We start from the raw sequence: 111,011 nt of genomic DNA on the forward strand, positions 1-111,011 counted from the left end.
CTTCACCAGCACCAGATCCGCCAGCCGGACGCCCTTCTCGGCGTACTGCGGCGGGCCGGGGAAGCCGATGTCCGCGCTGCCGTTGCCCCGGCAGGGCAGCGGCGAGTACGGCGGCCGCCGTGATCCATGCCCTCGTCCGGTGTCCGCGCCGCGTCGTCCCGTCCATCCGGCACCCGCTGAAAGGAGGGTCGGGCTTGCCAGCCCCCGCCCCCTCTGGGGGAGGATGGCAGGCATCCGTACGAAGGGAAAAACACGGTGAGCATCGACCCGTCCTCGATTCCGAACTTCGGGGGCCAGCCCGAGCCGCAGCCCCAAGGACCGGCGGGCCCCGTCGTCCCGGATCAGGACCTCGTGAAGCAGCTGCTCGACCAGATGGAGCTGAAGTACGTCGTCGACGAGGAGGGAGACCTCGCGGCGCCGTGGGAGCAGTTCCGTACGTACTTCATGTTCCGCGGCGAGAAGGAGCAGGCGATCTTCTCGGTGCGGACGTTCTACGACCGGCCGCACCAGATCGACGAGAAGCCGCAGCTCCTGGAGTCCATCGACGACTGGAACCGGCGCACCCTGTGGCCCAAGGTCTACACCCACACCCACGACGACGGCACCGTCCGTCTGATCGGTGAGGCGCAGATGCTGATCGGCGCCGGGGTGAACATCGAGTTCTTCGTCTCCTCCACGGTCAGCTGGATCCGCGCGGCCATCGAGTTCGACAAGTGGCTCGTGGAGCAGCTCGGCCTGGAGCAGGAGGTCAACGACGCGGAGAAGCCCGAGGAGGGCGGCGACAGCGAGTAAGGCCGAAAGGCCCCTTACAGCGGCGTGCGCGCGACCGTCGGCAGGTACGCGCCGTACGTGCAGGAGAGCCCGGCCAGGACCGTGATCACCACGATCGCGTGCCCCGGCCGGGCTCTCGCCGTGCGGGCCGGCGCCGCCGCGAGCGGCAGCAGCAGCGGGAAGGCGGGCAGCAGGAAACACGGCTTGGACTCGAAGAACCCGGATCCGCCGGGCTCGATCAGCAGCAGTACGCCGCTGTGTCCAGCAGGGGCAGCGGGGCGCGGTCGGCGAGCAGCAGCGACCCGAGCCCGAAGTCGAAGCGGGAGCCCCACAGCCGCTGCACCGCGAAGTAGCCGCGCAGCGGGCCGCCCTGGCGCACACCCACCCACAGGACGTACGCGGCCCAGCCGAGCGGGGCGAGCACCGCGCCCGTCCACAGCCTGTGGGAAACCCGGCCGCGCGCACGCCATACGGTGGCGGCGGCCGCCGCCAGCACCGCCGCGGCCGCCGTGAAGCCGTTGGGGCGGGACACGCCCGCGAGGGCGGCCAGGGTGCCCGCCCCAAGCCAGTGGCCGCTCAGCACCGCGTACAGCGCCCACGCGGCGAAGGCGGTGAGCAGGGGTTCCGTGTACGCCGACCACCGAGTGCGGCAGCACCCCCCACAGCAGGACGAGCGCGACGGCGACGGCCCGGCCGCGCACCGGCGCGCCGACCGCATAGACGCCGCAGGCGGCGACCCCGGCCGCCGTCCACGACACCAGCAGGCCCGCCGCGCCGCCGCCCAGCGGGGTCAGCGGTCCGAAGCGCACGGTGCGGCCGTAGCCGTGGGCGGCGATGCCGAGATACCAGGTGGGCGGCCCCGGCGAGCCGCGCGACGGCGAACAGACCGAGCGCGGCGACGACCCCGGGGAACGGACGCCCCAAGGCGGGGCGCCGCCTCGGCGGACTCCCGGCGCGGGGGCGTGACCGATGTGACGGACGTGGCTGACGTGACTGCGGACGACGGCGGCGAGCGTGCTGGCGTGGATCACATCCGCACGATGCGCTGAGCCGCGCCGGGCCGCGAGCCGAGGCATCCAGGCAGGTGTCCCGGCCGTCGCGCAGGGCCGGCTCAGCGGCGGCGCCGCAACGCCCTCCCCACCACGATCGCCGAGGCCACGAACAGGGCCGCCGCCGGGGCGGCCCAGCGCAGGGTGCTGTTCGGGGCGACCGTCTGGGGTGCGGGGACCGGGGCGTAGCGGCCCCGGGGCGGCGCGTGGTCGACCTCTTCCGCGCTGCGGCCGATCATCGTGCGGCGCGCGTGCGCGGCCTCGGCGGGCGGTTCCGCGAACTCGGTGAGCCCGTCGTCGGCGAGGGGGTCGAGGGAGGAAGGGGGCACCTCCGTCTCGAACACGGACACGTCCTCGTCCTCGGCGCCGCCGTCCGCCTCGGAGTCCTCCGCCGCAGCATCGGCCGCCTCGGCGTCTCGGGCCCCGGCGTCCTTGGCCTCGGGCTTCCCGGCCTGGGCGGCTCCGTCCCCGGACTTCCTGGCCTCGGCGTGCCCGGCCTCCGGTTCGCTCCCGGCCTCCGGCTCCCTCTCGGCCTCCGCCGCCCCCAGCTTCTCCGCGAACCGGTTCAGCAGTCGGGTCACCGCCGACTCCACCGTGTCCGTCGGCAGTTCCGTGATGCGCCCGTCCACCGTGGCCGTGCCCTCGATCCGGAGGGAGGCGCCGCCGTCCGCGTCGGTCACCCGCAGGGTGAGCGTGAGCCGGACGGAGCCGGTGCCGCGGGCCTCCGTGGCGCCGCCCTCGATGGTGTGCGTGCCGTCGTCCCGGGCGGTGAGCCGCAGCTCGCCCCGGTAGGTGATGGTGTGGCCGCCGATCCGCAGCCTCAGCCGCCCGGCGATCGGCTGCTCGGCCCCGGGGTCCCGCTGGAGCCCGGGAACCGCACGGGCCACCTGCGCGGGGTCGGCGAGGGCGGCCCTCAGCCGGTCGGCCGGGACCGGAACGAACACCTGTTGCTCCATGTTCGCGCAGCCTACCCAGCGAGCCCGGAAAAGCACCTCGGGAAACCACGTTTCCCTACCGGGCCCGCACCGGGTCGACACCGGTCAGCCCCAGGCCCGCCCCGGGGCAGTGCCGGGTCCACATCGGACGCCCCAGACCAGCCCCCGATCCGCCCCAGGCCAGCGCCGGGTCCACACCGAGTCGGCGTCGGGTCGGCGCCGGGCCAGCACTGGGTCCGCACCAAGTCAGCGCCGGGGGTCCGCCCCATGTCAGCCCTGGGCCCGCCCCGGGCCCGGCCCCGGGTCCGCACTAGTGCCGGGGGTTCGCCCCAGGTCAGCGCCGGTTCGCCACCAGGTCAGCCCCGGACCAGCCTCGGGCCCGGCTCCGGGTTCGCGCTAGGTCAGTGCCGGGGGTTCGCCCAGGTCAGCGCCGGTTCGCCACCAGGACAGCCCCGGACCAGCCTCGGGCCCGCCCTGGGCCCGCCCTGGGCCCGCCCTGGGCCCGCTCCGGGCCAGCCTCGGGCCCGGCCCCGGGTTCGCACTAGGTCAGCGCCGGGGGTCCGCCCCAGGTCAGCCCCGGGTCCGCCCCGGGCCAGCCCCGGGTCCGCCCCGGGTCCGCCCCGGGTCCGCCCCAGGTCAGCCCCGGGTCCGCCCCAGGTCAGCCCCGGGTCCGCCCCGGGCCCGCCCCGGGCCAGCCCCGCCTCAGTACCCGTTCCGCCCCGAGCCCGGCCCGGATCAGTACCGCGGATACACCAGTGTGGAGGCCCGCACATCCTCCACCCGAAGGGCCTGTGCCTCCTGCTCGCCCGCCTTCAGCAGCTCCTGCGTGAGCGTGTCGAGGGGCCGGTCCAGCCGGAGCGGCGGTGCCGTCTCGGCGGCCGCCAGGACGAAGCCCCAGTCGCCGGGCGGGCCGGACACGTCCGCCGTACGGTCCGGCCCGGTGGCGACGCCGGCACCGCGGCCGCTCACCCGGTAGGGGCGGGTGTGCAGGCCGGCCGCGCGCAGGGTCGCCTCGACCGTCCAGAAGACCCGCGGGCGGGCGGTGAGCGGCCCGGCGTGCACGACGAGGCGGCCCCGGGGCGCGAGGGCACGCCGGGCGAGACCGTAGAACTCCTGGGAGTACAGCTTGGTGCTGGCGGTGATGCCGGGATCGGGCAGATCCGCGATGACGACGTCGTACGAGCCGGGAGGTGTCGTCCGCAGCAGGCTGAACGCGTCGCCGATCCGGACCCGTACGCGCGGGTCGGCGAGCGCGTGGCCGTTGAGCCGGGACAGCGCCGGGTCGGTGCGGGCCAGCCGGACGACCTCGGCGTCGAGTTCCACGAGGTCCACGCGTCGTACGTCCGGACGGGTGAGGACCTCGCGGGCGGCGAGGCCGTCACCGCCGCCGAGGACGAGCACGCGCGCGTGAGGGCCGCCGGACAGCGCGGGGTGGACCAGGGCCTCGTGGTAGCGCTGCTCGTCACGGCCGCCGACGCGGAGCCGGCCGTCGAGGTAGAGGTCGAGGGGGCGGCCGTCGGTGCCGCCGGTGAGGACGATCTCCTGGGCGTCGCTGCGCAGGGCGACGCGTACGTCGGCGCCGTAGACCGCGTGGCGCGCGGCCCGCTCGAAGTCGTCGACGAGGACGGCCGCGGCGGCCAGCACGCCGAGCGCGGCGAGGGTCGCGCTGAGCAGCAGCCAGCGGGCGCGGCGGCTGAGGTCGCGGCGGAACAGGCCGAGGACGAGGGCGCCCCCGGCGATGACATTGACCGCGCCGGTCAGCAGGGAGCTGGTCAGCTGGCCGAGCCGGGGCAGCAGGAGAAACGGGAACGCCAGGCCGCCGACGAGCGCGCCGACGTAGTCCGCGGCGAACAGGTCGGCCACCGCGCCGCCCGCGTCCTGGCGGCGGATGCGCTGGATCAGCTCCATCAGCAGCGGGACCTCGGCGCCGATGAGCAGGCCGATGGCGAGGGAGAAGGCGACGAGCAGCAGCCGGGGGCCGTGCGCCCACATGCCGCCCCAGTCGCTGGTCCAGGCGAACACCGCGTACAGGGCGAGTGCGCTGCAGCCGCCGATCAGGGCGAGGGCGATCTCGATCGCGGCGAAGCCGGCCGCCGCGTGCCGGCGCAGCCCTTTGACGGCGAGGGAGCCGACGCCCATCGCGAAGACCATGACGGACAGCACGACGGACGCCTGGGTGACGGAGTCGCCCATCAAGTACGAGGCGAGGGCGACCAGTTCGAGTTCGTAGACGAGACCGCAGGCGGCGCAGACGAAGACGCACGCGAGGACCAGGAACCGCCCCGTGTCGGGCCGCACGGGCAGCCGGGCCGGGCCCCGCCAGGAGGGCGGGACACCGGGTGGGGCTGGGGCGTGCGGTTCGATCACGACTGCGACGTTACGTCACGGCCGCATCGCGTTTTGTCACCCACACGTGTGGAGCTTCGTCCTCAAACGCCCGACACGACACCGGACGGGGTGAGTTCGTCAGCCGGTAGGCGCACGCCCACCTTCGTCCGCGTCGACACGAGCTGTCCGTCCTGCGGGTACGCGTGCCAGGTACGCCAGTGCACCTGCCCGTCCTGGCGCTGTGCCAGCAGGGCGGTGAAGGCGTGCGGGCTGCCGGGGAAGACGCCCGCGAGGCCGTGGGGATGGTCGGAGACCAGGGCGAGCAGTTCCTGGGCGCGGCCGGCGAAGGAGTTCGGGTTGAGGGCCTCGACGCGCGCGGCGAACTCGTACTCCCAGTCGCCCACCCGTTTGGCCACGCCGAGCGGGAGGGGCGTGCTGCTGCCGGGGATGCAGGCCACGGTCTCCGAACAACTGCTCTGCCGCTCTTCCAGAAGCACCTGGTGGGACGCGCCGAGCAGGCGCAACTGCACTTTGGCGTCCTCCAGTTCGAGGTCGAGCGTGGCAAGGGCGGGCAGCGGCTCGCGTCCCAGGGCCCAGGCGAGGTCGGCCGCGCGTGTGTCGGTGTAGGCGGTGTTCAGGGTCGTGAGCATGGATCGGCTCCGCAAGCACACAAGGAGAGGGCAGGTCCTGCGCACCCCGGTCGACACCGGGAGTTCCGTCCCGGTCAGCCCGGTGTGGGGGAGGGCGTCCGCGCGGGACGTCCGAGGAGTCCGAGAGGAGTCCGAAGGGCTGCGCTGGTGGGGCTGCGTTGGTGTTTTAGAGGGAATCATGAACTGTGGCGCCGCCACAGCGTTTTTACCCAACTTCGTGGGGTTTCCATCCCTCAGAGGGCTCCACAGCTCAACTGTTCAACTACGGCGTACGCCGTGCGGCCCAGGCGTACGCCGTACGGCTCGGGCGTACGCCGGGCGTGCGCGGCGCCCGCCGCGAGCGGTGCGCGGTGGGCGCCGGTGACAGGGCTTCATGGCCGGCTGAGCTGCCCCGCGTCAGCTGCCTCCGCCGCATCCCCCGCCCCCGCCGCAGGACGACGACGACCCGCCGCCGCAGGACGAGGACGATCCGCCGCCGCAGGAGTGCCCCCCGGAGTGCCGGCTGCCACCGTCGTCCGACGAGGACGACCCGGCCCACCAGCTGTCGTCGCTGCCGCCGTCGAAGTCACCGCCTCCGCCGGCGAAGTCGCTCCCGCCGCCGTCGTCCCCGTGCCGCCGCCGCGTCGTGACCGCGTTCCGGCGGCGGATCTGGTTGCGCCGGTAGCGCCGTCTGTTCCGGCTCTCGCTGATGGCGGACAGCACGCCCACCACGAGTACGACCCCGATCACACCCAGGATGATGCCGATCGCCATGGCAACACCCTCCTTCCGATTCCCCCGAAACAGCCCCCCGTTGGGCTCTCGTTCGGTGCGTGGGGAGGGGATGCCCGACGCCCGTACCACCCAAAGCACACTTGAGGAAGTCCAGAGCTTGCGCGCAGGATGACCGGCATGACCTCCACCACCCGCCCCTTCCTCAACCGCCGTCTCGCCGAGTTCGGCACCACGATCTTCGCGGAGATGTCGGCGCTGGCCCTGCGCACCGGCGCGATCAACCTGGGGCAGGGCTTTCCCGACACGGACGGCCCCGAGGAGATCCGGGAGGCGGCGGTGCGCGCGCTGCGCGACGGCCGCGGCAACCAGTACCCGCCGGGCCCCGGCATCCCGGAACTGCGCACGGCGGTGGCGGACCACCAGCGCCGCCGCTACGCCCTCCCCTACGACCCCGACACCGAGGTCCTGATCACAGCGGGTGCGACGGAGGCGATCGCGGCGGCCCTGCTCGCCCTGCTGGAACCCGACGACGAGGTGGTGGCCCTGGAGCCGTACTACGACTCCTACGCGGCGTGCATCGCGATGGCGGGCGCCCGCAGGGTCCCGGTCACCCTGCGGCCCGCGGACGGCCGCTTCCGCCTCGACCTGGACGAGCTACGGGCCGCGGTCACCGACCGCACCCGCCTCCTGCTCATCAACACCCCGCACAACCCGACCGGCACCGTCCTCACCCGCGAGGAACTGACCGCGATCGCCGAGCTGGCCGTCGAGCGCGACCTCCTGGTCGTCACGGACGAGGTCTACGAGCACCTCGTCTTCGACGACGCCGAGCACATCCCCCTCGCCACCCTGCCGGGCATGCGCGAACGCACGGTGACGATCGGCTCCGCCGGCAAGAGCTTCTCCTTCACCGGCTGGAAGGTCGGCTGGGTGACGGCCCCGGCGCCGCTGGTCACGGCCGTGCGCTCGGCCAAGCAGTTCCTGACCTACGTCGCCTCCGGCCCCTTCCAGTACGCGGTCGCGGAGGCCCTGTCGCTCCCCGACAGCTACTTCGCCGCCTTCCGCGAGGACATGCTGGCCAAACGCGACCTGCTGGTGACCGGCCTGCGGGAGGCCGGCTTCGAGGTCTATGTCCCGTCCGGCACCTACTTCATCACGACCGACATCCGTCCCCTCGGCGAAACGGACGGCTTCGCCTTCTGCCGCGCCCTGCCGGAGCGCGCGGGCGTGGTGGCCATCCCCAACGCGGTCTTCTACGACCACCGCGAGGCCGGCGCCCCCTACGTCCGCTTCGCCTTCTGCAAGCGCACCGAGGTACTCCAGGAGGCGGCGAAGCGACTCGGCGCGGCCTTCTAGCATTCCGGGACCGCGACCTGCGCGAACTCCGCGGCTTCGGTCAGGAGTGCTGCTGAAGGAACCGGACGATTGCGTCGTTCACGCCGTCCGGTTCCTGCTCCGCCGGGTAGTGGCCGGACTGTTCGGCGAGGAGTCGGGTCACGTCGCTCGCGAGGGCGGCCATCCCGTCCGCGACGGCCGTCCCCATCGCGTACCGGCCTCCGATCGCCAGGACGGGCGTGGAGATCGGCCGGTCGGCGAGTGCTCGGACGGCGTCGACGTCCTGGGACCGGGTGCGGTAGTACGCGAGCCCGCTCTCCAGGACGCCCGGAGCGCTGTACGCGTCGAGGTAGGCGTGAAGGGCAGCCGGGTCGAGGCCGCTCGGTCCGGCGCTCTGTTCCAGGAACGTGCCGTAGTACGCCGCCTCCCGCCCGGGCACGAGCTTCTCCGCGAGGCCGGCCGCCCGATTGAAGGGGCCGTGCCACGACGGGTAGTGGTCGCGGCCGCCCGGGGGGATCTCGATGTCGACGCCGGGGAGGATCTCCTCCTCGACCACGAGCGCGGTGACCGACTCCGGCGCGGCGGCGGCCATGAGGTATCCGACCGTCGCACCCCAGTCGTGACCGACGACCGCGTACCGGGTGACACCCTCCCGCGCCAGCCGCCCCCGAACCCGGTCGGCAAGTGCCGCCTTGCGGAAGTCGGTCACGTCGGAGTCGGGAACGGCGCCGAGTCCGGGAAGCGTGACGGGGACCGCGGTGATGCCCGCCGCGTCGAGGGCGGGGACGAGGAAGCGCCAGTGTTCGGTCGTGACGGGCCAGCCGTGCAGCAGCACCGCGGTCGGGGTTCGGTTGTCGCTCATCGGCCCATCATGCCGGGTCCCCTCCATGCGCCCGCACCAGCATCCCGGGGGCGCGGCCGACTGATAGCGTGGATCATGCATTCAGAAAGCAAAATCCGTGAAAACAGAGTTGGGGGGAAACTGATGCGACTGGTACCACTGAACAGGGAGACCCATGCGTCACTGCGCCTGATCCGCGCGCAGGCCATGGAGTTCACGGAGACGCTCCACATCGCCACGCTCGCCACGGCCGAGTTCACCGATGCCGCGCTGGCGTATCCGATCGTCTTCGCCCACAACAACGGACGTCCCGCACCCTGCGCCCTCCTGGGCCTTGAGCAGGGCCGCAACCAGTACCTCATGCCGGACGGGCGCTGGCGGCCCCACGCGTACGTCCCGGCCGCCATCCGCATGCACCCGTTCCTGCCGACGGACAAGGGGGACGGCACCTTCGACATCCACATCGACGAGGACTTCGCCGGCTGGAGCACGACGGAGGGCGAGCCCCTGTTCCAGGCCGACGGGAGTGACACGCCAGCGCTGACCGAGACGATCGACTTCCTGGAGCGGTGCGTGACCGCGATGGCGCGGACCGGCGAGTTCGTCAGCACGCTGATGGACCTCGGCCTGCTGCGGCAGGACCGGATGCAGGTGACGCACCCCGACGGCACCGTCCGCAGCCTCGACGAGTTCTGGGCGGTGGACGAGGAGAAGCTGCGCGGGCTCGGCCTCGCCGACCTGACACGCCTCCACGACAGCGGCTACCTGGGTCTGATCCACGCCCATCTCCTCTCGCTGCACCACATGAAGAGGCTCGTGGCCGAGCTGGTCGACGGCTGACGCCCGGCGGCGGGAGCCGGCAGGGGCCGGGCCGCGAGGGAACGTTCAGTCCGCGGGTCGGCCGCTCCGGCGGGCGGCCCGCGCCCTGGCCCTGTTGCCGCAGCCGACCGAGCACCACGCCTGGTCCCGCCTGCGGGCCAGGAAGAACATGCCGCAGCTCGGTGCGTGGCAGCACCGCAGTCTCGCCCGCTCCGGCCCGGCGGCCAGTACCAGGGCCTGCCGCGCCACCGCCGCGGCGACCGGGCCGCCGGCCTCCCGCTCCGTGAGCCGGCCGGCGGCGTCGACGTGAAAGGTCACCGGCGCGCGTGCGGCGAGGGCGTTGAGACGAGTGCGCACCGGCTCGGGCAGCGGGGCCTGCCGTGCCGCCGCGTCCAGTGCGCCCCGCACCGGATCGCGCAGATCCGTCAGCTGCCCCAGGGGCAGCTCCGCGAGCTCCCGGTCGGCGGCTCTGGCCCGCCAGGACGCCAGCAGCTCCGGATCGGCCAGCAGGTCGATGTCGCCGCCCGTGGTTCCCGTGCCGCGCACGACGGTGTTGGCCAGGTCCAGTACCGGCAGCTCTCCGATCCACGGCATCGCGCGCAGGCTCTTGAGGGTCATGGCCCCAACCTACCGGGATAACGGCTTCCGGTGGTCAAATCCGTGATAGCTTCCCGTTCGCGGGTTTCACGCGTTTCCTGTGGTGAATCCGTGACCGATGTCCGTCCTGAGAGGAACGCCCCTGTGAGTGCGACCATCGAATACGTCCGTTTCGAGACCACCGACGTCGAGAAGCTGACCGCGCAGCGCGACCACCTGATCTCCCTCCTGCGTGAGCGCTACGCGACGGACTTCCTCGGCGCCCATCTCGCCCGGTCCGAGGACGGCTCCCTGCTCGACCTTCTCCTCTGGGCCTCGCCCGAGGCCGCCCAGCGCGCGGCGCGGGAGATGCCCGGCGATCCCGCCGCCGCCGGGTTCTTCAGCCTGATCGGCGAGGTCCACGAGATGCGGCACGCCGAGGTGCTGCACAGCGTCCAGCCGCAGCCGTAGGAGCAGCAGTGCCCACGGCCGACGAACTGATCGACGTACGCACCACGGACCAACTGGCCTCCGTCATGGCGCAAGCGGGAGGCGGGTCGGCGTCCGCGATCCGCGACTGCGGAGCCGCCCTGGAGGGCCTGGCCTTCAGTCGACGCGTCACGGCCGTCAAGGAAGCCGTCCTCGCCGACCTGCCGGACGACCATCCCGCGTTCGCCGCCGTCATCCGTGCGGCGCTGAGGCAGTCCGCCTTCACCGGGTGGATGACCTTTCCCGTCAACGCGGCGGTCGCTGAGCACGCCCTCAAGCGCGGTGTCTTCGAACCGGCGCTCGACCTGCTCGCGGAGCTCACTCCCCGGCTGACCGCGGAGATGGCCGTGCGCCCCTTCCTCGACGGGGATCTTCCACGGGCCCTGCGGCCGGTCCTGGCGTGGACCGGCCACCCCGATCCACATGTGCGCCGGCTGGCGAGCGAGGGCACGCGGCCCCGTCTGCCGTGGGCGCCGCGGCTGGCCGCACTCGTCGCCGACCCCAGCCCTGCCCTCCCCGTGCTGGACGCGCTGTACCGGGACCCGTCCGAGTACGTCCGCAGATCGGTGGCCAACCATCTCAACGACATCAGCCGTGACCACCCGGGCACGGCCGTCGCCGTCGCCGCCCGCTGGCTCGCCGAGCCCGACCCCACGACACCGAGGCTGGTCCGCCATGGTCTGCGTACGCTCGTCAAGGCCGGTCATCCCGATGCCCTGAAGCTTCTCGGTCATGACCCCGAGGCGTCCGTCCGGGTCGCGGGTCCCGACGTCCGAACCCCCGAGGTGCTCATCGGCGAGACTCTTGCGTTCGGCTACGAGGTGACCAACACGGGGCCGCGCACCGTCCGTGTCGTCGTCGACTACGTCGTCCACCACCGCAAGGCGAACGGCGGCCTCACCCCCAAGGTCTTCAAACTGACCACCCGGGATCTCGCCCCGGGAGAGCGCTGGTCGGGCGTGCGCCGCCATTCCTTCCGGGTACTCAGCACACGCCGCTACCACCCCGGCGTCCACCGGGTGCATCTCCAGGTCAACGGACGGCCCCACGGCTCCACGGACTTCACCCTGGGCGTCCCGCGGGCATTGGACTCATGAGTGATTCCTGCAAACGGCACGAGGGATCCACGGCTGCTCTGGAATGCGGCCGCGTTGATCACGGCGCGGCACCCCACCGGAACCCTCGCTGACAAGGCCGCAACTCCGCAAGGCCGAAACCGCACCTCTCACACCGCGGCGGCGAGCCTCACCAGGACGTCAGCGTTCGCGGTCACGTTCGTCCCACTCTCCAACAACTCATGCGCTGGCCTCGGTGTGCACCGGGACAGGCGGACGAACACCGGTGACCACCTCCGCGCGGGCGACAAGGTGGGGTGCGAGGTCGGGGTACCAGCCACGGGCTTATGGCTTGCAGCATCTCCCGCCAGAGCCGCGAGTTCTTCGATTCGGCCGGCAGGGGTGTCGAGGGCCGCTGCGAACTCCTGGCGGATGCGGGCGGCAATGTCGGGGACAAGCAGGCTGTTGGTTCGCCGCCGTGCAGGGGAGCGGAGTCGAACGTGATCAGTCCGGCGTCCTTCGCCTGCACCAGCGGTCCGTCGCCGTTCAGGGCCTACGTGATCGGGGCATCCATGACCAGGCTGACGGGCATCAGCGAGGAGTGAGCCCCGCCCGCCAGGGGGGAGGACAGACGGACGGCGCGGTTTGATGGGGTGGCCGGGGTCAGACGGAGAAGGACCATCCACCGCCGGGAGCGGTGAGCGTGCTGCCGTCAGGGCTCAGCACGACGGACATGGAGTGGAGAGAGAAGCGATTGCCCTCCTCCCACTTCCGCCGGACGCGCTCAAGGTCGTCCCACAGTCGGCGGGGGCCGCTCTGGTGAACCGTGCCGGTCTCGTCGCCCACGGCCCGTGCCCATGATCCGTCAGAGGCGAGAAGCCAGACGATCCGGCGCCCATCGGCGTCCGTTGCGGCCCGTGTCTCCGTGCCGGGCGTATCCAGCTCGTAGAGCCATCGGAGCGGCCATTCCCGCCACAGGTCCGGGATCGGCCCGTCTGCGGTCCGGACGTCGTTCCCTTCGGCATCCCGGGCGGCCCCGAACACGGCGTTGAGCTTTGGCGGGTAGTCCGCCTCTTGACGCGTCTCCATGAACGTCGCCGGATCGGGCTGGACGCTGCCCCGCGCCATTCCGTCTTCGCCCATGTCCGCCGTGATCAGAAGCGCGGTGCAGGCAATCGTGGTCACGAGCTTCCCGCCCGGTCGAAGCGCGTGAAGCCATGTTGCGGGGACGGGGCGCACTGAGACCGTCGCCATGATGCGGTCATACTCCGCGTCGGGAAGCGGCCCAGTGGCATCGATCGCTTCCATACGCGGGGCACGGCCGAACGCGGCGAGACGAGCGCGGGCGGCTTCCACAAGGTAGGAGTCCACATCCACGCTCGTCACGTGTGCGTCCCCGATACGGCGCCCCATGAGGGCAGCGGAGTAGCCGGAGCCCGTACCCACGTCCAGGACCTTGTGACCAGGCTTCGCGTCCAGTAGGTGAAGCATGGAGACGATGAGCCCGGGGAGGGTGGATGATGACGTTGGACTTCCGGTCGCCTTCTCGTCCGACTGGGCGTGATCGGCGTGCAACGGTCCCACACGGGTGACAAGTGTCTTGTCCGTGTAAGCGGCTCCCAGGAGCTCACGGGAGCCCGTCGGCGGAACCACAAGGCTCCACTCCTCGGCGGGACTCTCCGGGATGCGCTCCCACCACCTGGGAACCAACAGATGGCGGGGGGTCGCGCACACCGCGGCATGCCACTCCGGTGCATCTGCGGTCACCTGGTCGGCGAGTGCTCGCGCGGCTTCCCTCCACCGGCTGGCTTCGGTCATCCTGCTACTCCCTGTAGTGCGTCGGCCATGGCTTCCACGAGCGGGACGTTGGCCTTTACGGCGATCCAGTGCCATTGACCATTGGGGTTGATCTCCAGGAACTTCCACCGCCCGTCTGGTGTGACCGCGAAGTCCAGCGCACCGAAGAAGAGCCCCAGCTCGTCCATGAGCCGCCGGACGCCCTTCTCTACCTCTTGGGATGTCCACGTGGCTGTAGGTCAACGAGCGGTAATCGGTGCGCCAGTCGAGTTTGGCGGCTTCGCTCCCGGAGTGAATGGCGACGGGGAACATGCGGCTCCCGATGACTGTGAGCCGCACTTCAAACGCCTTCTCGACGTTCTCTTGGAACAGGTGCGCGGTACCGGCGACACCGTCGTCCACGTCGTCGGCGGATACAAGCGAGACGGGAAGGAACTGCCGTTGGCCATTCGGCCCCAGGACGCCACCACCCAGCCCTTTGTAGATCATCGCGTCGTTCCCCATGAACACCCGGGCGTGTTCCGGGTCAGAAGTGATGATCGTGCCTGGAGTGTCCAACCCCACGCGGGCCGCCAAAGCAAGTTGCCGGGGCTTGTAATTCGCGGCGGAGTCCTGAGCGGGGTGGTTGATCCATCGGACGGGAAGAGACCCGAGCACGCCCAGTAGGCCGGACCGCGCTTCCGAAACCGCGAGCGCTCGTGCCGGGCCCGGCCACTCTACGGGGGTGACGAACTCGTTCGGGCGACGCCACCAAACGGACTTCACGGTCTCAAGGCGGAGGGGGCGGGAACCGGTGAGGGAGCCCGCCCAGCCGTCCCCCGTGAGGGAGACGGCCAGGCGGGAAGCGGTGGGGAAATCAGCCGTGTCATACCGGACGACGTTCTCACCGCGCTGCGCCAGTTCCTCAACCACAGCGTCGGCCGTCAGGTCGTCCCGGCCGGTGAGGATGAGGACCGTACCCATGTCAGTACAGGTCGGTCCCACTGTCGGACCCCGGCGCGTTGCCGTCGCCGTTGCTGGTCTCCGTCTGCGTCTCCGGCTTGTTCGCGGCCTCCGCGTGCCAGGGGTTGCCCTGGGCGGACACGTTGAGCTGAAGGGATTCGCTGAACGTGATGACCGGGGCGTCCGCGGTGTTCGGGGGCGGAGAGACCAAGTGCCGTACTCCGAAGGGGAGAGCCGGAACGGTCGCGGTGCTCATACTGCGTACCTCCGTGTTGTCGGTTCCAACAGTTCATGTGCTGATCACCCGCTCCGACCATGCACGCGGGTCTTCCCGGGGCTCCAATGTGATCGGAGCGGGAGTCACCTGGGCGGCTGACTACGTGTCCGGTGGCCCCGATTCCGCAAGTCGCAGACCGCGCGACTCGGCGACTCGCAGTGCGTCGCTCAGACACTCTGCGAGCCGGATCCCGGCGTAGCGCAGTTCGGCGTGCGGCGCCATGGGGGTATCCAGCACCTTGCGGGCACGGGCGAGTACGTCGGCGCCTTCGGCCAGTTGCGCGGCTTCCAACCCATCGGCGAGGCGCGACAGATATCCGCCCTCATTGTTCGTGGAGAGAAAGCACGGCTTGCCCTCCAGGGACGTCCACGGCAGGAGGAGAAAAGCCGTGACGGATTCTGACGTGGGTTCCATCAGGCGCTTCCCTTCCCCGTGCCGATCAGATGCCGGTCGGGATCGACCTCTGCGGTGTAGGGGCGTACGAGACGGGACTCGGCACCGTCGAGAGGCAGGTGAAGACCATAGAGGGAGCGGTGGAGTGGGATGGCGAAGCCGGCGGTGTGGAGAACGATGGTGGCGTGAGGCGCGCTTGCGCGCCGGTCGGGGAACTGCGTGTCCGCGCGGCGCCTTTCGGCCCGGGGGCGAGTAGAAGCCTCAGCCGTGCGGCAAGGCGACGGATAAGGTCATGCATGTCGGTCTGCTCCGTTCAGATCGGCCGTGCCCCGGGAGGTCAGCCCACCTCGCCGGGGTATGACGTCTGCTCATCGATCGGTGGAGATCCAATCGGTGCAGATCCACGGAATCGCTACCGGCCGCCGCGTACCAGAGCAGAATTGGCGCAGAGATGAGGCATCCATGCCGCATCACCGGGAATGACCTGGGACCTCTGCTTCCAGGGATGGCGAGGAACGACACGGGGAGATCGCTCCATGACCCTGAAACGGCACGGTTTGGTTCGCCGCCGCCTGGCGGTGGGCCACACACAGGAAAGCCTCGCTGAGGTCCTTCGTGTAGAACGGCCACCGTCGCACGCTGGGAGTCAGGAAAGGTGGCGCCCCAACCGTGGATTCGACCGCGCCTGGCGGAGGCCCTGCGCATCGGTCCCGAGGCATTGAACGAACTTCTGGTGGTCTCGTCCCTCGACAACGGGCCGCTTGCCGAGCGTACGGCCTACGTCATGCGCCATCCCTCCCGTGTCGATCTCGCGACGGTCGCTGAACTCCGACAGGCCATGGATTCCTTGGGTGAGCGTTACGACCGCGTGCCCTCTGCGACGTTGCTCGTGCGTGCCGCCGAACACACGAGTCAGGTCGCATTCCTTGCCGGAGAAGCCCCCTTGGGACGTGTTCAGCGGGAGATGCACATGCTTCAGACGGATGCGGTCACCCTCATGGGGCAACTCGTCTGGGACGCGTCTCAGCGAAGGGACCACGCCACGGCTCGCTCCTACTACGCGCAGAGCGCCGAAGTGGCGCGCCACCTGGGCGATTCGAACGCGGAAGGGCACGCCCTCTTACGGACCTGCTACGTGGCCCTTTACGGAGCCAACGACTACCAAGAGGGCTTGGACTTGGCCATGCGGGCAGCATGCACGACCAGGCGCACCAGCCACGTACTCGCGGGGCTCGCCATGTTGCATGCTGGGGAGGCTCACGCCTACTTGGGCGCCGAAGGCGAGTGTGAACGGGCACTGATGGGTGCCGAAAGGCACCTGAGCCGGGCCCACGGAGCTGACGCAGCCCACGAGCTGTTCTCACCAACTCACTTTGCCCGTCTGGCCGGCTCCTGCTATCTCTCCCTTGGCAAGTACCGCAAAGCCGCGGAACTCCTGGCTCATGCCGCCGCCGAACTCCATGACCGACGCAAGTCCCGCGCGATCGTCCTCGGCAACCTCAGTCTGGCCCACATCCGGTGCGGCGACCTGGATGCCGCACTCACCGCGTTCGACGACGCTGTGAGCGAACTGAACAGCACGCGCGGGGGCGGCGGGATGAACATCGCCTTTCGGGCGGCTCGGGAGATGCGTCCATGGCGGAATGAACCCCCGGTGCAGGACGCGCAGGACCGGCTGATGGCACTGATGGAAGCGGCATGAGAGAGGCATGAAGGAGTCCCACATGCGTACACGTCTGGACCAGGAGAAGCAGCGGATACGTGAGAGGGTCTGGGGCCTGCTCGATGCGTCAGGTGCCGTTCTCGACACGACGGCTCATGGGCGTATCCCGAATTTCAAGGGTTCCGAGATCGCCGCGGAGCGGCTTGCTGAACTGACGTCCTGGCGCGACGCGCGGGTGATCAAAGCTGTTCCGGACAAAGCTCAGCTGCCGGTGCGGGCTCGGGCCCTCGTCGAGGGGAAGACCGTGTTCATGGCGGTGCCGAGACTCGCCGACCCACGGCCCTTCTACCTCCTCGACCCTGCCGTGCTCCCCGCCCCGGCGCAGGAGGCGGCCTCCAGCAAGGTCGCGGCGGCAGTGGCTCCGCGTGTCGCTGTGGATGATCTTCAGCCTGTCGACATGGTGGTCGTCGGTAGTGTCGCGGTGAACCGGGCGGGGGTGCGCATCGGTAAGGGAGCCGGGTATTCGGATCTCGAGTTCGCGTTTCTGATGGAGGCCGGCCTGATCGGGACCCGCACGGTGGTCGTGTCCACGGTGCACTCGCTTCAGGTGCTGAACGAGGACATCCCCGCAACCGATCACGACTTCGGAGTGGACCTGATCGTCACGCCCGACGAGGTCATCTCCTGCCCGGCGCCGCACCGGCCGACGGGGCTGGTCTGGGAGGACCTGGACGCGGAGAAGATCGCGTCGATCCCCGCGCTCGCCGCCCGGGCGGCCGTGCCCCGTGAGGACACGGCCCCGCCCTCTTGATCACCCCAGTAGGGTCGTCCTGTGAGTAACGAAGACATCACATTGACCGCGGGAGACGCGGAGGCCGTCGTGCAGGCGGGGAACGGCGGGCGGGTCGGGGGGCTGCGCGTCGGTGGGGTGGAGTTGTTGCGGCAGGGGGAGCGGTTCGGGTGTTTCCCGATGGTTCCCTGGTGCGGGCGGATCAGGGAGGGGCGGTTCCGGGACGGGGCCGGCGTGCAGCAGATGCCGTTGAACGCCCCGCCGCATGCCATTCACGGGACCGTTCGCGACGGGGCGTGGAAGGTGGCCCGCCGGTCGGAGACCGAGGCGGTGCTGACGTACGACCTGGTGGAGCCGTGGCCGTACAGCGGACGGGTCACGCAGATCGTCGCGTTGGGGGAGGGTGCGCTGACGTTGAGCATGGCGGTCGAGACGTACGACGATTCGTTTCCGGCGCAGATCGGGTGGCATCCGTGGTTCAACCGGAACATCGGTGATCAGGACGTCCGGATCGACTTCCACCCCGCCTGGCAGGAGGAGCGCGGGGACGATCACCTGCCGACCGGGAACCGGGTCGAGCCGAAGCCGGGGCCCTGGGACGACTGCTTCGGGATGCCCGGCGGCGTCGACGTCACCCTCACCTGGCCGGGGCAGCTGGAGCTGAAGGTGAGCAGCCCGGAGGAGTGGGTCGTCCTGTACGACGAGCAGGAGGCGGCCGTGTGCGTGGAGCCGCAGACCGGGCCGCCCAACGGGCTGAACACCCACCCGCGCCTGGTCACGCCGCTGGAGCCGCTGGAGGCCAGCACCACATGGCGGTGGACCCAGCTCTAAGCTGTTCGGCATGACGGACGTTCGCGGCGCGCTGCTGCAGCAGATCAAGGACAAGGCCGTGGTGCACGGCAAGGTGACCCTGTCGTCGGGTCTGGAGGCGGACTACTACGTCGACCTGCGGCGTATCACCCTGGACGGCGAGGCCGCGCCGCTGGTCGGGCAGGTGCTGCTGGACCTGACCGCCGAGCTCGACTTCGACGCGGTCGGCGGGCTCACCATGGGCGCCGACCCGGTCGCCGCCGCGATGCTGCACGCGGCCGCCGCGCGCGGGAAGCGGCTCGACGCCTTCGTCGTACGGAAGGCGGCCAAGGCGCACGGCCTGCAGCGGCGGGTCGAGGGCCCGGAGATCAAGGGCCGTCGGGTGCTCGTCGTCGAGGACACGTCCACCACGGGCGGCTCACCGCTGGCCGCCGTGGAGGCCGTCCGGGAGGCCGGCGCGGAGGTCGTCGCCGTCGCCACGATCGTGGACCGGGCGACCGGCGCCGCCGAGAAGATCCGGGAAGGGGCCGGTGTGCCCTACCTCTTCGCCTTCTCGAAGGATGAACTGGGTCTGGACTGACGGGCCCCCGTGCCCTGGAATGTCCGCCGCGTGGACCATCCGCCCAGGTCTGGGAAGATGGGGGCGATCGACGACGATGTCGCACGCCAGGTCTAGGTCAGGGCCGTAAGAACGCAGTACTTCACACCGCACATACAAGGAGCGGACAGATGCCCATCGCAACCCCCGAGGTCTACAACGAGATGCTCGACCGGGCGAAGGCAGGCAAGTTCGCCTACCCGGCCATCAACGTCACCTCGACCCAGACCCTGCATGCGGCGCTGCGCGGCTTCGCGGAGGCGGAGAGCGACGGCATCATCCAGATCTCGACGGGTGGCGCCGAGTTCCTCGGCGGCCAGTACAGCAAGGACATGGTGACGGGCGCGGTCGCCCTCGCCGAGTTCGCGCACATCGTCGCCGAGAAGTACCCGGTCACCGTCGCCCTGCACACCGACCACTGCCCGAAGGACAAGCTCGACGGGTACGTACGGCCGCTGCTCGCGATCTCCGAGGAGCGCGTGAAGGCCGGCCGGAACCCGCTGTTCCAGTCCCACATGTGGGACGGCTCCGCCGAGACGCTCGCCGACAACCTCTCCATCGCCCAGGAGCTGCTGGAGCGCGCCCGCGCCGCCAGGATCATCCTCGAGGTGGAGATCACCCCGACCGGCGGGGAAGAGGACGGCGTCTCGCACGAGATCAACGACTCCCTCTACACGACCGTCGACGACGCCATCCGTACGGTGGAGGCGCTCGGCCTCGGCGAGAAGGGCCGCTACCTGCTGGCCGCGTCCTTCGGCAACGTCCACGGCGTGTACAAGCCGGGCAACGTGGTGCTCCGCCCCGAGCTGCTGAAGGAGCTGAACGACGGCGTCGCCGCCAAGTTCGGCAAGCAGTCCCCGTTCGACTTCGTCTTCCACGGCGGCTCCGGCTCCACCGAGCAGGAGATCGCGACCGCGCTGGAGAACGGCGTCGTGAAGATGAACATCGACACGGACACCCAGTACGCCTTCACCCGTCCGGTCGCCGACCACATGTTCCGCAACTACGACGGCGTCCTGAAGGTCGACGGCGAGGTCGGCAACAAGAAGACCTACGACCCGCGCACCTGGGGCAAGCTCGCCGAGGCGAGCATGGCCGCGCGTGTCGTCGAGGCCACGCAGAACCTGCGGTCGGCCGGTACGAAGATCAAGTAAGCCCTCGTAGGGCTGTACCGCGAGCCCGGTGTCCGTCAGCTGTCGACGGCGCCGGGCTCGCTGTATATCTGGGGGCATGCCCGACGTCCGGACCGGTACCCCGCAGGGCAAGTGGATCCTGTTCACGACCATCCTCGGCTCCAGCATGGCCCTGCTGGACTCGACGGTCGTCAATGTCGCGCTGCCGAGGATCGGGTGGGACCTGGACGCCGATCTGGCGGCCCTGCAGTGGACGGTCAACGCGTACATGGTGACGCTGGCCGGGCTGATCCTGCTCGGCGGGTCGCTGGGCGACCGTTACGGCCGCCGTCGGATCTTCGTCATCGGCGTGGTGTGGTTCGCGGCGGCCTCGCTGCTGTGCGGGCTGGCGCCCAGCGCCGGGGTGCTGGTGGCCGCGCGGGCCCTGCAGGGGGTGGGCGGGGCGCTGCTCACTCCGGGGTCGCTCGCCCTGATCCAGGCGTCGTTCCACGCCGACGACCGGGGGCGGGCCGTCGGGCTGTGGTCGGGCTTCGGGGGCATCGGCGCGGCCGTGGGGCCCTTCCTCGGCGGCTGGCTGGTGGACGGGCCGGGCTGGCGGTGGGTGTTCCTGCTGAACGTGCCGCTGGCGCTGGTGTGCGTGCCGGTGGCGCTGCGGCATGTCCCGGAGTCCGGGGACGTCGGCAGACAAGGCCGGTTCGACGTGCTGGGCGCGGCCCTGGGCGCGCTGGCGCTGGCGCTGGTGACGTACGCGCTGATCGGGGCGGGGGAGGGCGGGCAGACGGTCCTGGCGGCGCTGACGGGGGCGGTCGGGATCGCGGCCGGGGTCGCCTTCGTCCTCGTGGAACGGCGCCGCCCGGACCCGATGATGCCGCCGGACATCTTCTCGTCGCGCCAGTTCACGGCGGTGAACCTGGTGACGCTGTGCGTGTACGCGGCCTTCGGCGGCTTCTTCTTCCTCACGGCGGTGCAGTTGCAGGTGGTGTCCGGGTACTCGGCGCTGGGCGCGGGGGCGGCGCTGCTGCCGACGACCGTGCTGATGCTGCTGCTGTCCGCGCGCTCGGGGCAGCTGGGGGAGCGGATCGGGCCGCGGATCCCGCTGACGGTGGGGCCGCTGCTGTGCGCGGCGGGCATGCTGCTGATGCTGCGGGCCGGCCCGGACGCCTCGTACGCCGTCGATGTGCTGCCCGCGATGCTGGTGCTGGGCCTCGGCATGGTCACGCTGGTCGCTCCGCTGACCGCGACCGTGCTCGCCTCCGTGGACACCGCCCGCGCCGGGCTGGCCAGCGGGGTCAACAACGCGGCGGCCCGGGCGGCGGGGCTGATGGCGGTGGCCGCGCTGCCGCTGCTGGCGGGGATGGGGCCGGAGGCGTACCGGTCGGCGGGCGCCTTCGACGAGGCGTTCCGGGTGGCGATGGCGTGGTGTGCCGGGGTGCTGGTGGTGGGGGCGGTGCTGGCCTTCGCGACGGTGCGGCGGCTGCCGGCCGAGTGCGCCCACCCGGAGTGCCGCAGCCACGGCTGGGTGACGGCGCCGCCGCTGGAGGAGGGGGACGGTCCGCACCCGTGAGGCACGCACCCGCGGCCGGAGGTCACCTGACTCGCCCGGGAGGCGGCCCACCCACCACACTGGACCCCATGTCCATTCACGAGAACCTCCTCGGGGGCCCGCCCCCGACCCACCTGCCCGACGACCCGGAGCCCCGCCAGCTGCTGGCGAACGGCACGCCGTCCGCCGAGGTCGCCGCGGAGTACCCGACGTCGTCGCTGGCCTGGGCCCAGCTGGCCGACGAGGCGTTCGGGCGGGGCAGCGTCGTGGAGTCGTACGCCTATGCCCGTACCGGCTACCACCGCGGCCTGGACTCGCTGCGCCGCAACGGCTGGAAGGGCCACGGCCCGGTCCCCTGGGAGCACGAGCCGAACCGTGGCTTCCTGCGGGCCCTGCACGCCCTCGCCCGCGCCGCGCAGGCGATCGGCGAGCAGGAGGAGTACGAGCGCTGCACCCAGTTCCTGAAGGACTCCTCACCGACGGCCGCCCAGACGCTCGGCTGACCGTCGTACGGCCGTGAGGCCCGTCTGTGATCCGGGCGGGCCTTGCGGCACCGGGGGGTCATTGCGCAGGATGCCCCTGGGGACCGGGGCCCCCGTGCCGGCATCGGCAGGGGCGGACCGCTACCCGGAGTAACAACAGGAGACAGCGATGTCCCAAGAGGCTCACGAGACTCATGACGAGGCACACGAGCCCGAGACCCCGCATCTCGACTTCGCCGGCACGACGCCGTACGAGGACTACGTCAAGGCGGACGTGCTCACCCACCTCCAGCACACCCTCTCCGACGACCCCGGAGAGATGGTCTTCCTGGTCACGACCCAGGTCATGGAGCTGTGGTTCACCGTCATCGTGCACGAGTGGGAGACCGCGGCGCGGGCGCTGCGGCAGGACCGGGTGCCGGTGGCGATCGACGCGCTGAAGCGTTCCGTCCGCGAGCTGGAGGCGCTGAACGCCTCCTGGAGGCCGCTGGGGCAGCTCACCCCGGCCCAGTTCAACTCGTACCGCTCCGCCCTCGGCGAGGGTTCCGGCTTCCAGTCGGCGATGTACCGCCGCATGGAGTTCCTGCTCGGCGAGAAGTCCGCGTCGATGCTCGTCCCGCACCGCGGCGCGCCCCGCGTCCACGCGGAACTGGAGAAGGCCCTGCACGAGCCCAGCCTCTACGACGAGGTCGTACGGCTGCTCGCCCGGCGCGGGCACGCGATCCCGGACGCGGTGCTGCGCCGCGACATCGCGCGCCGCTACGAGTCGTCGCCGGAGGTGGAAGCCGCCTGGACGGCCGTCTACTCCGGTGACCCGGACGACGAACTCGCCCGGCTCGGCGAGGCGTTGACGGACGTCGGCGAGCTGGTGTGGCGCTGGCGCAACGACCATCTCGTCGCCACGCGGCGTGCGATGGGCGCCAAGGCCGGCACGGGCGGCTCCGCCGGTGTGGCCTGGCTGGAGAAGCGGGCGCAGAAGAACGTGTTCCCCGAGCTGTGGACGGCGAGGTCCCATGTCTGAGTCGGCGGTGCGGGCGCAGAAGCTGGACGCGGAGGACGAACTGGCCGCCAAGCGGGCGGAGTTCGTGCTGGACGATGTCGTGTACCTGGACGGCAACTCGCTGGGCGCGCTGCCCGCCGCCGTCCCGGGTGCCGTCGAGGACGTCGTCCGCCGGCAGTGGGGTGAGCTGCGCATCCGCTCCTGGGAGGAGAGTGGCTGGTGGACGGCGCCGGAGCGGATCGGCGACCGGATCGCGCCGCTGGTGGGGGCGGGGCCGGGGCAGGTCGTGGTGGGCGACTCGACGAGCGTGAATGTCTTCAAGGCGGTTGTGGCCGCGGTGCGGATGGCGGGGGCGGCGTCGGAGCGCCGTGACGAGATCCTCGTCGACGCGACGACCTTCCCCACGGACGGGTACATCGCGGAGTCGGCGGCCCGGCTGACGGGGTGCCGGCTGCGGCCGGTGACACCGGGGGAGGTCCCCGGGGCGCTGTCCGACCGCACGGCGGTGGTGTTGCTGAACCACGTGGACTACCGCACCGGCCGGCTGCACGACCTCCCGTCCCTCACGGCCGCCGTCCACGCGGCGGGCGCGCTGGCCGTCTGGGACCTGTGCCACAGCGCGGGCGCGCTGCCGGTGGGGCTCGACGAGCACGGGGTGGACCTGGCGGTCGGCTGCACCTACAAGTACCTGAACGGCGGCCCGGGTTCACCGGCGTACCTGTACGTCCGCGGCGATCTGCAGGACCGCTTCGACTCCCCGCTCCCCGGCTGGAACTCGCACGCCGAGCCCTTCGGGATGCGGCAGGGCTACGAGGCGGCGTCCGGGGCGGTGCGCGGGCGCGTGGGCACGCCGGACATCCTCTCCATGCTCGCCCTGGAGGCCGCCCTCGGCGTCTGGGACGGGGTCTCCGTCGACGCCGTCCGCGCGAAGTCGCTCGCGCTGACGGACTTCTTCCTGGAGTGCGTCGCGGAGTACGTCCCCGAGGGTCGTGTGGAGTCCCTGACCCCGGTCGCCCACGCGGAACGCGGCAGTCAGATCGCCCTGCGCTGCGATGACGCCGGCGGCGTGATGAAGCGCCTGATCGAGCGCGGCGTCGTCGGCGACTTCCGCCACCCCGACGTCCTGCGCTTCGGCTTCACGCCGCTGTATGTGGGGTTCGGGGACGTGGAACGGGCGGCGAGGGTGCTGGGGGAGCTGATGTCGTAGCGCGCCTGCGGGCGGCGGGGGGCTGATCGCGCAGTTCCCCGCGCCCCTGGGTACGTGCAGTCCCGCCGGCTTCACAGCCGCCGTGGCTGCGGGCATCCGTGCCTCCCCCAGTGCCTCAAGGGCCTGGGAGGTGCCCCCAGGCGGCACGGGTGGGCGCAGCGGCACCCCGCCAGCGCGGGGAGCGGACCCACCCCCGGCCCAGCCCCCCGCCGGCGACCCGGTCTCCTCCCGGGCCGGCGCGCTCCGCGAGGTCCGTCAGCAGGTCCGCGACCAGCCCCGTCACCGACCCCCACCGCCGGTACACCGTCGTCCTGCCGACCCAAGCCCGCCGCAAAGTGCCTGGCTCGACGGACATGGCAGCCTCCTCGAAGCCCGACCCTCACCGAGCGTGACATCCCCGTGTCCGCGCACGTCACCAGCCTGATAGCGTCCCCGCCAACGGCCCGAACCACCCGCAGGTCCGTTCCCACCCCGTCCGCCAAACCCGTTTCGTCGCTGAGAGGTTGGAGCATGCCGGACGACGTCGCCGCAGCCCGGGCCGCCGCCGAGGAGCAGTCGGCCTTCTCGCACCCGCCCGTCGACCCCGACGCCACCGCCGCCTACGGCGACCATCCCGACCAGGTCATCGACTTCTACGCCCCGCGCACCGAGGCCGGCCCGGTCGCCCCTCTGGTCGTCGTCCTGCACGGCGGCGCCTGGCGCGCCCCGTACGACCGCCGCCACGTCACCCCGTTCGCCGACTACCTGGCCCGGCGCGGCTTCGCCGTGGCGAACGTGGAGTACCGGCGGGGCACGCAGGGCGGCCCGCCGGACGCGCAGCCGGTCGCGGGCCGCTGGCCGGACACCTTCGACGACGTGGCCGCCGCCCTCGACGCGCTCCCCGCCCTCGTCCGGGCGACCCTCCCGCAGGCCGACCCGCGCCGCACGGTCCTCACCGGGCACTCGGCCGGCGGCCACCTCGCCCTGTGGGCGGCGGCCCGCCACGTCCTGCCCGCCGGCTCCCCGTGGCGCACGGACGGCCCGGCTCCGCTGCGCGGCGTGGTCGCGCTCGCGCCCATCGCCGACTTCACGGTCGCCGAGAAGCTGGACGTCTGCGGCGGCGCCGCACACCAACTCCTCGGCGGCGACGAGCACTTCGCCGAGCGCCGGCCCTACGCCGACCCGGCGCTCCTGCTCCCCACCGGCATCGCCACCACCCTCGTCCAGGGCCGCGCCGACATCGACGTACCGCAGGCCGTCGCCGAGTCCTACACGGAGGCTGCGGCGAAGGCGGGCGAGGTCGTCGGGCTGACCCTGCTGGAGGACGTGGGCCACTTCCCGCTGATCGACCCGGCGGCGGACGCCTGCGCGGTGGTGGCGGAGGAGATCGCCCAGCTGGCGTGGTGACCCGGCGCAGCGCCCCCGTAGTACTTGAGACGGACCCGGCAGAACCCTCCTCACAGGGGACGACCCCCGGCGCGGCCCCGGCCTACGGTGCTGACGTGACCGAGACGACGCAGCCTCACCCCCACGACCCGTACAAGCCGCGCAGCCCCGAGGCGAGGGCGACGCTGGACGCCCTGCGCGGACTGCGGCAGGAGCTCTTCCAGGATCCCTTCGCCTACCGCCCCCTGCCCCGCACGGGCGTGGACGGCCCGCTCGTCCGCCGACTGCCGGGCCACCTGCGGGAGTACGCGGCCTGGAGGCACCATGCGCTGATCACGGCCGCCGGCCTGTTCGCGGTGCTGGTCGCCTCCGTGGACAGCGAGGCATCGGGCGCGGCACTGGCCCTGATGGTGCTCTCGCTGGGACCGGTCCTGCTGACCATGGTCCGGCCGGTCGGCGCGTTCTGGGCGTCCATGGCCGCCACCCCGCTCTCGGTCCTGTTCAACGACACGGGGGGCGACTGGCCCTGGACGCCCAGCAGTTTCGTCAGCCACCTCGTGGTGCTCACCGTCGTGGCCCTCCGCACCCGGCCACGCACGGCCGCGTGGATGTGGCTGCTGACAGCGACGTACGGCGTGATGAGCGAGACGATGTTCGGCTGGGGCCACTCCTACGACAAGAACACGCTGCCGCTGCTGTTCCTCTCCGCAGTGGCTCTCCTCGGTGTCACCGTCTGGCACATACGACGGGACGCCGAGCAGGAGGTGACCGCCCAGCAGACGGTCACCGCGCACGAGCGTTCCCGCCGCACCCTCCTGGAGGAGCGCACCACCATCGCCCGCGAGCTGCACGACGTGGTGGCCCATCACATGTCGGTGGTCGCCATCCAGGCGGAGGCCGCCCCCTACCGGGTGGAGAACCCGCCGGAGGAGCTGACCAAGGCGTTCGCCACCATCCGGGAGAACGCGGTCGCGGCCCTGACCGAACTGCGCCGCGTGCTGGGCGTGGTCCGCGCCGAGGACTACGAGGCCCCGGACGCCCCCCAGCCCACCCTCGCCGACCTGGACGCCCTGCTGGCGAACGTACGGGAGGCCGGCCTGACCGTCGAGAAGGTGGTCACGGGGGCGGTACGGGAGCTGCCGCAGGGGGTGGAGCTGTCGGCGTACCGCATCGTCCAGGAGGCGCTCAGCAACGCCCTGCGCCACGCGCCCGCCGCGACCGCCCGCGTGGAGATCGGGTACGTCCTCGGCGGCCTCGGCCTGCGCGTCGTCAACTCCGCGCCGCCCGTGCCGTCGCTGCTGAAGCCGTCCCCCGGAGCCGGTCACGGCATCACCGGCATGCGGGAGCGGGTGACGATGCTGAACGGTGAGATGACGACGGGCCCGACGGCCGACGGCGGCTACGAGGTGACGGTGTTCCTGCCGGTGCCGGTGCCGGTGGCGATGACGGACGGGGACGAGGCATGACCAGGGTCCGGGTGCTGATCGCGGACGACCAGATGATGGTCCGCGAGGGTTTCTCGGTGCTGCTGAACGCGATGCCGGACATCGAGGTCGTCGGCGAGGCGGTCAACGGCCGGGAGGCGGTGGACCGGGTCCGCGAACTCTCCCCGGACGTCGTCCTGATGGACATCCGCATGCCCGAACTGAACGGCATCGAGGCGACCAGGGAGATCGTGGCGGCGGACGGCTCGGCGAAGGTCCTCGTCCTGACCACCTTCGACCTCGACGAGTACGTCTACCAGGCCCTGCGCGCCGGAGCCTCCGGCTTCCTCCTCAAGGACGCCTCCGCCCGCCAGCTCGCGGAGGGCGTACGGGTGGTGGCGGGCGGCGAGGCCCTCCTCGCGCCCTCGGTCACCAGGCGGCTCATCACCGAGTTCTCCAAGCTGACCGAGGGCCCCCAGCTGCCCCCCACCGCCCATGCGGCCTACGGCGACCTGACCGAACGGGAGACGGAGGTCCTGGTCCTCATCGCCCGGGGCCTGTCCAACGCGGAGATCGCCGAGAACCTGGTCGTCGCCGAGTCCACCATCAAGACCCACGTCAGCCGCATCCTGGTCAAACTGGGCCTGCGCGACCGCACCCAGGCGGCGGTGTTCGCGTACGAGGCCCGGCTGGTGAAGCCCGCCTAGGCCCTGCCCGGCGGATCAGGCCGCGGACGCGGGGCGTGGCACGCACATCTGCCGCGTTGTCGTCAGTTGTCGACGCTCCGCGTCGACGCCTTCCTCCGCCTTGCAGCTGCACGCACCACGCCCCGCTCGCCTGTGCTGAAGAGGCGCCGTGGCCTATACCGCGGCCTGATCCGCCGGACAGGGCCTAGCCGGCGCTGGCGGCTTCCGTGATCGCGGTGACGAGGTCGTCGCCGGTGTAGGCGCGGCCGCCGATGCCCCAGCCTCCGTCGGGGGCGTTGACGATGTTGATCCAGATGTCCGCGCGGTCGTGCCCGGCGATGGTCAGGGCGTCGACGACGTCGGTCGCGGCCGCGATGAAGGCGGCGCGGGACTCGACGCTCGGCAGGCCGATGTTGGGGAGCTTGAGCTCGACGATCACGACGGCCTTGGGCACCCCTCCCGCGTGGATCTGCCCCGGTTCCACCAGGTGCAGGGTGGCGCCGACGAGCGGGGCGAAGAAGGTGTTGCCGGTCAGGCCGGTGGCCTCCAGGAGGGTTTCGGTCAGTCGCGGCAGGATGTCGCGCTCGCCCTCGGGGGTGAGCACGTCGCGGGGCGCGATGACGGTGATGGGCATGGACGGCCTCTTCTCTGTTTCCGGTGTTTCTTTCCGGCTGTGCGGTCTTCCCGGCCTCTCGCTAGTACGTACGTCCTAGCGACCTCCGCAGCATGGAGTAGGATGCCCGTACTAGTCAAGTCGGAGTGGAAAGGCGGCGGGGATGGCGGCCGACACACGTGACCGCATGATCGACGCGACGGTGCGGGCGCTGCGGCGCAGCGGCGTCGCGGGCATGTCCTTCACCGACGTCCTCAGGGACAGCGGCGCCGCCCGCGGGGCCATCTACCACCACTTCCCCGACGGCAAGGCCCAGCTCGTCGCCGAGGCGGCCGCGCGCAACGGCCGGTCCGTGCGGGATCGGCTGGCCGGGATCGCCGCCGACGCCCCGGGGGCCGTCGTCGAGGGGTTCCTGGAGGCCGTCCGGCCGGTGATGGAGGACTCGGTCGACGGCAGCGGCTGCGCCGTCGCGGCGGTGACCGTCGGCCTGGGCCCCGACGACGAACCCCTGCGCCGGGTGGCGGCCACCGCCTTCGCCTCCTGGACCGACCAGCTGGCCGAACGCCTCACCACCGCGGGAGTGGACCCCGCCGAGGCCGCCGACCTCGCCGCCCTCCTCATCGGCCTCCTGGAAGGCGCCCACCTCCTCTGCCGCGCGCACGGCACCCTGGAGCCCTTCGAGCGGGCGGCGCGCACGGCCGCGGACCTGACCCGTCACCGCTATCCAGCGGCGTAGCCGAAGCCGACGTGGACGACAGGGGACACCCCTGGTCAGGGGGCGTTTTCGTCGGCTAGCGTCCGTCCATGGCAGCCTTCGACCCCTGGGACCCGGCGTTCCTCGCCGACCCCTACCCCGCCTACGCCGAGCTTCGCGCCCAGGGCCGGGTGATCCACTACGAGCCCACCGACCAGTGGCTCGTACCGCACCACGCCGACGTGTCGGCGCTGCTGCGGGAGCGGCGGCTCGGGCGGACCTACCAGCACCGGTTCAGCCACGAGGAGTTCGGGCGGACGGCGCCGCCGCCCGAGCAGGAGCCGTTCCACACCCTCAACGACCACGGGATGCTGGACCTGGAGCCGCCGGACCACACCCGGATCCGGCGCCTGGTGTCGAAGGCGTTCACACCGCGCACGGTCGAGCGCCTGAAGCCGTACGTACGACAGCTCTCGGCGGACCTGGTCGACCGGCTCGTCGAGGCCGGCGGCGGGGATCTGCTCGCCGATGTCGCCGAGCCGCTGCCGGTCGCCGTGATCGCCGAGATGCTGGGCATCCCGGACGGGGACCGGCCACTTCTGCGCCCCTGGTCGGCCGACATCTGCGGAATGTACGAGCTGAACCCGTCGCAGGAGACGGCGGCGAGGGCCGTACGGGCGTCGCTCGACTTCTCCGCGTACCTGCGGGAGCTGATCGCCGCCCGGCGCAAGGAACCCGGCGACGACCTCATCTCCGGGCTGATCGCGGCGCACGACGAGGACGACGACCGGCTGACCGAGCAGGAGATGATCTCCACGGCCGTGCTGCTGCTCAACGCCGGGCACGAGGCCACCGTGAACGCCACCGTCAACGGCTGGTACGCCCTGTTCCGCAACCCCGACCAGCTGGCCGCCCTGCGCGCCGACCACTCCCTGGTGCCGGGTGCGGTGGAGGAGCTGATGCGGTACGACACCCCGCTGCAGCTCTTCGAGCGCTGGGTCCTCGACGACATCGAGATCGACGGTACGACCATCCCTCGCGGCGCCGAGATAGCTCTCCTCTTCGGCTCCGCCAACCACGACCCGGCCGTCTTCACCGACCCGGGCCGACTGGACCTCGGCCGCCCCGAGAACCCCCACATCTCCTTCAGCGCCGGCATCCACTACTGCATCGGCGCGCCCCTTGCCCGTATCGAACTGGCCGCCTCGATGACCGCCCTGCTGGAGCGGGCGCCGACGCTGGCGCTGGGCGCGGCCCCGGAACGCAAGCCGAACTTCGTGATCCGGGGCCTGAATTCCCTCCCCGTCACCCTGAGGTAACCCAGGGGGCTCCGCCCCCTGGACCCCCGGACCTATGCCCACCCACCACCCGTTTCCACTCAGAAAAAAGCGAAGCTCGCCTCCCCTCACCCGGCGCCCAAGACCCCGGCCCGCTGTCTTCTGGCCCGTCCGGCGTTTGAGGACGAGGCCCCTTCGGGGCCGACGGGGGTCCAGGGGGCGGTAGCCCCCTGGGGAGGGGACGGGTAGGGGCGGCGGGGGCGAGGAAAAGGTCGGGGTCAGGACGTCGTGAGGTCCCGTCGCCGCAGGCCCGTCAGGCCCGCCGCGACCAACGCCACCGCCCCACCCAGCAGCACCAGCACCGGCGGCCAGTCCATCGCCACGCCCGGCAGCCTGGGCAGATGACCGAAGGGGGAGAGGTCCAGGACGGCCTGGGGCAGATCGAGCGCCGGGCCGATCCAGCCGAGGAGGAGAACCGCGCCCGCCACCCCCCACGCGGCCGGCGCAAGCCGAGGCGTGAGGCCGTACAGCAGCAGGGCCACCCCACCGACCAGCCAGATCGCCGGAAGCTGGACCAGGCACGCACCCAGGATGCCGCCGACCTCCTCACCGTGCCCGGCCGCGAACCCCAGCCCGGCCAGCAGCATGATCCACGCCGCCCCGCCGAACGCCACCACCAGATGCCCCGCCGCCCACGGCAGCCGCCCCACCGCGTTGGCCAGCACCGGCTCCGCCCGCCCCGAGGTCTCCTCCCCGTGCAGCCGCAGCACCGACGCCACCACGTACAACGACGCCACCAGACCCATCATCCCGACCATCGACGCGAGGAACGCGTTCTCCAGCCCGCTCTGCCCGCCCATCCGCTCGAAGATCTCCCGGGCCTGCTCGTTGTCACCGACGATGTCGGCCACCCCGTCCGTCAGCCCGCCGTAGATCACCCCGGCCAGGAAGAACCCGATCGACCAGCCGAACACCGCCCCGCGCTGCAGCCGCCACGCCAGCGCGCCCGCCGTGCCGAGACGGCCGACCGCCGGACCGGGGCGGGTGGGCAGGAAGCTCATGCCCACGTCCCGGCGCCCCGCGAGTGCGTACGCCGCCGCGCCCTGCCCCGCGATCGCCGCCGCGAACAGCAGCAGCACCCACCACCGCTCGTCCGCGAAGGCGCGCAGGTTCGACAGCCAGCCGAGCGGCGACAGCCAGGTCAGCACCGACGAACCGTCGTCCGCGGCCGAGTCCCCCGCAGCGCGCAGCACGAAGGCCAGCCCGAGCAGCGCCGACGTCAGCCCCCGCGCGAGCCGGGCGCTCTCCGTGAGCTGCGCGACGATCGCCGCCATGGTGGCGAAGAGCATGCCCACCGCCGCGATGCCGAGCCCCAGGGCCAGCGCGCCGCCCGCGCCCTGGCCGGACAGACCGGCCGTGATCAGCAGCGCCAGCACACCGTTCGCGACGGCCGCCGCGAGCAGGGCCGCCGTAAGGGACGCCCGGCGTCCCACCATTCCGGACGCGACCAGCTCCTGCCGGCCGCTCTCCTCCTCGTCGCGGGTGTGCCGTACGACGACCAGGAGGCTGACGGCGGCCGCGAGCATGGCCGCGTAGACGCCGGCCCGCCAGGCCGTCAGGGCGCCCAGCGAGTCGTCGAAGACGGGGCCGATCAGGGCGCGGAAGGAGGAGTTGGTCTCCACCTGCCGCAGCAGGTCGGCGCGGTCGGCCGGGGTGCTGTACAGGCCCTTGAGGGTGTTCGGCATGGTCAGCACCATCACCGAGGTGACGGCCACCCACACCGGGATCATCACCCGGTCGCGGCGCAGCGCGAAGCGCAACAGGGTGCCGGTACCGGCGAGTTGACCGGTTCCGGTCCGCCGGACCGCGAGCGTCGTCGCCGTCGTCGCCGTCATCGCTCCGCCGCCTCTTCCTGGTAGTGGCGCAGGAACAGCTCCTCCAGGGTCGGCGGGGTCGAGGTGAGCGACCGTACGCCGGACTCGCTCAACTGCCGCAGCACGGCGTCGAGTTTGTCGGTGTCGACCTGGAGTCGGACCCGGCGGCCCTGGACGTCCAGGTCGTGTACGCCGGGCAGGCGGGCCAACCCGTTGGGCGGGCCGGCGAGTTCGGCGGACACGCTGGTCCGGGTGAGGTGGCGCAGGTCGGCCAGGGAGCCCGTCTCCACGGTGCGGCCCCGGCGGATGATGCTGACCCGGTCGCACAGTTCCTCCACCTCGCTGAGGATGTGCGAGGAGAGCAGGATCGTACGGCCGCGCTCGCGCTCCTCCGCGACACAGCGCTGGAAGACCTCCTCCATGAGCGGGTCCAGGCCGGAGGTCGGCTCGTCGAGGATGAGCAGGTCGACGTCCGAGGCGAAGGCGGCGACCAGGGCGACCTTCTGGCGGTTGCCCTTGGAGTAGGCGCGGCCCTTCTTGGTCGGGTCCAGCTCGAAGCGGTCGATCAGCTCGGCGCGGCGGCGGGGGTCGAGACCTCCGCGCAGTCGCCCGTACAGGTCGATGACCTCGCCGCCGGAGAGGTTGCGCCACAGGGTGACGTCGCCGGGGACGTAGGCGATGCGGCGGTGCAGTTCCACCGCGTCGCGCCACGGGTCGCCGCCCAGCACCTGGGCGGCGCCGGAGTCGGCGCGCAGCAGGCCGAGCAGGACCCGGATGGTGGTGGACTTGCCGGCGCCGTTCGGGCCGAGGAAGCCGTGCACCTCGCCGGAGCGAACGTCCAGGTCGAGGCCGTCCAGTGCGCGGGTCGCGCCGAACGACTTGTGCAGGTCGGCCACCGTGATTGCGGTCGTCATGATTCCGAACGTACGCTGCCTTCAGAAATTTGTGAAGTTAAGGAAGCGTATAAATCGCTGGCTAGGATGGGCGCATGAGCGAAACACCTGGTGGGGAGCGTGAGCGCGACACCGAGGCCGTGTCGCGGTTCGTGGAGCACTTCGCGGCGCAGCTCGTCGAGGCCGGTCTGCCGAGGATGCCCGCCCGTGTCTTCGCCGCGCTGCTCGCCTCCGACAGCGGTGCGCTGACCTCCGCCGAACTGAGCGAACAGCTGCGGATCAGTCCCGCGGCCGTCTCCGGTGCGGTGCGGTACCTCTCCCAGGTGCACATGCTCTCCCGCGAGCGGGAACCCGGGTCACGGCGGGAGCGGTACCGGGTGCACAGCGACCAGTGGTACCAGGCCCTCGCCAACCGCGAGGCGATCATCAAACGCTGGGAGGACGCCCTGCGCGAGGGCGTCACCAGCCTGGGCCCCGATACCCCGGCGGGCCACAGACTGGCCGAGACCCTGGCGTTCTTCGAGTTCCTCGAGAAGGACGTCGCCGACATGATGGAGCGCTGGCGGGTGTACCGGGCGGAGCGGTTCGGCGGCTGAGGGGAACCGATCACCGTGACGTGTTGGGTCGGCTACTCCAAGTGGCGACTGGTTCGTGTCGAGGGGAGGGCGCATCATGACACTCATGGCAGAGCGACCGGTGATCAGCGGCACGGAGCCCCGCAGCGACTTCGAGAGGCAGCTGGACCTCCTCGACGAGCTGAACCTGCCCGACGGCTACAGGGCCGAGATCATCAGGGGGAACATCGTCGTGTCGCCGTGGTCGAAGGGGTACTACACCCGCGTCATGAAGCTGGTGTGCAGTCGGCTTGAGCCGTATCTCCCCGAAGGGCACATCATCGAGCGGACGCCCCAGCTGTTCGTCTTCCCGGGGGTGGAGCGAGCGTGCGGGCCGGACATCCATGCCGCGCATGAGCGTACGTACGAGACCGACAGCGACCGCCTGGACGGAGAGGGGTTGTCCTTCGTCGCCGAACTCACCTCGGGCTCCACCCGGGACAGGGATCTCACCGACAAGGTCGATACGTACGGGAAGGCGGGCGTCCCCGTCTACCTGGTCCTCGACATGCAGGAGCAGCAGGCCACGGTCTACTGGGCGCCCACGGCGAAGGGGTACAGGTCGAGCTGCTCGATGCCCATCGGTGAGAAGCTCCCCATCCCCGCGCCATTCGACTGCATCCTCGACACCGACGGCTTCGAGCCACCCGCGCGGAAGGCCGAAGAGCGCAGCGAGGACTGACTCACGGAGCCACCGGCAGCACCAACCCCAGCGCCGCCTCCCGTACCGTCCAGGTCCGTCGCCGAACCGGCCCCGTCACCCCCGAGTCCGCCCGGTAGCGGAAGTCCGTGCCCGACACCGAGATCCGGCGCCCCCGGGCCAGCAGGGGGGACGCCTCGGCGCCCACGGAGACCGGATGGACCTCCACCTCGGCCAGTCCGGAACCGCCGGGCATCACCGTCACCGTCTCCACCGGCTGGTCCAGGTCCACCAGCGTGTGCCCGTCGACCTCCACCCGCAGCCGGGCCGGCCCGGGCGCGGTCGTGGAGCGGGCCGGGCGGGAGGGGACCAGGGTGCGGACCAGGGACTGGCAGGTCCGCAGCCAGGGCCGGGACGGGCCCACCGCCGACGCCCCGGCCGGCGACGGACTCGCTTCCGCCTCCCGGAACCCGATCGGCGGAATCCGCAGCCCCCCGACCACCACCCCGTCGCTGTCGTCGACCAGCAGATCCAGCCGCCGCTCCGCCCCGTCCAGCACGGCCCGCGCCGCCGCCACCGCCCCCGTCGGCACCCCCAGCGTCCCGGCCAGCGCCAGCGCACCCCCGACCGGCACCATCGACAGCACGCATCCGGCCAGCTCCCGCTGCCGGTGCAGCACCGACACCGCACGCACCAGCGCCCGGTCGTCACCCACCACCACCGGCCGCCGCGAGCCGCGCCGGGCCAGCGCACGGGCGAATTCCTCCGGCCCCTCCGGAAGACACACCTTCGTCGCCGCACCCGCGCTGAGCACGTCTTTCGCGATCCGTACGGACTCACCGTCCGTCTGCCGGGCCAGTGGATCAATGACCACCAGCAGCTGATCGGACGTCGCGAAAGTCGCCACCTCGGTCCTGCCTCGCTTCCTCGGGTAGCATCTTTGTGCAAGAGCCCCTTGCGCTATTGCGCCAGGGGCTTCGTCTATTCCGGGGCACCCGGTCCGACGGTTGTGCGGCCAACGACGGCCGCGGTGGTACGCGGCGGAACCTTACGCGTACGCCCCTGACCTTGGACATGCCCCGCCCGGAAGGGGTGTACGCGCGTGCCCGCACTTGTGCTGCTCGGTGCTCAGTGGGGTGACGAAGGCAAGGGAAAGGCGACCGACCTGCTCGGTGGCTCGGTGGATTATGTGGTGCGTTACCAGGGCGGCAACAACGCCGGCCACACGGTCGTCGTCGGCGACCAGAAGTATGCACTGCACCTCCTCCCTTCCGGAATCCTGTCCCCCGGCTGTACGCCGGTCATCGGAAACGGTGTCGTTGTGGACCCGTCGGTCCTGCTCTCCGAGCTGAGCGGGCTGAACGAGCGAGGCGTCGACACGTCCAAGCTCCTGATCAGCGGAAACGCGCACATCATCACGCCGTACAACGTGACGGTCGACAAGGTGACGGAGCGCTTCCTCGGCAAGCGGAAGATCGGCACGACGGGCCGCGGCATCGGCCCCACCTACGCCGACAAGATCAACCGCGTCGGGATCCGCGTCCAGGACCTGTACGACGAGTCGATCCTGCACCAGAAGGTCGAGGCGGCCCTCGACGTCAAGAACCAGATCCTCACCAAGCTGTACAACCGGCGCGCGATCACCGCCGACCAGGTCGTCGAGGAGCTGCTGGGCTACGCCGAGCAGATCAGGCCGTACGTCGCCGACACGGTCCTCGTCCTGAACCAGGCCCTGGAGCAGGACAAGGTGGTCCTCTTCGAGGGCGGCCAGGGAACCCTGCTCGACATCGACCACGGCACGTACCCCTTCGTCACCTCCTCGAACCCGACCGCGGGCGGCGCCTGCACGGGCGCGGGCGTCGGCCCGACGAAGATCAGCCGGGTCATCGGCATCCTGAAGGCGTACACGACCCGCGTCGGCGCCGGCCCCTTCCCGACGGAGCTGTTCGACGAGGACGGCGAGGCGCTGCGCCGCATCGGCGGCGAGCGGGGCGTCACCACCGGCCGTGACCGCCGCTGCGGCTGGTTCGACGCGGTCATCGCCCGCTACGCGACCCGCGTGAACGGCCTGACCGACTTCTTCCTCACCAAGCTGGACGTCCTGACCGGCTGGGAGCAGATCCCCGTCTGCGTCGCCTACGAGATCGACGGCAAGCGCGTCGAGGAGCTCCCCTACTCCCAGTCCGACTTCCACCACGCGAAGCCGGTCTACGAGACCCTGCCGGGCTGGTCGGAGGACATCACGAAGGCCAAGACCTTCGCCGACCTCCCCAAGAACGCCCAGAACTACGTCAAGGCGCTGGAGGAGATGTCCGGCGCCCCGATCTCCGCGATCGGCGTGGGCCCGGGCCGGGACGAGACGATCGAGATCAACTCGTTCCTGTAGACAGTGGCTGCAGGAAGCGGCTGCAGGAAGCGGCTGTAGGAAGCGGCTGAGGGGAGGGCACCGAGGGGTGCCCTCCCCTATCTGCTTTTCTGCCGCCGTCAGCTCTGCTCGACGATGCGGATGGTGCGGATGCCCGTACCCCGGTACCGGGTGGGCGTCCGGGTCAGGACCGGACGGCCGCGCGGCCACTCGACGGTGGGCAGGGCGAGGTGCAGGACGTGCGCACCGCTCCAGTCCGGCTCGTCCTTGCCGTCGTCTCCGGCGGCCGCTGTCCGCAGGCGCTTGCCCACAGCGGTCGCCGCCGAGAAGTCGAGCCCTTCGACGCGGATGGACGGCAGCGCGCCCAGATGCTCGGCGACGCCCGCGCGCTCACGCTCGGCTGCCGCGAGACTGAGGGCCGGAATGTACACGCACAGCGCGGGATCTTTCTCAGCCTCGACGACCAGCCGCGACGCCATGCTGTTCCCGGCCCCGAGGGCGAGGGCGGCGGTGTCGTCGAAGATGACGGCACGCGGCAGCGGATAGCGCTCCCCGTCGCTCACTGGACCTCCCCGATGCGCCCGGCCTCCAGGTCGGCCCACAGCTTCTCGCCGGCCTTCTCGTCTTCCTCGGTGTACGGCCGCCCCAGGAAGTGCTCCTCGACGTACGCCCGCGTCTCCTCATACCGCTTGCGCAGCTCCTCCTTGGTGGGCGTGGCCCCGGCCAGCTCCGCCACGAGGTCGCGCATGCTCATCCCGCGATCCCGGGCCAGCTCCTGGAGACGGTCACGGACGGTGGGGTCGACCTTGATCGTGGTGTCAGCCATGAGCACAGTATACCGACGGTATACCGTCTCGGGGCGTACGAGTGTGACGGTCATCGACACTCCGTTTCTTTCGAGGGGCCCGGCACGCGGACGCGCGCCAGGAGTCTGTGTTCGCCTACGCGGCCGCGGCCCTCCGCACCGGGCGTCCGTGCCGGAGGCGGCTCTCGACGAGGGTGGCGGGGGAGTACACGCAGGGCGGCAAGTCGCTGGTCAGCGCCGCGCGGATCTGCGTGTCGGTCGCCCCCGCGTCCCACCACGCCACCACCATCGGCGCCAGCCGCCACACCGCGGAGGCGCCGAGGAGGAGCCGGCGGTCCGCGATCCCGAGGGACCCGAGCAGCCTCGCGGCATATGCCCGGCGCTCGGCGAGCCGAAGTTTTTCGGAATCACCCGTAGGGGGATGGGCTTCGTACGGAACCTCGAACACCTCGTAGGAGGTGGGGAGTTGCCCCACCCGCCGCAGATGCCGCGATTCCTCCAGCTCACGCAGGGCGCGAACGACCCGCGCCCGCCCTTCCTTGAGGTCCCTGGCGAGGGTGCGGACGCTGATTCTGGCGCCGGCCGGGAGGCGCAATAGGTACAGGAGTACGCCTGCCGCGCACCAGGAGATGCTGGGGTCGTCGAGGAAGGCGTGCGAGAAGCCTGAAAGCGCGCGCGTGGGCGACGTACGATGAATCCGCATTGGGAGGGCTAGCTCCTGGTGTCGAGCCCCCGGGTGTTGGCGCACCGCGGGGGCATTTCGTTTGGGTCGTGCTGGCGTGACTCTACGGGCACGGAAAGTCACAACTGCAAGTTGCATCCGGTGTTTTCACTCCGCAGAGTGAAGCGTCGTGTGCAGCAGCAGCGTGTGGACGCGGTCGTCGGGGTCGGTCGGGCGGTAGCGCCAAGCCAGCGGCCAGGTAAGGCCGCTGAGGGCTGGGATCGGGATGTACGAGACGTGGCTCGGGCCTGCGGTGAGCCGGGTGACGTCGGGCGGCCAGGCGCGGTGGGCCGTGCTGCCGACCCGGACCAGGAAGTAGACCGCCCGTCTTCCGCCGGCCGCCTCGATGATCGGGCCGGGCGCGCCGCGCGTCAGGTGGGCGAGGTGATCGGCGAGGTCCCGTCCGCGCTCGCCGTCCACCCGTACGGCGTCGAACTGGACGCCCGCCCTGTGGAGTTGGATGCCGGTGGCCGGGACCCACTTCAGGTCGGTTTGCGTATTCACGGGACCAGTCTTCGCGGTCGGAGCTACCGTTTCCATCACTCTCAGTCGACCACCGGCAACGGTCGGAAATCGGCGTGAGTCAGTTGAGTTCGGTTGAGTTCGGTTGAGACCGGGGGTGACCGCAATGGCGCGGGCTGAGAACAAGTCGGAGGCGGGCGGTACGGCGCATCTCGTGGCCGCACTGGCGAAGGCGTTGCGGGAGCAACTGGGGCTCTCGCAGACCCAGGTGGGCGAGATGACCGGCTACACGGCGTCGGCCATCAGCGCCATGGAGACGTGCGCGCAGCCCGCGAGCGACAAGATGCTCGTCAAGCTGGAGGACGCGATCGGGGGCGGGCTCGGCGTCTTCGAGGAGGCGCGGCGCTGGATGCTGCTGGAGAAGTATCCGGTGCGGTTCAGGGGGTGAAGGCTGCTACAGATTTTCTAGTCATTTATAGTCACCTCTAGTCGTGTCTCTTGAATATCTTGGTCTTGTGAAGCTTTCGGAGTGGGCGCGGCAGCAGGGCGTGAGCTACCAGACCGCCTGGCGGTGGGTGAAGGACGGGAAGATGCCCGTCCCTGTCCGTCAGGCGCCGTCCGGGACGTGGCTGGTTGACGAGGTCGCCGTCCAGCCGTCCGGGCGTGTGGTGGCGTACTGCCGCGTGTCGTCCGCCGACCAGAAGACCGACCTCGAGCGGCAGGCGGCCCGGGTCGTGGCCGGTGCGAACGGGCTGGGTCTGGCCGTCGCCGAGGTCGTCACCGAGGTCGGCTCGGGGCTGAACGGGCGGCGTCGCAAGCTGCACCGCCTGCTGTCCGACCCGAACGCCACCGTGATCGTGATCGAGCACCGCGACCGGCTTGCCCGGTTCGGCGTTGAGCACCTTGAAGCCGTCCTGTCTGCCTCCGGGCGGCGGCTGGTTGTCCTCGACCTCAGCGAGACCACTGACGACCTGGTGCGGGACATCACCGAGGTGCTGACGTCGATGTGCGCCCGCTTGTACGGGCGGCGGGCGGCGCAGAACCGTGCGGCCCGCGCGGTGGCCGTGGCGACCGGCGAGGACGCCGGATGAAGAAGTTCCGTCCGCAGCCCGGGTTCGTGGTGCAGGCGTTCCGGTTCGCGCTGGACCCGAACGCCGTCCAGGAGCGCGCGCTGCGTTCGCACTGCGGTGCCGCGCGTGCCGCGTACAACTGGGCTGTGGGCTGGGTCGAGGCGTCGTGGTGGCAGCGCCGCGCGGAGGAGACGTACGGCGTCCCCGAAGAGTCGCTGGCGGAGTGGCGGCCGTGGTCGCTGCCGTCGCTGCGGAAGGCGTTCAACGCTGCCAAGCACACCGACCCGCGTTTCTCCGCCTGGTGGGAGGAGAACTCCAAGGAGGCGTACTCCACCGGCCTGTCGAACGCGTCAGCCGCGTTCGACAACTACGCCAAGTCGAAGAACGGCAAGCGCAAGGGTGCCCGCATGGGTGCGCCGCGGTTCAAGACCAAGCGGAAGGCGCGTCTGTCCTGCCGGTTCACGACCGGCACGATCCGCGTGGACGCCGACGGCCGGCATGTGACGTTGCCGAGGCTGGGCACGATGCGTACCCACGAGCCCACGGTGAAGCTCCTCGCCGGCGTCCAGGCCGGGACGGCCCGGATCCTGTCCGCGACCGTGCGCCACGAGCGCGGGCGCTGGTTCGTCTCATTCCAGGCTGAGGTCAAGCGCGACCTCGAACGCGTGGCGCGGCCGGACGTGGCAGTCGGCATCGATCTCGGCGTGAAGATCCTCGCGGTGATGGCCGACAGCACCGGCGAGATCCGCACCGTGCCCAATCCCGGGCACTACGACCGGGCGCGTAAGCAGCTGCGCCGCGCGTCCCGCGTCGTCTCCCGACGCCAGGGCCCCGACCGGCGCACCGGACAGAAGCCGTCGAAGCGGTGGGAGAAGGCCAACACCCAGCGGAACAAGGTCCACCACCGGGTGGCGAACCTCCGCGAAGACGCCCTGCGCAAGCTCACCACAGCCGTGGCGGCCGAGTACGGCACCGTCGTGGTCGAAGACCTCAACGTCGCCGGGATGCTCCGCAACCGGCGCCTCGCCCGCAGGATCGCCGACGCCGGATTCGGCGAGATCCGCCGCCAGCTCACCTACAAGGCCCGCCAGCGCCACGCCACCCGCATCATCGTGGCGGACCGCTGGTACCCCTCCTCGAAGACCTGTTCCGGGTGCGGCGCGGTGAAAGCCAAGCTGCCGCTGCACGTCCGGACCTACGAATGCGATGCCTGCCACCTGGTCGTCGACCGGGACGACAACGCCGCGCTCAACCTCGCCGCGCTCGCGGCAGCCGCAGTAACTGGTACCGGAGTGGCCGGAGACCAGGACACCGCCCCGGCGGTGTCGAAGCCTCGTGGAGCCGACCGGAAGACCCGCGCCACCCGCACCCGTCGCAAGACGAGTGCGGGGCGGGCAGGCGGCGCAACCCTGCCGCAGCAGCGGCAGGAAGAAGCGAGAGACCGTACTCAAGCCGAAGCCCTCACGCTTTGGTGATGAGACGGACCTTCCGGGCAGAAACGCCCGGAATGCTGAAACCTGACTACGGTCTCGGCAACGGTTCTCGGAGATGGAGGCAGGGGCGGTCACTATCTCGTCGTACGAGACGCTGGTCGTCGACGGTCTCTTCCAGACGGAGGAGTACGCAAGGGCGTTGATCGGCGGCAGCTTCCCGCCCGTCTCGGAGCAGAAGCGGGAGGAACTGGTCGAGGCCCGGCTCGCCCGCAGGCGGCTTTTCGAACGGGAGAACCCGCCACTCGTCGAATTGATCCTCGAAGAGAGCGTGTTGCGGCGACCGTTTGGCAGCTGGGAGGTCCTCCGGGGCCAGTTGCGTTCGCTCGCCGAGGATGCGCAGAGGGACAACGTCTGCGTGCAGGTGCTGCCCCTGGACCGGGGCCTGCGCGGTACGTACGCGGGGGATCGCAGCGCCATGAAGCTTCTGACGACCAAGGAGCACGAGCACGTTGTCTACATGGAGATCGAGGACCAAGGCATTCTGGTCAGCGACCCTCCCGAGGTATCCCAACTCGCGCACCGCTATGCGAAGATCCGCGCACAGGCACTGAGTCCCGACAACTCCCTGAGCCTCATCAAGCGGTTGGCAGGAGAGTAGCAATGACCAGCACCGGAAGCCTTCGGTGGTTCAGGTCGAGCCACAGCGACAGTGGCGGCGGAGCCTGCGTCGAGGTCGCTTTCGACTGGCGCAAGTCGTCGTACAGCGACGGCGGTGGCGGTAACTGCGTCGAAGTAGCTCACCAAGCCCCCCACACCATCCACATCCGCGACTCCAAGCAAGCCGAAGCCGGGCCCATAGTCACCGTCTCCGGCGAGGCATGGGCAGACTTCCTCACGTACGCCGCAAGGTGAACGGAGCTGTCGGTGCCTCGCAGTCCTGGTCCGAGCGGGGCTCGTCGAGCACCGGTGGTGTCGTGCGCAGCGCCGAGTTCGTGTCCAGGACTACCGCCCGCCAGGTGCAGGTCCGGCCGTCGGAAGTGCGCGTGCCGGTGACCGACGGGTCGCCGATCGTGCCGCTGTCCACGCGAACCATCCAGCCGTGGGACTTCCATGTGCCCAAGTAGGGCTCGGGGATGGGAACACCCGGGCGTCCGGCCAGCCGTACGGAGGTGTTTGTCCCCGGCTTGTAGTCCCACACGGGGCCGGGCGGAGCTCCAATCAGACGAATGGTGCCGAGGTTCGGACACACGCCTACCGAGGCGCCCTCGGGCAAGATCACCTGCTGGTTGATGGGCCGCGTCATCGTGGCACGGTCCGGTGCGGACGAGACGTCGGCGAATGTGCCCCGGCACACCGCATCCGGCGTCGCCGCCAGAAACACTGGGCTGCTGCCGTCGCCCTTCGCGGACAGATGGAGGACGAACGGCCGCTGGCCGAGATACTCGTTCACCTGGGCCTCCCACTCGCCGAACAGATCGTCCAGCAGGTTCGCGGTCTCCTCCTGGGCGACCGGTTCGTCGCCGCCCAGGGTCGGGCTGCCCAGCAGGTTCCACAGCAGCACCCCCGCCACGGCGACGGAGAGAACCCCGGTGGCCGCGCCTAGAGCCGTACGGACGCGGGTACCGAGCGCGGGAGCCGTGCGCAGGACACGCGGCGGAGTAATCCCGGCCTCCGGAACGTCCAGCGGGTCGCGGCGGGGGAGCGCATCCGGGACGTCGGGGAACTCCGGCCGCTCCGGCTCGGCTTGCACGTCCTGTTCCCTGCGCGGAGCGTTCAGCAGGGGCTGGGCCGCCACCTTGTCCAGTCGTGCCAGGAGCGGACCCGGCAGCCAGGCGCCCGCCGGGGCCCGCCGCGTCAGGTCCATCAGTTCCGGTACCGACGGCCGCTCCTCGGGGTCCTTCTCCAGGCACCGCTGTACGAGCGGACGGATCACCTCGGGCACGGCGTCCAGCTCCGGCTGCTCGTAAGCGATCCGGAACAGCAGCGCGTGCAGCCCGCCGTCGCCCTGGCCCCGGAACGCGGAGCGCCCGGTGGCGGCGTACACCAGCACACTCCCCAACGAGAACACGTCCCCGGCCGGAGTGACCCGCTCGCCCCTGACCTGCTCAGGTGACATGAATTCCGGTGTCCCGACCAGGGTTCCGGTCCGAGTGAGGGTGGTGTCCAGCGTGGCGTCGAAGGAGTGCGCGACGCCGAAGTCGATCACGCGGGGACCATCGACGGTGAGCAGGATGTTGGACGGCTTGAGGTCCCGGTGGACGAGGCCAACGGTATGGATGGCGTCCAGGGCCTGAGCCAGGCGGTGTGCCAGGACGTGAGTGGAGGCGGACGGCAAGGGACCGAAGTCGCCGCGTACGACGGCTCGGAGGGTCGGTCCGGGGACGTACTCGGTGGCTACCCAGGGCTGTTGGGCCTCGGTGTCGGCGTCCAGGACGCGAGCCGTCCATGCCCCGCTCACCCGGCGCGCGGCGGTCACCTCGCGGGCGAACCGTCGCTGGAACTCGTCCCGTTCGCCGGGGTCGGCGTCGGTGCGGATCATTTTCACGGCCACGGTGCCGGCGTCCCCGTCCGCCTCCTGGGCCAGATACACCCGGCCCATACCGCCCGCGCCGAGCCGGGACAGCAGGCGGTATGGGCCTATGTGTGACGGATCGTCAGGAGCCAAGGGCTGCATGGCTTGGGATCATTCCAGAGATCGGCCCGGGGCATGGACCGCTTCACAACATGTTGTTGATGACGACGCGGCGATTCGGTTTCTAGGGCTGCGGTGCCGACAGTGCCCACAGGGCGGTCAGCAAGGTCGAGATGATGAGGGCGAAGCCCACGATTGCCGTGAGGGTGCCGCCGCCCATCAGGAGGCCCGCTGGGATGCCCAGGGCGGCGCCGGTGGCGGCGGTTCGGGCGCCGGGGAGCCACCAGGGGGTGGCGCGGAGGTTGTCCGGGAGGACGAAGGCGTCGCGCAGGTCGGCGCGGGCGGCTGACCAGTCGTCGAGGTGGACGTGCCGGGGTGGGTGGGCGCGGAGCCGGCCGAGCGGGACGAGCGGGGTGCCGTCCGGGAGTTGCACGACGGCTCGGCGGCGGGAGCTTCGTACCGTCACCGGGGTCTCGCCGGTGCAGTCGTCGAGGGCGGGGTGCCACATGACGCGCTGCCAGGAGGGGCGGTGCGTGCCGGGGGCGGTCAGGGAGAGCCAGATCGTCGACATGCCGCGCCATACGCGGACCCCGCGGTCGCCCTCGTGCACGGTGGCCGTCATCGGGTGGGCCGTGCCTCGCCGTGCTGTCCGGCGGAAGCGCAGGCCGCGCCAGGCCCAGATGGCGCAGAGGGCCGCGGCGCCGGGGGCGGCCAGCAGGATCGGCACCTCCAGGTCCTCCTCGGCCGAGGTCTCGTCCGCGTCGGCCGGGAAGCCCTTCGGGTTCGGCTCGGCTGGGTCGTAGGCGACGCGGAACCGCTTGCCCTCGGCGTAGCGGCCGGTGTCGTAGACGGTGAAGCGGTCCACGTGGGTGTGGCCGTCGGTGTCGGTCCAGCGGACGCGGATGTCGTCGGTGTCGCCGATGCCGTCCTCGACGACCAGGCCGTCGGCGGTCGCCGTGGCGTGCGCGCGGGCGTCGCGGTACTGGTGGGCGTGCCAGCCGAGCCAGGAGGCGAACAGGGCGTAGCCGAGGACGGTGACGAGGATGCCGAACAGGGCGACGCGCAGGGCGGGGCGGCGGGTCGGGGCGAGGCTCACAGGGTCACTTCCTTGGTACCGGTGGCCGTCGCGAGCAGGGCCCGCACCGGCGCGGGGTCCCCGCTCTCCAGCGCCTCGGTCAGGAGAGCGCGCAGGTCGAGGACGGTGCCGTCGGGCGCGGTCAGTACGGTGCTCAGCCAGCGCCCGGTGTAGGTCCAGCCCGCCTCGCGCAGGATCCGTTCCAGTACGGAGCTGATGGCGCTGCCGAGCACGGCACGCCCGGCCGCCGGACGGACGGCGGCGGGTGCCTTGCGCAGGTCGGGTTCGAGCCGCCGGGCCAGGTGTGGCCAGCTGCCGTCGGCGATGGTGTCCAGGGCGTCGGACAGGGCGTCGGCGTGAGACGTCCGGTCGGTGGCGGTGAGGAGGGGCAGCGGGCCGTCGCCGTCGACGGCGCGGTCGATGAGGGTGCGCAGCCGGTCGGGGTCGAGTTCGAGGAGGCGTACCGGGCGCAGGGCACCCGGCTCCACCTTCGGGTCGTCCCCGGCGGCGGCCAGGGACGCCGGGCCCTCCGGTTCGACGAGCCGGGCGACACACCACCGCTCGATGGCCGCACCGTGCTCCAGCCGCAGCGGTACGTCACGGAAGGGGCGGTCGGCCGGCGGCACGGCGTCCGGCAGCGCGGCGACGCGCACGTCGGTCGGTGGGTGGCTGTCCGACCCGTAGGGGTCGATCCGCTCGTCCTCGGCGGCCTCCCGGGCCGCGAGGCGGACGACGTACGGGTCGCGCAGGGCCGTGTCGAGGGCGTCGTAGAAGTCCACGGGGTACGCCCCGTCCTCCTCCAGCGCCAGCGACCACTGGCCGCCGAGGCCGTGGAAGGCGGCGGCGAGTACGCCGGTGCGCTCCAGCGCCTCGCGGGTGGCCGCGGTGCCCGTTGTTCGGGCCGCGTCGGCGTCGGCGGCGGTCTCCGCCCGCCAGACGATGGGCTGGGAGGCGCGCAGCAGGGGCGCGGCGAGCGGGGCGAGGAGGGGACGGAGAGCACCGTCGAGGCGGTCGTCGAGCGTCGCGCGGGCGCCGGCCAGCCAGTCCGTACGGCGGCTGCGCACATGCTGCTCGTGCGCCAGTTCGTGGGCGATCACCGACGCGAGCTGGGCCTCGGTGAGGTGCCGCAGGAGGGGCAGGCCGAGGACCATCACGTAGGTGCGCACACCCCTGACCCGGACGCGGGCCACGGCGGCGTCCGGTTCGGGCACGATCCGTACGAGCAGCGGCGCGCGGAAGCCGAGCCGCTCGGCGGCCTCCCGCACCAGCGCGGCCAACTCGGGCTCGTCCCCCGGCCGCACGGCCCGCCCCGGGAGGGGCCCGCCCCCCACGGCGCCCTGGACGATGCCGAGCACCGTGAGAGCGATGACACCGAACACCCACTCCTGATCCCCGATCAGAAGCAGAACGAGCGGTATCACCACCACGACCAACGGCGACCAGACGACCGCGAGCATGGCCCCTATCAGCAGCCACTCCCGCACGGCCCGGACCGCCCCGCCCCCCGACGGCTGCGTCCCCATCAGCGATTCCCTCCCCTGTACGGCCAGGGGATCTTCTCCGGGGACGCGACTTGTTGTCCATTAATTGTCGCTGTCCGGCCGGTGAATGCGCACGGGCGCGATCACATTTGGATCACAGGACCCACGCATCGCTGGGGAGTATTCCGGTATTTCGTGCTTCGCCTCTTCTTTCGCCTCAGTAGCTTCATGTCGGTCACTGACGTTGACCGCGACTTGACAAAGAGGCAGTGAGGAAGATGAGCGAAGAGTCATCCCCGCCATGGGCGCGGCACCCGTTGCCGTCCCGCTCGTGGCTGAGACGCATAGCGGTGGCCACGGCGCTTGTGCTGTCGGCCGGGCTGATCGAGGCGGGGGCGGCCGTCGCCCAGCAGCCCTCGGCTGCTGCGGAGGACCCCGCCCCACTGGGCCCGGCGGAGGCCGAGGACGCGGCGTCGGCGCTGTTGATGGCGCGGCTGCAGGACCGGCGGATCGAGGTCACCGGGGAGCGGACCGACTCCACGACGACGTGGGCGAATCCGGACGGCACCACGGCGGTGGAGTCGTACACCGGCCCGATCCGGGTGCGCGACGAGAACGGCACCTGGCGGCCGGTGGACACCACGCTGGTGGAGGCCGGCGGCGTGGTCGCGCCGAAGCTGGCGGCCGCCGACGTCACCCTGTCCGACGGTGGCACGGACGAGACGCTGGTCCAGGTCGAGCGCGGCAAGCACGCGCTGGGCGTGGGCTGGAAGGGCCGTCTGCCCAAGCCCGTGCTGGACGGTTCAACCGCCACCTATTCCGGGGCTGTTGAGGGCGGTGACCTGGTGGTCACGGCCCTGAAGGAAGGTTTCACCCACAACGTTGTGCTCCGTGAGCGCCCCGACGGCCCGGTCGAGTACCGGCTCCCGGTGGATGCCACGGGGCTGCGCCTGAAGGAGACCGCCGACAAGCGGCTCGAGTGGGAGGACTCTCAGGGTGATGTGAAGGCCGGCGCCCCGGCGCCGGTGATGTGGGACGACACGCAGGACAAGACGTCCGGTGAGCCGGAGCACATGGCGCCGGTCGACGTGAGCATCGTCGATGCCGAGGACGGCAAGGGACAGGTGCTGGTGCTCAAGCCCAGTGCCGCGTTCCTCATGGACCCGGACGTGACCTACCCGGTCACCATCGACCCGACCGACTCGCTGATGGGGCCGGTCACCGACACCTGGGTGCAGTACGACAACTACCTCACCTCGCAGCGCGGCTCGACCGAGCTGAAGGCGGGCACGTACGACGGGACGCACAAAGCCCGCTCGTTCCTTAAGTTCAACGTCTCGAAGTACACCGGCAAGCACATTCTCGACGCGAAGCTGCGGCTGTACTCGTACTATTCGTCGACCTGCGACACGGTCAACTCGGGCGTCGAGGTCCGGCGGATCACGACCGACTGGGACCCGTCGGCGATCACCTGGTCCCAGCAGCCGTCGACGACGACGACCGCCGCGGTGACCATCAAGGACGCCAAGGGCTACAACTCGTCCTGCCCGGCGGGCTACAACACCTGGGACATCGACGGCATCGCCCAGGCATGGGCGAACGGCTCGGCCAACTACGGGCTCAGGCTGTCCGCGGTCACCGAGACCGATCCCAAGACCTGGCGCCGCTACCGGTCCGCCAACTACGTCGACGGATCCCACGACGCCGCCTCCGAGCCGTCGCTGACGGTGGTGTACAACACCAAGCCGGGCCCGGCCACGCCGCTGTCCCCGCTGACGGGCGCGGCGACCAACGACACCACGCCGACGCTGTCGGCGAAGGCGACGGACGCGGACGGCAACACCGTCCAGCTGACGTTCGAGATCTGGAAGTCGGACGGCACGGCCGCGCTCCAGTCGGGCAAGTCGGTGTACGTGGCCTCCGGTGCCACGGCCACCTGGACACCGGGTACGGCGCTGTCCCAGGGTTCCTACAAGTGGCGTGCCGCGGTCTACGACGGCACGGACTGGAACGGCACCTGGTCGGCCTGGCAGTCCTTCACCGTCGACACTACCAAGCCCGGCGCCCCGTTCGTGTCGTCCACGGACTACCCGCAGGACGGCAAGTGGTACGGCGGCGCGGGCACTCCGGGCAGGTTCACCTTCACCCCCGCCACCGGAACCAGCGACCTGGCCGGGTACGTGTACTCGCTGGACGGTGCCGCCGCCCAGACGGTGTCCGCCACCACCTCGACCACGGTCACGCTCACCCCGGCCGCAGACGGCCACCGCACGCTGCGCGTGCAGAGCAAGGACAAGGCGGGCAACGTCTCGACCGCTGTCAGCTACGACTTCCTGGTCGGCCAGGGCGCCATCGTCCAACCCGCGGAGGGAGCGGTAAGCGCCCGCCGAGTGAAGCTCGAACTCGACGCCCAGCCGAAGTACACGCGCGTCACGTTCCAGTACCGGCGCGGCCCGGGCGCGACCGTCTACGACGTGCCGCTGGCGAACCTGGCCAAGGCGGACAACACCCCGTTCACGGCGCAGAAGACGACGCTGTCGGACATGGGCCCGCACGCCAACTGGTCCGTGCTGGAGACCCTCGGCCAGATCGGCGGCATGGTCCAGGTGCGGGCGATGCTGTACACGAGCAGCGACGCGGACCCCGCGTACATCAGCGAGTGGCGTGGCTTCACCGTCGACCCGAACGCGGACGGTGCTGCCTCGGACGAGGTCGGGCCCGGCTCGGTCAATCTGCTCACCGGTGACTACTCGGTCGGCGTGACGGACGCCGACGAGTTCGGCCTGTCCTCCTCCCGCGTCGCCTCGTCACGCGGCACAGACCGCGGGTGGATGCCGCAGGGTGAATGGCTGACCACCAACCAGCAGGACGTCTCCACAGACACGAGCGGCTTCACCGCGACGACGGCGACCCTCAGCAGGGTCACCAACCTCGGTCAGGACGGCTCCCCCGACTCGTTGAGGCTGCTGCCCACGTCCAGCACCAGCGGTGACACCTACGCCTCGGTGGGCGGCGACAGCGGTGCCCTGCGGCTGGGCATGAAGCCGGGCAGGACATACCGCTTCACCGCCTGGGCGTACGTCCCCTCGGCGACTGGTCTGTCCCCGCAGCACGCGAACGGCCTGCGCTTGCTCGCCGCCTTCGCCACCCCGTCCGGCACGGTGACCAAGACCTCACGCAAGGTGCCTTACACCGACGCGTGGGCGGAACTGACCCTGGACTTCACAGTCCCGGCCAACGCCACCTCCGCCTACCTGCGCCTGTACAACGGCTTCGCCGCGGACTCCGGCAAGGCGGTCCACTACGACCACCTGTCGCTGCGTGAACTGGTCGCACCGTTCGGCCCCGAATGGGCGGGCGGCGCCTCGGGCGGGGTCGCCGACAACGACTACTTCTCGCTGACCTTCCCGAGCCGGGACATGGCGGTCATCACCGCCTACGACGACACCACGATCTCCTTCGCCAAGAGCTCGGACCGCTCCTTCAGCCCCGAGCCCGGCGCCGAGGGACTGATCCTGAGGGAAGTCGGCAGCAGCTACCAGTTGACCGACGACGACGGCAGCATCACCACGTTCGCGATGCAGCCAGGCTCGAACGTGTACGTCGTCGACTCCGTCTCCGGCACCGACGCGGCATCCATTTCCCGCTACGTCTACGACACCACCGACCGCCGCTCGCTGGTCAAGCGGGTGATCGGCGAGGTCGAGCCGGGCGTGGACGACATCGGGCAGTGCACCGGCAGCGTTCCGGCGCGCGGATGTGAGGTGCTGGAATACGTCTACGCGACGCAGACGACCGCGACGGCCGACACTCCCGGCGACGTGGTGGACCGGGTCAAGGCGGTGCGGATCTGGTCGTGGGACCCGGGCACGAATGCCGAGACCGCCGACGATGTGGTCATCTACCGCTACGACCTGACCGGCCGTCTGGTGGAGGTGTGGGACCCGCGGAAGACATCCCACGACGACACCGTAGTCTTCAAGACGAAGTATGCCTATGACGCCGCAGGCCGCCTCACCTCCATCGACACTACCGGTGAACTGCCCTGGCACTTCGACTACGGCAAGGCCGGTGCGGACCAGGACCCGGGCCGCCTGCTGAAGGTCCGCCGCCCGGCGCTCAAGCTGGGCAGCAAGGACGTCGTCGAGGGGGAGACCGCCTCCAAGGTGGTCTACGAGGTTCCGCTGACCCGTACCGGGGGCGGCCCGTACGACATGGCCGGCGCCGATGTGGCCGCCTGGGGTCAGTCGGACGCACCCACGGACGCCACCGCCGTCTTCGGCGTGGAGTCCGACCCGGGTACCCACACCGCCACAGCGGCCACACCCGGCAGGGACGGCTATCAGTCGGCCACCGTCCACTACCTCAACGCCTCGGCGCAGGCAGTGAACACCGCCACCTGGTCGCCGACCGGCGTCGGGGACATTGACACGTCCGAGTTCGATCGGTTCGGCAACACTGTCCGAACCCTGGATGCCACCGGCCGCCTGCTTGCCCTGGGCAAGCTCGACGGCGCTCAGGAGAAGGCTGCCGAGCTGGAGCTGCCGGACGACCCGGCGGCCCGCGCCGCACTGCTGGACAGCCGCAGCGTCTACAGCCGCGACGGCCTGGACCTTCTGGAGGAGTTCGGCCCGGTCTACCGGGCGCGGTTGGAAGAAGGCGTTCCGGCCCAGTCGGATCCGCCGATGCCGGCGATCGCGGCCGGTGAGTCGGTGGTGGTCCGCTCCCACACGGTCCATGTCTACGACGAGGGCAAGCCCGACGGCGCGGCGTACCACCTGGAGACCACCACCCGTGAGGGCGCCCGGATCGAGGGCTACACCGCGGACGTCGAGGTCCGGGTCACCAAGACCGGTTACGGCACGCCGATCGGCGGCACGTCCGGCTGGACGCTGCGCGCCGCGACGTCGGTGACGACGGACGCGGTCACCGGCGGCGCGAACCTCACCGCGACCATCAAGTACGACGCGGCGGGACGCGCGGTGGAATCGCGCAGGCCGGGCTCGAACGGCGCGGACACCGGCACGGTCAGGACCGTCTTCTACACGGCCGGGGCCAACCCGGATGACGCGGCCTGCGGCAACCGCCCCGAGTGGGCGGGGAACCCGTGTGTCACCCTGCCCGGCGGTAAGATCGCCGACGCGGACACGGCCCGTATGCCGGACACCTTGCCGGTCAAGCGGATCACGCGCTACTCGCGTTTCGGGGACGTGGAAGAGGTCACCGAGACCAACGCCGGCAAAACCCGCAGGACGGTGACGGTCTACGACGCGGCCGACCGGATCCTGTCCACCGAGATCACCTCCGACATCGGCAAGGCCCTGCCGGAGGTGACCACCGAGTACGACCCGGTCACCGGACACGCGATCAAGACGATGGCCGGCGGCAAGACCATCACCAGGGTCTTCGACTCCCTCGACCGCCTGCTGTCCTACACGGACGCCGACGGCGGCACGACCACCACCGAGTTCGACAAGTACGGCAAGCCTGTCAAGGTCAGCGACAACACCGGCTCGACGACGTACACGTACGACCGGACGAAGGAGCCGCGCGGCTTCGTCACCTCCGTGACCGACAGCGTGGCCGGTACCTTCACCGCGAAGTACGGCCCTGATGGGCAGTTGGTGGAGCAGACCTACCCTGGCGGGTACGTCCGCAAGGACACGTTCAACGCGGTGGGCGCGCCGACGGGCCGCACCTACACCCGTGCCTCGGACGGCGAGATCGTCTACGGCCAGCACATCGAGCTGACGACGACGGGCGCCATCGCCTCCGACACATCGTCCACTGACAGCAAGGAGTACAGCTACGACCGTCTGGGTCGCCTGACCAAGGCCCGGCAGAGCACCAGCGCCGAGGGCTGCGTCACCCGGACGTACGGCTTCGACGAGGCGGGCCGGAGTGTCGCCGGCCGCATGAACCGCACCTCGAAGACGGTCATCGCGGCCGCCGAGGACGGCTCCTGCGCGACGACCGGCGGGTCGGTCACAGCCACCTCGTACGACAGCGCCGACCGGCTGCTGACCGGGGGCTACACCTACGACGCCTTCGGCCGCACCACGGCCACGGGCACGGGCTCGGCCAACGTCTACTGGGCGAATGACCTGGTGGCCTCGCAGACCGCGGGCGACACCCGCCAGTCCTGGACGCTGGACCCCGCCCTGCGCTTCGAGGCGTTCACCACCGAGAAGAAGCAGGCGGACGGCACCTGGGCGAACGCGACGAGCAAGCTCAACCACTACGGAGACGACTCCGACGAGCCGCGCTGGATCATCGAGGACACCACTCAGGGCACGCTGACGCGCAACGTCTCCGGCCCGGACGGCGACCTCTCGGCCACCACCTCCGCCACGGGCGAGGTGCAGCTGCAGTTCGCCAACCTGCACGGTGACGTGTCGATCACGCTGGACACGGAGATGACGGCACCCAAGGTGCTGCTCTACGACGAGTTCGGCGTCCCGACCGACGGCCAGGCACCGCAGCGCTACGGCTGGCTCGGCGCCAAGCAGCGCTCCGGTGAGGCATTGGACGGCGTCATCCTCATGGGCGCCCGCCTCTACAGCCCCGAGCTGGGCCGCTTCCTCCAGCCCGACCCCGAACCCGGCGGCAACGCCAACGCCTACGACTACTGCAGCGGCGACCCCGTCAACTGCGTGGACCTCGACGGGCACTGGGGCTTCAGCTGGAAGAAGGCGTTCAAGAAGGTCGCCCGGGTCGCGGAGGTTGCCTCCTACATCCCCGGCCCCATCGGCAACGTCGCCTCCGCCGTCGGCGCCATCTCCTACGCCGCCACCGGCAACTGGAGCAAGGCCGCCGAAATGAGCGTAGGTGTCGCCTTCGGCTCCGCCGGCCGTCTCGCGGTCAAGGGTTTCAAGGCAGCCAAGAGCATCCGCAAGGCCAGCCGGGTCAACCGGTCGTCCTCCCGCCCCAGGAGGTCGTCCCGGAACACAGGCTGTTCCCGGCCGAACTCCTTCGCGCCGGAGACGCTGGTCCTGATGGCCGACGGCAGCTACTTGCCCATCGGCGCCATCCAGATCGGCGACTACGTAGCAGCCACCGATCCCGAGACCGGCGAGACCTACGCCGAACCAGTCCTGGACGTCATCAGCGGCTACGGCACCAAGCACCTGATCGAGATCGACACCGACACCGACCCGACCACCCCACCCCTGCAGGCCACGGATGCCCACCCAATCTGGGTCGACGGGAGGGGATGGACCAAGGCTCGCGATGTCCGGGTCGGTAACCTCCTCACGGCCACCGATGGTTCGCTGCACCCGGTTACTTCGCTAGAAGACCTCGGTTCATTGCCGGAGCAGCTCGTCGTCAACCTCAACGTGGGTGACATCCATACGTATACCGTCGTGGATGCCGCTGGCCACGAGATTCTGACTCACAACAGTGCGTGCGGGGTTCATGGCAACGACCGCCGCTGTAAGTGCGGAAGTCACGTCTACAAGATCATTGACAATCGCACGGGGGGTGTATACAAGTACGGCACGGGCAGTGGTAGAGTCCGTAACGGAATCCGAAAGGATGGGAAATCGCGACGGGCAGAAAAGCAGGTCCGTAAGCTCAATCGGGCGGCCGGAAGTCAGAGATATTCCTCGCATGTGATCAGGACATATCGAACGGTTGGAGAGGCCAGGGACCTTGAGCGAGCTCGGATCCTCAAGCACATTCGCCGCTTTGGGCGCCGCCCACCGGGGAACCCTGTGAACTGGTAGGTCGGCACACGACCTCAAAAACTAATGCCCGGCCGCGCAGCTCTGGCGCGGCCGGGCGCCACTCTGTCGGATTGGGATGCACTCCATGGACATGGAAAAATTCTGGCACATCATCGATGGTGCGCAGGGCGGGACCGTTCACGATGTCATCGAGTCAGTGGGGCAGGCTCTTTCCAAGGGGCCGGTGAATGAAGTCATGGACTTCGCCGAGCGCCTCTCGGAGGCGCTTTACACACTGGACAGGAGAGAGCTGTTCGAGAAGGATTACACGTTCCTTGGCGATGCCACAGGTGGAGAGAACACGGGCGAGGATTTTCTGTACGCTCGCTGCGCGGTGGTCGCTGCGGGATCTGTGGTTTACCAGCAGGTGAACCAGGACCCGGAGAAATTCGCGCGGGAATGGAACTGGCATGCGCAGGACCTGCTCTATGTAGCTGAAGAGGCATACGAGGAACTCACGGACGACACGTGGGAGTACGAGACGGCCGTTGACTACGAGACGGGCTCGAACGCCTCTGGCTGGACGGGCGAGTAGCGATTACGTACCCGGCGGGTGCCAGACCTTCACCGAGCACGGCGTCTGACGTCTACTCGTCTTCGGTGTCGAAGCCGTACGGCGGGATCGTCCAGCGCAGCAGTGTCCCGCCCGCCCCGTCGGGTTCGAGCGTGACGGGGTAGACCTCGCCGTCTTCTCTTCCGCCTGCGTGTCTCATCACGTGGTCTCCCCGATGCCAGTCGATGCCGAGCACCTGGCAGCCGGCGAGGTCGATCGTCCCGGCGAGGAGGGGATGGGGTCGGCCTGCCCGTCGGGAGCGGTGGAGGTCGGTGTGTTTGTCCAGGGATACGGCGACGCCCTTGCCGGGGAGACCGCCGCGCCAGGCGATGAGCTCAGCGGCGAGTGCCTCGGCTTCGGCCAGGGGCAGGTCGAGTCGGCCGTATGACCCGTGTGTCGTGCGCTCGCCGCCGAACTGGGCGTGCGCGTCGTCCTCGTAGCGGCCCCAGTAGGTGACGTCGGCCAGTCCGTCGACCGACTCGCCCAGTAGCCCGCTCCAACTGTCGAGGGCGATCGCGTCGCCGAGCACCATGCCGCAGCCGTCGACGGGCAGGTCGCCGAGGGGGACGGGTGGCGACGGGTCGGTGGTCCGCGGCCAGGGCAGGCCGAGGTCGACCTCCAGGGTCGCGATCGTCGGTTCCTCGTCGAAGGGGGAGGGGGAGGCGGTCGCCCGCACCCTCAGGGGCTGGTCGGCTGCCGCCGGTACGGCGACGGCCTCGCAGAGCCCGTCGTGGAGATGGCCTCCGCCTGATGCCGCCGCCGCCCTCGCACGCTCGGACAAGGGGCGGCCCAGTTCCCGCCACTCGTCGACGCCCCCGGCCATGCCCAGCACAAGCACACCGGAGGGCGCGGTGACGTGCCCCAGGTCGATGTAGGTCCGGGTCATGCGCGTCAGCTGAAGACGATCATCGAGCCCTGGGCCAGGCTGCGGGTCGCTGCCGCGTGGAGGCCGAGCCAGACGTGGCGTTCGCGGGCGAAGGGGCTGGGGTCGTAGGGGGCGGGTACGGCCGGCTCCTCCAGCTCCGTGGGCGAGGCGGGGGGTTGGGGGGCGGGTGGGGGGTTCGTCGGGTCGATGCCGATCGACGGGGCGACGTACTCCAGTTCGCGGAGGAGGGCGTGGGAGGAGCCCAGGGGGCCGCCGCCCGCGAGGAGTTCGTCGTTGGAGAGGGGCTGGGGGAAGTCGACGGGGACGTACGCGCCCGCGTGGTCGTAGTGCCAGACCAGGTGGGACTGCTGGGCCGTCGTCTCGAACATCTCCAGGAGCTGTTCGTAGTCGCCGCCGAGCTCGTCGACCGGGGTGACCGGCAGGCCGCAGACCTGGAGGAGGTACACCCGGCGCAGGAAGTGCAGGGCGTCGTAGTCGAAGCCCGCCACCGGGGCGACCTCCCCGGACAGGCCGGGCATGTACTGGTACACCGGAACCGGCGGGAGCCCGCTCTCGGCCAGCACCGCGTTGTACTGCGCGAGTTCCTCGGCGAACGGGTTGTCGGGGGTGTGGCACAACACGTCGACGAGCGGTACCAGCCACAGGTCGCAGGCCAAAGAGGGCTCCTCAGTCAGTGCGTTGCAGGGTCAGGGTTCCAGGGCAGGGAAGCGTAGTCGTGCAGGTCCCATACCCACACCCCGCCCACCCGGCTACCGGGGCGGCCCAGCAGCTTCTCCACCGTCGCCCGCAGCCGCTCCGCGTCCGGCCCCGGGACGAGTACCACCGCGCCCGCGTTCCAGTACGCGAGGTCGTCGCGGGCCCGCGCCCGCCCGGCCTCGTCCACGAACGGCACGATCCCGAGGTCCCGCGCGTCCGCCAGCACGCTCGCCGTGTAGCGGAGCGGGACGCCGTAGACGCCGGTGCGGTCGCCGTCGCCGTAGGGCCGGTTGAAGTAGCCGCCGGGGAGGCGGAAGCCGAAGCCGGACGCGCTCTGCCAGTGCAGCGCCCGCGCGTCGGTGGGGTCGGGGAGCGGCACCGGGACCAGGGTCTCGCCGTCGCGGACGTACGACCGCCAGGCCCCGGAGGTGAAGAAGGCGGGCACCTCGGGGCGCTGCTCGGAGCGCAGCGGGGCCGGGACGAGGGGGAGGAGGGCGAGGGTGACGGCGGCCAGGAGGCCGAGCCGTCGTCGCCGTACGTCCGGCAGGTCCGCCAGCGCCAGTGCCAGGAGCATCCCCAGCACCGGTGCGCAGATCATCGCCAGCCGGCCCACCAGGACGGACTCCAGCAGGGGGAGGGTGTCGAGGAGGGCCCACGGGCCGGGGACGGCCGTGGCCGTGAGCGGTACGGGGATGATCGGGCCGAGCGACAGCAGGGCGGCCAGGGCCGCGGTGGCCGACAGCGCCCGTACGACCGGGCGGCGGTGCCACAGCCGTACCGTGACCGCCACTGCGAGCAGGGCCAGGGGCCAGCCGTAGAAGGCGTTCTGCTCGGTCGGGTTGACGGAGAGGGCGTTCGCGCGGTCGGCGTCGCCCGCGAGGAGGGAGCGTTCCGCGAAGGAGAGGAGGGCGAGCGGGGAGTTGGCGGTGGCGGGGTCGTGGGGGAGGTGGGTGTAGCTCTGCGGGCCGGAGAACTGCCAGAGGAGGGGGTGGAGGACGAGGGGGAGGCAGACCGCGGCGGCCGTCGCCAGGCCGCGCAGGGCGGGGCGCCAGGCGGTGCGGGCCGCCTGGGGGTGTACGGCGGTGTAGGCGGCGGCGAAGAGCAGCATGCCCAGGGCCGCCAGCAGCAGGGCCTCCTCGCCGAGGAGGAGCTGGTACGCGGCCATCAGGCCGAGGGTGACCGCGGTGCGCGTCGGGCGCGGGGCGCCCTCGCACAGGCGCAGGGCGCGTTCGATGATCGGCGGGATCATGAACAGGAGCGTGAAGTTGGGGTGCGCGGCCGCGTGGCTGACCATCGGCGGGGCGAACGCGGCGAGCAGGGCGCCGGTGCAGGCGGCGGCCGGGTGGTGCGGGGTGAGGCGGCGGGCGATCAGGCGGTACCAGGCGGACGCGGTCGCGGCCAGGCCCAGGGTCATGACGAGGCTGAGGGTGATCGCCGGGCCCACCAGCAGGGTCAGGGGTGTGAGGGGGATCGACAGGCCCGGCATGACCGTGTTGGCCATGAGGTTGACGCCCTCCGGGTAGCCCTGAAGGTCGGTGAAGAGCGGGTTGCGCAGGTGGGCGACGTTGTCGGCGGTGACCGCGAAGAACCACTCCCACTGGTACTGGTCCTGGAGGGAGTCGGTGAGATAGCGGTCGTCGGGGGCGAAGAACCGGCCGGAGTAGAGGGCCAGGGAGAGGAGGAGGAAGAGGGCGTCGGCGCGTACGAGGTGCAGGCGGGCCAGGTCGCGCAGGAAGCGGGGGTAGTCCAACGGCCGTATCTTCGAGCCCGGTTGGTGCGACCAGCGCACCGGGACCTCGGTCACCGGCCAGCCCTCGCGGTGGAAGTGGCGCAGCACCTCGACGTCGATCGCCCAGCCGTCCACCCGGGCGGCGGCGAAGGCGGCGCGGGCCTTGTCGCCGTCGAAGAGCTTGAAGCCGCACTGGGTGTCGCGGATGCCGGGGACGGTCGTGGCGCGGATCAGCAAGTTGCCCGCTGCGCCGAGGAGTTCGCGGGAGCGGTGCTGGCGGCGGCCGAGCTCCGCGCCGGGGACGGCGCGTGAGCCGATGGCGGCCGCCGCGTGGCCGTCGGCCAGCGCCTTCTCCAGTTTCTCCAACTCGCCCATGGGCGCGGCGAGATCGGCGTCGGTGAGGAGGATCCGGCGGCCGGTGGTCGCGGCGACGCCGAGGCGGAGGGCGTGGCCCTTGCCGCGGTGGCGGCCGTCGGAGACCAGGCGGACACGGGGGTCGGGGTACGTGCCGACCAGGGCCCGGGTGCCGTCCCGTGAGCCGTCGTCGGCGACCACTATCTCCCAACTGCCGCCCGAGTCCCGTAGGTGGGTGGTGAGGGCGTCGAGCGTGCCTGCGAGCCGGTGCTCCTCCTCGTAGGCCGGGATGACGACGGAGAGGTCGACCGGGACCGTCACTCCGCCGCCAGCCGCTCGATCAGCGCGATCGAGTGCGCGTTGTACGCGGCGAGGATGGTGCGGGCGGTGGCGATGTCGCGGCGGTACAGGGCGTCGACCAGTTCGGTGTGTCCGGCCCACAGGTGGCCGCGCAGATCGGTGAGCCGGCGCAGATGCTGCACCGCGCACACCCAGGACTGGACCCGCAGCCGGTACAGGAAGTCGGCGAGGTAGGGGTTGCCGAACATGACGCTCAGCTCCCGCCAGAAGCGCAGGTCGTAGCCGATGAGGACGGTGAGGTCACCGGCGGACGCGGCCCGCCGGGCCTCCTCGCCGCGCCGCCGCACGCCGGCGACGGCCACCGCGATCCGCGGGTCCGCCGGGTCGCCGTAGCTGCCGCGGCCCTGCTCCACGGCGTGCAGCATGCCCTCGATGATCAGGCTGCGTGCCTCGATCATGCCGCGGTAGTCCGCGGGGGAGTACTCGTGCACCCGGAACCCGCGGTGCTGGTCGGCCTCCAGCAGGCCCTGCGCCGAGAGGTCGACGAGGGCCTCGCGGACCGGGGTCGCGGAGACGCCGTACTGGTCGGCGATCTCCTTGACGGTGAACTCCTGCCCCGGCTGCAGCCGCCCCGCCAGCACCTCGTCGCGGAGCGCCTCGGCGATCTGCTGCCGCAGGGTGCTGCGGGTCACGGCGCCGGTTCCGCTGCTGCGGGGCATGGTCGGGCTTCTCCCTGGTCGTCGAGTACGAGCGCGTGGTGACGTGCTCCCCCATGTCTACGAGCACGTCACCTTACGCGTTCGAATCCGAAGACACCCTATTTGAGGACAAGCCCCCCGGCCGTGGCCTACTCGGTGTACTCGTCCGCCACCGACAGCGCCGCGTCCAGCGCCGCCAGGCCCTCCTGCAGCTCGGCCTCGCTCGCGTTGCAGGGCGGGACGACATGGGTGCGGTTCATGTTCACGAACGGCCAGACGCCGTGCTTCTTGGCGGCCGCGGCGAAGGCCGCCATCGGCGCGTTCGCCTCGCCGACCGCGTTGTACGGCACCAGCGGCTCGCGGGTCTCCCGGTTCCGCACCAGCTCCACGGCCCAGAACATGCCGACGCCGCGCACCTCGCCCACGCTTCTGTGCCGCTCGGCCAGCTCCCGCAGCGCCGGTCCGACGACCGACTCCCCGAGCCGGGCGGCGTGCTCGACTACGCCCTCCTCCGCCATGACGTTGATCGTCGCGACGGCGGCCGCGCAGGCCAGCGGGTGTCCGGAGTACGTCAGACCGCCGGGGTACGGCCGCTTGCCGAAGGTCTCCGCGATCCTCCCGGAGATGGCGACCCCGCCGAGCGGCACATACCCGGAGTTCACGCCCTTGGCGAAGGTCATCAGGTCGGGGACGACGTCGAACAGGTCGGCCGCGAACCACTCGCCGGTCCGCCCGAACCCGGCCATCACCTCGTCCAGGACGAAGACGATCCCGTACTTGTCGCACAGCTCCCGCACCCCGGCGAGATAGCCGGGCGGCGGGACCATGATCCCGGCGGTGCCCGGGATCGTCTCCAGGATGATCGCCGCGATGGTGCCCGGCCCCTCGAAGGCGATGGTCGTCTCCAGGTGCTCCAGCGCCCGCGCGCACTCCTGCTCCTCGGTCTCCGCGTAGAAGCGGGAGCGGTAGAGGAAGGGCGCCCAGAAGTGCACGACACCGGCCGCGGCGCTGTCGTTGGCCCAGCGGCGCGGGTCGCCGGTGAGGTTGATGGCCTGCTGGGTGCCGCCGTGGTACGAGCGGTAGGCGGAGAGCACCTTGGGGCGGCCCGTGTGCAGCCGGGCCATGCGGATGGCGTGCTCCACGGCGTCGGCGCCGGCGTTGGTGAAGAAGATCTTGTCCAGGTCGCCGGGGGTGCGCTCGGCGATCAGCCGGGCCGCCTCCGACCGCGCCTCGACGGCGAAGGCGGGCGCGAAGGTCGTCATCCTCGCGGCCTGCTCCTGGATCGCGGCGACGACCTTGGGGTGCTGGTAGCCGATGTTGGTGTAGACGAGGCCGCTGGTGAAGTCGAGGTAGCGGTTGCCGTCGTAGTCCCAGAAGTACGACCCCTCGGCGCCGGCGACGGCGAGCGGGTCGATGAGCTCCTGCGCGGACCAGGAGTGGAACACATGCGCACGGTCCGCGGCCTTCACGGCGGCGCCGGCCTGGGGGTTCGGCTGAGGGGTCATGCCGGTGAGGGTAAATGTCCGCGATGCGGAAGCGATATCGGCGTCCTGTCTGTGGACGGGGGGTTTCCGCGACAGGTTGTCGGGCGTGCACCGGGCTCGGACGGACATCGAGGAGTATTGACAGCAAGCTGTCGAAGTGACAGTCTGCTGTCATAGCCGCTTCGGAACCGGGAGGCAGAACCATGGACCGCAAGCCCGTGCATCTCGCCGTGTACGACACCCTCGCCGACTGGGAGACGGGGCACGCGACCGCGCATCTCGCCCGCGCCGGGTACGAGATCCGGACGGTCGGCCCGTCCACCGAGGAGGTCCGGACGATCGGCGGGCTGCGCATCCGCCCCGACCTGGCCCTGGACGACGTACGGCCCGAGGACAGCGCCCTCCTGATCCTCCCGGGCGCGGACCTCTGGGACACGACGGACGACCTCGCCCCCTTCGCCCGCACGGCGCGCGCGTTCCTGGACGCCGGCGCGCCCGTCGCCGCGATCTGCGGCGCCACCGCGGGGCTGGCCCGCGAGGGCCTGCTCGACGACCGCGCGCACACCAGCGCGGTGTCCTTCTACCTCGCCGCGACGGGGTACGGCGGCGGTGAGCACTACGTCGACGCGGACGCCGTCACGGATGTCGGATCGGGCTTCGGCGCGGACGCCGTCGCGGGCGGGAAGCTGATCACCGCCGGCCCCACCGAGCCCGTCGCCTTCGCCCGGGAGATCCTCCGGCTGCTCGGCGTGTACGAGGGCGAGGTGCTGGACGCCTGGTACCGGCTGTTCCACGACTCCGACCCCGAGGCGTACGCCGTACTGCAGAAGGCGGGCGTCGCGTGAGCCGCGAGCACCAGGACCTGTTCAGCCGCAGCGCCATCGGGACCTTCCGGCTCAACGGCCAGTTCCTCGCGATCGCCGAGGAGCTGGCCCGCCCGGCGGGGCTGACCGCCGCCTGGTGGCAGGTGCTCGGCGCGGTGCTGCGGGAGCCGCTGCCGGTCGCCGGGATCGCCCGGGCCATGGGCATCACGCGGCAGAGCGTGCAGCGCATCGCCGATCTGCTGGTGGACCGGGGGCTGGCCGAATACCGCCCCAACCCGGCCCACCGCCGCGCCAAGCTGCTCGCACCGACCGAGGAGGGCCGCGCGGCGATCGCCCGCATCGACCCAGGGCACGCGGACTTCGCCGACCGGCTGGTGGCGGCGTACGGCGGTGAGGCGGAGCTGGCCGAGGCGGTCGCCGTACTGGAGCGGCTGGTGGAGGTCCTGGACGAGGTCGGACTGCCCCGGGCGCCCGTTACGGAACCGTAGGCAGCTTCCCGCCCACCTCACCGAAGGGCCGGATTATTCTCGGCCCGATCACATGTGTGGGGAGAAGGTGGGGCTGCCATGGAGAAGCTGGCTCCCGGGGACCCGCAGCGGATGGGCGGCTACCGGCTGCTCGGCCGGCTGGGCGCCGGCGGGATGGGACAGGTCTACCTCGCCCGCTCCGACCGGGGGCGGACGGTCGCCGTCAAGCTGGTCCGGCCGGAACTGGCGGCCCGGGACGAGTTCCGGGCACGGTTCCGGCAGGAGGTGCGGGCCGCGCAGCGGGTCGGCGGGTACTGGACCGCGCCGGTCGTCGACGCCGACACCGAGGCCGCCGTGCCCTGGGTGGCCACCGGGTATGTCGCCGGGCCCAGCCTGCGGCAGGTCGTCGACCACGACCACGGGCCGCTGCCCGAGCGCTCGGTGCGCATACTCGCCGCCGGGCTCGCGCACGCGCTCACCAACATCCACGCGGCGGGCATCGTCCACCGCGACCTCAAGCCGTCCAACGTCATGGTCACCATAGAGGGCCCCCGGGTCATCGACTTCGGCGTCGCGGGGGCACTGGAGACGCTCCCCGGGACGAGGGCGGTGACCGGTTCCCCCGGCTCCGCCGGCTTCATGGCGCCCGAGCAGGTGCGCGGCGGGCGCGTCACCCCCGCCGGCGACGTCTTCTCCCTCGGCTCCGTCCTCGCCTACGCCGCCACCGGCACCCCTCCCTTCGGCTCGGCCTCCGCCGACGGCGGGGCACACGCGCTGATGTTCCGCATCGCCGAGGAGGAACCCGACCTCACGGGGCTCCCCGAGGGCATCGCCGACCTCGTGCGCGCCTGTCTGCGCAAGGACCCGGCCGCGCGTCCCTCACTGGCCTGGATCCTGGAGCACACCGGCGCCGAGGACACCGTCTTCGAGGGCCGCTCCCGCGACCCCTGGCTGCCCGGCGCCCTGGTCGCCCAGCTGGGCGGGCACGCGGTGCGGCCGCTGGACGTGGAGAACCCGGAGGGGGCCACGGAGCACGGGGGCCGGGACATGGGCGTGCGGCCCGACCCGGCGAGCCTGGCGGCGGCCCCCGCGTCCGGGCACCCGGGGCCGGGGTCGGGGTCGTGGCCCGGTGGTGTGCCTGCCGCCGGGCACCCGGGGCCGGGGACATGGCCCGCGGCCGCGCCCGCGCACCCGGCGTACGGGACGCCGCAGCAGCATCCCCAGTCCGCGTACGGCCACCCGCAGCAGCACGCCGGTCCCTGGCAGGTCGCGGGTGCGGCCGGCGTGCCGACTCCGGCCGCCCACAACCCGTACGCCCAGCCGCCGACCCCTCCGCACACACAGCCGCCCCCACCGTCCTACGGCTACGGCGGCACCCCCGACCCCGAGGGGCCGGAGCCGCCGCGCCGCAACGGGCGTACGACCGCGCTGCTCGTCGTGATCGCGCTGGTGGTCGCGGTGGCGGCCGGCGGCTCGGTGTACGCGTTCCTGAACGGCGGCGACGAGGAGCCGAGCGCGACCCCGACGCCGACCTCGGCGGCGCCGACCCCCACCTCGGCGGAGCCCTCCCCGACGGCCTCGGCGTCGTCCCCGTCGCCCTCCGCATCCCCCTCACCCACCGCCGACGGTGCGATCCCCGAGGCGTACCTCGGCACCTGGACGGCCGCCGTCGACAGCGCGACCGGTTCCGACAGCCGACGGCTCACCCTCGGGCAGGGCGAGGTGGGCGACACGGTGCTGACCCTGATCGCCGACGGAGCCGGCTACCACTGCGAGTTCGCCGCCGCGCTGACGCGGCGCCCCGCCGCCGACGGCCCCCTCCGGATCGGTCCCTCCACCGTCACCGCGGGCGCCCCGCCGTCCTGCACGCCGGGTGAGGCCACCGAGGTCACGCTGCTGCCGGACGGCCGCCTGCAACGCACGAACACGACCACGGGGGAGAAGCTGACGTACTCACGCTGAGGGTTCCCTCGCCGTCGTTCGCCTGCGGGACCGCCGTCGCCGGCCAGGCATGCTGGGCAGCCGCCGTAGCTGCGGGCAGTCGTGCCTCCCCCAGTGCCTTGAGGGCCCGGGACAGCGCCGAGCTGCGCGCCCCCCGGTCACAGTCACCTGGGCTCCGGCGGCCGCTGCCGCGGCATGTTCGGCCGGCTTCCGTTCGGCGGAGCCGAGAAGCGGCCGCCCGGTGCACCCGGCTCCTGCACCGTCCGTGCCCCGGACGTCACCGCCGTCTGGATCCCCAGGGGAGCCGACCCGGTCCGGAACTCGACCATCCAGTCGGCGGTCTCCGTCCGCACCAGCTCCGTCACGTCCTCGCAGAACCGCCGCAGCACGCCGAGACACCGCTCGGCCGCCTCACTCGCGGTCCCCTCGGCCGGCCCCAGCACCTCCCGCACACTCTCCGACGCCCAGTCGAACTGCAGCACCTGCAGCCGCCGCTGCACCGCCTGCGCCGTGGCGACGTCCCTTATCCACCCGGACGTCACCCCGAAGAACCGATCCACCCCGACACACGCGACCGCGAGCAGCAGCGCCAGATACCCCCAGGGCGTGGCCCCGCTCACCACCCCGGTCAGATCCAGCAGCGGAAGCGCCGCCCCGGTGACGGCCCCCGCCGCCGCCCCCACCCGCAGGGCCCGCGCCCCGCGCCGCTTCCACACGCGGTTGGCGAGATACCAGGCGGCCGTGTCCAGCGCCCCGCGCTCCACCCACCGGTACAGCTCGTCCAGTCGCTGTGCCGGCTCTCCCCAGTCGCCGAGCGGAAACGTCCGCCCGGTCAGATCGGCCGGCCGCAGCCCGGCCGGGCCCTCGCCCCGCCCGTCCTGAGGCGGACCCTCGGGCTGCATCTCCGGCTGACCCACCCGGCAACTCCCTAAATGACTCCGCGTACGCTGCGTGACACTTGATCCTGTGATCCTGATATGCCCGCCCCCTTCCTACCTCCCAATGGGTGGCTACGGGGACGCTTCGGTGACTTTTCCGCTCGGAAGGGTCCCTTGATCAGGTATAGGCCGCGCATCCGACTCACTCGAAAGAGTGCCGGGGCGAGCGTCACCCGGACCACGTAGGCTCGTGCCGAGCGGGAAAACCCGCTACGGACGCAAGGTACGCGTACGCAAGGGACGCAAGGGAGCTGATCGTGATCCCCGGTGGTGGCCAGCCCAATATGCAGCAGCTGCTCCAGCAGGCCCAGAAGATGCAGCAGGACCTGGCCAGGGCCCAGGAGGAGCTGGCGAACACGGAGGTCGACGGGCAGGCCGGCGGCGGCCTGGTGAAGGCCACCGTGACCGGCGCCGGTGAGCTGCGCGCCCTGAAGATCGACCCCAAGGCCGTGGACCCGGAGGACACCGAGACCCTCGCCGACCTGATCATCGCGGCCGTCCAGGCGGCCAACGAGAACGCGCAGACCCTCCAGCAGCAGAAGCTCGGCCCGCTGGCCCAGGGCCTGGGCGGCGGCAGCGGCATCCCCGGCCTGCCCTTCTAAGACGGGCCCCGGCCAACTACCGTACGTACAGAACGACACCCAGGAAGGACGGCAGTCCGTTGTACGAAGGCGTGGTCCAGGACCTCATCGACGAACTGGGGCGGCTGCCCGGCGTCGGTCCCAAGAGCGCGCAGCGGATCGCCTTCCACATCCTCCAGGCGGAACCGACGGACGTGCGGCGCCTGGCGCAGGCCCTGATGGAGGTCAAGGCGAAGGTCCGCTTCTGCGCCACCTGCGGCAATGTGGCGCAGGAGGAGCTGTGCGGCATCTGCCGGGACGCGCGCCGCGACCCTGCCGTCATCTGTGTCGTCGAGGAGCCGAAGGACGTCGTCGCGATCGAGCGGACCCGCGAGTTCCGGGGCCGTTACCACGTACTCGGCGGCGCCATCAGCCCGATCGAGGGCGTCGGTCCGGACGACCTCCGTATACGAGAGCTTCTCGCGCGGTTGGCCGACGGGACGGTCACGGAACTGATCCTGGCCACGGACCCGAACCTGGAGGGCGAGGCGACAGCCACCTACCTCGCCCGCATGATCAAGCCCATGGGCCTGAAGGTCACCCGCCTGGCCAGCGGCCTCCCGGTGGGTGGCGACCTGGAATACGCGGACGAGGTCACCCTCGGCCGCGCCTTCGAGGGGAGACGACTCCTAGATGTCTGACGCCACGCTGCACGCGACCGACCAGAACCCGGACGACTTCGCGGTCCAGATCGCGGACCAGGTCGAGAGCTTCCTCGTAGCGGTCACCGAGGTCGCGAAGGGCGACGAGCCGGGCTCGGCCGTCCCCTTCCTCCTCCTCGAAGTCTCCCAACTCCTCCTCGCCGGAGGCCGCCTGGGCGCCCACGAGGACATCGTCCCCGACGAGCGCTACGAGCCCGACCCGGGCCCGGAGCCGGACGTGGACGAACTCCGCGAGAACCTCGCCCGCCTCCTCGAACCGGTCGACATCTACTCGGAGGTCTTCGACCCCTACGAGCCCCGAAAGGCCCCCGTCCCGGCCCGCATCTCCGACGACCTGGCCGACGTCATCACCGACCTCCGCCACGGCATGGCCCACTACCGCGCCGGCCGCACCAGCGAGGCCCTGTGGTGGTGGCAGTTCTCCTACTTCTCCAACTGGGGCTCCACCGCCTCAGCCACCCTCCGCGCGCTCCACTCCGTCCTCGCCCACATCCGCCTCGACCAGCCCCTCGCCGAACTCGACGGCCTGGACACGGACCAGGGCATGGGCGACGACACGCTGGAGTTCGAGGCGGGTCAGGTCATGGAACAGGAGATCAGCACGCCTCTGGGCCTGCGACGTCAGTGACGGCGGCGTAGCCGAGGTGACCTGAATCGTGTCGAGGAACCGGCCGTCGATCCAGCCCGTGACGGTGGTGGGGTCCGGGGCGCGCTCGCCGCGCGCCAAGTCCCGTGCCGTCTCCGCCTGCAGAGCCACTGCCGAGGGACCTCCGGCCTGCTTCAGCAGCGCGGCCAGCATGTCTTCGTAGCGCCGCCCCTGCGTCATCTCCCACCCACCCCGCACTCGACCGGCTCAGGCCCCGAGTGGGCCGACTCGGCCGACTCGGGAATTGCCAAGCCACCGTCGTGACCTGCACATTGACCCAGGATCACGCATATTGGACCCGGTCCTCGTCCTGCCGTATGCAGCGTCCTCGCCCTCCTGATCGCCGCCCTCGCGGCCGTTCGCGGGCGAAGTCCGCCCACCACGTGTACGAGGTGGTGGACGTCGCCCGCCGCGCGGCCGAGGTGCGCGCCGCCGGCGGCCTGCGTCCCAGCGTGGAGCGCGCGCGATGAGCGTGCAGGACGCGCCGGTCGGGGCATCATGGTGTCGAGGAGGCGACGCCATGACCCCCAGGACCGGGCACCGGCCGCAGATGACCGTCGAGGAGTTCGAGGAACTGGAACGCCACGCCCCGGAGAACGTGCGGTTGGAGTTCATCAACGGGAGGGTCCAGGTCAAGCCCGTGACCGATGGCAACCACGACCAGATCATTGCCTGGTTGCAGCGGCTGTGCATGCAGCACCGTCCCGAGCTGTGGCTGTACGGGGACCGCGGCATGAGGGTCGAGAAGTATCGCAAGGGGCGAGCCCGCCCGGACGGTGTGCTCGCCCCGTTCGGATTCCCGACAGGCCACGGGGACTGGTCCGAAGCGGCGGGCGTACTCATGGCGGTGGAAGTCACGTCCCACGACTCGGACACCCACCACCGCGACCGAGTCGAGAAGCCCGACGGTTATGCCGCCGCGGGCATCCCCGTGTACCTCCTGATCGACCGGGACGAGTGCTCCGTCGTCGTCTTCAACCAGCCGCAGGACGGCCGGTACCGGCGTGAGGAGAAGCTGCCGTTCGGGGCCACGGTCACGCTTCCGGATCCGGTGAACATCACCCTGGAGACGGCTGCCCTCAAGGACCTGGCGTCCTGAGGATTGGGAGGTTCTTGGACGAGCGCTGTACGGCGCCTGGACGGGCGTTAACCGGTGTGACGGGAGTCTTGGGTCATCAAGCCCGCACACCGCAGGAGATGCGCATGACCCGTCGTTCCAGTCGTTCCATAGGCAAGCGCGCGGCCGTCGTCACCGTCGCGGCTGTCGTCGCCGTCGGTACCTTCACCGCGGGGGCGGCCGTCGCCGGACCCTCGTGGTACGGCGGGAAGAAGAAGGTGACGGAGCAGGAGATCGCCGCTCTGTTCGACGACTGGAACGCGGCGCTGGAGACCGGTGACCCGCAGAAGGTGGCCGACCTGTACGCGAGCGACGCGGTGCTGCTGCCGACCGTGTCGAACAGGGTCCGTACCGACCGGGCCGGCATCGTCGACTACTTCGAGCACTTCCTGGAGAACAAGCCGGTCGGGAAGAAGCTCGAGAGTCACATCAACGTTCTCGACGGCGACTCCGCCCTCGACGCCGGTGTCTACGAGTTCGCGCTCACCGACCACGAGACCGGTGCGAAGAGCGTGGTCAAGGCCCGCTACACCTATGAGTACGAGAAGCGGGGCGGGGAGTGGCGGATCGTCAACCACCACTCCTCGAAGATGCCCGAAGGCTGATCGAGACGCACAGGCCGCCTCCGGGCGCGTCCCCCAGCTTCACCGTGCCGCCGTCGTCCGTCACCAGTTGTTTGACGACGGCCAGGCCGAGGCCCGAGCCGGAGCGCCCGGTGAGGCCCTGGCCGCGCCAGAAGCGGTCGAAGGCGCGGGACTTCTCCGCGTCGGACATGCCCGGGCCCTTGTCGAGGATCGACAGCACGACCTCGCGGGGGCCGGACTCCACCCGGACGGTGATCGTCGCGCCGTCCGGTGAGACCTCCAGGGCGTTCGAGAGCACGTTGTCCAGCACCTGGTCCAGATGACCGGGGCTGGCCGACACGAGCGGCCGGTCGTCGGCACTCCCCCTGAGCGCGATGGTGACTCCGCGCTCGTCGGCGGCCGGCCTCCACACCGACAGGCGTTCGGCGATGATGTCCAGCAGGGGCAGGGGTTCCGCGACGGACACCTTCGCCTCCGCGCGGGCCAGTACCAGCAGGTCGTTGACCAGGCGGCTCATCCGGACCACCTCCGCCGTCGCCTGCTCCACGTCCTCGTGGACGAACTCGTCGTCGACGCCGTCGGCGATGTTGTCCAGGGACAGGCGCAACGCCGTCAGCGGAGTACGCAGCTGGTGCGACGCGTCCGCGACGAAGATCCGCTGGGCCGCGACCAGGGTCTCCAGGCGTTCCGCGCCCTGATTCAGGGTGCGGGCGAGCGTCTGGGTCTCCTGGGGGCCGGTGACGGGGGAGCGGGCGGTCAGGTCGCCGTCGCTGAACTTGCTCGCCATGTCGTTGAGCTGGCGCAGGGGCCGGGTCAGCCGGCGGGCGACGACGGCGCCGATCGCCGCGGCGACGCCGAGGACGGCGACCGCGAGGCCCGCCCGGAAGCCCCAGATCGTCCACAGGCGGCCGGTGAGGCCGTCGGTGGAGTAGACGATCCGGACCGCGCCCACCGGCTGTCCCTGCTGCCGCGCCGGGACGGTGATCACGAGTTCCTTGCCCCAGATGAAGTCCGAGCCCCAGTCGGTGGTGGGGGCGTTCTGCGAGACGGCCTTGGTCAGGGCCGCGTCCCGGCGCGGGCGGGGCAGTTCCGGCGCGCAGCGGTCGGTGGCCGTCACCTCGACCCGGTCCCTGGTCTCCTCGACGTAGGCGCGGGCCATCTCGGTCAGCGCCTGGCAGGACGCCTGGTCGCCGTTGCCCAGCAGCAGCGCCATCGTCGTCGCCTCGCGTCTGACCGACAGCTCGGTGTCGTCGCGCAGCTGGTCGGTGAGCGTGAAGGCGACCGGGACGGTGAACAGGCCGATCGCCACGGCCACCAGCAGGACGTAGCTGAGGATGAGCTGCCGGATCATGACGCGGGACTGCCCGCCGCGCCGCCCCCGACGATCTCCAGCCGGAAGCCGACCCCCCGCACCGCCTCGATGCTGATGACCCCCGCGAGCTTGCGCCGCAGCGCCGCCACGTGCACGTCCAGCGTCTTGGTCGGGCCGAACCAGTTGGCGTCCCAGACGGCCTCCATGATCTGCTCACGCGTCATCAGCGCGCCCGGCTCCTCGGTGAGGAAGGCCAGCAGGTCGTACTCCTTGGGTGCCAGGGCGATCTCCTGGCCGTCGACGTGCACCCGGGCCGCCTTGCGGTCGACGGTCAGACGGGCGCCGTACCGATCGAGCGTCGACGCTTCCGCCGTACGCGGCTGGACGCGCCGCATCACGGCCCGTATTCGGGCGATGACCTCACGCACCCCGAACGGCTTGGAGACGTAGTCGTCGGCGCCCAGCTCAAGCCCGACCACCCGGTCCGTCTCGTCGCTGCGGGCGCTGATCACGATGATCGGGACGTCACCGCGTGAGCGCAGCGCCTTGCAGACGTCGAGGCCGTCGGTGTCGGGCAGGCCGAGGTCGAGGAGTACGACGTCACAGGGGGCGGTGTGGGCCAGCGCGGCGGCGCCCGTCGTGACCCAGTCGACCTCGAAGCCGTAGCGCTTGAGGCCGCGCCGCAGTGACTGGGCTACCGGTTCGTCGTCTTCGACCAGGAGTACGCGCACATGCCAACACTAGAGCTTGAAAGTTAATGAACAGCCATCACTCGCGTGACTTTGGGCAGGGACACCGGCGGGTACATCCCCGAGCGTCGACCGCAGGTCTCACCATGCGGTATCCCAGAGGGGAATTTCGGACGCTCGTTAGACTGATCGGGCAATCGACAAACTGAGCGAGGAGCGCACGTGGGCCTTGTCGTGCAGAAGTACGGAGGCTCCTCCGTAGCCGATGCCGAGGGCATCAAGCGCGTCGCCAAGCGGATCGTGGAAGCGAAGAAGAACGGCCACCAGGTGGTCGTGGTCGTTTCCGCGATGGGCGACACGACGGACGAGCTGATCGATCTCGCCGAGCAGGTGTCTCCGATGCCTGCCGGGCGTGAGTTCGACATGCTGCTGACCGCCGGGGAGCGTATCTCCATGGCCCTGCTGGCCATGGCGATCAAAAACCTGGGCCACGAGGCCCAGTCCTTCACCGGCAGCCAGGCAGGCGTCATCACCGACTCGGTCCACAACAAAGCCCGGATCATCGACGTCACACCGGGCCGGATCCGTGAATCCATCGACCAGGGCAACATCGCCATCGTCGCCGGGTTCCAGGGCGTCAGCCAGGACAAGAAGGACATCACCACGCTGGGCCGGGGTGGGTCCGACACGACCGCCGTCGCGCTCGCGGCGGCGCTGGACGCCGAGGTCTGCGAGATCTACACCGACGTCGACGGCGTGTTCACCGCCGACCCGCGCGTGGTGAAGAAGGCGAAGAAGATCGACTGGATCTCCTTCGAGGACATGCTGGAGCTGGCCAGCTCCGGGTCGAAGGTGCTGCTCCACCGCTGTGTGGAGTACGCCCGTCGCTACAACATCCCGATCCACGTCCGGTCCAGCTTCAGCGGACTGCAGGGGACCTGGGTCAGCAGCGAGCCGATTACGCAAGGGGACAAGAAGGTGGAGCAGGCCATCATCTCCGGTGTCGCGCACGACACCTCCGAGGCCAAGATCACGGTCGTCGGCGTGCCGGACAAGCCGGGCGAGGCCGCCGCGATCTTCCGCACGATCTCGGACGCCGAGATCAACATCGACATGATCGTGCAGAACGTGTCCGCCGCCTCCACCGGTCTGACGGACATCTCCTTCACCCTGCCCAAGGCCGAGGGCCGCAAGGCCATAGACGCCCTGGAGAAGAACCGGGCCGGCATCGGCTTCGAGTCACTGCGCTACGACGACCAGATCGGCAAGATCTCGCTGGTCGGCGCGGGGATGAAGACCAACCCGGGCGTCACGGCCGACTTCTTCACGGCCCTGTCCGACGCCGGCGTGAACATCGAGCTGATCTCGACCTCCGAGATCCGTATCTCGGTGGTCACCCGCGCCGACGACGTCAACGAGGCCGTGCGCGCCGTGCACACCGCCTTCGGGCTGGACTCCGACAGCGACGAGGCCGTCGTCTACGGAGGCACCGGCCGCTGATGTCCGGGATCACCGGGCGGACCGCCAGGCCGACGCTCGCGGTGGTCGGAGCGACGGGGGCCGTCGGCCGGGTCATGCTCCAGATCCTGTCCCACCGTGCGGACATCTGGGGCGAGATCCGGCTGATCGCCTCCCCGCGCTCGGCCGGCCGCAAGCTGACCGTGCGCGGTGAGGAGGTCGAGGTGGTGGCCCTGTCGGAGGAGTCCTTCGACGGGGTCGACCTCGCGATGTTCGACGTCCCCGAGGAGGTCGCGGCCCAGTGGGCGCCGATCGCCGCCGCGCGCGGCGCGGTCGTCGTCGACAACTCGGGCGCCTTCCGGATGGACCCGGACGTGCCGCTCGTGGTGCCCGAGGTCAACCCGCACACGGCACGGATCAGGCCGCGCGGGATCATCGCCAACCCCCACTGCACCACCCTGTCGATGATCGTCGCCCTGGGCGCGCTGCACGCGCAGTTCTCGCTGCGTGAGCTGGTGGTGTCGTCGTACCAGGCGGTCAGCGGGGCGGGCCGGGCGGGCGTCGACACCCTGCGCCGGCAGCTGTCCCTGGTCGCCGGTACGGAGCTGGGGACCAGCCCGGGTGATGTGCGCCGGGCCGTCGGGGACGACACCGGGCCGTTCCCGGAGCCGGTCGCGCTGAACGTCGTACCGTGGGCCGGATCGGCGCGGGCGGACGGCTGGTCCTCGGAGGAGATGAAGGTGCGGGACGAGTCCCGCAAGATCCTCGGTCTGCCGCGGCTGCCGGTCGCCGTGACCTGTGTGCGGGTGCCGGTGATCACCGGGCACTCGCTCACCGTGCACGCCCGCTTCCAGGACGAGGTCACCGTCGACCGGGCCCGCGAGATCCTCGCCACCGCGCCCGGCGTGGTCCTCTTCGACAACCCGGAGGCCGGTGAGTTCCCCACGCCCGCGGACGTGGTCGGCACCGATCCGACCTGGGTGGGCCGGGTGCGCCGGGCCCTCGACGATCCGACGGCGCTGGAGCTCTTCGTCTGCGGGGACAACCTGCGCAAGGGCGCGGCGCTGAACACCGCGCAGATCGCGGAGCTGGTCGCGGCGGAGCGGTGATTCCTGGTCAGGACTTCGTCAGGACTTCGCCAGGGCTGATAAAACGTTTGTAAGATTCACGCACAGGTTTTCGACTCCCCGTCTCCCGCAACCGCGCGGGGGACGGGGAGCGTCTTTGCGGTGCGTAGGGGGCGCCGTGCCGGACGTGGGGACGTCCGGTCCTTCGGGTCATAGGGGAAGAAGCGGGGCGAATGAGGAGAAGAGGCGCGTCGGCGGTGGTGCTGCGCGGCAGCAGAACCCGCGACGGAAAAGCGCTGCCCGAGTACAACCCCAGCAGGGGTACGTGTGTCCAACTGGCGTGGCTGAGGTACTCGACTTCTCTGCGGCGACCCGAGGCACGGCTCTGCGGCCGGCCCGGCGGATCGTCCGACCCCGCGTGGCCGGGGCACCCGGTGGCATGCCGGTGATCGCGCCCATGCCCGCAGCGCGGCCCGCCCGCATTCCCAGTCCGCGTGACGGCGCCGCGGAGATCGTGGCGGCGGGTACCACCGTCGACCACCTCACCGAGACCTACCGCGCGCACTACCGCTCGCTGCTCGGACTCGCCGCCCTCCTGCTCGACGACACCGCCTCCTGCGAGGACGTCGTCCAGGAGGCGTTCATCCGCGTGCACTCCGCGCGCAAACGCGTCCGTGACCCCGAGAAGACCCTCGCCTATCTGCGGCAGACGGTCGTCAACCTCTCCCGGTCCGCGCTGCGCCGCCGCATCCTCGGCCTGAAGCTGCTGTCCAAGCCGATGCCGGACATGGCGAGCGCCGAGGAGGGCGCGTACGACCAGCTGGAGCGCGACTCCCTCATCAAGGCGATGAAGGGCCTGCAGCGCCGCCAGCGCGAGGTGCTCGTCCTGCGCTACTTCGCCGACATGACCGAGGCCCAGGTCGCCGAGACCCTCGGCATCTCGCTCGGCTCCGTCAAGGCGTACGGTTCGCGCGGTATCGCCGCCCTGCGCAAGACGATGGGGGCGGCGAAGTGAGCGGCAGGACCGGAGACGACGCACGGCGCCACGAGCCGCAGTACGAGCCGCCGTATGAGCAGGACCCGAAGTACTCGCACGCTGGGAACGGAACCGTGAACCACCACCTCGACGACCAGGGCCCCGACGGGCTCGACTCGGACGAGCTGGCGCTGCGCCGCATGCTGCACCACGCGGTGGGTGAGATGGAGCCGCGCGACGGCACCCTCGAACACCTCCGCAGGGCAGTCCCCGCCCGCCGGGCCCGTAAGCGCCAGGCCGTCGTCGGCATGGCGGCCGCCGCGATCTTCGTCGGCACCGCCGTGCCCGCCCTGGTGCACGTGTCGAACTCCGGCGGCTCCACCGCCAACCCGTCCATCGCCGGCCAGGCGTCCCAGACCCAGGGCGGCGCCGGCGACCCCACGGGATCCGACGGCGACGCCTCCGGCACCACCGGCGGCGCCGGACAGAGCGCCGACCAGGGCAAGAGCAGCGGCACCGGCACCGACGAGGGCAAGGACTCAGGCGCGGCCACCGGCTCCTCCAGCGGCGCCGACCCGGCCGCCACCTCCCCGGCGGACGTCCCCGCCTGCACGGTGCAGCAGCTCGGGTCCGCGTCCGCCGGCGTGGACGTGCCCGACGCGGCCGGCACGGTCTACGGCACCTTCCGGGTCCTCAACGTCTCCGCCGACAGCTGCGCCGTCAGCGGCAAGGTCGCGCTGACGCCCACCACGCAGGGCGCCGCGGACGCCGCGAAGATCACGGTGGCCGAGCATGTCTCCGGCGGCCCGGCGGCCAACCTGCCCGACCCGTCGCTGTACGTGGCCCGGCTGGTCCTGGCGCCCGGCTCGGCGTACGAGGTGAAGTTCGGCTGGGTGCCGTCGGAGAGCTGCCCCACCGACAGCGGCGGCGGCAGCGGCACCGGCGGTGGTGACACGGGCAGCGGTGACACGGGCGGCGGCTCCTCGCCCAGCCCCAGCCCGACCGGCCAGACCAACAGCGCCGACGGCTCCGCCTCCTCCGGCACGACCGGCACGTCACCCCAGCTGATCAGGGAGGACGGCACGGCCGACGGCAGCGTCACCGTGACGTACACGCCGGCCGAGGGCGGACCGACGGTGTCCGCCACCGTGTCGAACGCCTGCGCGGGGACGATCTACCGGACGGGCGTGCTGGCCTCGTCGTAGTCCGGGGTGCGCTCGGTGTCCTCCGTGATGCCGAGCGCCGCGTCCCTGAGGAACTCCACCTCGCGGCGGAACAGCCGGAACCACATGAACACCACGAAGCCCGCGAAGACGAACCACTCGCCGGTGTAGCCGAGGTTCTGGAACGCCTTCAGGTCCAGGCCGGTGCCGTTGGGCGCGGTCGCGGGGACCGCCGTCATCCCCGAGTCGGCGGTGGTCAGGGTGATCCACGCGTCGTAGAGGTCGTACGGCACCAGGTTGACCAGCGTGGCCGCGCTGATCGCCGCTGTCTGGCCGTCGGGCAGGCCGCCGCGGGCGCTCACGCCGTTCTCGCCGGGGTTCTCGGACGCCTGCAGGGCGCCGGTCACGGTCACCTCGCCGGTGGGCGGGGCGGGGGCCTCGGCCCGGTCGGCGGTGCCGGGGAGCCAGCCGCGGACGACGGGGACCGCCTTGCCGGTGTCGGTGTGCAGGAGGGTGAGGACGTAGAAGCCGGTCCTGCCGTCCAGCGTGCGGTCCGGGACGAGCAGCTGGTCGCCGTAGGTGCCGGTCGCGGTGACCTGCCTGCCGGACGTCGCCTTGTCCACGGGGAGGAGGTCGGCGAGAGGGCGGGCGGGCTCCCTGCGGTTCTCCGTGGCCTGTGTCTCGGCGGTGCGGTGGTCGTCGACGCGCGCCTCGAAGCGGCTCAGCTGCCAGGAGCCCATGTAGACGCAGAAGGGGATGGCGAGCAGGACGAAGACGTTGATGCCCCACCAGCGGGGGGTGAGGAGGAACCGGTACACGGGGTCAACGGTACGGGGCCCTCGGGGAGCCCCGTTCAGGTGGGGGCGGTTGTCCACAGGGGTCCAGTTGTCCACAGGCTGAGGGGCTCGGCAGCGGATTGTCCTCGGCAGCGGGCAGTATGGGGGCATGACTGAGAGCAACGGGGCGGGCGCGCCTGAGCGGGACGATCGGATGCCGGACTGGGAGAAGCGCTTTCGGGCGCCCCGGGTGTCGCTGCCGGACTGGGCCGAGGACGCGCCGGCCCACTCCCTGTTCGTGTCCAACGCGACGGGGACGTACGAGCTGTACGCGTGGGACCGCGCCACGGGTGAGCAGCGTCAGGTGACGAACCGGGCGAACGGCACGACGGACGGCGTGCTCTCCCCGGACGGCGCCTGGATCTGGTGGTTCGACGACAAGGACGGCGACGAGTTCGGCGTCTGGCGGCGTCAGCCCTTCACGGGCGGCGAGGACGAGCTGGCGGTGCCGGGCCTGGACCCGTCCTATCCGGCGGGGCTGGCCCTGGGGCGCGACGGCGGCACGGCCGTGGTCGGCCGGTCGACGGACGAGGACGGCACGACCATCCATCTGGCCCGGGCCGGTGAGGGACCCGTGGAGATCTACCGGCACCGGGAGTCGGCCGGCGTCGGCGACCTGTCGCACGACGGCTCGCTGCTGGTCATCGAACACACCGAGCACGGCGACGCGATGCACTCGGCGCTGCGCGTCCTGCGCCTCGACGGCACCACGGTCGCCGAGCTGGACGACACCGAGGGCGGCACCAAGGAGCTGGGCCTGGAGGTGCTCGGCTTCGCCCCGGTCGACGGGGACACCCGGCTGCTCATCGGACACCAGCGGCGCGGCCGCTGGGAGCCGCTGGTGTGGGACGTGGCGACCGGCGAGCAGACCGACCTGGCGCTGGACCTGCCCGGCGATGTGAGCGCCGAGTGGTACGCGGACGGCAGCGGGCTGCTGATCGCGCACAGCTTCGAGGCCCGCAGCGAGCTGTTCCGCTACGACCTGGCGAGCGGCGCGCTGGAGCGGGTCCCCACCCCGCCGGGCACGGTGTCCGGTGCGACGGCCCGGCCCGACGGCAGCGTGGAGTACCTGTGGTCGTCGGCCGCCGAGCCGTCGGCCGTGCGCTCGACGACGGGCGGCGTGGTGCTGGACCCGCCCGGCATGAGGTCGCCGGGGTCGGTGCCGGTGGAGGACGTGTGGGTGGACGGCCCGGGCGGCCGCATCCACGCCCTGCTGCAGCGGCCGGCCGGGGCCACGGGACCCCTCCCGACCGTGTTCGACATCCACGGCGGTCCCACCTGGCACGACAGCGACTCCTTCGCGGCGGGCCCGGCGGCCTGGGTGGACCACGGGTACGCGGTGATCCGGGTCAACTACCGCGGCTCCACCGGCTACGGCCGCGCCTGGACGGACGCGCTGAAGTACCGCGTGGGCCTGATCGAGCTGGAGGACATCGCGGCGGTGCGTGAGTGGGCCGTCTCCTCCGGGCTCGCCGACCCCGCCCGGCTGATCCTCACCGGCGGCTCCTGGGGCGGCTACCTCACCCTCCTCGGCCTCGGCACCCAGCCCGACGCGTGGACGCTCGGCATCGCCGCGGTGCCCGTCGCGGACTACGTCACCGCGTACCACGACGAGATGGAGGCGCTGAAGGCCATGGACCGCACGCTCCTCGGCGGCACCCCCGAGGAGGTCCCCGAGCGGTTCGAGGCGTCGTCCCCGCTGACGTACGTGGACCAGGTGAAGGCCCCGGTGTACATCTCGGCCGGGGTGAACGACCCGCGCTGCCCGATCCGCCAGATCGACAACTACGTGAAGCGCCTGGAGGCGCGCGGCGCGGTGCACGAGGTGTACCGGTACGACGCCGGGCACGGCTCGCTGGTGGTCGACGAGCGGATCAAGCAGGTCGGCCTGGAGCTGGACTTCGCGGCGCGGCACCTGGCCGGCTGAACGGACGCGCACTCGCCGTCGTAGTGGAGGGGAGGAGTACAGGCGGCGACCCGGAGGTGCCCGAACCGTGGCCATGACCAAGGCGGCCCCGCCGGAGGGGAGTCCGCCCGGCGGCGGGCGGGTCACCTCGCCGCTGACCCTGACGCTCCTCCTCCTCCTGCTGTTCCTCCTCCAGAGCCCGATCCGGCGGGCGCTGTCCGCTCCGGTGATGCAGAGCTGGACGACGGTGTTCGTGGCGGTGGTGGTGCAGGCGCTGCCGTTCCTGGTGCTGGGCGTGCTGCTGTCGGCGGCGATCGCGGTGTACGTGCCGCCGTCGTTCTTCGCGCGCGCCCTGCCGGCCCGGCCCGCGCTGGCGGTGCCGGTGGCCGGGGCGGCGGGGGCGGTGCTGCCGGGCTGCGAGTGCGCGTCGGTGCCGGTGGCGGGGGCGCTGGTGCGGCGCGGGGTGACCCCGGCGGCGGCCCTGGCCTTCCTGCTGTCGGCGCCGGCGATCAACCCGGTGGTGCTGACGGCGACGGCGGTGGCCTTCCCGCGCGACCCGGAGATGGTCGTGGCCCGGCTCGCGGCCGGCCTGTTGACGGCGTGCGCGATGGGCTGGCTGTGGCACCGCACCGGCCGCGCCGACCTGCTGCGCCCGCGCGGGCACCGGGCGCGTGAGGGCCGCACGAAGGGCGAGGCGTTCTGGGACTCGGTGCGGCACGACGTGATGCACGCGGGCGGCTTCCTGGTGGTGGGCGCGATGGCGGCGGCCACGCTGAAGGCGGCGGCCCCGGACAGCTGGCTGCGCGCGGCGGCGGACCATCCCGTGCTGTCGGTCCTGGCGCTGGCGGCGCTCGCCGTCGTCCTGTCGATCTGCTCGGAGGCGGACGCGTTCGTGGCCGCCTCCCTGACCCAGTTCTCCCTGACGGCGCGGCTGACCTTCCTGGTGGTGGGGCCAGTGGTCGACCTGAAGCTGTTCGCGATGCAGACGGGGACCTTCGGCCGGGCCTTCGCGGTGCGTTTCGCGCCGCTGACGTTCGTCCTGGCGGTCGTGGTGTCGGTGGGCGTCGGGGCGGTGCTGCTGTGAACCGGCAGTCCCAGACGGCGGTCCTGTTCCTGCTCGGTGCGTCCCTGCTGCACGCCGGGACCACGGACCTGTATCTGCGGTACGTGAAGACGGGGCTGCGGCCGCTGGTGCTGGTGGCGGGGGCGGTGCTGGTGGCGGCGGCGGTGGCGTCGCTGTGGTACGGGAGGAAGGCGGGGGAGGAGCAGGCAGCGCACGGGCAGGGGCACGGCCATGGGCATGGGCATGGCCACCGGCACGGTGAACCCCGGGTCTCCTGGCTGCTGGTCCTGCCCGTCCTCGCGCTGGTCCTGGTGGCGCCGCCGGCCCTGGGCTCGTACAGCGCGACCCGCACCGGGACGGCGCTCCAGGAGCCGATCGCCTACCCGGCGCTGCCCGCCGCCGACCCGCTGCGGCTGAGCGTGATGGACTACGCGGGCCGGGCGATCTACGACGAGGGCCGCACCCTGACCGGCCGCCGCATCGAGATCACCGGCTTCGTCGCCCTGGACGACGCGGGCGCCCCCTACCTGGTGCGGATGGCCCTCAGCTGCTGCGCCGCCGACGCCCAGCCGATCAAGGTCGCGCTGACCGGCGCGGTCCCGCCGGTGCTCCAGCCGGACACCTGGCTGCGGGTCACCGGCACCTACACGCCCCGCAGGACCACCGACCCGGTGAACGACGGCCCGATCCCGTACTTCGAGGTGACGGCGGCGACACCGGTGCCGGTGCCGCACGATCCGTACGACGAGAGCTGGAACGGCTAGCCGCTGCCCGGGCTCACCGCGTCTCAGCCCGGGGAGCCGAGGATCCGGCCCATCGCGGCGACCACGGACGGCTCCACCCTGTAGTACACCCAGGTGCCGCGCCGCTCGGAGGTGAGCAGGCCGGCCTCCTTGAGCTTCTTCAGGTGGTGGGAGACGGTCGGCTGGGAGACCCCGACGTCGGAGATGTCGCAGACGCACGCCTCGCCGCCCGCCGCCGAGGCCACCGCCGAGAACAGCCGCAGCCGGACCGGATCGCCGAGCGCCTTGAACATCCGCGCCGTCAGCTCCGCCTCCTCGCGGGTGAGCGTCCGCTCGGTCAGCGGCGGGCAGCACGGCGCTGCGGCCTCGGGGGTCTCGGGGGCCTCGGGGGTCTCGGGGGCCCGGAGCTCCAGCAGCGGCAGCGCCTTGATGTTTGGCATATGTCTATGTTGACACGTGTCGAACCAGTGCGCCCAGGGTGCGGCGGTGGCCGCCGCTCACGACGTCGTGTCCAGGCGCCTGGTGAAGGTGGCGCCGCCGTCCCGGGACTCGTACACCCCGTCCTGGGTGGCGGCCAGCACCCGCTCGGCGTCCGTGGCGGTCAGCGCCTGGGGGCGGCCGCCGGGGACGGTGCCGGTCCTCTGCCAGGTGGTCCCGCCGTCGGTGCTGCGGTGCAGGCCGCCGGTGAGGTCGAGGCCGTAGAGCGCGCCGGGCGCGGGCCAGGAGAGGTGGGCGAGGACCTGGCCGGAGCCGGCGGCGAAGGTGCGGCCGCCGTCGGTGCTCCGGGCGACCCCGTCCTGCGTGGTCGCCAGCACGACGTCCCGGTCCTCGGGGCTCACGGCGATGTCCAGGGCGCTGAGCTCGGCGCGGTCGTCCCAGCTGGTCCGGTCGGTGCTGACACGGAGGCGGCCGCGGGTGCTGTCGTAGCCGTAGACGGTGTCGTGCGCGTACTCCAGTGAGTGGAAGTCGGTGGTGCCGCCCAGGGAGAGCGTCTTCCACGTCCTTCCGGCGTCGGTGGACTGGATCAGCCCGCGGTTGCCGTGGTCGTCGCTGCCCTCGGCGGGGTGACCGCTGCCGAGGAAGGTCTTCGGGCCGACGACGGTGAAGCCCATGTAGTCGGCCGTGTCACCGACCCGCCGCGCGTCGCCGTCGTCGGCCACGGCGATCACGCCCTCGTGGGTGGCGACGTACAGGCGCCCGTCGGCCGGGTCGATGCCCAGGCCGTGGACATGGCTGACGGCGATGTCGGAGGAGGCGTGGGTGTGGGTGTCGGTGCCGGTGTCGGCGTGCGTGTCGGTGTCGGCGTGCGTGTCGGTGTCCGTGTCGGAGGAGCACGCGGTGAGTACGACGGTGAGGGCGGCCGCGATGACGGCGCCGGCGGCACGGGAACGGATCTTCATGGTGAGGGGACTCCTGCGAGGTGCGGGTGGGAGAGAACGGTGAGGGAGGGTCCTCTCCTAGATCCGCAGGAGTTGCAGTTCCGCGAGCGTGGGCGGCGCCCGGCCGTCGTCGGGGTGGGGGGCGTGGACGCCGGGGCCGCCGTGGGCGGGCGGGAGGGTGCCGGCGGGGTCGGGCAGCGGCGCCGGGAGGACCGGCCCCGTACCCACGGCACCGGACGCGCACCCGGCGTCGGCGTGATCGGCGGGGCCGCCGTCGCGGTGGCAGGGGGGCGCGTCGCCGCCCATCGCCGTCCCGGTGTGCGCGGAGGGGTGGCCGCCGTCCACCGCCATCACGGTGTGCGCGGAATGGTGGCCGCCGTCCACCGCCGTCCGGGCCTGTGCCGAGTGGTCGTACGACCGCTGCGCACCGGCCCCGACCGAGCTCAGGCCGCACATCGCCAGCAGCCCCAGCGCCAGGCCGAGCAGCAGTGCCGCCCGCCATCGCCCTCGGGGCGATCGCGGGGAGCGGAGCTGCGCAGTACGGCCGGTCACGCAGCACATGCTACGGAAGCCGCCCCCGCTGGACGGGCCGACGGGGGCCCGGGAGGCCGACCGCTGTATTACGGTTCCGGAAAGGGCGAGGACCTTGACGGGCTGTACGGGGGAGAGTCGGTGGGCGCGCGGATTCTGGTCGCGGAGGCCGACGCGAAGCAGTCACGGCTGATCCGGGTCTATCTGGAGCGGGAGGGCAACGCGGTGCAGGTCGTGGCCGACGGCCGCCCGGCCCTGGAGCGGGCCCGCTCGGTCGGGCCGGACCTGATCGTGCTGGACGTGATGCTGCCGCTGGTCGACGGGCTCGACGTCTGCCGCATCCTGCGCGCCGAGTCGGACGTGCCGATCCTGCTGCTCACGGCCCGGACGACCGAGGAGGACATGGTCCTCGGCCTCGACCTCGGCGCCGACGACTACCTCACCAAGCCGTACAGCCCCCGCGAACTGACCGCGCGCGTACGGGCGTTGCTGCGCCGCTCGAAGAGGGCCGCCGAGCCCGCGGTGCTGCGGGCCGGCGAGGTGGAGCTGGACACCGCGCGTTTCGAGGTGCGGGTGGACACTTCGCGTACGCGCGCCGCCCTTCCACGTACGCGGCGACGTCGCCCGCGCCGCTCTGTCCGGCCGCCGTACTCGCACCACCACCGTGGGCCGTGGGCACCTTCGCGCCCTCGTCACCACCGCCCCCACACCCCACCACCACGAACGCCGCCACGGCGGCCACCACAGCCCCCCGAAGCCGCTCCACCCGCATGGTTCCTCCCGCTCTCCGGCCCTACCCCCTCCACGACCGCGAAGGGCAGGCCGACCGTAGGCCGGAGCGGATGAAGAACCTTTGAAGAACCTGTCAGCTGACGATGCACCCACCGCTCACGCGGTGGCCTCGGGCCGCTCCGGTGCGATCTCTTCGATCAGGCCCTCGACGAGCTTCTTGATGTCGTCGCGGATCGGTCGTACGGCCGCGACGCCCTGGCCGGCCGGGTCGTCCAGCTTCCAGTCCAGGTAGCGCTTGCCGGGGAAGACGGGGCAGGTGTCGCCGCAGCCCATGGTGACGCAGACGTCGGACTCCTTGACCGCGTCGACGGTGAGGATCTTCGGCGTCTCGGCGGAGATGTCGATGCCGACCTCCCGCATGGCCTCGACGGCGGCCGGGTTGACCTGGTCGGCCGGGGCGGAGCCGGCGGAGCGGACCTCGACGCGGTCCCCGGCCAGGTGGGACAGCCATGCGGCGGCCATCTGGGAGCGGCCCGCGTTGTGGACGCAGACGAAGAGCACGGAGGGCTTGTCGGACATGGGAGGTCTCTCTCTTGTCTGTCGGTGGTATCAGTCACCGCTGATGTGAAAGTATCAGTACATGATGACGTCAGTCGACACTGACCTGATCCGGGTGCTGGCCGACCCGCTCAGGATCCGGATCGTGACCCTGCTCGCCAAAGAGACGCTGTGCACCACCCACCTGGTGGAGGAGACGGGCGCTCGCCAGACCAACCTCTCCAACCACCTCAGAGTGCTGCGCGAGGCCGGGGTCGTGGAGACGGAGCCGTGCGGCCGGTACACCTACTACCGGCTCAAGCCGGACGTCATCGCCTCGCTCGCCGATCGGTTCAGCGACCTGGCCGAGTCCGCCCGTACCGCCGCCGACAAGAAGAGGGCCTGCCCGTGACTCGTACCGAGGCCATCGAGGCCATCGCGACCGCCGGGCACGCCGGGACCCGGGACCGCAAGCCCCCGCTGATCTCCAGGGCCGCCGCCGAACTGGTCGGCACGGCGGCGCTCGTCGCGGTCGTGGTCGGCTCCGGCATCCAGGCCACCCGGCTGACACAGGACGTCGGCGTGCAGCTGATGGCCAACTCCCTGGCCACCGTCTTCGGCCTCGGCGTGCTCATCGCCCTGCTGGGGCCGGTCTCCGGCGCGCACTTCAACCCGGCTGTCACCCTCGCCGAGTGGTGGACCGCCCGGCGTGGCGCGGCGGGGGTGACCTCGCGTGAGGCGGCCGTGTACGTCCCCGCGCAGATCGTCGGCGCGATCGCGGGCGCCGTACTGGCCGACGCCATGTTCGGTGAGCCGCTGGTGAAGTGGTCCACGCACGACCGTTCCGCCGGGCATCTGCTGCTGGGCGAGGTGGTCGCGACCGCCGGCCTGATCCTGCTGATCTTCGGCCTCGCCCGCACCGACCGGCTGCGGTTCGCGCCGTTGGCCGTCGCCTCGTACATCGGTGCCGCGTACTGGTTCACCTCCTCCACCTCCTTCGCCAACCCGGCGGTGACCGTGGGCCGCGCCTTCACGGACACCTTCGCGGGCATCGCGCCGGGCTCGGTCGCCGGCTTCATCGGTATGCAGCTCGTCGGGGCGGCGGTGGGTCTGGGGCTGGTGGCGGTCATCTTCCTGCCCGGCCGGGAAGCCGCCGAGTAACCGCACCGCCCCCCTTCAATTCGATGGGCGTCTATGTTGACGCTCGTCGAATCAGGTGCCATGCTGGCCGCGCAAGCCATCGACGGATGTCGAAGCAAAGGGGAACCCTCGTGAGCGCGTCCAGCACCGACCAGCTGCCCGTCGTCGTCATCGGAGCCGGCCCGATCGGCCTGGCCGCAGCCGCTCACCTGATCGAGCGCGGCCTGGAACCCCTGGTCCTGGAGACCGGCCCGAGCGCGGGCAGCTCGGTGCGTGAGTGGTCGCACGTCCGGCTGTTCTCCCGCTGGTCCGAGGTCGTCGACCCGGCCGCGGAGAAGCTGCTCGCCCCGACCGGCTGGGTCCGCCCCGACGGCGAGACCTACCCGACGGGCGGCGACTGGGTCGAGCGGTACGTGCAGCCGCTCGCGGACGCCCTGGGCGAGCGCGTCCGCTACGGCACCACGGTGACCGGAGTCGCCCGCGCCGGCCGGGACCGTATCGTCGACACGGGACGCGAGGAGCAGCCGTTCACCGTGCACCTGCGCGGTGCGGACGGCACCGAGGAGCGGATCACCGCCCGCGCCGTGATCGACGCCTCCGGCACCTGGTCCGTACCCAGCCCGATGGGCGCCGACGGCCTGCCCGCCCTCGGCGAGAAGGCGGCCGCCGACCGCGTCTCCTACCGCGTCCCCGACCTGACCGACCCCGCCGTACGCGCCCGCTACGCCGGCAGGCGCACCGCCGTCATCGGCTCCGGAGCCTCGGCCTTCACCGCCCTCGCCCTCCTCGCCGACCTGGCCGAGGACGAGCCGGGCACGCACGCGGTGTGGATCCTGCGGCGGGGGATCACCGGCTCGACGTACGGCGGCGGCGAGGCCGACCAGTTGCCCGCGCGCGGCGCGCTCGGCCTGCGGGCGAAGGCGGCTGTCGAGGAGGGCCACGCGTCCGCGGCCACCGGCTTCCGCACGGAGGCCGTCGAGCGCGACGGTGACGACCGGCTGGTGCTGGTCGCCGAGGACGGCCGCCGCCTCGACCCGGTCGACGAGATCATCGTCCTGACCGGCCTGCGCCCCGACCTGACGTTCCTCTCCGAGATCCGCCTCGGCCTCGACGAGCGTCTCCAGGCCCCGACCGCGCTGGCCCCGCTGATCGACCCGAACGTCCACTCCTGCGGCACGGTCTACCCGCACGGCGTGAACGAGCTCTCCCACCCCGAGCAGGACTTCCACCTCGTCGGCATGAAGTCCTACGGCCGCGCCCCGACCTTCCTCGCCCTGACCGGCTACGAGCAGGTCCGCTCGGTCGCGGCCGCCCTCGCCGGAGACCAGGAGGCCGCCGAGCGCGTGGAACTGACCCTGCCCGAGACCGGAGTGTGCGGCGGCGCGGGCCTGTACGACGAACCGGCCGAGCAGCCGGGCAGCGGCTGCTGCGCCGCCCCGGCCACACTCCAGATCGGCGGCGCCCCCGGGACCTCGTCCGGCGGCTGCTGACCCAACTCCCAGGAACCGACAGGAGGCACACCATGTCCCGAGTGCAACTCGCCCTCCGCGTGCCCGACCTCGACGCCTCGATCGCCTTCTACAGCAGGCTGTTCGGCACCGAGCCCGCCAAACTCCGCGACGGGTACGCCAACTTCGCCATCGCCGAGCCCCCGCTCAAGCTCGTCCTGATCGAGGGCACGGCCGACGAGCCCACCCGCATGGACCACCTCGGCGTCGAGGTGGAGTCCACGGAGGCCGTCCACGCCGCCACCACCCGGCTCGGCGAAGCCGGCCTGGCCACCACCGAGGAGAACGACACCACCTGTTGCTACGCCCTCCAGGACAAGGTCTGGGTCCACGGCCCCGGCCGCGAACCCTGGGAGGTCTACGTCGTCAAGGCCGACGCCGACACCCTCGCCAAGCAGCGGGGCAGCACCTGCTGCGCCACCCCGCCCGCCGAGACCGACGCGCCGGAACCGGCCGCGGCGCGCGGCTGCTGCTGACCGCCGGGGCTGTTCGGCTAGAGCGAGTCGAGGCCGAGCTCGTGGTTCTTGATCGCCTCGCGGACGGCGCTCACGAAACCGTTCCAGAAGTGGTCGGCGTAGGGGCTGCCGGCGCTCGGCACTCCGGCCGTCGTCCTGCGCTTGGCCGCGCCGGAGAAGTCACCGAACATCGCCCTGCGCAGCGCGGTGGACAGCTCCAGCTGGGCCCCGGCACCGGTGCGTGTGCGGTTGACGATGTTGGCCGGGTCGTCGCCGTTGATGGGGTCGGTGGCGCCCGCGAGGACCACGGTCACGTCCCGGTCGGTGCTGGACGCGGGGGACGTCAGACCGTACTTCGTGAAGGCCGCCAGCAGATTGCGCCTGAACCGCGCGTCCCGACCGCCGATGACGATCTTCTTCTCGACCGTCTCGTTGAAGCCGTGCAGGGCGACGGCGTACAGATTGCCGGCGCAGACGGCGAGGGCGGCCGGGTCGTCGCAGTGGGTCGATGTGACGTGCTGCTCGCTGGACTTGGCCAGGGCCTCGAACATCCAGTAGTCCCGCTGCGGTTCCCCCGGCACCGCCGCGCTCGCCGGGTCGGAGTCGGCCTCGAAGGGCGCGTAACCGGCGATGGCCATGCACAGCTCGCTCGTCCCCGCCTCGATCCCGCCACCGTGCGGCGCGATCACCGCCGTGCTGCTGACAGGACTGCTCGTACTACGGGCGTTGTCCGTGAGCTGCACCGGCGCACCCATCCGGAACCGGCGCATCCAGTCGATGCCCTCCCGGTCCGCGGTACGCGTGTACAACTCACTGTTGGACCCGTACAGATCGGCCGCCACGGCCGGCGCGGCGCCGTTGCCCACCACCCCGTTGAGAGTGGGCAGCCCGGCGGCGACAGCGGCGACAGAAGCGAGGACGGTACGTCTGCTGGTGTTGGTCACGGGGCGATCCTGCACCATGCCCCGACGTCCCCTCGCGGCGGGACTGCCGGAGGTGCGTCGACAATCGGCGCGCGCGTGGTGCGGCAACAACGCCGCTAGCTCCGGCTCTGCAGTGCGAGGTCGGCGAGGGCCGGGCGGCGGAGGGCTTCGGCCAGCATGGCGTTCCAGTCGCCAAGGGGGGTCAGCCCTGCGGCAGCCCAGCGGTCGTGCCGGAGCACGCTGTACGCGGGGCGCCGGGCAGGGCGGGGGAAGGAAGAGGAGCCGATCGGCCTGATGCGGTCCGGGTGGAGGCCGCTCAACCTGTAGACCGCCCGGGCCAGCTCGAACCACGTGGTGTCTCCGCTCGAGGTGCCGTGGTAGATGCCGGCGGGGGCACGTCCGGACAGGGCGGCCTGTCCGAGCTTGATCAGTTGCTGTGCCAGGGCGTACGACCAGGTGGGCTGGCCGTGTTGGTCGTCGACGACGTCGAGGGTGTCTCGCCGGGCGGCGCCCCGGAGCATGGTGGACACGAAGTTCGGCCCGTGCTCGCCGTACAGCCAGGCGGTGCGGACGGTGTAGCCGCGCTCCGGCAGCAGCTCGGCGACGGCCCGCTCGCCGGCCAGCTTGGAGCGCCCGTAGGCGTTGACCGGACCGGTGGGAGCGGACTCGCGGTACGGCTCGGTGGCGTCTCCGGGCAGGACGTAGTCGGTGGAGACATGGAGCAGCCGGGAGTCTGCCTCGGCGCAGGCGGCGGCGAGGTGGCGGACGCCGGTGCCGTTGACGGCGGTGGCCCTCTCCTCGGCCGCCTCCGCGCCGTCCACGTCCGTCCATGCCGCGCAGTTGACGACCACGTCATGCCCGCGGACCGCCGTGCGCACGGCGTCCGGGTCGGTGATGTCGAGGTCGGTCCGGGCCGCGGCGGTGACGTGTGCGCCGACGCGGGCCAGCGCCGCGCACAGGTCTCGGCCCAGCATCCCGCCCGCACCTGTGACCAGCCATCGTGTGTCCCTCATGGGGGCACCCTGCGACGGCTGCCTCAAGGCGGCGTCGAATGCGGCTTGACAGCGCCCGGGAATCCCGATTCGAGCAGGATTCAAGTAATCAGTGAGACTCGATTGAAAGGCTGTTGGCCAAGGTATTTTCCGTCGGGAGGTGAACCAGAATTCGATGACGATCACCGAGCGTGCGGGGAACGGTACGGAAACACTGCGCGACTGCCTGGCACGCTGGCCGAGCGGCGTCGCCGTGGTGACCACCCTGGACCGGAACGGGGCCAGGCGTGGATTCACCGCGACGGCCTTTTCATCTCTCTCGTCGAGCCCGCCCCTGGTGCTGGTCTGCCTCGACCGCAGTGCCGATTGCCATCCCGTGTTCCATGCTGCCGAGGCAATGGCCGTGCATCTGCTCCGCGACGACCAGGCGCAGCTGGCGACGCGATTCGCCTCCAAGGCGGTGGACAAGTACGCGGGTCTGCCGTCCACGCCGGGGCTGGGCCAGGTGCCCCTTTTGGGCGGGGTACTCGCACGTCTCGAGTGCGAGCTGGTCAACCGGTTGGACGGCGGTGACCATGTGATCCTGGTGGGACTGGTGCGGCGCTCCGAAGTGTTTTCCGGCCAACCGCTCGTCTACTGCGGTCGAGCCTTTCGTTCCCTGCCTCCCGAAGAAAGTCCGGCGTGAGACGTGGGGATTTCCGTACATGGAGCAGAAGTCGAGCTGTTCTCAAGTGGCAGCCGCGAGTATTCCTCCCAACATCCAGGAAGGAAATGTCATATGTCCAGTCGCGTCGTGATCACCGGGATCGGAGTGCGCGCACCGGGGGCATCCGGAACCAAGGAATTCTGGGACCTGCTGAGTTCGGGGCGCACCGCCACCCGCCGGATCAGCTTCTTCGACCCCTCGCCCTACCGCTCCCAGGTCGCCGGGGAATGCGACTTCGACGCCGTCTTCGAAGGGCTGACCGCCAGGGAGATACGGCGCATGGACAGGTCGACGCAGTTCGCCGCCGTGTGCGCCGACGACGCGATCGCGGACAGCGGCCTGGAGGTGGACCGTCTGGACCCGCATCGCGTGGGTGTCAGTCTGGGCAGCGCGGTGGCCGCCTCCACCAGCCTGGATGTCGAGTACCAGATCCTGTCGGACGCCGGCCGGCACTGGACGGTGAGCCCCGAGTACCTGTCTCCGCACATGTTCGACTACCTCACACCGGGGGCGATGCCCGCCGAGCTGGCCTGGCGAATCGGGGCCGAGGGCCCTGTGACGATGGTCTCCAACGGCTGCACCTCGGGGCTCGACGCGGTCGGCAACGCCGTCCAGCTGATCCGCGAGGGTGCGGCGGACATCATGCTGGCCGGAGCCGCCGACACCCCGGTCACCCCGATCGTCGTCGCCTGTTTCGACGCCATCAAGGCCACGACCACCTACAACGACGACCCCGGGCACGCGTCGCGTCCGTTCGACGCGTCCCGCAACGGGTTCGTCCTGGCCGAGGGCTCGGCCATGTTCGTGCTGGAGAGGCTGGACCACGCCCGGGAGCGGGGCGCGCACATCTACGCAGAGGTGAGCGGCTATGCCACCCGCAGCAACGCGTACCACATGACGGGCCTGAAGAAGGACGGCCGTGAGATGGCCGAGGCGATCGGCGCCGCACTGGCCGAAGCGGGGAAGAACCCCGAGGACCTCCACTACATCAACGCCCATGGCTCGGGCACCAAGCAGAACGACTGGCACGAGACGGCAGCCCTGAAGCGCAGCCTCGGACGGCACGCCTACGCCACGCCGGTCAGCTCGATCAAGTCGATGGTCGGTCACTCGCTCGGCGCCATCGGCTCCATCGAGATCGCCGCCAGTCTGCTGGCGATCGAGAACAACGTCGTACCCCCGACCGCCAACCTGCACGAGGCCGATCCCGAATGCGACCTCGACTACGTGCCGGTCACCGCGCGTGAGCAGCGCGTGGACGCCGTGCTCAGCGTGGGCAGCGGCTTCGGCGGATTCCAAAGCGCAGTGGTGCTGAACCGGGCTGGAGGAACGCGATGACAACCGCTGTGGTGACGGGACTCGGTGTGGTGGCCCCCAACGGGCTGGGCACCGAGGAGTTCTGGAAGGCCACGCTGGACGGCCGCGACGGAATCGCGGAGATCACCCGGTTCGACCCGGCGCCGTACGCCGCCGGGCGGGCCGGCCAGGTGCTGGATTTCGACTCCGCCGAGCACATCTCCGCGCGCCTGCTGTCGCAGACGGACATCTCCACCCGGTTCGCGCTGGCCGCCGCCGACTGGGCGCTCGCCGACGCCGCGGTGAAGCCGTCGGAGCACGTCGACTACGACATGTCCGTGGTGACCTCCAACGCCTTGGGCGGGTTCGAGTTCACCCACCGGGAGCTCAGGAACCTGTGGTCCAAGGGGCCGGAGCACGTGAGCGTCTACGAGTCGTTCGCCTGGTTCTATGCGGTCAACACCGGTCAGATCTCCATCCGGCACGGCATGCGCGGGCCCAACAAGGCGCTGGTCGCCGAGCAGGCGGGCGGACTGGACGCGATCGGCCACGCCCGCCGCACCATCCGTCAGGGCGCGGGCCTCGTGGTCACCGGCGGCGTGGACTCCGCCCTGGACCCGTGGGGCTGGGCCTGCCAGCTCTCCGGCGGCCGGGTGAGCGCCACCGCCTATCAGCCGTTCGACGCGCACGCCGACGGCTACATCCCGGGCGAGGGCGGGGCCATCCTCATCCTCGAGGACCTGGCGGCCGCTCGCCGCCGGGGCGCCGGCCAGGTGTACGGCGCGATCAGCGGGTACGCCTCGACCTTCGACCCGGCCCCTGGTTCCGGGCGCCCGCCGTCGCTGCACCGGGCCATCGAACTGGCGCTCGCGGACGCGGGACTGACGCCGGGTGAGGTGGACGTGGTCTTCGCCGACGCGGCCGGCGTGGGCGAGCTGGACCGGCAGGAGGCCGAGGCGATCGCGGCGGTCTTCGGGCCCTCCGGCGTTCCGGTGACCGCCCCCAAGGCGCTGACCGGCCGGCTCTACTCCGGCGGCGGTCCCCTGGACGTGGTCGCCGCTGTGCTGTCCGTCCGGGACGGCGTGATCCCCGCGACCGCCAACGTCGCCGAGGTCCCCGCCGACTACCGGATCGACCTGGTCCGCGGCGGGCCGCGCTACCAGACCGTGCGGCACGCCCTGGTGCTGGCCCGCGGCAAGTGGGGTTACAACGCGGCGATCGTCGTCAGTGCCCTGGGCGACTGAGCGACCTGTCACAACCACGACTCGGGAATGAGGAATCACCGATGAGCAAGGCCATCACGATCGACGACCTCCGCCGCATCATCGCCAGGGGCCTGGGCATCGAGGAGGAGGACGGACCGGACGCGGACATCCTCGACCGGACCTTCGAGGAACTGGGCTGCGACTCGCTGGCCGTGATGGAGACGGCGGCCGTGCTGCAGCGGGAGTTCGGCATCGTCATCCCCGACGACGAGCTCTTCGACTCGCACACCCCGCGGGCGCTGCTCGACCGGGCCAACAGCGAAGTCGCCGGCGCGGGCTGACGTCCCCCACCCACCACGGCCGAGGCCGACGGGCACCCCCGACGCCAGGAGGTGCCCGTCGGCCTCGGCCGCTGCGGTGGTCAGCCGTGGGTCACCGCGCCCGTGGAGACGTCCCCGGCACCGGGCAGGAGGTCGAAGGCGCGCAACGACGGCACCGTGGTGTTCTCCAGCACTTCCCGGTGCAGCTGCTGCAGCCGGGGTGAGGGCTCGACGCCCAGCTCGGCGGCCAGGCCGACACGGAAGTCCCGGAAGACGGTCAGGGCCCGCCAGGCGGCTCCCGAACGGTGCAGGGCGAACATGAGCATGGCGCAGAAGTTCTCGTGGAACGGGTTCTGCGTGACCAGCATCTGCAGCTCCGGCACGAGCGTGGAGTACTTGCCCTGGAGAAGGTCGGCGGCGATGCGTTTCTCGTGCACCCGCATCCGGCGTTCCTCCAGGCCGATGATCTCCGCGTGGAGCACCCGGCCGATCGGTACGTCCACCAGGGCCGGGCCGCGCCACAGATCCAGCGCCCGCCGGAGAAGGAGGGACGCGCCGGCGGAATCCCCCGCTGCGAGCGCCGCGTCGCCTTCGGCCGAAAACCGTTCGAAGTCGCGAAGGTCCGAATGTCTCGGATCGGTCAGTAATTGATACCCGTTGAAGTGGGTGACGATTAATTCCTTGGCATCCCAGCCGGAATCCGCGCCCAGTGACCTGGTGATCAGTCGGCGAAGTTGCAGGATGTAGGTCTGGAGTGTGCAGGCGCTGCTGCGCGGGATGTCATTTCCCCAGACCTCGTCGATCAAGGTCGGTACCGGGACCACCCGGCCACAGCGAAGAGCGAGCAGAGCCAGCAGCTGCCTGGGCTTTTTCGCGGTGGGGACGACGGACATGCCGTTGACGGTGACTGCCAGCGGCCCGAGCAGGCCGATCTCCAGCGTTTCGATGGGACGATTTGAGTCGGGCGCGAGGATGGCTGAATTCTGCCTGATGGCGCTCACTTCCCCCGTTGAACTCTTCAAAACTTCTTCACGCAATGTCGATGGTCAGTTGCGTTGTGCAGCTAGTGCAGGTCATTTTGATCATAGGCATGCGCTCGTGGGCCTGTCCACCAGCACAGATCCGGGCATGCTCGATCACTGATATACCGCTGTTCCAGTGCCCTCGCGGAGGCTTTGCCGGGCTGGTTCGGACACGGATGAGAGGAGCCACTCGGTCATGGCACGTACGGTGAGGATGCTGTTCGTGGCGGCGGGGAGCCCGGCCACGGTCTCGGCGCTCGCGCCGCTCGCGACGGCCGCGCGCAACGCCGGCCACGAGGTCTTCATGGCGGCCACCGAGGACATGATGCCGGTCGTCGTGGGCGCGGGACTGCCCGGGGTGGCGGCCACCCCGAGGAGCATGCGTGACTTCATGTTCGCGACCCGCGACGGAGTCCCGCTCGATCTGCCGACGGACACCGCGACCCGACTGCACTTCGGCGGCCGCGGCTTCGGGCGGCTGGCGGCAGGCAGCCTGACGGCGCTGCGGGAGCTGAGCAGGGCCTGGCACCCGGACGTCGTCATCGGCGGCACGCTCTCCTTCGCCGCCGGACTGCTCGCCGCGGAACTGGGCGTACCGTACGTCCGGCACGCCTGGGACATGGGCGAGCCGGCCGAGATGGACCACGGGGCCGAGGAGGAACTCGCGCCGGAGCTGTCCCGGGCCGGCCTGGCGCGGCTGCCCGAGCCGCGGTTGTGGATCCACATCTGCCCTCCGCGCATGCTCGCACCGGACGCGGCGGTCGGCGCGACGATGCGCTTCGTTCCCACCGGACGGCAGCGGCGGCTGGAGCCCTGGATGTACACCGCCGCCGACCGGCCGCGGATCTGTGTCACGGCGGGCAGCCGGGTCAGCCGCGAACAGGATCTCGACCATCTGCAAGGGCTGGTCGCCGAGGTCGGCAGGCTCGACGCGGAGCTGGTCGTCGCCGCACCGGACGAGGTCGCGGCGGTCCTGACCGCGGCGTGCCCCGATGTGCGGGCGGGCTGGCTTCCCCTGGCCACCGTGCTGCGGACGTGCTCCGCGCTGGTGCACGCGGGGGGCGGTCAGACGGCGCTCACCGCGATGCAGGCGGGGACACCGCAGCTCGTGGTGCCCAACATGCCGAAGCTCGTGCCGCATTCGCGCCGGCTCTCCGATTTCGGCGCGGCCATCACGTTGCTTCCCGGGCAGGACACCCCCGACGCCATCGCGGCGGCCTGCGAGGAGTTGCTGTCGAAGCCGTCGTACGCCGAGCGGTCCGCCGAGTTGGCCGCGGACATCGCCGCACTGCCCGCACCGGCCGAGGTGCTCGCCGCGGTGGAGGACCTGGCCGGGGCCTGAACCCCGTCACCCGTCGCGGCCGGCCGCCCGGCGGATCTCCGCCAGCAGGTCCGCCTGGGCCAGGCACTCGGCCGGATCCGTGCTGCCGGAGCGCACCGCCGAGACAAAGGCGGAGACGGCGCCCGCGACCTGGTCCTCCGGCGCCAGGGAGCATGTGCGGGTGCCCGACGGGGACTCGATCACGATCTGCGGCACATGGTCCGCGGGCGGTGTGAAGGCGCGGTCGACGAGGATGCGGCCGGTGCTGCCCGTCAGTTCGTACCGGGACCGGTAGGCGTGCTCCATGCCGAAGGTCAGGTGGGCCGTGACCCCGCCGGGCGTCCGCAGCAGCGCCGCACCAGCCGTGTCGACCCGGCGGCCGGGGCGCTGCTCGAGAACGGCGCCCCGGACCTCCAGCTCCTCCCGCAGCAGGTGCACGGCCGCGCGTACCGGGTAGACGCCGACGTCGAAGAGGCTGCCGCCGCCGAGTTCCGGACGGTACCGGATGTCGTCGTCGGGCAGCCGCGGAATGGTGAAGGTCGCGTGCAGTGCGCGCAGTTCCCCGATCGCGCCCTCCGCCATCAGCCGGCGGACCACCGCGTGCCGGCCGTGGTGGACGAAGATGACGTTCTCCATCAGCACCAGGTCACGGGCGCGGGCCTGGGCGAAGAGCTCGCGGGTGCGGGCCTGGTCCGTGGTGAGCGGCTTCTCGGCGAGCACGTGTTTGCCCGCGGCCAGCGCCGCCTCGACCCACGGGGCGTGGAGCGCCGCGGGCAGCGGGACGTACACGGCCTGCACGGTGTCGTCCGCCAGCAGTGCCTCGTACCCCACGATGGGGCGGCAGTCGAACTGACGGGCCGTCTCGGCCGCCTTGGCGGCGTCCCGGCTGGCGACCGCGGCGACACGGACGAGGGGGTGGGCCTTCATGGCGGGCAGCATGCGGCGCCGCGCGAACGCGGCACAGCCCAAGACTCCGACTTTCAGCACCTGGGGCACTCCGGTGGTGGGGGACTCGCGGGACCAGGCAACCATCGCGGCGGGACCTCGACGCCCGCTCGAAGGACGGCGGAAGCGGCCCCGCGCGAGCGCCGCGTTGCCGAGAGTCGAGCGAACCACGAGCGCGGAGAGCGACTGTCGTAGGCCATCAGGCGTGGATACGGAGGTAGGACACGATGAGTGAGTCTCCGCGAGGTGGCTGGGCGGCGGACGCCTTCGCCGGGGTTGCCGAGGCATTCGAGGAGAACTTCGCCGCGGGCGCTGAGGTCGGCGCCGGGGTGTGCGTGTATCACCGCGGTGAGCCGGTGGTCGACATCTGGGGCGGCTTCGCGGACGAGGACCGGGTGGATCCGTGGCGCCCCGACACCCTGGGGCTGCTCGCCTCGCCGACCAAGGCGCTGGTCGCGGTGTCGGCGCTGCGGCTGGTGGATCAGGGACTGCTCGACCTCGACGCGCCGCTCGCCGACCACTGGCCGGAGTTCGCCGCGCACGGCAAGGAGGGCATCACCCTGCGCATGGTGCTCAGCCACCGCTCGGGAGTGGTGTGCCTGGACCATGCCCCGATCACCAACGAGGCCATGCGCACCCACCTGCCGGTCGCCGAGGCACTCGCCGAGGCCCGGCCGGAGTGGGAGCCGGACACCGCACACGGCTACCACGGAATCACCTTCGGCTACCTGGTCAGCGAGCTGATGCGGCGCTGTACGGGGCTCACCGTGGGCCGGTACTTCGCCCAGGAGATCGCCGGCCCGCTCGGGCTGGAATGCCACATCGGTGTGCCCGACCCCGCAGCCGTGCACCTGGCGACGATGTTCCAGTCCAAGGCCGAGGCACTCTTCGCGGGTGACGACCAGGACCTGGCCGCCTTCCTCGACCCGAGCACGCTGACCCACCGGGCGATGATGGGCAGCCTGGCCCTGGACGTGGCGGCGATCGACACGGCGTGGGAGGACCCCTCCTACGGCGGGCGGGCCAGCGCGCGGTCCCTCGCCCGCTTCATGGCCGCGCTGATCAGCGAGGTGGACGGGATCCGCCTGCTGAGCCCGGCCCTCGTCGGGGAGATGACGCGGATGCACTCCAAAGGCCACTGCCTGGTGACACAGACGCCGTGCAACTGGGGGCTGGGCGTGCAGCTTCCCGACCATCCGGTCTTCCCGGCCGATGCCGGTCTGGCCACCGCCTTCGGCCTCAGCGCCGCCAACGGCTCGTACCTCTTCGCCGACCCCGAGCACGACCTGGCCTTCGGCTACATGCAGAACGCGGGCTCCCCGGTGATGGGCACGCTGGACGACCGGCCCCGCCGGCTCATCGAGGCGGTCTACCGGTGTGCGGAGACGATGCGGTAACCGCTCCCGTCGGCGGCGCCGTCCCGGGCGGCGCCGCTCGCGTGGTACGAGGGGCCGTCAGTCCTCGAGCCCCAAGGCGCTCGCCGTGTAGGCGGCGGCGGCCGGTCCCGGTTGCAGCACCACGTGGCCGGCCGCGGAGTTGGCGTCGCGCCACAGCCGTTGCAGGGGGTGCTGCACGCTGTGGCCCGAGGTGCCGGAAGCACGGAAGAGCTGGTTGACCGTGGTCACCAGAAGATCTGCCGCGAGGGCGCAGTCGCGCTGGTTGCGGGCCCGTTCCAGGGGTGTGGCCTCCGCTCCCCGGTCGGCGACCCGGGCGGCCCGTTCGAGCAGGGACCGGGCCGCGTCGATGGTGCCGGAGCTGCGGGCCAGGGTCTCCTCGTAGAAGCCGCGGGCAGGTCCGGGCTGCTTGGGGGACCAGGAGCGGATCTTCTGCGCCGCGTACGACGACCACAGGTCGAGCGCGCCCTCGGCGGCGCCGAGGACGGGCAGGGCGAAGAAGAGCCCGTTCACCGCTGTCAGGGGAACCTGGTGGCAGCGGGGCGCGGAGGTGTCGGCGGCGCCCTCCAGGAGGCTGCTGAGCGGGAAGCTCAGCTCGGCGGGCACGAAGACGTCCTCGGCGATGAGCGTGTCACTGCCGGTGGCCCGCATCCCGACATCCGACCAGGTCCGCTTCGTCCGGTAGTCGGCGCGCGGGAGGGCGAACAGACGCGGCTCGTACCGCGAGCCCGACTTCGCCACCCCGCACACCAGCGCCCAGTCGGAGTGCTCGACGGCACTGATGTACGGCCACGTCCCGGACAACAGCCAGCCGTCCTGCTCCGCATGGGCCCGGCCGACGGGGGAGACGCCGCCGACGATCAGGACGTCCGGCCCGTCCTGCCACACCCGCTTGCGACCCTCCTGCGGCAGGTAGCCGGCCATGCGCGCCATGCTCGCTGCCAGTGACGCGCACCACGCCGTCGCCGGACATTTCGCCGCGACAACGGAAACCGCGGTGCTGACTTCTGTGAAAGTCCCGGCCGCCCCGCCGTACTCCTCCGCCACGAAGTGGCGTCCGAATCCGGCCATCCTGATGGCATGCATCACATCAGGGCTCAACTGACGCTCCTCCTCGGCCTGTTCGGCATGCCGCGCAGCGAGCGCCGCGATGTGGTGCGCGGCCAGTGCGATCCCTGATTCGGACAGAGTGAGTTCGGGCATTTCGGCCTCCTGGACTCGGCTTGAGCGCCGATGGTGCACGCGGCTCTTCGCAGCGAGCTAGAACACCGCTTGAGCTGGCCGCGTTCGAGGGCGCTACGAGGCGATTCAAGCGAGCCTCAAGATGCCCCTCGCAGGCTGAACGACGGGTGATGTTCGATGCGTCGCCGAGCCTGTCCGTAGACAAGTCCGAAGTAAGAGCGGGGTGAGTGCGGGTCCGTCGGAATAACCATGGAAATCTGTCCGCTGTGTGCTAATTCACAGCGGCCGTCCTAGGGGGAATGGAAATTATTCAGGACGTGGTGTCGGCGCAGCAGGTGGAGGCGCCGGATGAGCAGACGATGGAGATCAACGTACTGGGCCCGGTCAGAGTCCGGATGGGCGGCCACTCCGTGGTCCCGACCGCGGGCAAGCCCAAGCAGGTGCTGACCCTCCTGGCCCTGCGCTGCGGGCGGGTGGTGCCCGTGTCGACGCTCATGGAGGAGATCTGGGGCGACAAGGTGCCCCGGAGCGGGACCACAACGCTCCAGACGTACATCCTTCAACTCCGCAAGCTCATCGCCAGGACCCTCCCGGACGACTCCCCGCTGAATGCGAAGGACCTGCTGGTCACGCACTTCAACGGCTACCAGCTGGCCATCCGGCCGCGCGCGTTCGACCTGCGCGAGTTCGAGCGGCTCACCGTCGAGGGTGACTCCCTGCTGGCGGCCGGGGACGCGGAGACCGCCTCGCGCCGACTGGGACGGGCCCTTCAGCTGTGGAGCGGGCCGGCCCTGATGGACGTGCCGGCCGGCCAGGTCCTGGAGATGGAGGCCATGGGCATGGAGGAGTCCCGGATGCGGGCCCAGGAACTGCGCATCCTCGCCGACCTGCAGCTGGGCAGGCACGCCATGCTCATCCCCGAGTTGCGCATGCTCGTCGCCCAGTCCCCGATGCACGAGAACTTCTGCGCCATGCTGATGATCGCCCTGCAGCGTTCCGGGGCGCCGTGGCGGGCGCTGCAGGTCTTCCGCAGCCTTCGCCAGACCCTGATCGGCGAACTCGGCGTCGAGCCCTCCAACCGGCTGCAACGGCTGCACCAGGCGGTGCTGTCGAACGTCCCGGACCTGCCGCTCGCCGCGTACGACCTGGCCTGAACCGCCCGGCCGCGCGTCCGGGACGTCCCTCGTCCCATCCGTCACGTCAAGGAGGCTCTTTCGTGTCCCCAGCAGCCAGTGAGCCGTTTCTTCAGGAGGTGGCCGCCGATGTCTTCGCGTATCTCCAGCCGGAGGGCGGTTGGTGTGTCAGCAACGCCGGGCTCATCGCATCCGGCGGATCCACCGCACTGATCGACACCGCGGCGACCGAGGCGCGTGCCCGGCGCCTGCGCCGACAGGTGCTGACCGACGGCCGGCCGGCGCCGTCCGCCCTGGTCAACACCCACTCGCACGGTGACCACACCTTCGGCAACTTCCTGTTCCCCGAGGCCACCGTGATCGCCCATGCCAACGCCCGTGAGGAGATGGCACGGGCCGGGCTGCACCTGACCGAGCTCTGGCCGGACGTGGCCTGGGGCGGGGTCGAGGTGAGGCTGCCCGTGGTCACCTACCGGGACCGGTTGACCCTGCACGTCGGCGAGGTGACCGCCGAGCTGCTGCACCTCGGGCCGGCGCACACCGCCCATGACACCGTTGTCTGGATCCCCGAGCGGAAGGTGCTGTTCACCGGCGACATCGTCATGTCCGGGTTCACTCCGTTCGTGCCGCTCGGCTCGGTCTCCGGTTCGCTGAAGGTGATCCAGCAGCTCCGCGACCTCGGCGCCACGACCGTGGTGACGGGGCACGGACCGGTAGCCGGACCCGAGGTCCTCGATGTCGCCGAGGAGTATCTGCGCTGGGTGCGGCAATTGGCCGCGGACGGGATCGCCGCGGGGCTTCCGCCGCTGGATGTGGCGCGCGAGGCCGACCTCGGCCGGTTCGCCGAACTGGGTGAGTCGGAGCGGCTGGTGGCCAACCTGCACCGCGCCTACGCGGAGCAGCGGACGCCGGCGGCGGAGCTGGACTTCGACGTGCTGCTCAAGGAGATGGGCATCATCTTCGGCGAGATGATGGAGTACCACGGAGGCCCGCTGACCTGCTGCGCCTGACCTGTCGACCGCAGGGGGTCCTCGCTCGGTGAGGGCCCCCTGCGGTCTGGCTCGTCACCCGACCAGGCTGTCCCACATCGCCACCATGGACTCGGCCACGGTGAACCGCGGCCGCCAGCCCAGCGCCGACCCGGCCAGGGAGATGTCGGCCCTGGTCCAGTCGCCCCCGTGGCTGTTCACCGCGTCGCCGGTCTCCTTGACGGTATCGGCGGGCAGGCCGCCGGCCCGCAGCAGCTCACCCACCAGGCTCCGGACGGAGACGGCGGTTCCGCTGCCGATGTTCAGTACCCGGGGCACCGCGGGCAGCACCGCCGCCCGGACGATCGCCTCCGCGGCGTCCCGGACGTCGACGTAGTCCCGTCGCGCGTCGGAGATGGAGAGCTCGATCACGCCGGACCGGCCGGGATCGCGCAGCCGGCGGGCCAGCGAGCCCAGGAAGGTCTCGGACGCCGGGTACGGCCCGAGGGTGTTGGCGAGCCGGACGACCACCCCGTCGACGCCGTTCGGGCCCGCCGCGTCGAGCACTGTCGCGGAGGCGGCGAGCTTCACGCGCGCGTAGAGGCTTTCCGGCGCGGGCGTCAGTCCCTCGTGCAGCGAACTCCCCTCGGGTACCGGGCCGTACTCGTGCAGCGTGCCGACATGCACCAGGCGCGGCCGGCCCGGCAGGCGGCGCAGTGCGTCGACGACGTGCTCGACGGGCCGGACGTTGAGCAGCCGCATCTCCGCCTCGTCCGGCCCCCAGCCGGTGAAGGCGTTGACCACGGTGTCGATGCGCTCGCGGGAGAGAACCGCGGCCAGTCCGGCACCTCCGGCCGTCACCAGGTCGAGCGGCACGAACCGGTACGGCACCGGGTACGAGGCCGGCCGGCGGGCGACCGCGGTCACCTCGTGGCCCTGCCCGGCGAAGGCGGCGCAGACCTGCCTGCCCACCGAGCCGGTTCCGCCCAGCACGGCCACACGCCTGGGCGGGAGCGCGGCGCTCACGCACCCACCTGCCCAGCCACGCACTCCTCGTACTTCGGGAGCAGTCCCCGCTCCAGCGCCTCGTCCAGGCTCATCGCGGCGTGGTCCCGGTCGGAGACGATGAACTCCGTCTCCGCAGGCCAGGGCAGGGCGAGCGTGGGGTCGAACGGGTCGATCGCCTGCTCCAGCTCCGGCACATAGCTGGTCGACATCAGGTAGTGCATCATCGTGTCGTCCTCGAGCGCCAGAAACGTGTGGCCGACCCCGACCGGCACGTAGACGGCGCGGAACGACTCGGCGTCCAGTTCGACGCAGTCCCATTTCCCGAACGTGGGCGAGCCGACGCGAATGTCCACGACGAAGTCGAGCACCCGCCCATGGGCGCAGTAGACGTACTTGGCCTGCCCGGGCGGTGCGGTGGTGAAGTGGATGCCGCGCAGCACACCGCGGGACGAACGGCTGAGGTTGGTCTGTGCCACGTGGAATTCATGGCCGATACGGGACCGGAACAGCGGCCCCTGCATCGGCGAGACGAACACCCCACGCCGGTCCGGGAAGAGCTGGGGCGTGAGTTCGTAGGCTCCTGGCACGGCGAGTTCGCGAACATGCATGACGCATTCCTTGGCTGTTGGCCTAATTGATGGTGGGAGACGGCATACCGATGCTGCCAGAGAACCGGCAATGCCGGGTAGCGAAATGATCCGACATCGTCTGCTCTCAAGTTCTTTTCCAGCGGCATTCCAGAACGCCTGGGCATGTTATTTCCGCCGAAGTATGCCGGGCGAGAGGAAAAAAATTCGATGCGTGTTCTGTTCTGTGCCTTCCCCGCGACGGCGCATGTGCATCCGCTCGTTCCGTTGGCCTGGGCGTTGCAGAACGCCGGGCACGAGGTGCGCGTCGCGATCCATCCCGGCGCGGCGCATCTGGTGACCGAGGCCGGTCTCGCCCCGGTACCGGTCGGCGCGGCGCTGACCGAGGTCATGGAGTGGAACGACAACTTCGAGAAACTCGACACGCTCACCGACTTCCTGTCGGTGGACGCGGCGCACGAGGACGGCTGGGCCCGCAAGTGGGCCGGCATGACCAGGATGCTGGCCGGGTTCGCGCCCATGCTCGACGATCTGGTGGACTTCTGCCGGTCCTGGCAGCCGGATCTGGTGCTCTGGGACCCGTTCTGCGTGCCGGCGGCCGTCGCCGCGACGGTGACCGGGGCCGCACAGGGGCGCTTCCTGTGGGGGCAGGACAACATCGGCTGGCTGCACGCGCGCTCGAGGGAGCGGCTGGCGCGGCTGGGCGCCGGTCCGCAGGAGGATCCGGTGACCGCGCTGATGCGGCCGATGCTGGAGCCGTACGGACTCGAGCATCGCGAGGAGCTGCTGCTCGGCCAATGGTCCGTCGACCCGGTACCCGCGCCGCTCCGGCTGCCGGTCGACCTGTCGTACGAGCCGATCCGGCGGGTCCCCTACAACGGCAACCGGACGCCCCCCGCCTGGGTGCACGAGCGGCCCGAGCGGCCCCGGGTGTGCCTGTCGCTCGGCATGGGAGGCCGGGGCCGGCAGTTGTTCCGCGAGGCGGGGATCTCCTTCGCCGACGTGGTCGCCGCCCTGTCCGAGCTGGACATCGAGCTGGTCACCACCCTGCACGCCGAGCAGCTGGCCACCGTGCGGGAGGTTCCGGAGAACGTCCGGCTGGTGGAGTACGTGCCGCTGAACTACCTGTTGCCCAGCTGCTCGGTGCTGATCCACCACGGCGGGGGCGGCACCTTCGCCGCGGCCGTGACGCACCGGGTGCCGCAGCTGGTCACCCCCCTGCCGATGTGGGGCGAGGCGCGGACCGCGCGGTACGTCGCCGAGAGCGGCGCGGGACTCATGCTGGAGCCGAAGGAGCTCACCGTCGAGCTGCTGCGCGAGCAGGTGCAACGGCTGATCTCGGAGCCCTCGTTCCAGGCCGGCGTGGACCAGCTGCACGCGCAGATGAGGTCCATGCCGGCCCCGGACGAGGTGGTGCGCAGGCTGGAGGCGCTGACGGCCCAGCACCGGGGTCAGCGCCGTGCGGTGACGTTGTAGATGCCGAGTTCCGGCCACATGTGAGGAGCGCGTACGCTGCGGACGCTCAGCCCGCGCTCCCCCAGGATCCGTTCCACGGCCTCCCGCTTGCCGTCCGTCTCGATCAGCAGGGCGCCGATCCTGGGCCAGTCCTCCTCGGCGATGCCGTGGAGGACATCCAGTTCCGCGCCCTCGGCGTCGATCTTCACCAGGTCGATGCGTCCGTCGGCCGCGCTCCGGCCGAGGGCCTGCGAGAACGTCTCCACCTCGACGGCCATGGGCTCGGTCGCGAACAGTTCCGCCGCCTTGCCGTCGCCCGCGTGCCGTGCCATCAGGCGCCGGGCGGCGGCCAGTTGGGCGGGGTGGAGGGTGGAGTTCCCCGCGAGTCGCGGCACGTGTGTGAAGTCCGCGGCGGCGGCCGGCCGCGCGCCCAGGCAGGCCCGGTGGACCACGACGTCCTCCGCCACGCCGTGCAGCGCCAGGTTGCGGCGCAGCAGCCGGACGTTGCCCGGCACCGGCTCGAAGGCGATCACCCGGGCACGCGGCCACCGGCGCTTGACGAAAAGGGTGAACAGCCCGATACCCGCGCCGACGTCGACCACGACGGGCGGGTCCGGGAGGTGGTCGAGGCAGTAGCTGTCGTCGTCCTCGAAGATCTCCCGGTAGCCGAAGCGCGCGGTGGCCTCCTCGGCGGCGTAGCAGGAGAACCCCGGTGCGAGTTCGATCAGGCGGATGTCGTCGTCGGCCATGCGATTCCCCTCTTGGGACGGTGTTCGGCACAGACGGGGAGGAGCCCGGCCGTGGCCGGGCTCCTGACGGCTACGCGGGCCGCGGTATGGCCACTGCGTTGTATTCCGTGGTCGGCGTCGGCGGCAGGGGGAACCGCGAGTTGGTCAGGTACAGCCGGTCGCGGTACGGCGCGACGGCGCTCGGCGTGTCGAAGCGCCCGTCGGTGATGCGGCGGACAAGGGCGCCTCTGGTGCCGTCCGCGGCGAGCGAGACCACCGCGAGGTCGCTCTGGGACGGTGCGTACAGCGTACGGCCGCTCACGGCGATCCCGTTCGTGGTCCCGAAGTGCGCACCGTCGACCCGCGACCGGCGGGCGTCACCGGTCCGCGGGTCGACCCGGAACAGGGTGCCGCCGTCCACGTACTGGTTGACGACCAGCAGGGTCCGGCCGCACGGGGACGGCGCGATGCCGGTCCCGGTGAGCTGCCACTGGGTCTGGCTCTGCTGCCACTCACCCGTCAGCGGCAGTGTGACGACCTCGTTCCGCTCCGGCAGCGTGCCGCCCGGACCGAACGGCACGCCGAACAGGACGCCGGTCATCCCGTCGGTGAACCACGCGGCGTCGCGGGTGACGGTGGCGAGGTTCACACAGGTGGTGGCGGTGCCCAGCCCCTCGTAGACCTTGAGTACCGCCCCGGTCATGCCGTCCATGACGGTGATGGTCCGGCCCCAGCCGCCGCCGATGAACAGCCGGCCCAGGGGGTCCAGGGCGAGGCCGATCGCGTTGTGGCCCGAGCCGAGCCCGTCGAAGAGGAACTCCCCCTCGCCCGTGACGAGATCGGCCCGGTAGATCGCGGCTGTGAGCAGCGAACCGAAGTAGGCGAAGGGCCGCCCGCCGATCGCCAGGCCGGCCGGATGGAGTCCGTCGGGCAGGCGCAGGGTGGTCGGCCACGTCGGCTGTCCGGGGCGTTCTCCCGCCCGGACGGGCGCCGCGGCACCGACAACCGCCGCGCCTCCGGCAGCCGCACTCAGACCGAGGAATCCCCGACGAGTCAGCGTCTTCTTCCGCATGCCGTTCCTCTCCTAGAAATCGACCGCCGCTGGCGGTGGTCGAACGATGACAGGCCGGGCCGGAATACCGCTTGAGCGGACCTCTCGGGAGCTGAAGCCGTGTTCAAGCCGTGGTGTAGGCCCACTCGGAAGACTGCGGGCCTTGCCACCAGCCGAGAGTGAGTTGTCTGCAATGGACAGGATCGCCTTTCTCTTCCCCGGCCAAGGCTCGCAACGAGTGGGCATGGGCCTCGAACTGCTGCGGCGCTGGCCCGAGCTGACCGAGAAGTACTACCGCCGCGCCGACGAGGTGCTCGGCTTCGAGCTCTCCCGGCTCTGCTGGGAGGGTCCGGCCCAGGAGCTGCGGCAGATGCCGGTCACCCAGCCCGCCGTGGTGCTGACCAGCGTGGTGGCGCACGAGGTGCTGCACGCCCATGGCGTCGTCCCGGACATCGTGGCCGGGCACAGTCTGGGCGAGTTCAGCGCGCTGGTCTGCGCGGGCGTCCTGGACTGGGTCGACGCGCTCCGGCTGGTCAGGCTCCGCGGGGAGCTGATGATGGCGGCCAACCAGCGGGTCCCCGGCAAGATGGCGGCGGTCGTCGGCCTCGATCTCGCGACGGTGGAGGAGATGTGCGCCAAGGCCGCCGCCGCTTCCGGGGAGGTCGTGGAGGTCGCCAACCACAACGACTTCACCCAGGTGGTGGTCTCCGGGCAGACGGCCGCGGTGGACGCGCTCGCCGAACTGGTCTGGCAGGCCGGCGCCGACCGCGTCGTGGTGCTGGAGATCGGCGGCGCCGCGCACTGCACCCTCCTCGGCGGTGTCGAGGACGAGTTCGCCGCGGCCCTGGAGGAGGTGGAGTTCCGCGATCCGGTGATCCCCGTCGTGTCCAGCTTCAGCGCCGCGCCGGTCACCGGCGGTGCGGACGCCCGCGTCTGCCTGCGGCGTCAGCTCACCGGCCGGGTCGACTGGACCGGTACGGCGCTGCGGCTCGCGGCCGAGGGCGCGGGTCGGCTGGTGGAGGTGGGTCCCGGCAAGGTCCTGGGCGGTCTGTGCCGTCGGATCACTTCCGGGGTGACCACTCACCGGACGGACAGCGAGGAGCAGATGGCGCTCACCCTGGCCGGCCTGGCCGCCTGAACCACGGCTCCGGACCGATGGCGTCGAAGGGGCGTCCCGCACGACAGCCGGCGGGACGCCCCTTCTGGCGCGGGCCGGTCAGTAGTTGCCGAGGCCGCCGCAGACATTCAGGGCCTGCGCGGTGACCGCGTCGCTGCCGGGGCCGACCAGGTAGGCGACCATGGCGGCCACCTCGTCGGGCTCGACGTAGCGGCCGATCGGCACCCGGGCACTGACCCGCTCGTGCACCTCGTCGGCCGGGACCCCCCACAGCCCGGAGTAGACCTCGCGGACCCGCTCGGCCATGGGCGTCTCGACGAAGCCCGGGCAGACCGCGTTCACGGTCACACCGGTCTTGGCCAACTCCAGGCCGAGCGCCTTCGTGAACCCGACCACGCCGTGCTTGGCGGCCGAGTACGGGGCGCCGTTGACCACGCCCTGTTTGCCGCCGGTGGAGGCGATGTTGATGACGCGCCCCCAGCCGCGGTCCAGGATGCCGCCGTTCTCGAGGACCTCCTTGGTCATCAGGAAGACGCTGTTGAGGTTGGTGTTGATCACGTCCAGCCACAGCTCCTCGGGGACGTCCTTGGTGATCCCGCCGCCGGACCGGCCGGCGTTGTTCACCAGGATGTCCACCGATCCGAACCGCTCGGTGGCGGCCCGGACGTAGGAGCGGATGTCCTCGCGCGAGGTGACGTCACAGGCCCGACCGTCCACATCGAGGCCCTCCTCCCGCAGGGACTTGACGGTCTGCGCCAGGACCTCCGCCCGCCGGGCGCACAGGTAGACCCGGGCGCCGTCACGGGCCAGGCGCCGTGTGATCTCCAGGCCGATCCCGCTGGTGGCACCGGTCACCAGCGCGACCTTGGGGGTGGGGGTCATGATTCCTCCTTGTGCGAGCGCCCTTCGACGCTCGAGTAGACGGCTCGGACGAGCCGCTGGGCACGGTCGTCGATGCTGCCCAGCTCCCGGGAGCCGGAGTTCTGGACGTAGGCGAAGGCGAGGTCACACCGCGGATCGGCGAAGGTGAAGGTGCCGTTGGCGCCGTCGAAGCCGAACGCGGTGGTCAGTCCGGCGGCGGCCGGGAAGGTGGGGCTGTCGGGCAGCATGAAGCCCAGTCCCCACGCGGTGGACATCATGGTGATGCGGCAGTCGCCCCGGGCGTGCACCCGGCCGATCTGGGCGGACGTCCGCTCGCTGAGCAGCCGGAAGCCGTCGATCTCGCCGAGGAGCGCGGCGTACAGCCGGGCCAGTGACTGGGCGCTGGCCCAGCCGCCGTAGGACGGGTCTTCCGCCGCCGGGTCCGGTTCGGGGTCCAGGGCCATGCTGGCCACGGTCGAGCGGTGGGTGAGGGAGTCGGGCTTGCCGAGCTCGACGAGCATGGCGATGGCATCGCCGGGGTCGCCCCCCGACATCACGTCCTCCGCCTTGGACCGGACCATGGTGGCCCGATGCAACGCGTGCGGGTCGGGCAGGCCGATGTGGCAGTCGAGGCCCAGCGGTGCGGCGATCTCCTCGGCGAAGAACGCGCCGACCGTGCGGCCGGTGCACCTGCGGACCAGTTCGCTGACCAGGTACCCGAAGGTCACCGCGTGGTAGCCGTGTGCGGTGTCCGGCTCCCACTCGGGCCGGGCCACCGCGAGCGCCTCGGCGATGGGGGTGTGGCGCCGCATGTGGTCGGCGGTGATGGGGTCGTGGTCCAGGCAGACCACACCGGAACGGTGGCTCAGCACCATCCGCAGCGTGATCTTCTCCTTGCCGTTGGCGGCGAACTCCGGCCAATAGTCGGCGATCGGCCGGTCCAGCTCCAGTACCCCGCGGTCCACCAGCAGCAGCGCGGCGCTGGAAACCAGGGCCTTGGTCGGGGAGGCGAGCACGCTCAGGGTCGACGGACGCCACGGATCGGTTCGGCCCGGGTCGGCGAAGCCGCCCCACAGGTCCGCCACGGGTTTGCCGCGGTGGTATACGCACACGGCGGCGCCGATCTCCTCCCCGGCGGCGAAGTGCCCCTGGAAGACCCGTGCCACCTCGGCGAAGGAGCTGTCGCAGAAGCCGCCCCGCGGGAAGGTGCTGCCCTCACTCATGGGACGCGGCGTGGGCCAGGGTGCTGCGGCTGTTGCGGCCCAGCGCGGTCCGGACGAACTCCCGTGCGTCGGCGAGCGTCTTCCCGGCGCCCAGCTCCTCGGCGATGGCTCCCGGGTTGATCGCGACGGTGTGCTCGGCCGTCACCAGGACCTCGTCGCCCTCCCCGGCCAGCTCCCACCGTCCGCTGTGCCCGAACAGCAGCCGCGGCGGCACCAGCTGCTTGTAGACGATCAGCTGGCCGGGCAGGCAGACCCGCACCGAGTGCGTGCTGTGCGCGGAGCCGTCCGAGGTGACCGTCTCCATCACCATGTCCTGGAGGTTGGGCTCGTCCTCCTTCAGCGTCACCCGCCGCACATGGGGGAGCCGCTGCGGCCACAGATCCGCGCGGTACAGGAAGTCGTAGACCTCGGCGGCCGGCCGCTTCAGCGCCACCGTGTCGGTGAACGTGAACACCACGTCGTCGACCGAGTGGCCGAGTTCGGCGATACGGGTGAGCGCCTCCAGCTCCACCGCGCTGTTGCGGTCCAGCGCGGAGGAGATCCAGCCGACCGTCTCCTGGGAGTCGTCGACGGCGGTGAACTCGTGGAGCAGCACGATCTCGGTACCGCCGTCGGGCAACGGCCGGAAGTGCCACTCACCGCCCATGCCGGCGATGGGGGCGGCGCTCTCCTCCTGGTCGAAGCGGATCCACAGGGCGTCGGGGTCCAGTTCGCGCCGGGACACCCAGGACTTCAGCTGGCCGTTGACCTGAGCCCACAGCCGGAACCGCTCGGTGTGCGGGCCGCGGCTCAGGTGCTGGGCGTACACGCTCGGCCCGAAGATGGCGGGCCAGCGGGTCACGTCGGCGGCCAGTTCGTAGAGGGTGTGGGCCGGCGCCATCGAGTACCTCAGGTGCTCGGTGCGCCGCAGTCTCGGGTGCCCGTCCCTCGCCCCGGGTCTGCGGTGCCGGCCGCCAGCGGGGATACTGCTCATCGTGGTTCCTCTCCTCCGGGCGCGGCGATCGAACGTACGGCCGCAGGTCGATGGCCGCGCCGATCTGCTGCGGCTACCCGGAGGCGAGGCTGACAGCGGGCACTAGAGGACAGCTCAAGAGCCCGTGCCGGATCAGGCGAACGGCGGCGCCTCGGCTGTGGCGTTGAGAGCCGTCACCACGGTCTGCTCCTCGAACTCGAAGTGGGACTCCAGCCGTCCGGCCAGCTCCTCCAGCTCGGCGCGCAGTTGCACCGGGTCGGACTCGCCGGGGACGAAACCCTCGACCAGCGCCTGGATCGAGTCCTGGAGCTGGGCCACCACCTTGTGCTGCTCGCTGAGCTGGGCGAGCGCCGGGGCGAGCGCCGGGAACTGGGCGGCGAGCGACGGGAAGACGGCCATGTCCTCGCCGGTGTGGTGCCGGCGCAGGGCGCCGCAGAAGCTGAGGCAGTGCGTGCGCATCTGCTGGGCCAGGTCCGGCGGGGTGCGGTCGATTGTCTGCGCGGTGCCGTCGATCACCTGGTCCGCCTGGGTGCGCAGCGTCTGGAGCTCCTTACGGAGCCAGTCGTGCACCTCGACGATCCAGTCCCCCATGCCCTTCACCCGCTCCTCACCGGGCTTCGCCTCGATCCGGTGCAGCACGACGACCGGGATCTCACGGGTGGTCTTGGCCTGGTAGTCGGCGTATCCGGGGGCCTCGGCCACCACCCGCTCGAAGAGCCGGTCCCGTTCCGCGCCCTGCGGGACGGCGGCGATGGCCTTGTAGGTCTCCTCGCCGGTCTCGACGGTCACGATGGGGTTCTTGCGGATGTTGTGGTACCAGGCGGGATGGCGGTCCGAGCCGTTCGCGGAGGCGACGACGACGCCCTTGCCGTCGATGATGAGGTAGCCGAGCGGGGTCTCGCGGGGTTGTCCCGACTTGGCGCCGATGGTCGTCAGCACCGTCAGCGACCAGCCCTCGAACATCCCGGTCATCTTGCCGTTGTTCGCGCGGAACTCGGCGATGATCTGCCGCTGGAAGGCGTTGGCGTCGAAGCCGGACCAGTTCTCGGCTTGCTCCTTGCTCATGCACGTCCTTTCGGGTCGTATCCGAAAAGGAGGGCGGCTGCACAGGAAGCCGACACAAAAAAATACCCGTATGCCTACGCAGTGGAATGGGCGCAGCAAACCCCCGCTTCAGGGGTTGACAAGACTGCGAGAGACGGGCGAGTGCCGATCCCTGTGTTGGCTGAGTAGCCGCTACCTCCATACGTAGGCCCATACGGGGCTCAGAGGAACTCTAACGCTGATCATCCGCAGCGGGCAAGGCCGGCCGGGGCAGCGCGGAAGCGACGGGGCGGAACTCAAGTCAGGCCCTGGCGCGGGCATTTACGTGCTGGCCCATCCCGTACCGGGAGGTCCACTCCCGCACTGTCCTCACCTGGGGTGAGCCGTGGCGGAGCACCGTACTTCGGTCCCGGCGCAGAGCCGGGTCGAACGGCCGCTGATGCGCCGCATCGAGGAACCGGTCGAACAGGCCGCGGTCTCGCTGACGGCCTGTCTCAGCGAGCACGTCGCCCGGTAGCGCGCCGAGCCGCAAGACGATCCGCTCTCCCAGCTGATCGCGGCCCGTGACGAGGCCGAGGGGCGGCTGACCGAGGAGGGCTGGTCACCCTCGGCGTCACCATCCTGGCCGCCGGCACGAGACCACCGCCATAGCCATCGCGAACTTCGTCCACACCCCGCTCGCCCAAGGGCTGGTCCGGCCTGGTGGAGCGGCCGGAGCGGCTCGACACCGCGGTGGAGGAGCTGCTGCGGCACGTCCCGCCGGGCGGGAGCGAGTCCCTGCCCAGGAGTCCCTGGCTGCACCTGGCCGTGCCCGAGCCGGCAGTCGTCCGGCGGGGCGAGACCGCGCTGGTCCGGGGCCGTGCCGAGCCCCGGTGGCCTGGTGATTCGCGGCCGACGCGAATCTCCGAGGGCGTGCCGAGGACTCGTCCCGGGCACGCCATCGGCTCGTCGCGTCGCGGTCAGCTGTCGGCTCCCGACGTCTCGAGCGCCGCCATGGCCTGCTCGAGTATGGCGAGACGGCCGCTCAGGTCGGTGTCGACGGCGGAGATCATGATGCTCAGCGTGGTCACGCCGGCCTTTGCGTAGGCCGCCATGCGTTCCGCGATCCGGTCGACCGGCCCGACCAGCGACGTCCGGTCGATGAAGCCCGCCGGAACCGCCGCGGCCGCCCCCGCACGGTCGCCCGCCTGGATCCGCAGGCTCACCTCCCGCGCCTCCTGCGGCCATCCGAGTTGTGCGGCCAGCTTGCAGTAGAAGTTCCGCGCCGGGGCTCCGATGCCCATCAGATGGGCATAGTGGGCGCGCAGCAGGTCGGTACAGCCCGCGACGTCCTCGCCCACCGAGGTGGCCAGGCACGGGATCACCTCGAAGCCGTCCAGAGCAGCCCCGCGCAGGGCACGCCCGGCGGCGATGCGCTCGACGGACGCGGCGACCTGCTCCGGCGCAGCGAAGACGCCGATCCAGCCGTCGGCTATCTCCCCGGCCAGCTGGAGGTTGCGCGGCCCCACCGCACCC

General features: G+C 71.3%; 110 protein-coding genes and 3 pseudogenes (2 of these 113 running past the window's edge). 61 read left to right on the plus strand and 52 right to left on the minus strand.

Annotated features, from left to right (window positions below):
- Nucleotides 1–234: the 5' portion of a hypothetical protein gene (locus tag ACH5AC_RS07585; RefSeq protein WP_398860752.1), read on the minus strand. The gene continues 57 nt to the left of window position 1, outside the view; 234 of the gene's 291 nt are visible here — the first part of the coding sequence; the start codon lies at nt 232–234; its stop codon lies beyond the left edge, outside the window.
- A gap of 21 nt (nt 235–255) precedes the next feature.
- Between ACH5AC_RS07585 and ACH5AC_RS07590 the strand changes: the two genes are divergently transcribed.
- Entirely contained in the window at nt 256–792 is a 537-nt protein-coding gene (locus ACH5AC_RS07590) for a YbjN domain-containing protein (RefSeq protein ID WP_398860753.1), read from the plus strand.
- Between the two features lie 217 nt (nt 793–1,009).
- On the opposite strand, the gene ACH5AC_RS07595 is transcribed toward ACH5AC_RS07590, so the two are convergent.
- The 5 genes from ACH5AC_RS07595 to ACH5AC_RS07615 all read right to left on the minus strand — a co-directional run bounded on the left by ACH5AC_RS07595 (nt 1,010) and on the right by ACH5AC_RS07615 (nt 6,486).
- Nucleotides 1,010–1,354 (minus strand): hypothetical protein, encoded by a 345-nt coding sequence (locus ACH5AC_RS07595; RefSeq protein WP_398860754.1) that lies wholly within the window; start codon nt 1,352–1,354, stop codon nt 1,010–1,012.
- Between the two features lie 528 nt (nt 1,355–1,882).
- Complete coding sequence (locus ACH5AC_RS07600) at nt 1,883–2,776, minus strand: SRPBCC family protein (RefSeq protein ID WP_398860755.1); 894 nt, start codon at nt 2,774–2,776, stop codon at nt 1,883–1,885.
- A gap of 714 nt (nt 2,777–3,490) precedes the next feature.
- Entirely contained in the window at nt 3,491–5,122 is a 1,632-nt protein-coding gene (locus ACH5AC_RS07605) for a polyamine aminopropyltransferase (RefSeq protein ID WP_398860756.1), read from the minus strand.
- Nucleotides 5,123–5,184: 62 nt separating this feature from the next.
- Complete coding sequence (locus ACH5AC_RS07610) at nt 5,185–5,733, minus strand: DUF2617 family protein (RefSeq protein ID WP_398860757.1); 549 nt, start codon at nt 5,731–5,733, stop codon at nt 5,185–5,187.
- 396 nt (nt 5,734–6,129) lie between these two features.
- The gene (locus ACH5AC_RS07615; RefSeq protein WP_398860758.1) at nt 6,130–6,486 is read right to left on the minus strand and encodes a hypothetical protein; all 357 of its coding nucleotides are present in this window, start codon (nt 6,484–6,486) and stop codon (nt 6,130–6,132) included.
- 129 nt (nt 6,487–6,615) lie between these two features.
- On the opposite strand from ACH5AC_RS07615, the gene ACH5AC_RS07620 reads away from it, so the two are divergent.
- Nucleotides 6,616–7,803 (plus strand): pyridoxal phosphate-dependent aminotransferase, encoded by a 1,188-nt coding sequence (locus ACH5AC_RS07620; RefSeq protein WP_398860759.1) that lies wholly within the window; start codon nt 6,616–6,618, stop codon nt 7,801–7,803.
- A 40-nt stretch (nt 7,804–7,843) separates the two neighbouring features.
- Here the strand turns inward: ACH5AC_RS07620 and ACH5AC_RS07625 are convergent, their stop codons facing one another.
- Nucleotides 7,844–8,644, minus strand: coding sequence for an alpha/beta fold hydrolase (locus ACH5AC_RS07625; protein ID WP_398860760.1), 801 nt, complete (start codon nt 8,642–8,644; stop codon nt 7,844–7,846).
- A 123-nt stretch (nt 8,645–8,767) separates the two neighbouring features.
- On the opposite strand from ACH5AC_RS07625, the gene ACH5AC_RS07630 reads away from it, so the two are divergent.
- On the plus strand, nt 8,768–9,463 hold the full coding sequence (locus ACH5AC_RS07630) for a SapC family protein (protein WP_398860762.1): 696 nt from the start codon (nt 8,768–8,770) through the stop codon (nt 9,461–9,463).
- Nucleotides 9,464–9,508: 45 nt separating this feature from the next.
- Here ACH5AC_RS07630 and ACH5AC_RS07635 read toward each other — a convergent pair whose 3' ends face one another.
- Nucleotides 9,509–10,060: an ABATE domain-containing protein gene (locus ACH5AC_RS07635; protein WP_398860763.1), complete on the minus strand. Its 552-nt coding sequence runs from the start codon at nt 10,058–10,060 to the stop codon at nt 9,509–9,511.
- Nucleotides 10,061–10,183: 123 nt separating this feature from the next.
- On the opposite strand from ACH5AC_RS07635, the gene ACH5AC_RS07640 reads away from it, so the two are divergent.
- The 3 genes from ACH5AC_RS07640 (at nt 10,184) to ACH5AC_RS07650 (ending at nt 12,167) form a co-directional block, all read left to right on the plus strand.
- Nucleotides 10,184–10,489, plus strand: coding sequence for a hypothetical protein (locus ACH5AC_RS07640; RefSeq protein ID WP_398860764.1), 306 nt, complete (start codon nt 10,184–10,186; stop codon nt 10,487–10,489).
- Between the two features lie 8 nt (nt 10,490–10,497).
- On the plus strand, nt 10,498–11,604 hold the full coding sequence (locus tag ACH5AC_RS07645; RefSeq protein WP_398860765.1) for a DNA alkylation repair protein: 1,107 nt from the start codon (nt 10,498–10,500) through the stop codon (nt 11,602–11,604).
- A gap of 305 nt (nt 11,605–11,909) precedes the next feature.
- Nucleotides 11,910–12,167, plus strand: a complete 258-nt coding sequence (locus tag ACH5AC_RS07650) for a hypothetical protein (RefSeq protein WP_398860766.1) — start codon at nt 11,910–11,912, stop codon at nt 12,165–12,167.
- A gap of 58 nt (nt 12,168–12,225) precedes the next feature.
- On the opposite strand, the gene ACH5AC_RS07655 is transcribed toward ACH5AC_RS07650, so the two are convergent.
- From ACH5AC_RS07655 to ACH5AC_RS07675, 5 genes and pseudogenes are all read right to left on the minus strand, one after another.
- Entirely contained in the window at nt 12,226–13,380 is a 1,155-nt protein-coding gene (locus ACH5AC_RS07655; protein ID WP_398860924.1) for a methyltransferase domain-containing protein, read from the minus strand.
- On the minus strand, nt 13,377–13,547 hold the full coding sequence (locus ACH5AC_RS07660) for a hypothetical protein (RefSeq protein ID WP_398860929.1): 171 nt from the start codon (nt 13,545–13,547) through the stop codon (nt 13,377–13,379). Before ACH5AC_RS07660 ends, ACH5AC_RS07655 begins: the two co-directional genes overlap by 4 nt.
- 436 nt (nt 13,548–13,983) lie before the next feature.
- Nucleotides 13,984–14,322, minus strand: a pseudogene (locus tag ACH5AC_RS07665) (MvdC/MvdD family ATP grasp protein); the annotation flags it as partial.
- A 1-nt stretch (nt 14,323) separates the two neighbouring features.
- A complete protein-coding gene (gene tgmA, locus ACH5AC_RS07670) occupies nt 14,324–14,557 on the minus strand; it encodes a putative ATP-grasp-modified RiPP (protein ID WP_398860767.1) in 234 nt (77 codons plus the stop codon).
- A gap of 120 nt (nt 14,558–14,677) precedes the next feature.
- Complete coding sequence (locus ACH5AC_RS07675; protein WP_398860768.1) at nt 14,678–14,992, minus strand: hypothetical protein; 315 nt, start codon at nt 14,990–14,992, stop codon at nt 14,678–14,680.
- 634 nt (nt 14,993–15,626) lie between these two features.
- Between ACH5AC_RS07675 and ACH5AC_RS07680 the strand changes: the two genes are divergently transcribed.
- From ACH5AC_RS07680 to kynU, 9 genes are all read left to right on the plus strand, one after another.
- Nucleotides 15,627–16,673 carry a transcriptional regulator gene (locus tag ACH5AC_RS07680; RefSeq protein ID WP_398860769.1) on the plus strand — a complete coding sequence of 349 codons (1,047 nt, stop codon included), beginning with the start codon at nt 15,627–15,629 and terminating at the stop codon, nt 16,671–16,673.
- A 22-nt stretch (nt 16,674–16,695) separates the two neighbouring features.
- Nucleotides 16,696–17,445: a 5-formyltetrahydrofolate cyclo-ligase gene (locus tag ACH5AC_RS07685; RefSeq protein WP_398860770.1), complete on the plus strand. Its 750-nt coding sequence runs from the start codon at nt 16,696–16,698 to the stop codon at nt 17,443–17,445.
- Nucleotides 17,446–17,466: 21 nt separating this feature from the next.
- Nucleotides 17,467–18,255: an aldose 1-epimerase gene (locus tag ACH5AC_RS07690; RefSeq protein WP_398860771.1), complete on the plus strand. Its 789-nt coding sequence runs from the start codon at nt 17,467–17,469 to the stop codon at nt 18,253–18,255.
- A gap of 10 nt (nt 18,256–18,265) precedes the next feature.
- Nucleotides 18,266–18,814 carry an orotate phosphoribosyltransferase gene (gene pyrE, locus ACH5AC_RS07695; protein ID WP_398860772.1) on the plus strand — a complete coding sequence of 183 codons (549 nt, stop codon included), beginning with the start codon at nt 18,266–18,268 and terminating at the stop codon, nt 18,812–18,814.
- A gap of 149 nt (nt 18,815–18,963) precedes the next feature.
- Nucleotides 18,964–19,986: a class II fructose-bisphosphate aldolase gene (gene fbaA / locus ACH5AC_RS07700; RefSeq protein ID WP_398860773.1), complete on the plus strand. Its 1,023-nt coding sequence runs from the start codon at nt 18,964–18,966 to the stop codon at nt 19,984–19,986.
- Between the two features lie 76 nt (nt 19,987–20,062).
- On the plus strand, nt 20,063–21,529 hold the full coding sequence (locus ACH5AC_RS07705; protein ID WP_398860774.1) for an MFS transporter: 1,467 nt from the start codon (nt 20,063–20,065) through the stop codon (nt 21,527–21,529).
- Nucleotides 21,530–21,597: 68 nt separating this feature from the next.
- The gene (locus tag ACH5AC_RS07710; RefSeq protein WP_398860775.1) at nt 21,598–22,011 is read left to right on the plus strand and encodes a DUF3151 domain-containing protein; all 414 of its coding nucleotides are present in this window, start codon (nt 21,598–21,600) and stop codon (nt 22,009–22,011) included.
- 148 nt (nt 22,012–22,159) lie between these two features.
- Nucleotides 22,160–23,011: a tryptophan 2,3-dioxygenase family protein gene (locus ACH5AC_RS07715; RefSeq protein WP_398860776.1), complete on the plus strand. Its 852-nt coding sequence runs from the start codon at nt 22,160–22,162 to the stop codon at nt 23,009–23,011.
- Nucleotides 23,004–24,197, plus strand: a complete 1,194-nt coding sequence (gene kynU, locus ACH5AC_RS07720) for a kynureninase (RefSeq protein ID WP_398860777.1) — start codon at nt 23,004–23,006, stop codon at nt 24,195–24,197. Before ACH5AC_RS07715 ends, kynU begins: the two co-directional genes overlap by 8 nt.
- Nucleotides 24,198–24,426: 229 nt before the next feature.
- On the opposite strand, the pseudogene ACH5AC_RS07725 reads toward kynU, so the two are convergent.
- Nucleotides 24,427–24,528, minus strand: a pseudogene (locus ACH5AC_RS07725) (TetR family transcriptional regulator); the annotation flags it as partial.
- A gap of 179 nt (nt 24,529–24,707) precedes the next feature.
- Here ACH5AC_RS07725 and ACH5AC_RS07730 point away from each other — a divergent pair.
- From ACH5AC_RS07730 to ACH5AC_RS07740, 3 genes are all read left to right on the plus strand, one after another.
- Nucleotides 24,708–25,583, plus strand: coding sequence for an alpha/beta hydrolase (locus ACH5AC_RS07730; protein ID WP_398860778.1), 876 nt, complete (start codon nt 24,708–24,710; stop codon nt 25,581–25,583).
- A 95-nt stretch (nt 25,584–25,678) separates the two neighbouring features.
- Complete coding sequence (locus ACH5AC_RS07735) at nt 25,679–27,028, plus strand: sensor histidine kinase (RefSeq protein ID WP_398860779.1); 1,350 nt, start codon at nt 25,679–25,681, stop codon at nt 27,026–27,028.
- A complete protein-coding gene (locus tag ACH5AC_RS07740; RefSeq protein WP_398860780.1) occupies nt 27,025–27,693 on the plus strand; it encodes a response regulator in 669 nt (222 codons plus the stop codon). The genes ACH5AC_RS07735 and ACH5AC_RS07740 overlap by 4 nt, the downstream gene beginning before the upstream one ends.
- A gap of 184 nt (nt 27,694–27,877) precedes the next feature.
- On the opposite strand, the gene ACH5AC_RS07745 is transcribed toward ACH5AC_RS07740, so the two are convergent.
- Complete coding sequence (locus ACH5AC_RS07745) at nt 27,878–28,306, minus strand: 4-oxalocrotonate tautomerase family protein (protein WP_398860781.1); 429 nt, start codon at nt 28,304–28,306, stop codon at nt 27,878–27,880.
- A gap of 142 nt (nt 28,307–28,448) precedes the next feature.
- Here ACH5AC_RS07745 and ACH5AC_RS07750 point away from each other — a divergent pair, with 142 nt between their 5' ends.
- Both ACH5AC_RS07750 and ACH5AC_RS07755 read left to right on the plus strand, forming a co-directional pair.
- A complete protein-coding gene (locus ACH5AC_RS07750; protein ID WP_398860782.1) occupies nt 28,449–29,021 on the plus strand; it encodes a TetR/AcrR family transcriptional regulator in 573 nt (190 codons plus the stop codon).
- 68 nt (nt 29,022–29,089) lie between these two features.
- Nucleotides 29,090–30,298: a cytochrome P450 gene (locus ACH5AC_RS07755; protein WP_398860783.1), complete on the plus strand. Its 1,209-nt coding sequence runs from the start codon at nt 29,090–29,092 to the stop codon at nt 30,296–30,298.
- A 236-nt stretch (nt 30,299–30,534) separates the two neighbouring features.
- Here ACH5AC_RS07755 and ACH5AC_RS07760 read toward each other — a convergent pair whose 3' ends face one another.
- Both ACH5AC_RS07760 and ACH5AC_RS07765 read right to left on the minus strand, forming a co-directional pair.
- Nucleotides 30,535–32,151, minus strand: coding sequence for an ABC transporter permease (locus ACH5AC_RS07760; RefSeq protein ID WP_398860784.1), 1,617 nt, complete (start codon nt 32,149–32,151; stop codon nt 30,535–30,537).
- Entirely contained in the window at nt 32,148–33,044 is an 897-nt protein-coding gene (locus ACH5AC_RS07765; protein ID WP_398860785.1) for an ATP-binding cassette domain-containing protein, read from the minus strand. Before ACH5AC_RS07765 ends, ACH5AC_RS07760 begins: the two co-directional genes overlap by 4 nt.
- Before the next feature lie 74 nt (nt 33,045–33,118).
- On the opposite strand from ACH5AC_RS07765, the gene ACH5AC_RS07770 reads away from it, so the two are divergent.
- Together ACH5AC_RS07770 and ACH5AC_RS07775 are read left to right on the plus strand one after the other, a co-directional pair.
- Nucleotides 33,119–33,619 (plus strand): GbsR/MarR family transcriptional regulator, encoded by a 501-nt coding sequence (locus ACH5AC_RS07770; RefSeq protein ID WP_398860786.1) that lies wholly within the window; start codon nt 33,119–33,121, stop codon nt 33,617–33,619.
- Between the two features lie 76 nt (nt 33,620–33,695).
- Nucleotides 33,696–34,319, plus strand: a complete 624-nt coding sequence (locus ACH5AC_RS07775; RefSeq protein ID WP_398860787.1) for a Uma2 family endonuclease — start codon at nt 33,696–33,698, stop codon at nt 34,317–34,319.
- A gap of 1 nt (nt 34,320) precedes the next feature.
- On the opposite strand, the gene ACH5AC_RS07780 is transcribed toward ACH5AC_RS07775, so the two are convergent.
- Entirely contained in the window at nt 34,321–35,184 is an 864-nt protein-coding gene (locus tag ACH5AC_RS07780; RefSeq protein WP_398860788.1) for a diacylglycerol kinase, read from the minus strand.
- A gap of 195 nt (nt 35,185–35,379) precedes the next feature.
- Between ACH5AC_RS07780 and ACH5AC_RS07785 the strand changes: the two genes are divergently transcribed.
- Nucleotides 35,380–36,663: an adenylosuccinate synthase gene (locus ACH5AC_RS07785; protein WP_398860789.1), complete on the plus strand. Its 1,284-nt coding sequence runs from the start codon at nt 35,380–35,382 to the stop codon at nt 36,661–36,663.
- A 98-nt stretch (nt 36,664–36,761) separates the two neighbouring features.
- Here ACH5AC_RS07785 and ACH5AC_RS07790 read toward each other — a convergent pair whose 3' ends face one another.
- The 4 genes from ACH5AC_RS07790 to ACH5AC_RS07805 all read right to left on the minus strand — a co-directional run bounded on the left by ACH5AC_RS07790 (nt 36,762) and on the right by ACH5AC_RS07805 (nt 38,672).
- Nucleotides 36,762–37,205 carry a hypothetical protein gene (locus ACH5AC_RS07790; RefSeq protein WP_398860790.1) on the minus strand — a complete coding sequence of 148 codons (444 nt, stop codon included), beginning with the start codon at nt 37,203–37,205 and terminating at the stop codon, nt 36,762–36,764.
- The gene (locus ACH5AC_RS07795; protein ID WP_398860791.1) at nt 37,202–37,468 is read right to left on the minus strand and encodes a hypothetical protein; all 267 of its coding nucleotides are present in this window, start codon (nt 37,466–37,468) and stop codon (nt 37,202–37,204) included. The genes ACH5AC_RS07790 and ACH5AC_RS07795 overlap by 4 nt, the downstream gene beginning before the upstream one ends.
- Nucleotides 37,469–37,583: 115 nt before the next feature.
- A complete protein-coding gene (locus tag ACH5AC_RS07800) occupies nt 37,584–38,150 on the minus strand; it encodes a helix-turn-helix domain-containing protein (RefSeq protein ID WP_398860792.1) in 567 nt (188 codons plus the stop codon).
- A gap of 126 nt (nt 38,151–38,276) precedes the next feature.
- Nucleotides 38,277–38,672, minus strand: a complete 396-nt coding sequence (locus ACH5AC_RS07805; protein WP_398860793.1) for a hypothetical protein — start codon at nt 38,670–38,672, stop codon at nt 38,277–38,279.
- A gap of 124 nt (nt 38,673–38,796) precedes the next feature.
- On the opposite strand from ACH5AC_RS07805, the gene ACH5AC_RS07810 reads away from it, so the two are divergent.
- The 5 genes and pseudogenes from ACH5AC_RS07810 to ACH5AC_RS07830 all read left to right on the plus strand — a co-directional run bounded on the left by ACH5AC_RS07810 (nt 38,797) and on the right by ACH5AC_RS07830 (nt 42,045).
- Complete coding sequence (locus ACH5AC_RS07810) at nt 38,797–39,078, plus strand: helix-turn-helix domain-containing protein (protein ID WP_398860794.1); 282 nt, start codon at nt 38,797–38,799, stop codon at nt 39,076–39,078.
- 67 nt (nt 39,079–39,145) lie between these two features.
- Nucleotides 39,146–39,721: an IS607 family transposase gene (locus ACH5AC_RS07815; RefSeq protein WP_398860795.1), complete on the plus strand. Its 576-nt coding sequence runs from the start codon at nt 39,146–39,148 to the stop codon at nt 39,719–39,721.
- Complete coding sequence (gene tnpB / locus ACH5AC_RS07820) at nt 39,718–41,175, plus strand: IS607 family element RNA-guided endonuclease TnpB (protein WP_398860796.1); 1,458 nt, start codon at nt 39,718–39,720, stop codon at nt 41,173–41,175. The genes ACH5AC_RS07815 and tnpB overlap by 4 nt, the downstream gene beginning before the upstream one ends.
- A gap of 64 nt (nt 41,176–41,239) precedes the next feature.
- A pseudogene (locus ACH5AC_RS07825) lies at nt 41,240–41,791 on the plus strand (DUF5753 domain-containing protein); the annotation flags it as partial.
- 2 nt (nt 41,792–41,793) lie between these two features.
- Complete coding sequence (locus ACH5AC_RS07830; RefSeq protein ID WP_398860797.1) at nt 41,794–42,045, plus strand: DUF397 domain-containing protein; 252 nt, start codon at nt 41,794–41,796, stop codon at nt 42,043–42,045.
- On the opposite strand, the gene ACH5AC_RS07835 is transcribed toward ACH5AC_RS07830, so the two are convergent.
- From ACH5AC_RS07835 to ACH5AC_RS07845, 3 genes are all read right to left on the minus strand, one after another.
- Complete coding sequence (locus tag ACH5AC_RS07835; protein WP_398860798.1) at nt 42,026–43,807, minus strand: serine/threonine-protein kinase; 1,782 nt, start codon at nt 43,805–43,807, stop codon at nt 42,026–42,028. The two genes, ACH5AC_RS07830 and ACH5AC_RS07835, sit on opposite strands and share 20 nt — an antisense overlap.
- Nucleotides 43,808–43,889: 82 nt before the next feature.
- The gene (locus ACH5AC_RS07840; protein WP_398860799.1) at nt 43,890–44,861 is read right to left on the minus strand and encodes a hypothetical protein; all 972 of its coding nucleotides are present in this window, start codon (nt 44,859–44,861) and stop codon (nt 43,890–43,892) included.
- Nucleotides 44,858–46,363, minus strand: a complete 1,506-nt coding sequence (locus ACH5AC_RS07845; protein WP_398860800.1) for a M48 family metallopeptidase — start codon at nt 46,361–46,363, stop codon at nt 44,858–44,860. The genes ACH5AC_RS07840 and ACH5AC_RS07845 overlap by 4 nt, the downstream gene beginning before the upstream one ends.
- Nucleotides 46,364–46,671: 308 nt before the next feature.
- Here ACH5AC_RS07845 and ACH5AC_RS07850 point away from each other — a divergent pair, with 308 nt between their 5' ends.
- Nucleotides 46,672–54,048: a DNRLRE domain-containing protein gene (locus tag ACH5AC_RS07850; protein WP_398860801.1), complete on the plus strand. Its 7,377-nt coding sequence runs from the start codon at nt 46,672–46,674 to the stop codon at nt 54,046–54,048.
- 85 nt (nt 54,049–54,133) lie between these two features.
- The gene (locus tag ACH5AC_RS07855; RefSeq protein ID WP_398860802.1) at nt 54,134–54,583 is read left to right on the plus strand and encodes a DUF4240 domain-containing protein; all 450 of its coding nucleotides are present in this window, start codon (nt 54,134–54,136) and stop codon (nt 54,581–54,583) included.
- 52 nt (nt 54,584–54,635) lie between these two features.
- On the opposite strand, the gene ACH5AC_RS07860 is transcribed toward ACH5AC_RS07855, so the two are convergent.
- The 5 genes from ACH5AC_RS07860 to ACH5AC_RS07880 all read right to left on the minus strand — a co-directional run bounded on the left by ACH5AC_RS07860 (nt 54,636) and on the right by ACH5AC_RS07880 (nt 60,769).
- Nucleotides 54,636–55,487, minus strand: a complete 852-nt coding sequence (locus ACH5AC_RS07860; protein WP_398860803.1) for a hypothetical protein — start codon at nt 55,485–55,487, stop codon at nt 54,636–54,638.
- Between the two features lie 5 nt (nt 55,488–55,492).
- On the minus strand, nt 55,493–56,143 hold the full coding sequence (locus ACH5AC_RS07865; protein WP_398860804.1) for a hypothetical protein: 651 nt from the start codon (nt 56,141–56,143) through the stop codon (nt 55,493–55,495).
- 14 nt (nt 56,144–56,157) lie between these two features.
- The gene (locus ACH5AC_RS07870) at nt 56,158–58,587 is read right to left on the minus strand and encodes a glycosyltransferase (RefSeq protein ID WP_398860805.1); all 2,430 of its coding nucleotides are present in this window, start codon (nt 58,585–58,587) and stop codon (nt 56,158–56,160) included.
- Nucleotides 58,584–59,285, minus strand: a complete 702-nt coding sequence (locus tag ACH5AC_RS07875; RefSeq protein WP_398860806.1) for a GntR family transcriptional regulator — start codon at nt 59,283–59,285, stop codon at nt 58,584–58,586. The genes ACH5AC_RS07870 and ACH5AC_RS07875 overlap by 4 nt, the downstream gene beginning before the upstream one ends.
- A 128-nt stretch (nt 59,286–59,413) precedes the next feature.
- Entirely contained in the window at nt 59,414–60,769 is a 1,356-nt protein-coding gene (locus tag ACH5AC_RS07880) for an aspartate aminotransferase family protein (RefSeq protein ID WP_398860807.1), read from the minus strand.
- Nucleotides 60,770–60,951: 182 nt separating this feature from the next.
- Between ACH5AC_RS07880 and ACH5AC_RS07885 the strand changes: the two genes are divergently transcribed.
- From ACH5AC_RS07885 to ACH5AC_RS07895, 3 genes are all read left to right on the plus strand, one after another.
- Nucleotides 60,952–61,593, plus strand: a complete 642-nt coding sequence (locus ACH5AC_RS07885; protein WP_398860808.1) for a type 1 glutamine amidotransferase family protein — start codon at nt 60,952–60,954, stop codon at nt 61,591–61,593.
- Complete coding sequence (locus ACH5AC_RS07890) at nt 61,590–62,060, plus strand: MarR family winged helix-turn-helix transcriptional regulator (RefSeq protein ID WP_398860809.1); 471 nt, start codon at nt 61,590–61,592, stop codon at nt 62,058–62,060. Before ACH5AC_RS07885 ends, ACH5AC_RS07890 begins: the two co-directional genes overlap by 4 nt.
- A 78-nt stretch (nt 62,061–62,138) precedes the next feature.
- The gene (locus ACH5AC_RS07895) at nt 62,139–64,001 is read left to right on the plus strand and encodes a serine/threonine-protein kinase (protein ID WP_398860810.1); all 1,863 of its coding nucleotides are present in this window, start codon (nt 62,139–62,141) and stop codon (nt 63,999–64,001) included.
- Between the two features lie 143 nt (nt 64,002–64,144).
- Here the strand turns inward: ACH5AC_RS07895 and ACH5AC_RS07900 are convergent, their stop codons facing one another.
- The gene (locus ACH5AC_RS07900; RefSeq protein WP_398860811.1) at nt 64,145–64,897 is read right to left on the minus strand and encodes an SLATT domain-containing protein; all 753 of its coding nucleotides are present in this window, start codon (nt 64,895–64,897) and stop codon (nt 64,145–64,147) included.
- Between the two features lie 278 nt (nt 64,898–65,175).
- Between ACH5AC_RS07900 and ACH5AC_RS07905 the strand changes: the two genes are divergently transcribed.
- The 5 genes from ACH5AC_RS07905 (at nt 65,176) to ACH5AC_RS07925 (ending at nt 68,568) form a co-directional block, all read left to right on the plus strand.
- Nucleotides 65,176–65,520, plus strand: a complete 345-nt coding sequence (locus ACH5AC_RS07905) for a YbaB/EbfC family nucleoid-associated protein (protein ID WP_398860812.1) — start codon at nt 65,176–65,178, stop codon at nt 65,518–65,520.
- Between the two features lie 59 nt (nt 65,521–65,579).
- Entirely contained in the window at nt 65,580–66,179 is a 600-nt protein-coding gene (recR, locus tag ACH5AC_RS07910) for a recombination mediator RecR (protein WP_131563726.1), read from the plus strand.
- Nucleotides 66,172–66,828: a DUF5063 domain-containing protein gene (locus tag ACH5AC_RS07915; protein WP_398860813.1), complete on the plus strand. Its 657-nt coding sequence runs from the start codon at nt 66,172–66,174 to the stop codon at nt 66,826–66,828. Before recR ends, ACH5AC_RS07915 begins: the two co-directional genes overlap by 8 nt.
- 538 nt (nt 66,829–67,366) lie before the next feature.
- Nucleotides 67,367–67,945, plus strand: a complete 579-nt coding sequence (locus ACH5AC_RS07920; protein ID WP_398860814.1) for a Uma2 family endonuclease — start codon at nt 67,367–67,369, stop codon at nt 67,943–67,945.
- Between the two features lie 104 nt (nt 67,946–68,049).
- Nucleotides 68,050–68,568 carry an SgcJ/EcaC family oxidoreductase gene (locus tag ACH5AC_RS07925; RefSeq protein WP_398860815.1) on the plus strand — a complete coding sequence of 173 codons (519 nt, stop codon included), beginning with the start codon at nt 68,050–68,052 and terminating at the stop codon, nt 68,566–68,568.
- On the opposite strand, the gene ACH5AC_RS07930 is transcribed toward ACH5AC_RS07925, so the two are convergent.
- Both ACH5AC_RS07930 and ACH5AC_RS07935 read right to left on the minus strand, forming a co-directional pair.
- Entirely contained in the window at nt 68,534–69,898 is a 1,365-nt protein-coding gene (locus ACH5AC_RS07930) for an ATP-binding protein (RefSeq protein WP_398860816.1), read from the minus strand. The genes ACH5AC_RS07925 and ACH5AC_RS07930 overlap by 35 nt on opposite strands.
- Complete coding sequence (locus ACH5AC_RS07935) at nt 69,895–70,590, minus strand: response regulator transcription factor (RefSeq protein WP_398860817.1); 696 nt, start codon at nt 70,588–70,590, stop codon at nt 69,895–69,897. Before ACH5AC_RS07935 ends, ACH5AC_RS07930 begins: the two co-directional genes overlap by 4 nt.
- Before the next feature lie 180 nt (nt 70,591–70,770).
- On the opposite strand from ACH5AC_RS07935, the gene ACH5AC_RS07940 reads away from it, so the two are divergent.
- The 4 genes from ACH5AC_RS07940 to ACH5AC_RS07955 all read left to right on the plus strand — a co-directional run bounded on the left by ACH5AC_RS07940 (nt 70,771) and on the right by ACH5AC_RS07955 (nt 75,254).
- Complete coding sequence (locus tag ACH5AC_RS07940; protein WP_398860818.1) at nt 70,771–72,048, plus strand: aspartate kinase; 1,278 nt, start codon at nt 70,771–70,773, stop codon at nt 72,046–72,048.
- On the plus strand, nt 72,048–73,115 hold the full coding sequence (locus ACH5AC_RS07945) for an aspartate-semialdehyde dehydrogenase (RefSeq protein WP_398860819.1): 1,068 nt from the start codon (nt 72,048–72,050) through the stop codon (nt 73,113–73,115). The genes ACH5AC_RS07940 and ACH5AC_RS07945 overlap by 1 nt, the downstream gene beginning before the upstream one ends.
- A gap of 298 nt (nt 73,116–73,413) precedes the next feature.
- Nucleotides 73,414–74,088: a SigE family RNA polymerase sigma factor gene (locus ACH5AC_RS07950; protein ID WP_398860820.1), complete on the plus strand. Its 675-nt coding sequence runs from the start codon at nt 73,414–73,416 to the stop codon at nt 74,086–74,088.
- Nucleotides 74,085–75,254 carry a hypothetical protein gene (locus ACH5AC_RS07955; protein ID WP_398860821.1) on the plus strand — a complete coding sequence of 390 codons (1,170 nt, stop codon included), beginning with the start codon at nt 74,085–74,087 and terminating at the stop codon, nt 75,252–75,254. Before ACH5AC_RS07950 ends, ACH5AC_RS07955 begins: the two co-directional genes overlap by 4 nt.
- On the opposite strand, the gene ACH5AC_RS07960 is transcribed toward ACH5AC_RS07955, so the two are convergent.
- Nucleotides 75,224–76,030, minus strand: a complete 807-nt coding sequence (locus ACH5AC_RS07960) for an SURF1 family protein (RefSeq protein ID WP_398860822.1) — start codon at nt 76,028–76,030, stop codon at nt 75,224–75,226. The genes ACH5AC_RS07955 and ACH5AC_RS07960 overlap by 31 nt on opposite strands.
- Nucleotides 76,031–76,157: 127 nt before the next feature.
- Between ACH5AC_RS07960 and ACH5AC_RS07965 the strand changes: the two genes are divergently transcribed.
- The 3 genes from ACH5AC_RS07965 (at nt 76,158) to ACH5AC_RS07975 (ending at nt 79,781) form a co-directional block, all read left to right on the plus strand.
- Nucleotides 76,158–77,975 carry a prolyl oligopeptidase family serine peptidase gene (locus tag ACH5AC_RS07965; protein WP_398860823.1) on the plus strand — a complete coding sequence of 606 codons (1,818 nt, stop codon included), beginning with the start codon at nt 76,158–76,160 and terminating at the stop codon, nt 77,973–77,975.
- Between the two features lie 67 nt (nt 77,976–78,042).
- On the plus strand, nt 78,043–79,038 hold the full coding sequence (locus tag ACH5AC_RS07970) for a permease (protein ID WP_398860824.1): 996 nt from the start codon (nt 78,043–78,045) through the stop codon (nt 79,036–79,038).
- Nucleotides 79,035–79,781, plus strand: coding sequence for a TIGR03943 family putative permease subunit (locus ACH5AC_RS07975; protein WP_398860825.1), 747 nt, complete (start codon nt 79,035–79,037; stop codon nt 79,779–79,781). Before ACH5AC_RS07970 ends, ACH5AC_RS07975 begins: the two co-directional genes overlap by 4 nt.
- A gap of 23 nt (nt 79,782–79,804) precedes the next feature.
- On the opposite strand, the gene ACH5AC_RS07980 is transcribed toward ACH5AC_RS07975, so the two are convergent.
- Genes ACH5AC_RS07980 through ACH5AC_RS07990 form a run of 3 tightly spaced genes read right to left on the minus strand, consistent with a single transcriptional unit; the run spans nt 79,805 to nt 81,691 of the window.
- On the minus strand, nt 79,805–80,200 hold the full coding sequence (locus ACH5AC_RS07980; protein ID WP_398860826.1) for an ArsR/SmtB family transcription factor: 396 nt from the start codon (nt 80,198–80,200) through the stop codon (nt 79,805–79,807).
- Between the two features lie 57 nt (nt 80,201–80,257).
- Entirely contained in the window at nt 80,258–81,160 is a 903-nt protein-coding gene (locus tag ACH5AC_RS07985; RefSeq protein ID WP_398860827.1) for a F510_1955 family glycosylhydrolase, read from the minus strand.
- A gap of 57 nt (nt 81,161–81,217) precedes the next feature.
- Nucleotides 81,218–81,691 carry a DUF6153 family protein gene (locus tag ACH5AC_RS07990; RefSeq protein ID WP_398860828.1) on the minus strand — a complete coding sequence of 158 codons (474 nt, stop codon included), beginning with the start codon at nt 81,689–81,691 and terminating at the stop codon, nt 81,218–81,220.
- 120 nt (nt 81,692–81,811) lie between these two features.
- Between ACH5AC_RS07990 and ACH5AC_RS07995 the strand changes: the two genes are divergently transcribed.
- Nucleotides 81,812–82,516, plus strand: coding sequence for a response regulator transcription factor (locus ACH5AC_RS07995; protein WP_398860829.1), 705 nt, complete (start codon nt 81,812–81,814; stop codon nt 82,514–82,516).
- Nucleotides 82,517–82,558: 42 nt separating this feature from the next.
- Here the strand turns inward: ACH5AC_RS07995 and ACH5AC_RS08000 are convergent, their stop codons facing one another.
- Nucleotides 82,559–82,981 carry an arsenate reductase ArsC gene (locus ACH5AC_RS08000; RefSeq protein ID WP_398860830.1) on the minus strand — a complete coding sequence of 141 codons (423 nt, stop codon included), beginning with the start codon at nt 82,979–82,981 and terminating at the stop codon, nt 82,559–82,561.
- 61 nt (nt 82,982–83,042) lie between these two features.
- Between ACH5AC_RS08000 and ACH5AC_RS08005 the strand changes: the two genes are divergently transcribed.
- The 4 genes from ACH5AC_RS08005 (at nt 83,043) to ACH5AC_RS08020 (ending at nt 86,063) form a co-directional block, all read left to right on the plus strand.
- Entirely contained in the window at nt 83,043–83,351 is a 309-nt protein-coding gene (locus ACH5AC_RS08005; RefSeq protein ID WP_398860831.1) for an ArsR/SmtB family transcription factor, read from the plus strand.
- A gap of 14 nt (nt 83,352–83,365) precedes the next feature.
- Complete coding sequence (locus ACH5AC_RS08010) at nt 83,366–84,100, plus strand: aquaporin (protein WP_398860925.1); 735 nt, start codon at nt 83,366–83,368, stop codon at nt 84,098–84,100.
- A gap of 86 nt (nt 84,101–84,186) precedes the next feature.
- Complete coding sequence (locus ACH5AC_RS08015) at nt 84,187–85,569, plus strand: FAD-dependent oxidoreductase (protein ID WP_398860832.1); 1,383 nt, start codon at nt 84,187–84,189, stop codon at nt 85,567–85,569.
- Between the two features lie 32 nt (nt 85,570–85,601).
- Complete coding sequence (locus ACH5AC_RS08020; protein ID WP_398860833.1) at nt 85,602–86,063, plus strand: ArsI/CadI family heavy metal resistance metalloenzyme; 462 nt, start codon at nt 85,602–85,604, stop codon at nt 86,061–86,063.
- Between the two features lie 17 nt (nt 86,064–86,080).
- On the opposite strand, the gene ACH5AC_RS08025 is transcribed toward ACH5AC_RS08020, so the two are convergent.
- The gene (locus ACH5AC_RS08025) at nt 86,081–86,986 is read right to left on the minus strand and encodes a poly-gamma-glutamate hydrolase family protein (RefSeq protein WP_398860834.1); all 906 of its coding nucleotides are present in this window, start codon (nt 86,984–86,986) and stop codon (nt 86,081–86,083) included.
- 95 nt (nt 86,987–87,081) lie between these two features.
- Nucleotides 87,082–87,978 (minus strand): dTDP-4-dehydrorhamnose reductase, encoded by an 897-nt coding sequence (gene rfbD / locus ACH5AC_RS08030; protein WP_398860835.1) that lies wholly within the window; start codon nt 87,976–87,978, stop codon nt 87,082–87,084.
- A gap of 154 nt (nt 87,979–88,132) precedes the next feature.
- Here rfbD and ACH5AC_RS08035 point away from each other — a divergent pair, with 154 nt between their 5' ends.
- From ACH5AC_RS08035 to ACH5AC_RS08050, 4 genes are all read left to right on the plus strand, one after another.
- The gene (locus tag ACH5AC_RS08035) at nt 88,133–88,642 is read left to right on the plus strand and encodes a flavin reductase family protein (RefSeq protein ID WP_398860836.1); all 510 of its coding nucleotides are present in this window, start codon (nt 88,133–88,135) and stop codon (nt 88,640–88,642) included.
- A 93-nt stretch (nt 88,643–88,735) separates the two neighbouring features.
- Entirely contained in the window at nt 88,736–90,001 is a 1,266-nt protein-coding gene (locus tag ACH5AC_RS08040) for a beta-ketoacyl-[acyl-carrier-protein] synthase family protein (RefSeq protein WP_398860837.1), read from the plus strand.
- Nucleotides 89,998–91,203 carry a ketosynthase chain-length factor gene (locus tag ACH5AC_RS08045; RefSeq protein ID WP_398860838.1) on the plus strand — a complete coding sequence of 402 codons (1,206 nt, stop codon included), beginning with the start codon at nt 89,998–90,000 and terminating at the stop codon, nt 91,201–91,203. Before ACH5AC_RS08040 ends, ACH5AC_RS08045 begins: the two co-directional genes overlap by 4 nt.
- 41 nt (nt 91,204–91,244) lie before the next feature.
- Nucleotides 91,245–91,505 carry an acyl carrier protein gene (locus tag ACH5AC_RS08050; RefSeq protein ID WP_398860839.1) on the plus strand — a complete coding sequence of 87 codons (261 nt, stop codon included), beginning with the start codon at nt 91,245–91,247 and terminating at the stop codon, nt 91,503–91,505.
- An 80-nt stretch (nt 91,506–91,585) separates the two neighbouring features.
- Here ACH5AC_RS08050 and ACH5AC_RS08055 read toward each other — a convergent pair whose 3' ends face one another.
- Nucleotides 91,586–92,485, minus strand: coding sequence for a BTAD domain-containing putative transcriptional regulator (locus ACH5AC_RS08055; RefSeq protein ID WP_398860840.1), 900 nt, complete (start codon nt 92,483–92,485; stop codon nt 91,586–91,588).
- 217 nt (nt 92,486–92,702) lie between these two features.
- Between ACH5AC_RS08055 and ACH5AC_RS08060 the strand changes: the two genes are divergently transcribed.
- Complete coding sequence (locus tag ACH5AC_RS08060) at nt 92,703–93,848, plus strand: glycosyltransferase (protein WP_398860841.1); 1,146 nt, start codon at nt 92,703–92,705, stop codon at nt 93,846–93,848.
- Nucleotides 93,849–93,854: 6 nt separating this feature from the next.
- On the opposite strand, the gene ACH5AC_RS08065 is transcribed toward ACH5AC_RS08060, so the two are convergent.
- Nucleotides 93,855–94,859 carry a Gfo/Idh/MocA family protein gene (locus ACH5AC_RS08065; RefSeq protein WP_398860842.1) on the minus strand — a complete coding sequence of 335 codons (1,005 nt, stop codon included), beginning with the start codon at nt 94,857–94,859 and terminating at the stop codon, nt 93,855–93,857.
- Between the two features lie 140 nt (nt 94,860–94,999).
- On the opposite strand from ACH5AC_RS08065, the gene ACH5AC_RS08070 reads away from it, so the two are divergent.
- On the plus strand, nt 95,000–96,169 hold the full coding sequence (locus tag ACH5AC_RS08070) for a serine hydrolase domain-containing protein (protein ID WP_398860843.1): 1,170 nt from the start codon (nt 95,000–95,002) through the stop codon (nt 96,167–96,169).
- Between the two features lie 57 nt (nt 96,170–96,226).
- Here the strand turns inward: ACH5AC_RS08070 and ACH5AC_RS08075 are convergent, their stop codons facing one another.
- The gene (locus ACH5AC_RS08075; RefSeq protein WP_398860844.1) at nt 96,227–97,369 is read right to left on the minus strand and encodes an acyl-CoA dehydrogenase family protein; all 1,143 of its coding nucleotides are present in this window, start codon (nt 97,367–97,369) and stop codon (nt 96,227–96,229) included.
- A gap of 278 nt (nt 97,370–97,647) precedes the next feature.
- Here ACH5AC_RS08075 and ACH5AC_RS08080 point away from each other — a divergent pair, with 278 nt between their 5' ends.
- Both ACH5AC_RS08080 and ACH5AC_RS08085 read left to right on the plus strand, forming a co-directional pair.
- The gene (locus ACH5AC_RS08080) at nt 97,648–98,502 is read left to right on the plus strand and encodes a BTAD domain-containing putative transcriptional regulator (protein ID WP_398860845.1); all 855 of its coding nucleotides are present in this window, start codon (nt 97,648–97,650) and stop codon (nt 98,500–98,502) included.
- Between the two features lie 62 nt (nt 98,503–98,564).
- The gene (locus ACH5AC_RS08085; protein ID WP_398860846.1) at nt 98,565–99,491 is read left to right on the plus strand and encodes an MBL fold metallo-hydrolase; all 927 of its coding nucleotides are present in this window, start codon (nt 98,565–98,567) and stop codon (nt 99,489–99,491) included.
- 54 nt (nt 99,492–99,545) lie between these two features.
- On the opposite strand, the gene ACH5AC_RS08090 is transcribed toward ACH5AC_RS08085, so the two are convergent.
- Both ACH5AC_RS08090 and ACH5AC_RS08095 read right to left on the minus strand, forming a co-directional pair.
- Nucleotides 99,546–100,475 carry an NAD-dependent epimerase/dehydratase family protein gene (locus ACH5AC_RS08090; RefSeq protein WP_398860847.1) on the minus strand — a complete coding sequence of 310 codons (930 nt, stop codon included), beginning with the start codon at nt 100,473–100,475 and terminating at the stop codon, nt 99,546–99,548.
- Nucleotides 100,472–101,065, minus strand: coding sequence for a dTDP-4-dehydrorhamnose 3,5-epimerase family protein (locus tag ACH5AC_RS08095; protein WP_398860848.1), 594 nt, complete (start codon nt 101,063–101,065; stop codon nt 100,472–100,474). The genes ACH5AC_RS08090 and ACH5AC_RS08095 overlap by 4 nt, the downstream gene beginning before the upstream one ends.
- A 189-nt stretch (nt 101,066–101,254) precedes the next feature.
- Here ACH5AC_RS08095 and ACH5AC_RS08100 point away from each other — a divergent pair, with 189 nt between their 5' ends.
- Entirely contained in the window at nt 101,255–102,520 is a 1,266-nt protein-coding gene (locus tag ACH5AC_RS08100; RefSeq protein ID WP_398860849.1) for a nucleotide disphospho-sugar-binding domain-containing protein, read from the plus strand.
- Here ACH5AC_RS08100 and ACH5AC_RS08105 read toward each other — a convergent pair.
- Nucleotides 102,496–103,248 carry an FkbM family methyltransferase gene (locus ACH5AC_RS08105; protein ID WP_398860850.1) on the minus strand — a complete coding sequence of 251 codons (753 nt, stop codon included), beginning with the start codon at nt 103,246–103,248 and terminating at the stop codon, nt 102,496–102,498. The two genes, ACH5AC_RS08100 and ACH5AC_RS08105, sit on opposite strands and share 25 nt — an antisense overlap.
- 70 nt (nt 103,249–103,318) lie before the next feature.
- Nucleotides 103,319–104,299: a twin-arginine translocation signal domain-containing protein gene (locus ACH5AC_RS08110; protein WP_398860851.1), complete on the minus strand. Its 981-nt coding sequence runs from the start codon at nt 104,297–104,299 to the stop codon at nt 103,319–103,321.
- Between the two features lie 172 nt (nt 104,300–104,471).
- Here ACH5AC_RS08110 and fabD point away from each other — a divergent pair, with 172 nt between their 5' ends.
- Complete coding sequence (gene fabD, locus ACH5AC_RS08115; RefSeq protein WP_398860852.1) at nt 104,472–105,416, plus strand: ACP S-malonyltransferase; 945 nt, start codon at nt 104,472–104,474, stop codon at nt 105,414–105,416.
- Between the two features lie 78 nt (nt 105,417–105,494).
- Here fabD and ACH5AC_RS08120 read toward each other — a convergent pair whose 3' ends face one another.
- The 4 genes from ACH5AC_RS08120 to ACH5AC_RS08135 all read right to left on the minus strand — a co-directional run bounded on the left by ACH5AC_RS08120 (nt 105,495) and on the right by ACH5AC_RS08135 (nt 109,517).
- The gene (locus ACH5AC_RS08120) at nt 105,495–106,280 is read right to left on the minus strand and encodes an SDR family NAD(P)-dependent oxidoreductase (protein WP_398860926.1); all 786 of its coding nucleotides are present in this window, start codon (nt 106,278–106,280) and stop codon (nt 105,495–105,497) included.
- On the minus strand, nt 106,274–107,479 hold the full coding sequence (locus tag ACH5AC_RS08125) for a serine hydrolase domain-containing protein (RefSeq protein ID WP_398860853.1): 1,206 nt from the start codon (nt 107,477–107,479) through the stop codon (nt 106,274–106,276). The genes ACH5AC_RS08120 and ACH5AC_RS08125 overlap by 7 nt, the downstream gene beginning before the upstream one ends.
- Nucleotides 107,472–108,452, minus strand: a complete 981-nt coding sequence (locus tag ACH5AC_RS08130) for an aromatase/cyclase (RefSeq protein WP_398860854.1) — start codon at nt 108,450–108,452, stop codon at nt 107,472–107,474. Before ACH5AC_RS08130 ends, ACH5AC_RS08125 begins: the two co-directional genes overlap by 8 nt.
- A 132-nt stretch (nt 108,453–108,584) precedes the next feature.
- Nucleotides 108,585–109,517 carry a nitroreductase/quinone reductase family protein gene (locus tag ACH5AC_RS08135; RefSeq protein WP_398860855.1) on the minus strand — a complete coding sequence of 311 codons (933 nt, stop codon included), beginning with the start codon at nt 109,515–109,517 and terminating at the stop codon, nt 108,585–108,587.
- Nucleotides 109,518–109,881: 364 nt separating this feature from the next.
- Between ACH5AC_RS08135 and ACH5AC_RS08140 the strand changes: the two genes are divergently transcribed.
- Complete coding sequence (locus ACH5AC_RS08140; RefSeq protein WP_398860856.1) at nt 109,882–110,013, plus strand: hypothetical protein; 132 nt, start codon at nt 109,882–109,884, stop codon at nt 110,011–110,013.
- A gap of 442 nt (nt 110,014–110,455) precedes the next feature.
- On the opposite strand, the gene ACH5AC_RS08145 is transcribed toward ACH5AC_RS08140, so the two are convergent.
- Nucleotides 110,456–111,011: the 3' portion of an LLM class flavin-dependent oxidoreductase gene (locus tag ACH5AC_RS08145; protein WP_398860857.1), read on the minus strand. The gene runs 479 nt beyond the window's last position; 556 of the gene's 1,035 nt are visible here — the last part of the coding sequence; its start codon lies beyond the right edge, outside the window; its stop codon occupies nt 110,456–110,458.

This window comes from Streptomyces sp. NPDC018693, assembly GCF_044391385.1.
Taxonomy (GTDB): Bacteria; Actinomycetota; Actinomycetes; order Streptomycetales; family Streptomycetaceae; genus Streptomyces.

Coding starts and splice junctions, on each gene's coding strand:
- ACH5AC_RS07885 (WP_398860808.1), top strand. CDS start 60,952: ATGGACCGCAAGCCCGTGCATCTCGCCGTGTACGACACCCTCGCCGAC.
- ACH5AC_RS08110 (WP_398860851.1), bottom strand. CDS start 104,299: ATGCGGAAGAAGACGCTGACTCGTCGGGGATTCCTCGGTCTGAGTGCG.
- ACH5AC_RS07745 (WP_398860781.1), bottom strand. CDS start 28,306: ATGCCCATCACCGTCATCGCGCCCCGCGACGTGCTCACCCCCGAGGGC.
- ACH5AC_RS07740 (WP_398860780.1), top strand. CDS start 27,025: ATGACCAGGGTCCGGGTGCTGATCGCGGACGACCAGATGATGGTCCGC.
- ACH5AC_RS07620 (WP_398860759.1), top strand. CDS start 6,616: ATGACCGGCATGACCTCCACCACCCGCCCCTTCCTCAACCGCCGTCTC.
- ACH5AC_RS07705 (WP_398860774.1), top strand. CDS start 20,063: ATGCCCGACGTCCGGACCGGTACCCCGCAGGGCAAGTGGATCCTGTTC.
- ACH5AC_RS07810 (WP_398860794.1), top strand. CDS start 38,797: ATGGCGCGGGCTGAGAACAAGTCGGAGGCGGGCGGTACGGCGCATCTC.
- ACH5AC_RS07635 (WP_398860763.1), bottom strand. CDS start 10,060: ATGACCCTCAAGAGCCTGCGCGCGATGCCGTGGATCGGAGAGCTGCCG.
- ACH5AC_RS07830 (WP_398860797.1), top strand. CDS start 41,794: ATGACCAGCACCGGAAGCCTTCGGTGGTTCAGGTCGAGCCACAGCGAC.
- ACH5AC_RS07880 (WP_398860807.1), bottom strand. CDS start 60,769: ATGACCCCTCAGCCGAACCCCCAGGCCGGCGCCGCCGTGAAGGCCGCG.
- ACH5AC_RS08035 (WP_398860836.1), top strand. CDS start 88,133: ATGACGATCACCGAGCGTGCGGGGAACGGTACGGAAACACTGCGCGAC.
- ACH5AC_RS08125 (WP_398860853.1), bottom strand. CDS start 107,479: ATGAGTGAGGGCAGCACCTTCCCGCGGGGCGGCTTCTGCGACAGCTCC.
- ACH5AC_RS08020 (WP_398860833.1), top strand. CDS start 85,602: ATGTCCCGAGTGCAACTCGCCCTCCGCGTGCCCGACCTCGACGCCTCG.
- ACH5AC_RS07630 (WP_398860762.1), top strand. CDS start 8,768: ATGCGACTGGTACCACTGAACAGGGAGACCCATGCGTCACTGCGCCTG.
- ACH5AC_RS07945 (WP_398860819.1), top strand. CDS start 72,048: ATGTCCGGGATCACCGGGCGGACCGCCAGGCCGACGCTCGCGGTGGTC.
- ACH5AC_RS07985 (WP_398860827.1), bottom strand. CDS start 81,160: ATGAAGATCCGTTCCCGTGCCGCCGGCGCCGTCATCGCGGCCGCCCTC.
- ACH5AC_RS08100 (WP_398860849.1), top strand. CDS start 101,255: ATGCGTGTTCTGTTCTGTGCCTTCCCCGCGACGGCGCATGTGCATCCG.
- ACH5AC_RS08015 (WP_398860832.1), top strand. CDS start 84,187: ATGTCGAAGCAAAGGGGAACCCTCGTGAGCGCGTCCAGCACCGACCAG.
- tnpB (WP_398860796.1), top strand. CDS start 39,718: ATGAAGAAGTTCCGTCCGCAGCCCGGGTTCGTGGTGCAGGCGTTCCGG.
- fabD (WP_398860852.1), top strand. CDS start 104,472: ATGGACAGGATCGCCTTTCTCTTCCCCGGCCAAGGCTCGCAACGAGTG.
- ACH5AC_RS08075 (WP_398860844.1), bottom strand. CDS start 97,369: ATGCCCGAACTCACTCTGTCCGAATCAGGGATCGCACTGGCCGCGCAC.
- ACH5AC_RS07795 (WP_398860791.1), bottom strand. CDS start 37,468: ATGGCTGACACCACGATCAAGGTCGACCCCACCGTCCGTGACCGTCTC.
- ACH5AC_RS08130 (WP_398860854.1), bottom strand. CDS start 108,452: ATGAGCAGTATCCCCGCTGGCGGCCGGCACCGCAGACCCGGGGCGAGG.
- ACH5AC_RS08050 (WP_398860839.1), top strand. CDS start 91,245: ATGAGCAAGGCCATCACGATCGACGACCTCCGCCGCATCATCGCCAGG.
- ACH5AC_RS07875 (WP_398860806.1), bottom strand. CDS start 59,285: ATGCCCCGCAGCAGCGGAACCGGCGCCGTGACCCGCAGCACCCTGCGG.
- ACH5AC_RS07860 (WP_398860803.1), bottom strand. CDS start 55,487: ATGACCCGGACCTACATCGACCTGGGGCACGTCACCGCGCCCTCCGGT.
- ACH5AC_RS07915 (WP_398860813.1), top strand. CDS start 66,172: ATGTCTGACGCCACGCTGCACGCGACCGACCAGAACCCGGACGACTTC.
- ACH5AC_RS07730 (WP_398860778.1), top strand. CDS start 24,708: ATGCCGGACGACGTCGCCGCAGCCCGGGCCGCCGCCGAGGAGCAGTCG.
- ACH5AC_RS08060 (WP_398860841.1), top strand. CDS start 92,703: ATGGCACGTACGGTGAGGATGCTGTTCGTGGCGGCGGGGAGCCCGGCC.
- ACH5AC_RS08005 (WP_398860831.1), top strand. CDS start 83,043: ATGATGACGTCAGTCGACACTGACCTGATCCGGGTGCTGGCCGACCCG.
- ACH5AC_RS07660 (WP_398860929.1), bottom strand. CDS start 13,547: ATGGACGAGCTGGGGCTCTTCTTCGGTGCGCTGGACTTCGCGGTCACA.
- ACH5AC_RS08065 (WP_398860842.1), bottom strand. CDS start 94,859: ATGGTTGCCTGGTCCCGCGAGTCCCCCACCACCGGAGTGCCCCAGGTG.
- ACH5AC_RS07755 (WP_398860783.1), top strand. CDS start 29,090: ATGGCAGCCTTCGACCCCTGGGACCCGGCGTTCCTCGCCGACCCCTAC.
- ACH5AC_RS07625 (WP_398860760.1), bottom strand. CDS start 8,644: ATGAGCGACAACCGAACCCCGACCGCGGTGCTGCTGCACGGCTGGCCC.
- ACH5AC_RS07750 (WP_398860782.1), top strand. CDS start 28,449: ATGGCGGCCGACACACGTGACCGCATGATCGACGCGACGGTGCGGGCG.
- kynU (WP_398860777.1), top strand. CDS start 23,004: ATGTCTGAGTCGGCGGTGCGGGCGCAGAAGCTGGACGCGGAGGACGAA.
- ACH5AC_RS07765 (WP_398860785.1), bottom strand. CDS start 33,044: ATGACGACCGCAATCACGGTGGCCGACCTGCACAAGTCGTTCGGCGCG.
- ACH5AC_RS07835 (WP_398860798.1), bottom strand. CDS start 43,807: ATGCAGCCCTTGGCTCCTGACGATCCGTCACACATAGGCCCATACCGC.
- ACH5AC_RS07715 (WP_398860776.1), top strand. CDS start 22,160: ATGTCCCAAGAGGCTCACGAGACTCATGACGAGGCACACGAGCCCGAG.
- pyrE (WP_398860772.1), top strand. CDS start 18,266: ATGACGGACGTTCGCGGCGCGCTGCTGCAGCAGATCAAGGACAAGGCC.
- ACH5AC_RS07615 (WP_398860758.1), bottom strand. CDS start 6,486: ATGGCGATCGGCATCATCCTGGGTGTGATCGGGGTCGTACTCGTGGTG.
- ACH5AC_RS07855 (WP_398860802.1), top strand. CDS start 54,134: ATGGACATGGAAAAATTCTGGCACATCATCGATGGTGCGCAGGGCGGG.
- ACH5AC_RS07980 (WP_398860826.1), bottom strand. CDS start 80,200: ATGCCAAACATCAAGGCGCTGCCGCTGCTGGAGCTCCGGGCCCCCGAG.
- ACH5AC_RS08070 (WP_398860843.1), top strand. CDS start 95,000: ATGAGTGAGTCTCCGCGAGGTGGCTGGGCGGCGGACGCCTTCGCCGGG.
- ACH5AC_RS08105 (WP_398860850.1), bottom strand. CDS start 103,248: ATGGCCGACGACGACATCCGCCTGATCGAACTCGCACCGGGGTTCTCC.
- ACH5AC_RS07610 (WP_398860757.1), bottom strand. CDS start 5,733: ATGCTCACGACCCTGAACACCGCCTACACCGACACACGCGCGGCCGAC.
- tgmA (WP_398860767.1), bottom strand. CDS start 14,557: ATGAGCACCGCGACCGTTCCGGCTCTCCCCTTCGGAGTACGGCACTTG.
- ACH5AC_RS07800 (WP_398860792.1), bottom strand. CDS start 38,150: ATGCGGATTCATCGTACGTCGCCCACGCGCGCGCTTTCAGGCTTCTCG.
- ACH5AC_RS07685 (WP_398860770.1), top strand. CDS start 16,696: ATGCGTACACGTCTGGACCAGGAGAAGCAGCGGATACGTGAGAGGGTC.
- ACH5AC_RS07675 (WP_398860768.1), bottom strand. CDS start 14,992: ATGGAACCCACGTCAGAATCCGTCACGGCTTTTCTCCTCCTGCCGTGG.
- ACH5AC_RS07770 (WP_398860786.1), top strand. CDS start 33,119: ATGAGCGAAACACCTGGTGGGGAGCGTGAGCGCGACACCGAGGCCGTG.
- ACH5AC_RS07775 (WP_398860787.1), top strand. CDS start 33,696: ATGACACTCATGGCAGAGCGACCGGTGATCAGCGGCACGGAGCCCCGC.
- ACH5AC_RS08000 (WP_398860830.1), bottom strand. CDS start 82,981: ATGTCCGACAAGCCCTCCGTGCTCTTCGTCTGCGTCCACAACGCGGGC.
- ACH5AC_RS07925 (WP_398860815.1), top strand. CDS start 68,050: ATGACCCGTCGTTCCAGTCGTTCCATAGGCAAGCGCGCGGCCGTCGTC.
- ACH5AC_RS08135 (WP_398860855.1), bottom strand. CDS start 109,517: ATGAGCAAGGAGCAAGCCGAGAACTGGTCCGGCTTCGACGCCAACGCC.
- ACH5AC_RS07710 (WP_398860775.1), top strand. CDS start 21,598: ATGTCCATTCACGAGAACCTCCTCGGGGGCCCGCCCCCGACCCACCTG.
- ACH5AC_RS08080 (WP_398860845.1), top strand. CDS start 97,648: ATGGAAATTATTCAGGACGTGGTGTCGGCGCAGCAGGTGGAGGCGCCG.
- ACH5AC_RS07930 (WP_398860816.1), bottom strand. CDS start 69,898: ATGATCCGGCAGCTCATCCTCAGCTACGTCCTGCTGGTGGCCGTGGCG.
- fbaA (WP_398860773.1), top strand. CDS start 18,964: ATGCCCATCGCAACCCCCGAGGTCTACAACGAGATGCTCGACCGGGCG.
- ACH5AC_RS07920 (WP_398860814.1), top strand. CDS start 67,367: ATGACCCCCAGGACCGGGCACCGGCCGCAGATGACCGTCGAGGAGTTC.
- ACH5AC_RS07600 (WP_398860755.1), bottom strand. CDS start 2,776: ATGGAGCAACAGGTGTTCGTTCCGGTCCCGGCCGACCGGCTGAGGGCC.
- rfbD (WP_398860835.1), bottom strand. CDS start 87,978: ATGAGGGACACACGATGGCTGGTCACAGGTGCGGGCGGGATGCTGGGC.
- ACH5AC_RS07895 (WP_398860810.1), top strand. CDS start 62,139: ATGGAGAAGCTGGCTCCCGGGGACCCGCAGCGGATGGGCGGCTACCGG.
- ACH5AC_RS07650 (WP_398860766.1), top strand. CDS start 11,910: ATGGCTTGCAGCATCTCCCGCCAGAGCCGCGAGTTCTTCGATTCGGCC.
- ACH5AC_RS07760 (WP_398860784.1), bottom strand. CDS start 32,151: ATGACGGCGACGACGGCGACGACGCTCGCGGTCCGGCGGACCGGAACC.
- ACH5AC_RS07965 (WP_398860823.1), top strand. CDS start 76,158: ATGACTGAGAGCAACGGGGCGGGCGCGCCTGAGCGGGACGATCGGATG.
- ACH5AC_RS08045 (WP_398860838.1), top strand. CDS start 89,998: ATGACAACCGCTGTGGTGACGGGACTCGGTGTGGTGGCCCCCAACGGG.
- ACH5AC_RS07845 (WP_398860800.1), bottom strand. CDS start 46,363: ATGGGGACGCAGCCGTCGGGGGGCGGGGCGGTCCGGGCCGTGCGGGAG.
- ACH5AC_RS08095 (WP_398860848.1), bottom strand. CDS start 101,065: ATGCATGTTCGCGAACTCGCCGTGCCAGGAGCCTACGAACTCACGCCC.
- ACH5AC_RS07655 (WP_398860924.1), bottom strand. CDS start 13,380: ATGACCGAAGCCAGCCGGTGGAGGGAAGCCGCGCGAGCACTCGCCGAC.
- ACH5AC_RS08040 (WP_398860837.1), top strand. CDS start 88,736: ATGTCCAGTCGCGTCGTGATCACCGGGATCGGAGTGCGCGCACCGGGG.